This window comes from Candidatus Poriferisocius sp. (assembly GCF_965204145.1).
In the GTDB taxonomy this organism is placed as follows: Bacteria; Actinomycetota; Acidimicrobiia; order Acidimicrobiales; family Bin134; genus Poriferisocius.
Genome location: NZ_OZ241977.1, coordinates 2,964,191 through 3,079,533 on the forward strand (window position 1 = coordinate 2,964,191; position 115,343 = coordinate 3,079,533).

Sequence of the window (115,343 nt, forward strand, 5' to 3'; positions counted from 1 at the left end):
GGCGAAGGCCGAGAACTGGTCGAGGGTCAGGTGCTGGTCGCGAAAGAACACCACCAAGTGGGCCAGCCATGCCTGGCGTATCTCGGCCACCACCGCGTCGGCCAGATCTTCCCGCAGGTCCACACCGCTGACTTCCGCGCCGATACAGCCGCCCACCGGGGCCACCGTCAGATGCTGATACTCGCCCACTCCGGTTCCACTCCGGCCTAGTCAACGTCATTCGTTAGGGTAGCGACGCATGCCATGGAGCGCTGATGTCTGAGCCTTTCGACCTGGCTGGGAAAGTTGTGCTGGTCACCGGGGCCAGCCGGGGGGTGGGCGCGGCAATTGCCCTAGCGGCAGCAGCCAAGGGGGCCAAGGTGGCCTGCGCGGCTCGCTCCACCAAGGCATCGCCCAAGCCGCTCCCCGGCACCATCGACGAGACCGTAGAGGCAGTGGTCGACGCCGGGGGCGAGGCCATAGCCGTTCCCACCGACCTGACCTCGGCCGACGACATCGAGGCCATGGTGGCGGCCCCGGTGGAGGCGTGGGGTCGGCTCGACGTGGTGGTGAACAATGCGGCGGTCACCTTCGTGGGCGAGGTGGACATCCCCCTGAAGCGCTACGACCTCATCATGGACATCAACCTGCGGGCCCCGCTGCTCACCGTGCGGGCCGCCCTGCCCCATTTGCGGGCCGCGGGACGGGGACGCATCCTCAGCCTGTCGTCGCAGGCTGCCCTGCGCCCGGTGCCGGGGCTGATGTCCTATGGAATGTCCAAGCTGGCTCTGGAGCGAATGACCACCGACCTGGCCCGCCAGCTCCACCCCGACTGCATCGCAGTCAACTGCTTCCGTATCGACATCCCGGTGGCCTCCGAGGGCACCTTGGCCAACATGGGCGACATCGATCTAACCGATTGGGAGCCCACCTCGGTGCCCGCCGACGGCATCATCTGGATGCTGGAACAGCCCGACGAGTACTCAGGGCGGTGCGAGAGCATGTGGGATCTGCGCCACCGAGAGCAGATCATGCCCACTCGAGCCGAGCAGGAGTACACCACCAAACCCCCGCTCCAGTTCATCAACGGCCTCTACGACCTCGAGACCCAAGACGCCTTCGCCCGGGGCGCCGAGAAGGCTGGGGGCTGAACGTGGACCTAAACGGAAAGACCGCCCTGGTGACCGGAGCAGCCTCGGGAATCGGCGCGGCCTGCGCCCGTCGATACGCCGAGGCGGGCGCTCAAGTCATCTGCACCGACGTGGCCGACGACGCTGGCCAACAGGTGGCCGATGAGATCGGCGGGCAGTACCGCCCCTTGGACGTGGCCGACTCCTCAGCGTGGAGCGCATTGGCCGCGGAGATGGCGAAAGACCCGGGCCATCTCGATCTCGTCCATCTCAACGCCGGAATCATGATGGGGCTGGGCAGCATCGCCGAGATGAGCGACGACGACTATCTGCGCATCGTCGGGATCAACCAGCACGGCGTGGTTTTCGGCCTGCGGGCTGCGGTTCCGCTGCTGGAAGCAGCCGGGGGCGGCCACGTGCTGGTTACCGGCTCGATGGCCTCGTTCAGCCCGCTGCCGGTGGACCTGGGCTATTCGATGTCTAAGCACGCCATTGCCGCCCTGGTCCGCAGCGCCGCCCCCAACCTCGCCGAGCAGGGCATCAGCCTCAACGCCGTCTGCCCGGCCACGGTGGGCACCGGATTCCTCGGCGGCAACCGAGACCGGCTCGAAGCCGCTGGCATGGTCATCATGGACTCTGAAGAAGTGGCCGAGGCAGCCATGGCCATCCTCGACTCCGGTCTCACCGGCGAGTGCTTCGCGCTGTTGAAGGGCCGAGCGCCCGAGCCCTTCCCATTCGCCTCCATACCCGGCAGCGACTACCGGTCGCGGCGCTAGTCATCCGAGCCCACTATGGCCGAACCAGTGACCGCCTCTCCGCTCTCATCACCCGGCATCGGGCTCACCGTCGCCGATTCCACCCCTCGGCCCCCGGAGCTGCCCCGAGCGCCCCAAGGGGCGCCCAACGTGCTGGTCATCTTGTTGGACGACACCGGGTTCGCCCAGCTCGGATGTTTCGGGGCCGATATAGACACCCCCAACATCGACCGGCTGGCCGCGGGCGGCCTGTCGTACAACCGCTTCCACGTGACCGCCCTGTGCTCGCCCACCCGGGCCGCCCTGTTGACCGGCCGCAACCACCATGCGGTGGGAATGGGCTTTCTGTCCGACATGACCATGGGGTTTCCCGGCTACACCGCCCGCATCCCCCCATCGGCCGCCATGCTGCCTCGCATCCTGCGAGACGCCGGCTGGGGGACCATGGCCATCGGCAAGTGGCATCTCGCCCCCCGGGGCGAGCGCAGTGCGGCCGGACCGTTCACCCTGTGGCCCACCGGGGTGGGCTTCGAGCGCTACTACGGGGTGCTCCACGGCGGGGCCAACTGCTGGGCCCCCAACCTGGTGCGAGACCAGCACTACATCAAGCCGCCGGCCCACTACGACGACGGCTACCACCTCAGCGCCGATCTGGCCGACCAGGCCATCGCCCACATCACCGACCAGAAGCACGCCGCCCCCGACAAGCCGTTCTTCTGCTACTACGCCGAGGTGGCCACCCACGCCCCCCACCACGTGGCCCCCGAGTGGGTGGAGCCCTACCGGGGGATGTTCGACGACGGGTGGGACCGGTGGCGACAGCGGGCGTTCGAGCGGCAGAGGGCCTCGGGAATCGTTCCGGAGGGCACCGATCTGACCGAGCGGCCCTCGTGGGTGCAGCCCTGGGACGATCTGGACGCCGACGCCCGGCGGCTGTTCGCCCGCATGCACGAGGTGTACGCCGGGTTCGTTTCCCACACCGACGCCCAGATCGGCCGGGTGATCGACCACCTCGATGCCATCGGCGAGCTGGACAACACGGTGGTGGTGCTGTGCTCCGACAACGGGGCCAGCGCCGAGGGCGGCCATGTGGGATCGGTCAACGAACACCGGTTCACCAAAGGCCTGCCCGAGTCGGTGGCCGCCAACCTTGAGTGGCTCGACGAGTTGGGCGGTCCCCGCACCTACAACCACTACGCCTGGGGCTGGGCCTGGGCCGGCAATACCCCGTTCAAGCTGTGGAAGCGCTACGCCTGGCTGGGCGGCACCCGCACTCCGCTGGTGGTGCACTGGCCCGCGGGCATCGCCGCCCGAGGCGAGGTGCGCACCCAGTTCTGCCACGCCATCGACCTGGCCCCCACCGTGCTGGAGCTGTGCGGGATGATCGCTCCCGATTCGGTGGACGGGGTGGCCCAGTCGCCGATGCACGGGGCCAGCCTGGCGGCCACTTTCGATGATGCCGACGCATCGTCTCCCCGATCAGAGCAGTACTTCGAGGTCCAGGGGTCGCGGGCCATGTACCTGGACGGCTGGAAGGCCACCACCGACCATGTGGCCGAAGCCCACGGCGACGAGGTCGCGCTCATGGAGGGGAGCCGCTCGTTCACCGACGACACCTGGGCGCTGTTCAACCTCGACGACGACTTCTCCGAGGCCCATGACCTGGCCGCCGAGCACCCCGAGAAGCTGGCCGAGCTCGAATCAGCCTGGTGGGCCGCCGCCGAACGCTACGGGGTGCTGCCCCTCGACGACGGCTATGCCGGGCGGATGCCGGCCATCTACCCGCCGGCCTACCCGCCCCCCGCCCAAGTGCGCTACCGACCGGGTGCAGGCCGGGTGGCCGACGAGGTGATGCCGGTGCTGGTGCGAGGATTCACCATCGAGGCCTCAGTGACGGTGGGAGCGGCTGGGGCTGAGGGCATCTTGTGGGCCATGGGAGATTGGACCAGCGGCCTAGCCCTCTACGGATTGGACGGCACTCTGGTGTTGGGCATGTGCCTGTCGGGCGACCAGTTCCGCCTAGCCACCCCGACGGTTGCCGTTGACGCCTCCACGCTGGGATGCCGGTACCAGCCGACTTCTCCGGCCTCGAGCACCGTGGAGCTGCTGGTGGGCGGTGAGGTATCCGCCCGGCTGGAGCTCGACCGCACGTTCCCCAATTCCTGGCAGAACGGGGGCACCGGGCTGATCATCGGCCAAGACGCCGGCTTCCCGGTCAACGACGACTACCAGCCACCGTTCCCCTGGACCGGCACGATCGCCCATATCGACATCGCCACGCCCAGCGCCGCGCCCCCCGACCCCGCCCAGATCACCCGGGAATCCCTCAACGCCGACTGACCACCTGTCGGCACCATCATCTCCAGGGCACCTCGGACTGCCTCGGACTACAGGGCCGGCTCGCGCACCAGCTCCAGGTCGGCGGAGCCGCTGTCGGGCACCCGGGGCTGACGCCACGCCTCCACCGGGAACGACGTCTCGCACAAGGAGAACGCCAGCAGCAGCAGGTTGCGGGCATCGTCGGGCAAGTCGTGGAGGTTGAAGGCGTCGCAGTATTCCAGTATCTCGGCCAGCCGGGGCATCATGGCATCGTAGAAGGCCTGCATCTCGTCCATTGTGGAGTCCAAGCGCTTTTCATAGCGCTCCCGCCAAGTGTCGAGGGCCCAGCCGGCGAATGGGGCCAACTCGGCGAACTCGTCGGGCAGCGTCGTAGCAGTGCTCATGGTCGTTCCCTTAGGCGCGGGCCGGAGCGGGCATCCACGGGTAGCTGGCCGGTCGCCCTCCGGCTCTCACCTGCTCTCGCACCGCAGCATGGTGGTGGCGGCAGAGGATCTCCTGGTCGTTGAGCATAAAGGTGTCCACCACTTCGCTCTCGATCATGGTCTGGGTGGCCTCCAAGGTGTTGGCGTCTTGGAATGCGTACTCCTTGAAGGTGGAGAAGGCGAACTCCTGGGCGGCGCGTTGGCTGGCGTTCTCAGGCGGCACGAAGTTGAGGGTCGACTCAAACAGGTGCTTGCTGGGACCCAGGGGCCAATAGGTGTAGGTCAGATACCAGCCTGTCTCCCAGAACAAGATCATGAAGTTGGGCCAGAGCACGAACGAGTCAATGCCCCAGGCTCGGTGCTTCGAGGGATTGAGCAGTGGGGGCAGATCTTGGTTGTCGTTGATCACCGCTGGCTTGTCCCACGGACCGAACAGGCCGCTACGCAGCAGGTTCTCGATGGGCTTGACCATCTTGGGATCTTTGGGCGGCGACATGCCGCCCCACGATGACACCATGGAGTGAGGGCTGAACAGCTCGTAGTGAAGACCCTCGTAACCGAAGCTGGCCAGCTTCTGAGATTCCTCGGCGGTCGCCTGGCGCTGGTGCAGCACCGGGGCGTGATAGAACTCCACGAATGCGTCAATGAACAGCTTCCAGTTGCTGTTGATCTCCGAGCGCACCTCATAGGTCTGGGTCATCTCGCCGAACGGATAGCCGGCCAGGCCGTCGGCCAGCGGAGCCAGGGCTTCTGTGAGCGTCTGCTGGGGCTCGGGGTCGAGGTTGACGAAGATGAAGCCCTCCCAGATGTCGCAGGCCACCGGCACCAAGCCGAGGGCGTCCTTGTCGACGTCGAAGAACTCCGATTCCTGCTGGATGTACGCCAGCGAGCCGTCGAGATCGTAACGCCATCCGTGGTACTTGCAGGCGAGCTGGCGACACACACCGGAGGTCTCCTCGTTGGGAAAGTCATCCCACACCAGCTTGTTTCCCCGGTGGCGGCACACGTTGTAAAAGGCCCGCACGGTGCCTTCCCGATCCTTGATCACCACAATGCTGCGCTTCGCCCATGGGAACTCCTTGGTGAAGTAGCTCCCCGCTCGCCCCAAGCGCTCGACACGCCCCACACACAGCCACTCCTTCTTGAAGATGGCGTCAATCTCCTGTTGCCAGTACTCGGGGTCATAGGAGTCCAGGTAGGAAACTGGCCCGGTCCCCAGTCCGGGGTAGTGCTCTGTCCAGCTGCCCTCGGCCGGCTTGGGGAAGTAGGGCATAAGTCCTCCTTAGCGCTTGTAGACCTTGCCGTCTTTCATTACGAACTGCACCCGCTGGATCTCGGTGAGCGGGTCGCCGGGCATCCCAATGATGTCGGCCAGCATCCCGGGGGCGATGCGTCCGAGGTCGGGGGCGTCGATCAGATCGGCGCTGACCACAGTGGCGGCCCGAATGGCCCCCAGCGGAGTCATTCCCCGCTTCACCAGCACGGCCAACTCCTCGCCGTTGCGACCGTGCCAGATAGCCGGGGCGTCGCTGCCAGTGGCGATCTTCACCCCAGCTTCAATGGCCTTGGAGATGGTCTGACGGGCTTGGGGAAATACCTGGGCTGCCTTCGCCTGGAGTTCCGGTGGTTGGTTGGACACGTCCCAGTTCTCGGTCAAAGCGGTGGTGCTGACCAGGAATGTACCGGTGTCCACCATGAGCTGGATGGTGTCGTCGCTCATCAAAAAGCCGTGCTCGATGCAGTCGATGCCGGCTTCAATGGCGGAGCGGACCGCCTCGTCGCCGTGGCAGTGGATGGCCACCTTGAGTCCCCGGCGGTGGGCCTCGTCGGCGATGGCAGCCATCTCCTCGGTGGAGTACTGCTGGGCACCAGCCGGCCCGGTGTGCGACATCACCCCGCCGGAGCCACAGCACTTGATCAACTGGGCGCCGTATTTGATCTGGTAGCGAACAGCCCGGCGGATCTCGTCGATGCCGTCGGCCACCCCTTCTTCCACGGTTATCGGCAGGACATCGGGAGCGAGGGCTTGGAACATGGTGGGGTCGAGGTGGCCGCCGGTGGGGGTGATGGCATGGCCCGCGGGCACGATCCGGGGGCCGTCCACCCAGCCGGCGGCGATGGCCTCGCCGAGGGCCACGTCGAGCAGGTATCCGCCCGTCTTCACAAACAGGCCCAGATTTCGCACCGTGGTGAATCCGGCTCTCAGAGTGCGTTTGGCGTTGGCGGTGGCCCGCAGAGTCATCTTGGCCGGGTTGGCCTGCACCGGGTCGAACAATCCTGCGCCGGGGCCGCCCATGAACAGATTGACCTCCATGTCCATGAAACCGGGCAACAGAGTAATTTCAGGAAGCTCGACCACCTCGTCGCAGTCGCTGGCAATGCCCTTGTCTGCGCCCACTTCGGCTATGCGGTTGCCCTCTACCCGCACATAGCCGGGCTCGATTATCTCACCGGTGTCGATATCGAGCACCCCTCGCCCATGCAGGGCGGTAGATGTCGGATTGCTCATCGCTGTCCTTTTTCGATACTTGGAATGTTGTTGCGATAATAGGGGAATCTCATTCCCAGCCTATCCTTGACCCAATTTCCCACCTAGGAGGCGGCCATGGCATTTGCCCCCGAGGAACTCATACTCATCAGCGTCGACGATCACATCATCGAGCCTCCCGATCTGTTCGACGCCCATTTGCCGGAGCGGTTCAAGGCCGACGCCCCGCGGATTGTACGGCGCGACGACGGGGCCGATGTGTGGCGATTCGGTGAGGTCGAGGTGCCCAACGTGGCCCTCAACGCAGTGGCAGGCCGTCCCAAGGAAGAGTACGGCGTCGAGCCCCAGTCGCTGGAGGAGATCCGGCCGGGCTGTTTCATCGTGGACGAACGGGTCAAAGACATGAACGCCTGCGGAGTGCTGGCATCGATGAACTTCCCGTCGTTCCCTGGCTTCGCCGCCCGCCTGTTCGCGGTCGAAGACGAGGAGTTCGGCCTGGCCCTGGTTCGGGCCTACAACGACTGGCACATTGAGGAGTGGTGCGGGGCCCATCCAGGGCGGTTCATCCCCATGGCGCTGCCGGTTATCTGGAACGCCGAGAAGTGCGCCGACGAGGTGCGCCGGGTAGCCGACAAGGGCTGCCACTCGCTCTCCTTTACCGAGAACCCCGCCGCACTGGGCTACCCGAGTTTTCATGATCCCTATTGGGATCCGCTGTGGGCCGCGGTATGCGACACAGACACCGTGTTGTCGATCCATCTCGGATCGTCGGGCCAGCTCAGCTTCCCCGCTCCCGACTCGCCCCCCGATGTGATGATCACCCTTCAGCCGATGAACATTCAGGCCGCGGCGGCCGACCTGTTGTGGTCACGGGTGCTCAAGGAGTTCCCCGATATCCGCATTGCCTTGTCAGAGGGCAGCACCGGCTGGGTGCCCTATTTCCTGGAACGGGTCGACCGCACCTACGACATGCACCACCGCTGGACCGGGCAGGACTTCGGCAACCGGATGCCCAGCGACGTTTTCCGCGAGCACTTCCTCACCTGTTTCATCTCCGACCACACCGGGGTGTACCTGCGCAACCAGATCGGCATCGACAACATCTGCTGGGAGTGCGACTACCCCCATAGCGATTCGGCTTGGCCCGACGCCCCCGAGGAGCTGGCCCGACTGATGAACGAGGCCGGGGTCACCGAAGTCGAGGCGGCCAAGATCACCCACCAGAACGCCATGGACTGGTATTCGTTTGACCCCTTCGTCCACGTTCCCCGAGAGCGGGCCACTGTAGGAGCTCTGCGAGAGATGGCTGCCGGCCACGACGTGAGCATCCGCTCGATGAGCCGTCGGGAAAAACTGACCGCGGAGCAGGTGCAGGCCCGCTGGCAGGGCTTGGGCCAAAGCAGCGCCGGAACTGCCGCGGTGCGGGCCAACTAGTGCCATGAAGGTAGCTGCGCTGGGCACTGACACGGTGTGGCGGGATCGGGCCATCGAGCGGTCGACCCGCTCGGCCCGGGATCGGGCGGCCAAACGGGTCCAGCAATTCCTCGACGCCACTCGCGAAGTGATCGCCACCAAGGCATCCACCGAATTCACCGTTCAAGAGGTGGTCGACCAGTCCAAGCAATCGGTGCGGAGCTTCTACCAGTACTTCGACAGCAAGCACGAGCTGCTGCTGGTTCTGTTCGAAGAGGAAATGGGCATCGCGGTGGCCCGCATCAGAGAGGCCACCGCCGAGGGCGATCCCCTCGACCGGCTGGAGCAGGTGGTGTTGATGGTGTACGACCTATGCGCGCCGGGGCGGGTATCGGAGCAGCCGCTGTTCGCCGAATTTGCCCAGCGGTTGCTGGTCGACCACCCCGAGGAGGTGGTGGCCGCTTACTCGCCCCTCTACGAATACGTGGCCGAGATTGTGGAGCAGGTTGGCGAAGCCGGCCTGCTGCGGGAGGGCCGCCCCCGCCGATTAGCGGCCATCGTCCTCCAGGCCGCCACCGTTACCGCCGGACGGAGCACCGGCGTTCGCCAGCCGATCACCGGCCAGGAGGTCTGGCGATTCTGCCTCCACGCCATAATCCACGATCACAAGCTGTCCTAGTCCGCGATCAAGTCGCAGTCGGGGATCGACTGGCAGGTTCAGTTGGTTGAAGGCTCGGGGCGTTCGGGGTCGTGGGGGCGGCCGGCGTCGCGGGCACCGCTGCGGCGCAGGAAGGTCATGGAGCGAGTGGCCAGTCGCCAGCCCCTGTCAGTGCGGCGGTAGGTGTCGTTGTAGTAGCCGATCCGCATGTCGTGGTTGGTCTGGTCGATGAAGCACAGCGGCTGGGTGCCAGTGGCCTCTTCACCGTCGAGTTCGATCATCGGCGGGCCCACCAAGAACAGGCCTTTGGGGGCGGAGGCCACCAGCCGGGGGAAGTCGGTCAGCGCGTACTCGTCGCCGAACGCGCTATAGGTGCCGTCGGGAGTGAACACCTCCATCACGGTGTCGATGTCGTCTTTGGTCATGCCGACGGCGTAGCGGGCGAGCATCTGCTCGATCTCGATGATGTCGGCCATTTGTGCCTGGTCCATGGATTCCTCTCGTGGTCCAAGTGAGCAGGTAGTTGTCAGGGAATCACATTCTGAAGCTTAAGCTCCACGATCTGGTCATAGTCGAGCCCCAGGATTCGCTGGAGGATGTCATCGCCGTGCTCGTTGAAATCGGGGGCCCGTCGGGGGGTGGCTGGCTGGCCGCCGAATTGCACCGGAGGTGACACCAGGGTGAACGGGTGGCCGTCGGCTGACTCGTAGTGCTGTACGTAGCCATTGGCCACCGCCTGGGGGTCGGCAGCCGCCTCCAACGTGTCTTGCACCACCGCCCACTGACCGGAGAAGTCCTCCAATGCCAGGCGCCACTCGGCCAGCGTGCGCTCGGCGAAGGCTTCAACCAAGAGCTCTACTCCTGCCGCGGCGTTCTCGGCGATGGCCCCGGCGTCGGCGAACCGCTCGTCGTCGGCCAACTCGGGGCGGCCCACCACCGCGCAGGTCTCGGCCCAGTACTTTCCCGCTTGAAGACAGGTGAGGAAAATGAACCGGCCGTCCTTGGTCCGATAGATGTTGCTGAGGGGGTTGCGGATCGGCATGTCCTTGGGGCGGCCCCGCCACGGGGTCTGGTGCTGGAGCGACATGGCAATGGTCGCTCCCATCGACCACATGCCCACCCCCAGTAGGGACACGTCGACAGTAGTGGCCTCGCCAGTGCGCTCCCGGTGGAACAAGGCACCCATGATGCCCCCAGCAATGGTCATGGCACCGATGGAGTCGCCGAATGCCGGACCCGGCGGGCCGACCACTTCATCAGCTTCTTCAGGGGTCAGCGCGGCGGCCACGCTGGAGCGGGCCCAATAGGCCAGCGAGTCGTATGAGCCCTTGTCGCGGTCTGGGCCCTTCTCGCCCTGGCCGCCTCCGCACACATAGATGATGTCGGGGCTGTGGGCCTGGATGGCATCGAGGTCGATCCGCAGCTTCTTGCGGATGCTGGGCAGCTTGTTGGTGAGGAACACGTCGCTGGTCGCGGCCAGGCGGTACAAAATATCCAGGCCGGCTTCGGCCGTGAGATCGAGGCCTAGGCTCTGCTTGCCCCGATTCGAGTGCTCCAACAGCACATGAGCGCCGCCGCCCAGCGAAACCGTGCCGCTCGAAGCCAGGCCCCGCATGGCGTCACCCCGCTCCACGTGCTCGATCTTGACGACCTCAGCCCCCCACTCGGCCAGAATCGCCGAGGCAGCCGGAACAAAGGTGTGCTCGGCGACCTCGAGGACTCGGACCCCGTCCAAGATGTCAGTCATTAAGGTCTCCTGCTTTGTCGATCGCCGGAAACAGGTTCAGCCGCTGCGGGGGACTTGGTTGAAGGGGAGGTCGCGGTCGGCGGCGGGCTCGCGGGGCATGCCGAGGATGCGCTCGCTGATGATGTTGCGGGCCATCTCGGTGGTGCCCCCGCCGATGCAGGATTGCTGGCGCTGCACGTATTCCAAGCCAAAGGCGCCGGTGTCTTCGCCCTGGTTCCACACCAGGGCGCGGTCGCCCTGCATCTCCATGGCCACCGTCTGCCGCTCAGTGCGGGACAGCCCGTGGAACAGGCGCACCAGCGATCCGGCCGGGGCGGGCAGGAAACCGCCCTCGATGCCCTTCACCACCCGGGCCGACAGCAGATCCTCCACCCGGCTGAGCGTCTCCATGTGTCCCAGCCGCTGGCGATGGCGACCGATGTCGGCGCCGCCGTGGTCCCGGGCGATGGCAGCCAAGTCCTCCACCCCGTCGGCGGTGCGGTTCCGGTGCCGGCCCTGGGTGTAGGGGGAGGCGTTGCCCACCGCGGCCCGCTCGTGGAATAGCAGGCGGCTGGCCACCGTCCAGCCGTCGTCCACCTCGCCAACCACGTTCTCGGCGGGGATGACCACGTCGTTGAAGAACTCCTGGCAGAACTCCTCGGTGCGGTCCACCATCTGAATGGGGTGGATCTCGATGCCCGGGTGGTGGATGGGGACGATGAACATGGTCAGCCCCCGGTGCTTGGGCACCTCCCAATTGGTGCGGGCCAGCATGAGGGCGTAGTCGGAGCGCTGGGCGAACGTGCTCCAGATTTTGGACCCGTTGATGATGAACTCCTCACCGTCCCGGTCGGCCCGGGTCAGGGCGCCGGCCATGTCGGAGCCCCCGCTGGGCTCGGAGATGAACTGCACCCACAGCTCGTCGCCCCTGATCCACGCGGGGATGTAGCGCTGCTTCTGCTCCTCGGTGCCGAACTCCAAGATCACCGGCCCGCAGATCGACAAAGTGGGGACGCTGAACAAGATGGGCATGTCGAAGTCCATGCTCACGTCGTCGATGATCTTCTGGTGGGCAGCGGTCAGGCTCTGGCCGCCGTACTCCTTGGGGTAGCACACCGCGGCGTACCCCCCGTCGTACAGCCGCCGCTGAAGCTCTCGATTGCGGCTGCTCCTCTCGTCATCGTCTTGGGTGGGGTGCCAGGGATTGACGGGATCGCGCCGGGGCATGTTCTCGTTCATCCACGTCTGCACCTCCTCCTGGTATCGGGCCAACTCGGCGGGATCGGTTTCGGCATACACGAAGTCGTCCATCGCTCCCCCTAGTACCCCATCATCTCCGACAGGCATACCCGGTGGTCGCCCGGTGTTCCGAACAACCCCCGGTTGACGGTGGCCCGCCGCAGATACAAGTGCAGGTCGTGCTCGTAGGTGACCCCGATGCCGCCGTGCATCTGCACGCAGTCGTGCATGAGCTCAACCGAGTGGTCGCCCACATACGCCTTGGCCACGCTCACCATGCGAGCCTCGTCCTCGCCGTCGGCCAGCGCGTCGGCCGCCCCGTCCACCGCGGCCTGAGAGGCCTCCGACCACAACTTCATATCGGCAAAGCGGTGCTTGAGCGCCTGGTACGACGCCAGGGGCCGCCCGAAGGAGTAGCGGTCGAAGGCGTACTCCACGGTGAACTCCAGCACCTTGGCCGCCGAACCGGCGTTGTCGGCGCACTGGAGCACCGTCATCACCTGGCGCTGGCGCTCCACGTCGGCCTCGGCGACCGCCCCCGGCTGGCCGACCAGCGCGTCAGGTCCGACCGCCACTCCGTCGAGGCGCACCTCGGCGAACCGTCGGCCCAAGTCCAGCGACTCCTGGGGGGTAATGGTCAGTCCCTCGGTGTCCGACGGCAACAGGAACTGGGCCAAGCCGTCGGGGCTCTGGGCGGTGACCAGCAGATGATGGGCCTGAGCTCCGGCCTCCACCGCGGTCTTGGCGCCGCTGAGCACATAGCCACCGTTGGCCGACGCGGCCTCGGCGGCCACATGGGCGGCGGTCCAGTCGCCGCCGGGCTCGCAGAACGCCCACCCCAGCACAACCTCGCCGGCCAAAACTCCCTCCAGCAGCGCCTGCTGATCGGTCGAACCCGACCGGCCCAGGGTGTCGGCCACCACGTTGGTGGGCATGAACGGCCCCGGCGTCACCCCCCGGCCCATCTCGTCGGCCACGATGGTCAAGTCCACAACCGGCCGCCCCGAGATGCTGCCGCCGCCCAGAGACTCGGGCACCATCAGCGACGTCCAACCCAGCTCAGCCGCCGACTGCCACCAGCTCGGCGGACATCCGTCGGGGAGGTCGTGCCACTCCCGCACCACGCTGATCGGAACCTCGGCCTCGATGAACCGTCGTGCGGTTTCCCGGAAGAACTCCTGATCGTCGCTCAGATCGAAACGCACCGAGGCAATTCCACCACGACAGCGCCTGCCGGTCACATTGAGCGGCCTATTGGATCGTTTCCCCTACAGGGAGGCCGGTACGATTAAGCGGTCCGGGGCTGTAGCTCAGCTGGCTAGAGCACCTGCTTTGCAAGCAGGGGGTCGTGGGTTCGAGTCCCATCAGCTCCACTCATGGCGGTGACCCCGGCGTTCCCCAGCTTGCCATGAGCAGCTCAAGGGCACCATAAACCCTGTTCGTATATGATGCCTTAGCCGGCCGGTCAGCCGGAGCTGGTCCGAGTTCGGCATCCCCGAGGGACACAGGGGGGACCTCATGAAGACCACCAAGACGCGCTGGCTGATCGGGATGCTTGTGGCACTGGCCATGGTCGCTGCCGCATGCGGAGGCAACGACGACGATGGCGATGCCGACGCCCCTGTCCCCGCCCCGGCCACCGAGGCCCCGGTCACGGCCGAGCCGGAGCCAGAACCAGAAGCGCCCGAACCCGAGGCCGAAGAGGCCGCCCCCGCTGAGCCCGAACAGGAGCAGGACGGACTTGCCGAAGCTCCCGAAGAGGAGGAGCCCGAGTTCCAACCGGCCCCCACCGAGGAGCCGGAGCCGGAGATCGAGCTGACCGCCACATGGCGAGGGGTCACCGCCGACACCATCACCATCGGCGTCACCTACCTCGACGCCGATCTACTGGTTGAACTCGGCTTCTCCCCGGCCACTTGGGGCGACCAAGAGCTGCAGATTCAGGCGCTGGTCGACGACATCAACGAGCGGGGCGGCATCAACGGCCGCCAGTTGGTAGCCCTCACAGACAAGTACAACCCCATCGGCGCCACCGAAGCCGAGGCCGCCTGCCTGCGGCTGACCGAGGACAACGAGGTGTTCGCAATCTTGTTCGGGTTCCTCGGCCCGGCCGAGGTGGCCAACACCTGCATCGTCGGCACACAGGAGACGATCCTGGTAGGGGGAATCATTTCCCCCGAGCGCCTGGCCGAAGCCCGGGCTCCCTGGGTCAACGAGCGGGCGACGCGCGAGGTCAGCTCCGGCGCCCTGTTCACCCTGCTCGAAGCAGAGGGAATGCTCCAGGGAAGATCGATAGCGGTAGTCGCCGACCTCTCTGCTGCCCCGCAACTCGAGAACGTTACCAACCTGTTGCGGGAACATGGAGTGGAGCCCGTGCTCGAGACCGCCACCTCCTCGCAGGTGGCCGATCTCATTGCCCAGAACCAGGAGTGGGCCACTCTATCCGAGCGCATCAGGGCATCGGGTGCCGACACTCTGCTGTTGGTTGGCAACGCCTCGGCCGGCGTCGAGAATGCCAGGCTCAACGGCCTCGAGGTGGATATCTGGGCCACCGACTCCGCCGGGCTGGGCGCCAACATCGGGGCCAACGTTGACCCCGAGTCGGCCCGGGGTGTGATCACCGTGGGGCCCATGACAAATGCCCAGATATACGAGACCGATCCCCGGTTCAAGGAATGCCTGGACGCCTTCAATGCCAGGCATCCCGATATCGAGATCAAGCACCCCGACACTCTCGAATTGGGCGAGCCGCTTTGGTTCACCTCTCTGTCCTTCCACTGCCGGTTCTTCCAGATCCTTGAGTTGCTGTTGACCGCGGCCGGACCCAACCTGACCCACGAGACCTTCGCCGACGCCATCGCCAACATCGGAGAGTTCTCGGTTGCCGGCCAGCCCTACGCATCATTTGGGCCGGACAAATTGTCCAGCAACGACTCCTTCCAGCTCCTGGAACAAGACCCAGATCTGGGCTCACGGGGCGAGTTGGTGCCGGCCGGCCCGATGCGGGACGCCACTCCGTAGGCGACCGAATCTGAACTGACAAAGCCTTCACAAAGGCGGATACGGTTGCGGCCATTGGCTGCTGCGGCAGCGAACGTCTACCCAGGACTGAGGGGGAATTCCATGTTCACCAAGAAGGTGCGCTGGCTGATCGCGATGCTCGTGGCGCTGGCTATGGTCGCCGCGGCCTGCGGCGGCAACGACGACGAAGGCGATGCCGACGCCCCCGCCCCCGCTACAGAAGCTCCGGCCGCTCCCGCAGAGCCTGAGCAAGATCCCGAGCCGGAACCCGAAGAAGCCGCCCCCGCTGAGCCTGAGCCGGAGCCCGAAACCCCCGCCGAGACCCCGGAGGATGAGGTTGAGTTCCAGCCGGCGCCCACTGAGGAGCCGGAGCCGGAGATCGAGCTGACCGCCACGTGGCGAGGGGTCACCGCCGACACCATCACCATAGGTGTCACCCATCTGGACATCGAACAACTGGTCGAGCTCGGGTTCGCCTCGGCCACGTGGGGCGACCAAGGGCTGGTGATCCGAGCGCTGGCCGATGACATCAACGAGCGGGGCGGCATCAACGGACGCCGAGTCGAGGTCATCGTGGACAAGTACAACCCCATTGGCGCCACCGAGGCCGAGGCGGCCTGCCTGCGGCTGACCGAGGACAACGAGGTGTTCGCAATCTTGTTCGGGTTCCTCGGCCCGGCCGAGGTGGCCAACACCTGCATCGTCGGCACACAAGAAACAGTCCTGGTAGGGGGAACCATTACCGCCGAGCGCCTAGCCGACGCTCGGGCGCCCTGGGTCAACGAGCGGGTGACGCGCGAGGTCAGTACCGGTGCCCTGTTCACCTTGCTCGAAGCAGAGGGAATGCTCCAGGGAAGGTCGATCGCGGTAGTCGCCGACCTTTCTGCGGCCCCGCAACTCGAGGAGGTGGGCGGCCTGCTGCGGGAACACGGGGTCGAGCCGGTGCTCGAGATCGCCACCTCCTCCCAGGTTGCTGACCTCATCGCACAGAACCAAGAGTGGGCCGCGCTGTCCGAGCGCATCCGAGCCGCCGGGACCGACACGCTCTTGCTGGTTGGCAACGTCTCAGCCGGCATTTCTAACGCCGCACTCAACGGCCTTGAGGTGGACATCTGGGCCACCGACGCCTCCGGGCTGGGCAGCAACATCGGGGCCAACGTCGAACCCGAGGATGCTAGGGGTGTGATCACCGTGGGGGCCATGACCAATTCCCAGATATACGAGACCGATCCCCGGTTCGAGGAATGCCTGGACGCGGTCACTTCAAGGCATCCCGATGTCGAGATCAAGCACCCCGCCACCCTCGAAGAGGGCGAACCGCTTTGGTTTACCAGCCTGGCCGGCCACTGCCGGTTCTTCCAGATCTTCGAGTTGCTGGCCACCGCGGCCGGGCCCATCCTGACCCACGAGACATTCGCCGAGGCCATCGCCAACATCGGAGAGTTCTCGATTGCCGGCCAGCCCTACGCGTCGTTGGGGCCAGACAAGCTCTCCAGCAACGACTCCTTCCAACTCTTGGAACAAGACCCTGATCGGGGCGCACGAGGCGAGCTGGTGCCGATCGGCCCGATGCGAGACGCCACTCCCTAAACGGGTCCATACCCAACTGAATCTGCCCCCACATCGGGGGATACGGTTGCGGCCATGAGCGACGCTGCATCCGCATCCCATCCCCTGGCCGAGGCCTTTGCCTCTGGGCGCCCCGCGCTGGGCGCCTGGGCGGGCCTGCCCACGGCGGTGAGCTGCGAGATCATGTCCCGAGCCGGGTTCGACTACGTGTGCATCGACATGCAGCACGGCCTGGCCGACTACTCCGACGCGCTGCCGATGCTGGCCGCCATCGACTTGGGCACAGCCACCCCGGTGGTGCGGGTGCCATGGAACGAGCAGGGCATCATCGGCCGAGTGCTGGACGCCGGGGCGATGGGCATCATCATCCCGATGGTCAACAGCCGGGAAGAAGCCGAGGCCGCAGTGCGATCCTGCCGCTACGCCCCCGAGGGATCGCGCAGCTTCGGCCCCACCCGGGTGGCGCTGCGCGACGGCCCCGGCTACTTCGCCGGCGCCAACCAGGCCGTGAAGTGCATCCCCATGGTGGAGACGGTCGCCGCCCTCCAGAACCTGGACGACATCGTGTCCACCCCCGGCGTCGATGCCGTCTACGTCGGCCCCGCCGACCTGTCGGTAAGCCTGGGCCTCCCCCCCGGCAACAACGACGGCGAGGCAACGTTCGACGACGCCCTGGCCGCCATAGTGGCCGCCTGCCAAACCCACGGCGTAGTCCCCGGCATCCACTCCACCCCCACACTCACCCCCCAGCGAGTCGAACAGGGCTTCCGCCTAGTAACCGTCACCGCCGACAACGCCGCCCTCTCCTCCGGAGTAACCACCCACCGCCAATCCGTCCTAGACGCCCTAACCGGCAATTCCGACACCAACAGCGCAGCCGGCGGCGAATCCCTCTACTGACAACCCCCGCTATCGGTAGCGGCGGATTATGGCGGTGGTGTCTAGGCGGTTTTCGCCGAGCGCGGCTGTTTCCTGGGTGTAGCGCTGGCAGAGTTCTACTAGGGGGATAGGGGCGTTGAGGGTGGCGGCGGCGTCGGCTACTAGGCCTAGGTCTTTGATCATCCAGTCGATGGCGAAGCCGAAGTCGAATTCGTCGGCCACCATGGTGTGGCCTCGATTCTGGAGGTACCAGGAGCCAGCCGCGCCTTTGGTGACCGCGGCCAGCACCTTTTCCATGTCGAGGCCGGCCCGCTCGCCGAAGGCCAGCGCCTCGGCTGCGCCCTGAACGGCACCGGCGCACAGGATCTGGTTGACCATCTTGGTGAGCTGGCCGCTCCCGGCTGGTCCCATGAGGGTGACCGCCGAGGCGTAGGCGTCGATCACCGGCTGGGCCGCCTCGAAGTGCTCGGGCTCGCCGCCGCACATAACGGTGAGAACGCCGTTCTCGGCCCCGGCCTGGCCGCCGGAGATGGGGGCGTCTAGCCAGCCGATCCCCCGGCTGGCGCACACCTCGGCCAGCTCCCGGGCCACTTCGGCGGATGCGGTGGTGTGGTCCACCAGCACCGAGCCGGCGGGCATCGTCCCCAAGGCCCCGTCGTCGCCCAGCACCACCGACCTCAGGTCGTCGTCGGCCCCCACGCAGGTGAACACGAATTCGGCCCCGTCGGCCGCCTCGGCCGGGGTGGCGGCCACCGTCCCGTCATGCTGCTCGCCCCAGCGCTCAGCCACCGAGGCCGTGCGGTTGAACACCCGCACCTCGTGGCCAGCGGCGGCCAAGTGCCCGGCCATGGGGAAGCCCATGTTGCCCAGTCCTATGAATGCGCACACGCTCACGTCGGCCACGATATCGGCCCCATTCCCCTGTTCTCCCGGCGATAGGCGGCTTCTATAGCGTTCCCATAACATCGGAGGCGATGAGCGATAACGGCTTCGACGTATTCTCCGCCGATTCCCACGTGATCGAGCCCCACGACTTGTGGCAGATCTACACGGTGGAGGCCTTCAAGGACCGGGCGCCCCGGCTGGTCCACGAGGAGACCACCGACCGCCTGGTGTGCGACCAGGCCCGGCTGCCCCCGGTGGGGCTTTTGGCCGGGTGCATGCGCACCGACGACAAGGTGCGGGCCAGGGGCCGTTGGGACGAGGACGTGCCCGACGTGGGCTGGGACCCCGAGGCCCGCATGGAGGCGCTGCGCACCGATGGGGTGACCGGCGAGGTGCTGTACCCCACCATCGCCATGCAGATGTACCCCATCCGAGACGTGGAGTTCCAGTGGGCCCTGTTCGAGGCCTACAACACCTGGGTCGGGGAGTTCGTGAGCCAGATCCCCGACACGTTCGTGGGCATCGCCCTGCTCGCGCCGGTGGACCTGGAGCGGGCCGCCAAGGAGATGAAGCGGTGCCGCGACATGGGGCTCAAAGGGGTGATGATCCCGGTGATCAACGGCGAGGACAACCCCTACCAAGACCCGGAGTTCGACCCCCTGTGGGCCGCGGCGGTGGAGCACTCCATGCCGGTGAACCTGCACGCCGCCACCACCCGCGATCCCGACAAGGCCTGGGACCAGGGCACGTCCACCCGATCGGTGCTGCAAACGGTGGACATCCAAGAGGTGGTGCTCGACCTCATCTTCGGCGGGGTGTTCGACCGCTTCCCCGAGCTGATGATCGTCTCGGCCGAGAACGACGTGGGCTGGGCCGGCAACCTGCTGGAGCGGGCCGACTACTGGTTCCACCGCAACCGCCAACTCCTCCCCGACATGAACTGCCAGGAGGAGCCGTCGCACTACTGGCGCAACAACTTCCGGGTGACGTTCATGCGCGACCTCACCGGGGTGGCCGCCCGCGACATCATCGGCACCGAGACCATGATGTGGGGCAACGACTTCCCCCACCACGTGTCCACCTGGCCCAACAGCCAGGCGGTGATCGCCGAGCACTTCGCCGACACCACCGACGATGTGCGCCACGCCATCGTGTCGGCCAACGTCCGCCAGCTCTACGACATCCAGGTGTAGCGGGGGGCGGGGGTCGCCGGCAACGTGGTCAAGCTCTCCGACATGGGGCGCATCGGGTTCACGGTGCGCGACAGCCAAACAGACGCCCACCCGGTCACCTTCCTGCCCGAGCCCGAGCGCCGGGTGCGCCACAACCTGCTCATCTCCGTGGACGACCACGTGGTGGAGGCTCCCGACGCCTTCGAGGGCCGCATCCCGAGCCGTTTCGGCGACCGCGGCCCCAAGGTGGTGACCGATGACGGCGGGATGCACGCCTGGGAGGTGGACGGGCGGCGGTTCCCCACCGTGGGCATGAACGCGGTGGCCGGTCGGCCGGTGTCGGAGTACGGCTTCGACCCGGTGCGGTTCGACCACATGCGCCGGGGGGCGTGGGACATCGACTCCCGCATCGCCGACATGGACCTCAACGGCATCTACGCCTCGCTCAACTTCCCCTCCGCGCTGCCCGGTTTCGCGGGCCAGAACTTCATGCGGATGACCGCAGACCAAGAGCTGGGCCTGGCCTGCGTGCGGGCCTGGAACGACTGGATCATCGACGACTGGCACGCCCGCTACCCCGACCGGATCATCCCCTGCCAGATCCCCTGGCTGTACGACCCCGAAGTGGCCGCGGCCGAGATCTACCGCAACGCCGAGCGGGGCTTCCGGGCGGTGTCGTTCAGCGAGGCCCCCGAGAAGCTGAAGCTGCCGTCGCTGCACACCGGCCACTGGGACCCGTTCATCCGGGCCTGCGAGGACACCGACACGGTGGTGTGCCTGCACGTGGGGTCGTCGTCGCAGGCCCCGTCCACCGCTCCCGACGCCCCGCCCGACACCATCGGAGTGCTGTTCTTCGGCTACGCCATGTTCGCCGCGGTCGACTGGCTCTACTCGCTGATCCCGGTGCGGTTCCCCAACCTGCGCATCGCCATGTCGGAGGGGGGCATCGCCTGGGTGCCGGGGCTGATCGACCGCCTCGACCACATCACCCGCTACCACGACATGTACGGCACCTGGGTAGACATCGACATGAAGCCCAGCGAGGTGTTCCGGCGAAATTTCTGGTTCTGCGTGATCGACGACACCTCGTGTTTGTCGCTGCGCGACCACATCGGGGTGGATCACATCATGATGGAGTCGGACTATCCCCACGTGGACACCACCTGGCCCGACACTCAGGAGGTGGTGCGACGCCAGGTGGAGGGGTTCGGCCCCGAAGAGACCGAGAAGATCTGCTGGCGCAACGCCGCTGAGCTGTTCCGGTGGCCGGTGCCCGACGCAGTGGCGGCCGACCCCGAGAGTTTCTGACAAGATCAACGAAGGAGGACCGATGACGAAGACCTGGACCGAAGACCATCCCGCCTTCCAAGTGGCCGCATCCCGGCGCATCCTGGCCCGTGAGGGATGCGAGAGCAGGGTGGCCGGCCACGTGTCGGTGCGAGACGCCGAGCGCTCCGACGCCTTCTGGGTGTCGCCGTTCGGCTACTTCAGCGAGACACTCCCCAGCGACGTGAACTGCTACGACATGGAGCTCAACCTGCTGGACGGCGACACCCCGGCCTCGCCCGCGGTGCGGTTCCACGCCGGGTTCTACGAGGCCCGCCCCGACGCCAATTCGGTGATCCACACCCACTCCCACTACGTGGAGGTGCTGTCGACCACCGGCAAGGACATCGGGCTGTACTCGGCCGACGCCTGCCTCTTCTACCAAGAGCAGGCCCACTACGCCGACAACGGCATCGACAACCCGGTGGACGGCCCCCGCATGGCCGAGGCGCTGGGCCACCGGTCGGTGGTTCTCATCGGCAACCACGGCGCCTGCTTCGTGTGCCCCTCGCTGGAGGAGGCCACCATCAAGGCCATCGCCTACGAGTCCTCGGCCCGGGCCCACTACGAGGCCAAGGTGGTGGGGGGCCACGAGATGCCCGAGGCCGAGGCGGCCCGGGCCAAGAAGGCGTACCACAAGTACTTCATCCCCATGATGTGGGAGGCCAACTACCGCCGCCTGCGCAAGACCGACGCCGACCTGTTCGAGACGCTGGCCGGCTAGATGGCCCCCGAGCCTGAAGCCCACCCCATGGCCCCTCACCCTATTGAGAGCATCGGGGTGGTCGATCTCATGCTGGGCGTGCCGTCTGACCGCGACGCCTGGTACGCCAACTTCCAAGGGCTGCTGAAGGACACCGAGAGCCGCAGCTTCGGCCATGGCGCGGCCTACATGTTCAAAGACCTGCCCCAGGTGGACGGCACGGTGGACTTCATCGCCTACCTGCTGGCCGAGATGGACCTCTGGGGCATCGACAAGGGGCTGCTGCCGGTGAACTTCGGCGACACCTGGGGCACTCGGGGAGTCGCCGAGCACCCCGACCGGCTCTACGGCAGCTATCTGGTAGACCCCAACCTCGGCGTGCAGGCGGTGCGGGACCTGCGCCGGGCGGTGGACGAGCTGGGCGTGATCGCCGCGGCCTGCTTCCCCACCGGGCTGCACCCCCAGGTCAACATAAACGACCCGCTCATGTACCCGATCTACGCGGCGTGCTGCGAGCTGGAGATCCCCATGTGCATCAACGCCGGGGTGCCGGGGCCGCGGTTCCCGTTCGGCCCCCAGCACGTCGAGCACCTCGACCGGGTGTGCTACGACTTCCCCGAGCTGGTGCTGGTCACCCGCCACGGTTCTGAGCCGTGGGAGCGCCTCATGGTCAAGCTCATGCTGAAGTGGCCGGGGCTGCACTACTCCACCTCGGCGTTCGCCCCCAAGCACTATCCGAAGGCCATCATCGACTACGCCAACACCCGGGGCGCCGACAAGGTGATGTACGCCGGCTACTTCCCCTCGGGGCTGTCGCTGGAGCGGATCATGACCGAGATGCGCGATGTGGGATTGCGCGACCATGTTTGGCCCAAATTCCTGCGAGACAACGCCCTGCGGGTGTTCAATATGGCATGAGCATGATTCATCAAATCTTCCGTCGGCGGGACCTGGGAGTGATCGACTCCTTCATCGCGGCGGGCATCCTGGTCGTCGCGGTGTTCACTTGGGCCGAGCGCTCGGAGATGGTCGACCCCAATACTGATTTGGCCGATAACTGGAGCTGGCGGCTCTGGCAGATCGGCCCCGTGGTGTTCTCCCTAATCGGCGTATGGCTGCTATGGCGCAACACCAGCAAAGTGCCATGGTTCCGCACGCTGTGCCTGTCGTCGCTGGCGATGGCCATCTTGCTCAATCAGTACACCGATTTCTTCGATCACAGCGTCAACCTCTGGAACACCATCGACCCGCTGTTCATCGCCTGCGCCACCGTGGCCGTCGGCACCGGGTGGGGTCGGGTGATGGCCCAACGGCAGGGCATGGAGCCGGCCAGCCCCTTCACCCTTATCGCCGTGGTCATCGCCCTGGGGCTGGCCGTGTCGGTGTTTGTCAACAACTACTTCGTCGGCGACGAGGGTGCATGGGACGTCCTCGATCCCCTGATGATCCTGTCTCTTTTGACCTGGGCCATCGCCGCCCGCCGCACCAATGTGGGCGATGCCATCTGAACCTATACGCTGCCTGAAATTCGGCTGAGACAGGGAAGAGGACATCCACCATGCCCGAGGTAGACGGCTACGCCCACGGAGACTTCAGCTGGGTTGATTTGTGTACCGAGGAGCCCGACAAGGCCAAGGCGTTCTACTCGTCGCTCTTCGGACTGACCTTTCGCGATGAGCACGACGGGTCGCAGGTGGTCTACACCCTGGGGCTGAAGGACGAAAGGCCGGTGCTGGGACTGCTGGAAAAGCCCCAGGAGATGTGCGAGATGGGGATCCCCAACGTGTGGGAGACCTACATCTCGGTGGACAATGCTGATGAGGCCCTGGCCAAGGTGGCCCCCGCGGGGGGCACGCCGATGGGGCCGGTGATGGAGCCGGCGGGTGCGGGGAGGATGGTAGTAGTGGCCGACCCCACCGGTGCAGTGGTGATGCTGTGGGAGGCGATCGGCCAAGATGGCGCCGAGCTCAAGAGCGAGCACGGCACGCTGTGCTGGAACCAGCTCCTCACTTCTGATGTGGACAAGGCCCTGGCGTTCTACTCCGAGATGCTGGGCTGGACCCCGATTCCCCTCGACATGGACGATTCGGTGGGCATCATGCACAACGGCGAGATGATCGCCAGCGCCGGCCCGCTGCCCGCGCCGCTCATTCCCGCCCATTGGGCGGTGTACTTCGCAGTGGACGATTGCGACGCCACCGCAGCGCAGTGCCAAGAGCTGGGCGGCCATGTGGTTGTCCCGCCCATGGACACCCCGCCGGGGCGCATGGCCCAGCTCGTGGACGACGCCGGCGCCATGTTCTGGGTTATCACCCTCAACCCCGACTTCTCAATGGATTGAGGAGACACCGATGAGCCAGGAGACCGCACGACCTGAGCCCTACCAGGGGTGGGAGGGGCGAGCAGGGCGCACGGTGGCGGGGTCTGATCCGTGGTGGCCTGAGGCGGTGCGGGCGCCGGAAGGGGCGCCCAACATCGTGGTGGTGCTGGTGGACGACCTGGGCTTCGCCGATCTGGGGTGCTACGGCGCCGAGATCGACACCCCCCACCTCGACCAGATGGCCGCCGAGGGGCTGCGCTACCTCAACTTCCACGTCAACCCCATGTGCTCGCCCACCCGGGCGTCGCTGCTCACCGGGCTCAACCACCACGACGTGGGCGTGGGCCACGTGTGCCACTCCGACCCCGGCTATCCCGGCTACACCGCCGAGCTCACCGAGCACTGCGCCACGGTGGCCGAGATCCTGCGGGCGGGGGGCTACGCCACCTTCATGGTGGGCAAGTGGCACCTGTGCAAAGACTCCAACCTGGTGGGCCCCCGGCACTCGTGGCCGCTCCAGCGGGGGTTCGACCACTACTACGGCTTCCTCGACGGGTTCACCAACTTCCACCACCCCCACCGGCTGATCCGCGACAACAGCGTGGTGCGCACCGACCAGTACCCCGACGGCTACTACTTCACCGACGACATCACCGATGAGGCCATCTCCATGGTCCGGGAGCAGAAGGCGGCCCGGCCCGACCAGCCGTTCTTCCTATACCTGTCGCACGGGGCGGTCCATGCCCCGCTCCAGGCCAAGCAGGCCGACATCGACAAGTACCGGGGGGCCTACGACGCCGGCTGGGACGAGATCCGCCAGCACCGCTTCACCCGCCAGATCGAGCTGGGCATCTTCGACGCCGACACCGCGCTGCCGCCCCGCAACTCCGAGGAGCGCAACGACGTTCCCCCCTGGGACGAGCTGTCGGCCACGCAACAGGAGGTGTTCGCCCGCTACATGGAGGTGTTCGCCGCCATGGTGGACAACGTCGACCAGAACTTCGGGCGGCTGCGGGCTGCTTTGGAAGAGCTGGGCGAGTGGGACAACACCCTGGTGCTGTTCACCTCCGACAACGGGGCTTCGCGGGAGGGCGAGGACACCGGCTGCTCGCAGTACTTCGAGGTGCTGTCGCCCACCCAGGGCGACATACACGCCGACCACGCCCGGCTCGACCTGCTGGGCGGGCCCCAGACCCTGGCCCACTATCCCCGGGGCTGGGCCATGGCCGGCAACACCCCCTTCCGGCTGTACAAGATCAACACCCACGCCGGCGGGCACCAGGTGGCCATGATCTCGTCGTGGCCCAGCCGGATCGCCGATCCCGGCGGGTTCCGCCGCCAGTACCTGCACATCACCGACGTGCTGCCCACCGTGCTCGACATCGTGGGGCTCCAGGCCCCCGCCGAGCGCAACGGCCAGCCGCTGAAGGGGCCGCTGGCCGGAGCCAGCTTCGCCCCCACCTTCGCCGACGCGGCGGCCAACGAGCACCACACCGAGCAGTACTACGAGCAGATCGGCCACCGGGGGTTCTACCGCGACGGCTGGGAGGCGGTCACCCTGCACCTGCCGATGACCCCGTTCGGCGACCACGAGTGGGAGGTGTACAACCTGGCCGACGATCCCACCGAGACGAAGGACCTCTCGGAGGCCGAGCCCGCCAAGCGCCAAGAGCTGATCGACGCCTGGGAGGAGGCTGCCCACCGCTACCAGGTGTACCCGCTGGACGAGGGCTCCATGCTCAAGTACGTGCAGCGGCCTCCGTCGGAGGAGGTGTACGAGACGCCGGTGCGGATCGCGCCGGGCACCGACACCCTGGAGCGCTACCGGAGCATGAAGATGATCCAGGCCCGCTCGTTCACCGTCGACATCGAGTTCGACTACGCCTCCGGCGACCAGGGCATGCTGGTGGCCCACGGCGACCAGGGCGGCGGCTACGCCTGCTACGTGGAGGGCGGTGAGGTGGTCTACGTCCACAACGGCTACGGCCACATGCGGCACCTGAACGGCGGCCCGCTGGCCGAAGGGCGGCGCTCGGTGCGGCTCGACTTCACCATCACCGACGGGTTCGCCTGGGATCTGCGGATCCTGATGGACGGCACTGAGACCGCCGCCGGCGAGGACTTCACCGGCATGTGGACCATGGCCCCGTTCGAGGGCATCGACGTGGGCATCGACCGCCGCTCCCCCGTCTCATGGGACGTCTACCAGCGCCACGGCCCCTTCCCCTACACCAACGCCATCGAGTCGGCCACCTACACCCCCGGCCAACAAGGCCCCATGGCCGCCATCCACACCACCCAAATCCTCCAACAAATGGGCGCCCGCTTCGAGTAAGACTGGCCGGAAGCACACGAGGAGCTTTCCTTGGCCACCTGGCTACAACCTTCACCTCCTGAGCCGAGCAACCGGAGGCCGGGGTATCGGCATTTGGTTCCGGCGGGGGTGCTGGTCGTAGTGCTGCCGGTGGCCATTTGGCATTTGTTTGGGGATCAGACGGATTACTCGGATGATGACCTTCGGCTTTATTTCATCTGGCGGGCGCCGGGGTGGCTGAATGAGCTGGCCCACCCGATCGGGCTGGTGGCCTCGCTGGTGGTGTTGGCGGCGCTCCTTTGGCTCACGGTGGAGTATTGGCTGGAATCCTGGCGCAAGTGGTGGTTCTTCGTGCTGGGGCCGCTTTGCATGCTGGGGATCTATGCCGGGCTGGGGGGAAGATACGCCACCAAGGGCATCACCGAGGAAGACTTCATCAACGTGTATGGCTGGTTGAGCCTGTTGAGCGTGCCGGGTGTCTTCGCCCTGTTCTTCACGATGCTCTGCGTGGGCGCATCGAAGGTCAGGCCAGATTCGACCACCCGCTATCTCTCCAAAATAGGGCTCAAACCAACCAGGCGGACGGCGATCGTTGCCGTTCTGCTCGGCGGTCTCATTTCAGCCGGTCTTTCGCTGGGCATCGCCGCGGCCAAGACCGTGGCATCACCCTCAAACCGCTTGACGCTGAACGAGGCCATCGACTTGTCGATTTACTTTCTGCCCCTGCTCTTCTTTGTCGGCGTCGTGGGTCTGCTCGTGTACCTAACGCTCTTGGCCGTCGGGCTGGTACTCGCCTGGCTGCTGCTTTTCCGCTCCGCCGAGCGGGTGCTCAACAGAAGGAACTACTGGTAGCGGTCAGTCCCAGCGGGGGCGGGGGGATTGGGGGAGCCAGGTGTCGGGCTGCTGGGCGATGAGGTAGTTGTAGTCCCAGTATTCGCGCCAGTGGGCGATCTTGTTGTTGCGGATCTGGAGGCGGCACAGCACCGGGAGGCTGGCCACGGTGCCGTCGGGGTGGTGCCACACCTCCACCCGCTCCACCAGCACGTCGTCGCCGCTCACCCAGATGTCGGTCACGCCGAGCTCGAAGCGCTCCAGCGTGCTCAGGCCCACCTCCAGCTTGCCGATGATGCCGGCGTGGCCCACGGTGCCGCCGGTGTCGGTCTCGAACGGCATGTCCTGGTAGGTGCCGTCTTCGGTGAACAGCTCGGCCACCGCGGGCCAGTCCATGCGCTCCAAGGCGGCGAACAGGGCCTCGGCCAGCGCTCGATTGTCAGCGTCGCTCATGAGAACTCCCTCCTTACACGGGGTCGGGCATGTCGAGGTATTGAGCCAACATCTGCGTGGAGGGGTTGACCCGCTCGTACATGGCGCCGTCCTCCGGGCTGAAGTAGCCGTATTTCACCTGCATGTTCACGATGGCCACCATGATGATCGAAAAGCGCAGGCAGCCCCAGGCCTCGAAGTAGTCGACGTTCTCGGCGGGGCGGCCCCGCTTCTCCTCCCAGCGGGCGATGGTGGCGTCGCGGTCACCGAAGCCGGGCAGCCAGGCGATGCCAGCGCCCTCGCTCAAGAAGCGGTTCATGAACAAAAACCACCCCAAATCCACCTCGCCGGGCCCCAGGTCGGCCATCTCCCAGTCGAACACGGCCATCACGTTGAAATCGTCGTCGTACATGAGGTTGCTGGGCCGGGCGTCGCCCCAGTTCAGCTCCACCGGCATCGAGCCCGAGGGGTCGTTGGCGTCGAACCAATCCAACGCGGCGTCGATCAGCGGCTTGGGCCGGTCTTCAGACGCCCAGTCGGCGTAGTAGCGCTGGTAGCCGAGCTGCTGGGCGAAACCCGGACCGCCGTACTGGGGGCGCTTCACGAAGTCGAACCCGGCGGCCTCCCAGTCGGTGCCCGCCACCGCGGCCAGCGTGTCCACCGACGAGTTGTACAGCCTGGCCTGCTGCTCGGGGGTGGCCTCGAACACCCAGCCCTCCTGGAAGAACGGCGGATTGTCGGTGGGCACCCGGCCGTGCAGCCGCTCCATGATGAAGAACGGCTCCCCCAGCACCTCGCCGGTGTCCTCCACCCACAGGATCTCGGGCACGGGCACGCTGCCGCAGGCGGCCATGTTCTGCATGCTCCGGTACTGCACGCTCATGTCGTAGGCAGGGAAGATGGCGTAGTCGGTGGGCCGCTTGCGCACCACGATGCCCGAGTCGCGGGTCTGGCCGTCGCGGGTGTAGACGGCGTCGCACACCAGGGTCTCGTTGCTGAACCCGGAGGCCTCGGGATTCACCAGAAAGGTCACCTCGGCGTCGGTCACGCCGGGCCGGGTGTTCATCCAGTCGGACAGGGAGGCCTTGATGGCGTCGATGTCGCGGTCTTGGGGAATAGCCATAGAAGCCTGAGATTACCCACCAGAACCAGCGAGATATCAGGCGGGGACGGGGACGACCTCCACCTTGATGCCGTTCACGATGGCGTTGCCGGAGATCTCGTCCACCAGCTCGCCGGGGGCCAGCAGGTTGTTGTTGACGCCGTGGAACTCCTTGGCCACCGAGAGCTGCACCCCGTCGAGGTTGTGGCCCCAGCCGTGGGGCAGGCACACCACGCCGGGCATCATCTCGTCGCTCACCTCCACCGGCACCTCGATGCTGCCGATCTCCGTGCTCACCCGGGCCGCGGCCCCGTCCACCAGTCCCATCCCCTGGGCGTCGTCGGGGTGTACCAGCAGCGTGCAGCGGTCCTTGCCCTTCACCAGCACCTTCACGTTGTGCATCCACGAGTTGTTGGAGCGCACGTGGCGGCGGCTCACCAGCACCATCCCGTCGTCGCGGCCCAAGCGGCGGTGGAGCCGGTCCACGTCGGCGGTGATGTAGGGCGGGGCCATCTCGATCTTGCCCGACGGGGTGTGGAGGATCTCCGGCACCCGGGGCACCATCGGCCCGAAGTCGAGGCCGTGGGGGTTGTCCTTGAAGTCTTGGAGGGTGAGCCCGCCGGGGTTCTCGCCGTAGCGGTCGCCCCGATGGCCCACCCGGATCATGAAGTCGGTCATCCGCTCGGGGCCGGCGATGTCGTAGTGCGACAAAACGTGCTCGGGATCAAGCCCGAAGAACATGCACAGCCCGGCGAAGAAACCGTCGTCTACGGCCTTCTCGTCGATCTCGTCGTTGGATTGGCCGCCCATGAGCGCGCCCACCCGCACGAGCACTTCCCACTCGTCGGGGCGGTCGCCATAGTCGAAGATGCGCTCCGACCAGTTGCCCGCGGTGCGAGCGGCCCACGACCAGATCATCTCGTCCCAGTGGGGCTGCTCCAGCGGCGACAGCCCGGGCAAAATCACATCGGCGTGGCGGGTGGTGGCGTTCACCCAGTTGCCGATGCAGATCATGGCGTCGAGCATGGGCAGCGCCTCATCGAGGCGGCCGGCCTCGGGCGAGCTGATCACCGGGTTGCCGGCGATCACCACCAGCGCCTTTATCTGGCCCTCGCCCGGAGTCATGATCTCCTCGGAGAGGCACGACACCGGCACCTGGCCCAGCACCTCGGGGGCGCCGCGCACCCGGCTGTGCCAGCGGCCGAACTCGGGCTCTTTGGGCTCCTCGAAGTTGAGGGTGGTCATGGCCGGGGCGACGGGGTTGCCGAACATCATCCCACCGGGCACGTCGAAGTTGGCGGTGAGCAGGTTCACCACGTCGATCAGCCAGGAGGCCAGCGTGCCGAACTCCTGATTGCACAATCCGATGCGCCCGTACACACACGCGCTGTCGGCCGCGGCGATCTCCCGGGCCAGCCGCCGGGTGGTCTCGGCCGGCACCTGGGTGGTGGCGGCCACCATCTCCGGGGTCCAGTCGGCCACCAGGGCCCGCACCTCGTCGAGGCCATTGACGTGGCTTGCCATGGTGCCCAACTCCACGAGGCCCTCGTCGAACAGCACATGGCACAGCGCCAGCAAGAAGGCGGCGTCGGTGCCGGGGGTGATGGGCACCCACTCATCAGCGTGGTCGCAGGTGCCGGTGCGGCGGGGGTCGATCACCACGCACTTGCCGCCCCGCTCGCGGATCTTGTCCATCTCGCCCAGCACGTCGGGGCAGGCCAGAAGGCTGCCCTGGGAGGCGTGGGGGTTGGCCCCCATCACCACCAGATACTGGGTGCGCATGATGTCGGGAGTGGGGAAGGTCCAGGCGTTGCCGTACATGCACTGCGACGACACGTTCTTGGGCCACTGGTCCACCGTGCCCGCCGAGTAGCCCATCTCCACGCCCGACTGGAGCACCAGCGCGCCCACGTAGCGGCTGATGGAGAAGTTGTGGGCCGCGGGGTTGCCCACGTAGTAGGTCATCGACTCGACGCCGTGGGCGTCGCGCACGCCGTGGAGCAATTCCTCGCAGCGGGCGTAGGCCTCCTCCCAGGTGGCCTCCTGGAAGGTGCCGTTCTCGTCTTTCACCAGCGGCACCCGCACCCGGTCGGGATCCTCGTGCAGATGGCCCAGCGTGGTGCCCTTGGGGCAGATGAAGCCCTTGCTCCACACGTCGTTCCGGTCGGCCCGAATGGGGGGCAGAACCTTCTCACCCTCGGTCTTTATCTCCAACCCGCACATCGCCTCACACAGCGGACAGGTCCGGTAATGGGTCTCCACAGTCACGGGAAGGATGGTAGTTGGAGGCGGTTGGCGAGCCACACCGATGAACTACTAATTGACTTATATTTGATGTCAAAATTAGTATTTGCTGCGGGTTTCCCCTGGTTAGCGGAGTTGGTCGACGTAGGTGTCGGTGCCGGGGATGGTGGGGATGAAGGGGGCGGACAGGGCTAGGGAGGCTTTGGGGTGGGCGGCTAGGGCGTTGTGGTGGGCGGCGAAGGCGGCGGGGTACACGTCGGCGGGGTCTTGCTCTAGGAACCACAGCAGGCACAGGCGCTGGCCCACTTTGGCGGTGGGGGCCACCGGCGGGGTGCCGGGCTGCTCGATGCGGCCCTGGGCGAACTCCCGGGGGGCGAACGCCAAGCACATCACCGCGGGCGAGCCCAGCAGCACCGAGGGCAGGTGGTCGCGGGCCAGCCACTGCTCGAGGTCGTCCTGGTCGGCCACGTCGGCGGCGTCCACCACCTCGACCACGAGGCCGGCGAAGGGGTGGTTGAGGGCCAGATGGGGCTTCATGGGGCCGCTGCCGGGGCGTACCACGCCGAAGCGGTAGTGGTGGAAGGCGGTGTAGACGTGGTCGCGCTGGGGAAAGCCCCGGCCGTGGGGCATGAGGGCCTCGGCCATGGCCAGAAAGCTCCACCGCTCGGTGTCGTCCTCGTGGCCCGGCGTGCTCCAGTACAGCGAGATGTAGCAGCCGGCGTCAGGAGGGTCGAACGCGGGCTCGTCGACGGCGGGGCGCAGGTCGCGCAGCGCCCGGGGGGCCACCCAGCGCCGTCCGGCGTACACCCAGGGGCCGTGCATGGCCCCGGAGAAGAAGTGGTCGTCCTCGTACCAGCGGTTGTACTCGTATTCCTGGCCCTCGTGGGGCTCCACCATGGTGATGAGCGCGCTGCCGATGCCGATGTCGTTGGGCAGGTGAAGCGCCAGCCGCTCGTACACCGACCGGTCGGCGGGCGTTCGGTCTGGTTCGCTGCTGGTCATGGCACGCCTCCTCAAATGGTTGGGTCAGGCTCGGGGTGGCTAGGTCAGGGCGCCGGTGGCGGCGAGGGCGCTGATCTCATCGTCGGAGAAGCCGAGGATCTCCGACATCACCTGCTGGGTGTGCTCGCCCACCAGGGGCCCCGCCCGCCAGGGGCGGGCCGGGGTGGCGGAGAACACAGTCACCGGGCCGTCGAAGGTCATCTTGCCGATGGCGCCGTGGTCGAGCTCGATGAAGAACTCCCGGGCCACCAGGTTGGGGTCGGAGCAGAAGTCGCTGGCCCGCAAGGCCGCATACGCGGGCACCCCGGCGTCGCGCAGCTTTTGGGCGGCCTCGAAGTTGTCGTGCTCCAAGAACCAGCCGATCAGCAGCTCGTCCGCATTCGCCTCGCCGATGGGCGAGAACCGGTCTTCCACCATGTCCATATCGGCCACCACCGAACCCAGCGCCTCCCACTGCTCGTCGGTCTCCACGGCGATGGCGCAGAAGCGCTCGACTCCTTGGGTGCGGTAAACCCCGTGCGGGCTGGCCCGCTCGGAGTCGAGCCCAGCCTGGGCACGCACCCGGCCGCTGTCGCGGTACTCCAGCACCAGCGGCGCCAGAAAGTGGATGGAGGCCTCGATCTGGGACAAGTCGATGTACTGGCCCTCGCCGGTGCGATGGCGGTGATGCAGCGCAGCGCCGAGAGCCGACAGGGCGTAGCGGGGGGAGATGAAGTCGGTGTAGGCCCCCCAGGGAACGTTGGGCGCACGATCGGGCCAGCCGGTGATGGCGGCGAAACCGCCCAAACAGGCGCCGTGGAGGCCGAAGCCGGTGTGGCGGGCCTCGGGCCCGGTCTGGCCCCTCATGCAGGTCGACAGCATCACCGCCCGGGGGTTGAGGGCCGACACCTGCTTGTAGCCGAAACCCAGGCGCTCGGCGGTGCCGGGGGTGTAGTTCTCCACCACTACGTCGGCCCACTCGATCATCCGGTCGATCACCGCCTTGGCCTCGGGAACGGTGAAGTTGAGCCCCAAGCCCAGCTTCGACTGGTTCATGTTGGCCATGGGATGCCCAGCGCTCATGGGCGAGGAGTGGGGAAGGTGCGGGGGTATCCACCGCAGGGTGTCGAGGCGGGCCTCGGTCTCCACCCGCACCACGGTGGCCCCCAGGTTGGCCAGGTCTTTGGAGATGAGCGGCCCCGCGGCGATCCACGACAAGTCGGCCACCTTCAAGCCCTCAAACAAGTCTCCCCTCGGGGCGGCCCACACCCGGCTGGGCGCCTCGGGGGCCCGCACCGGTTTCAGGCCCTCCAGAATCTGTTGGTGCTGGCCCAGGGAGGGCGCCGGATGGCGGTAGGCGATGGGGGTGGCCGACAGGCGGGCGAATGGCCCGGCGTGTACGGCGCCGTCCACCTCTACCCAGAAGTCGCGGGCGGCGAGCTGGGGGTCGGCGGCCAGGTAGGCGGAGGTATAGCAGGGGGCCACCAGCATCTTGCCGGCCACCGCCCGCTGTTGGATCTCGGCCTGGGTCTTGGTCTTGATGAAGTCCAGCATCTGCTGGAGGGCCCGGGCGGCGTCCTCAGCGCTGAGCGACCCGTCGCCCAGCCGCTCGAGCCACTTCTCCCAGTCCACCTCGGCCAGGTCGTCGTCGAGGGCGCCCTCTTCGACCACCCAGGCCATGAGCGACTTCATGCCCCGGTTGCCCTGTTCTCCCAGCACCAGGGTCATGCCCACATAGCCGTCGGCGCAGGGCTCGATCACCGGCATCGGCACGCCGGGCACCACCTCGGGGTGGGTGACGTCGGCCCGGTCGTCGCCCCTGCCGGGGAAGTCCTGGCCCAGCGCGGCGTAGCTGGTGATCGACATGAGCGACCACAGCACCGCGGCCTGGATGGAGCTGTCGAGGTGTTGGCCCAGCCCGCTTCGATCGCGCTCGCACAGCGCCATGATGGCGTCGGCCGCGGCCTGCATCGCCCCGAGGAACGACGTCTCGGGATAGCCCACCGGGATGGGAACCCGGTCGTGGTCGCCCTGCATGGCCAACAGCCCGCCGGCGGCCGACAAGGTGAGGTCGGTCATGGGTGCGGCGGCGTCGGGGGTGCCGGCGCCGAACGGGGTCACCGACACGTACACCAGTGCGGGGTTGACAGCGGCCAGATCGTCGGGGCCGAGGCCGAGGCCGTCCATGTAGCCGGGGGCGAACGACTCCAGCAGCACATCGGCGCCGGCCACCAGCGCCCGGAACTGGTCGCGGGCCCCGGGGAGTTCCACGTCGCACACCACGCTGTGCTTGCCCAGGCCCCACGCCTCCCAGAACAGCGAGCGGCCGTCGGCGGCGAACGGCGGGGTGGTGCGGGCGTCGCACCCCAACACCGACTCGACTTTGATGACCTCGGCACCGAGGTCGGCCATCGCCTTGCCGGTGGCCTCCGCCATCCGGGTGGTCAGGTCGAGGACCCGTATGCCGTCGAGGGCGCCGCTCATGGTCCTGGCTGCGGGACTTCGCCAGAGCTCAGTGGGAGAGCAGGTCGGGATCGCGGCGCAGCTCGGCTCGCACCATGGCCTCCCAGAACCCGATGAAGTTGTCGCCGGGGCTGCGCTTCATCATCTGCACGTAGCTGTCGGGCAGCACCGGGTTGAGCTCGGCGCCGGCGGCCCGGATGTGCCAGGCCCGCTGGCAGCGCTGCTCGAGGGCCACCGCCCGCTGGTGGACGGCCCGGGCCGAGTTGCCCAGCACGAACACGCCGTGGCCGGCCAAAAGGGCCAGCTCGGAGTCGCCCATCTTCACGCAGGCGCTGCGGGCCGAGGCGGGGTCGTTGACCGCGCCGTCGTACTCGTCCACCAGCACCAGCTCGCCGCCGCCCAGCGACGACGACTGGTCCATGGCCGGGGGCACCTCGGCCATGTCGGCCCACACCGTGCCGTACAGGGGATGGTTGTGCATGGCCCAGGCAACCCCGGGGCGGAGCTTGTGCAGCTCCAGATGAAGGGGGATGCCGGGGGGCACCGGCCAGTCGCCCTCCACCACGTTGCCGTCGAGGTCGATGCGGATCACCTGGCTGGGCCGCAGCTCGTCCCAGGTGATGAGCCACGGGTTGCACATCAGGGTGCCGTCGCCCATGTTCACGGTGATGTGGCCGGCCAGGTGGTCGTTGTAGCCCTCGGACCACAGGCACCGGGCCAGCAGCACCAGCTCCTCGGCGGTGGTCATGTCGGGGATCAGCTTCTCTGCGGTGGGGGTGAACGCCATGGCCTCACAGTAGCGGGCGCCGATGACAGTTGGCCCGGCCACCGCCCAGCCGAGCCCCAAGAACGGCCCGCCAGCCGAAGAGCAAAGCCGCCGGATTTTAGCGGAAAGCCGCCCAGCGGTGTCGGCCCTTCGAACGACCGCTGGCTTGACAGATGTGGCTACTCTGTCGCCATGGCCGACCCGATGGCCGCAGCAGTAGGGGTTCAGCCCGAGCCCGCCTCAACGGTGGACTACCGGCTGGTGCGAGCCCATGTGCTGCAACGGGTGTTGAGCGGCACCCGGATGGCCGACGACGTGTGCGACGCCCACCCCGAGCTGGTGCGGGCCGGCCGAGAGGTGGGCACCGCCGCCGGGGAGCCGTGCCCGGTGTGCCAGGGAGACGAGCTGGCCCTGGTGTCGTATGTGTTCGGCCCCCGCCTGCCAGCCCACGGCCGCTGCATCAGCTACCCGGCGGAGATCGCCAAGCTGGCCCAGCGCAAGGGCCGGTTCACCTGCTACGAGGTGGAGGTGTGCCCCGAGTGCGGCTGGAACCACCTCCTGCGCAGCTACGTGCTGCAACCCTGCTGACCGACGGCGCTCGACGGCGACCCTGCTGATCGCCCCCGCGAGTACCGCTGAATCAGCGGGGCTGGGGCCAGAAGGGCTGGGCCTGCTCCAACTGGGCGGCCAACTGCAACAGCAGCGCCTCAGCGCCGTAGGGGGCGATGAAGTGGCTGCCCACGGTGAGGCCCCGGTCGTCCCAGTGCAGGGGCACCGACATGGCGGGCTGGCCGGTGGCGTTGGCCATGGCGCAAAACGGGCTGTAGGCCCCCTGGCGAGCCCCCCACTCGGCCACATCGTCGCTGGTGGCCACCAGCTCGCCCAGCGGGGGCGGCACCCGGGCCAGCGTGGGGGTGAGCACCAGGTCGATGCCCGAGGCGTGGTACTGGCCCATCTTGCGGCCCATCAGGTGGCTGTCCAGCACGGCCTGGGCGTAGTCGGGGCCGGAGATGTCAGCGCCCCGGGCCGCCATCGAGGCGGCCACCGGCTCCAGGTCGTCGGCGCCGGGGGGCCGCCCGCACGCCGCCTCTCGGCGGGCCATCAGCGCGGCGATGTTGGAGGTGGTGATCACCCCCTGCGGGCCGCCCATTCCCCGGCGTATGGGCAGGTCGGCCTCCTCCAACCGATGGCCGAGCCCCTCGCACAGGGCCACCGCGGCGTCGAGCGCCCCCCGGGCCACGGCATCGAGCTCGATGCCGTCGGCCGAGCCGTCCCACACCGCGATCCGCAGCGGGGGCGGCGGCACGGCGATGGCCGCCTCGAATGTAGTGTCGGGCGAAGGCGCCACATAGGGGTCGCCCGCAGCCAAACCGGAGATCACGTCGAGCATCACCGCGCTGTCTCGCACCGTGCGGGTGATGGCGTGGGTACACGAGTAGCCGCTCCACCCCTCTCCGGCGTCGGGGCCGAAGCTCACCCGCCCCCGGCTGGGCTTGAGCCCGAACAGCCCGCAGGCCGACGACGGGATGCGGATGGAGCCGCCCCCGTCGGAGGCGTGGGCCGCGGTCAGCATCCCCGAGGCCACCGCGGAGGACGCCCCTCCGCTGGAGCCCCCCGCGCTGCGGCCGGTGTCCAGGGGGTTGGCGCACGGGCCGAACAGGGCCGGCTCGGTGGTGGTCGACAGGCCGAGCTCAGGCGAGTTGGTGCGGCCCACCAGCACCAGGCCGGCGGCCCGGTAGCGGCTCACCACCTCGGCGTCGTGGTCGTCTGTCGGGGCATCGGCGAAGTAGCGCGACCCGTGGGTGGTGACCGTGCCCCGCATGGCGAAGTGCAGGTCTTTGATGGCGAACGGCACCCCCCGCAGCCGCCCGTCGGCGGCCGGCTCGGGCTCCACGATGGTGGTGATGGCGTTCAGCTCCGGGTTGCGCTCGTCGATGCGGGCCATGGTGGCCTCCAGCACCTCTTGCTCCGACACCTCCCCGCTCCGAATGGCATCGGCCAGCCCCACCGCATCGCTCCGGTCCAACAAGTCATCCATGAGCCCGACGTTAGCGGCGCGCCTCTCCCCAGCACGATGTGGCGAGGGGGCTGGTGGGATGGGCTAGAGTGGGGGCGACCGCCGGCAGCCTGAGTGCGCTGGACGGGGAAGGAGAACAACCATGGGCTCGAAGCTCACTGCTCCGGCTATCAGCCATCGCAAGCGCAGCGGTGGCGCAGACCCCCTCGTCATGCTCACCGCCTACGACGCGCCCAGCGCGCGCATCGCCGACGAGGCGGGGGCCGATCTCATCTTGGTGGGCGACTCGGTGGCCATGGTGGTGCTGGGCCACGACGACACCATGAGCGTGACCGTGGACGAGATGGCCCACCACACCGCGGCGGTGGCCCGCACCCGCCCCAATGCGCTGGTGGTGGCCGACATGCCGTGGATGAGCTACCACGTGTCTGCCGCCGACACGGTGACCAATGCGGCCACCCTCGTGCGGGCCGGCGCCCAGGCGCTGAAGCTGGAGGGCGGCTCTGAGCGGGTGCCGATGATCGAGGCCATCATCTCGGCCGAGGTGCCGGTGATGGGCCATCTGGGCCTCACCCCCCAGTCGATGCTGGCCCAGGGCGGCTATCGGGTGCAGGGGCGCACCAGCGAGGCGGCGCTGGGCCTGGTGGCCGACGCCAAGGCGCTGGCCCATGCCGGATGCTTCGCCATCGTGCTGGAGGGCATGCCGGCCGCGGTGGGCCAGATGATCACCGACGCGGTGGACGTGCCCACCATCGGCATCGGCGCCGGGGGCCACTGCGACGGCCAGGTGCTGGTGTTCCACGACGTGCTGGGGCTGGAGACCAGGATGCTCCCCCGGTTCGTGCGCCGCTACGCCACCCTGCACGACGACGGCGTGGACGCCCTGGCCCGGTTCGCGGCCGATGTGCGCTCGGGGGCGTTCCCCCACCACGACGAGTGCTACGAGATGAACCCCGACGAGGAGATGGCGTTGGGCCTTTACGGCCACACCGGGTAGAGTTCTCGTGCAATAGAAGCCCTGCCCCGGCTGTCGGGGCTCCGGCCGAGGCCGGGTCCACAGGGAGGTGAGCTCGCCATGCGGGCCTACGAATTGATGATCATTCTGAACGCGGGCGTCGAGGAATCCGACGTGAGCACCCGCGTCGAGCAGGTCTCCGAGAACATCTCCGCCCACGGCGGCGAGGTGAAGGCCGAAGACCGCTGGGGCAAGCGCCGCTTCGCCTACGAGATCAACCATCAGCACGAGGGCTACTACCTGGTCCTCGAGTTCGTGACCGAGACGCGCGAGATGGAAACAATGGAACGTCTCCTTCGCCTTGCGGACGATGTGGTCCGCCACAAGTTGATCCGTCTCCCCGACGACGAGGCCGCCCGGCGCGGCCTGCTGGGAGACGACGCCCCCCTGGCTGCGGCCGGGTAACCCAAGGAGACACAGAGATGGCTTTCGACAACACGGTGACCGTCACCGGGAACATCACCAGAGACCCAGAGCTTCGATTCACGGCCGGCGGCAGCGCGGTGGCCACGTTCGGGCTGGCCTGGAACCGGCGCTGGCAGAACCGCCAGACCAACGAGACCGAGGAGCAGGTGTCGTTCTTCGACGTGACCTGCTGGAACACCCTGGCCGAGAACGTGAGCGAGAGCCTGGTGAAGGGTACTCGGGTGATCGTGAGCGGCCGGCTGGAGCAGCGGTCGTGGGAGACCCAGGACGGCGACCGCCGCTCCAAGGTCGAGATCATCGCCGATGAGGTGTCGCCCAGCCTGCGGTGGGCATCGGTGGAGGTGATCCGCAACGAGCGGCGCGAGGGTGGCGGCGGCCGCAACCAGGGCGGCGGAGGCGGCTACCAGGGCGGGGGCGGAGGCGGACGCCAGCAGCGCAGCCAGACCCCCGACTACCAGGTTGACGAGGAGCCGTTCTGATGGCCAAGGGACCGAAGAAGCCCAAGGCCAAGGACATCAGCCGGCGGCGCAAGAAGAAGGTCAGCGTCCTCACCCAGGAGGGCATCGGCTATGTGGACTGGAAGGACATCAACCTGCTGCGGCGGTTCATGTCCGACCGGGCCAAGATCCGGGCCCGGCAGGTGACCGGCAACAACCAGCAGCAGCAGAAGGAGATCGCCCGGGCCATCAAGAACGCCCGCGAGATGGCGCTTTTGCCCTACAACAACCGCATCACCACCCAGCGCAGCGCGTCGCGGATGCGAGACGACAGCCGCTTCGAGGGGCCGGTTCCCCAGCCGTCGGCCCCGCCGCCCGGCATGCGCCCGCCCGGCGAGATGGACGGCGAGGAACTGGAGGCCCTGGAGATGATCGGCGACGAGGCGGCGATGCCCACCGACGCAGCCGAGGGGGCACCGCCGGAGGCGCTGGCGCAAGAGGCACCCGTCGACGAGCCGGTGGCCGAGGAGGCTCCGGTCGAAGAGGCGGCTCCCGAGGAGGCCGACGAGGAGCCGGCGTCATGAAGGTGGTGCTGCGCGACAACGTCGATGCCCTGGGCAAGAAGGGCGACGTGGTGGACGTGGCCGACGGCTACGCCCGCAACTTCTTGATCCCGGCCGGCAAGGCGTTCAAGTCGTCACCGGGGGCCGAGCGCCAGGCCGAGCGCATGCGCCAGGCCCGCGAGCTGAAAGACGCCAAGGAGCTGGCCGAGGCCCAGGAGATGGCCTCCCGGCTGGTGTCCACCCCCATCCACATCGCGGCCCGGGCCGGAGAAGAGGGCAAGCTGTTCGGATCGGTCACCACCGCCGACATCGTGCGGGCGGTGGCGGAGCAGGCCAATATCATGCTGGAGCGCAAGGCCATCGACTCCGAGGGGATCAAGGAGCTGGGCAGCCACACGGTCACGGCCAAGCCCCATCCCGAGGTGGAGTTCCCCATCACCGTCGAGGTGGTCGCCGCCGAATAGCCCTGGAAAAGCCGAATTCGGTAAATCCCCAGGATATCCACCTATTTCAACAGCGCTTCCCCTAGCGCTTCACATGCAGGGTTTGCCAGAGTAGGCAACCGTGGAATGCGGTCGGGCAGAGCAATTGTCACTGCCACCAGGACAATAGGTGCAGTGGTGAGCGATCCCTTCCAATATCCCGACGACGGCCGGTCCTCGACAGCGCCGGGCCGCCTGGGGCGGGTGCCGCCCCACGACCTCGACGCCGAGGAGGCGCTTTTGGGCGCCATGCTGTTGAGCCGCGACGCCATCGCCGATGCGGTGAACCTGATCCGGCCCGAGCACTTCTACCGCCCGGCGCATGCCCATGTGTACGAGGCGGTGTGCTCGCTGTACGCCCAGGGAGAGCCGGCCGACGCGGTGACGGTGGCCGCCGAGCTGAACGCCCGGGGCCTGGCCGACAAGGTGGGGGGCAACGCCGCGCTGGTGAAGCTCCAGACCGGCACCCCGGCGTCGGCCAACGCCGCCCGATACGCCACCATCGTCCACGAGGCGGCCACCCTGCGCAAGCTGATCGAGATCGGCGGGGAGATCTCCGAGCTGGGCTACGACGGCGGCGACGACGTGGTCAAGACGGTGGACTCGGCCGAGGCCATGGTGTACCGGCTGGCCGCCGATCGCATGGGCGACTCCACCGCCCGCATCTCCGAGCTCTTGCCGGCCAACCTGGAGCGGATCGAGAGGCTCTACGACCAGGGCGAGATCGTCACCGGCACCCCCACCGGCTACAACGACCTCGACGAGATCACCAGCGGCCTCCAGCCCAACACCCTGGTGGTGATCGGGGCCCGCCCGTCGGTGGGCAAGACCAGCTTCGCGCTGGGCATGGCGGCCCATGCGGCCATGCGGGCCAACAAGCCGGTGCTCATCTTCTCGCTGGAGATGAGCCAGCTCGAGATCAGCCAGCGGATCCTGTGCGCCGAGGCCCGGGTGGACGCCTCCCGGGTGCGCACCGGCAAGCTCACCGACCAAGACTGGGCCGACCTCTCCACCGCCATCGGGCGGCTGTCGGAGGCCCCCATCTGGGTGGACGACAACCCGGCGGTGACCATCATGGAGATCAGGGGCAAGTCCCGCCGGCTGCGCAGCCAGACCGGCGACCTGGGCATGGTGATCGTCGACTACCTCCAGCTCATGACCGGGCGCCACACCGCGGAGAACCGCCAAGTGGAGGTGTCGGAGATCAGCCGGGGCCTCAAGATCCTGGCCCGGGAGCTGCAATGCCCGGTGGTGGCGCTCTCACAGCTCTCCCGCAACCTGGAGCAGCGCCAAGACAAGCGGCCCATCCTGGCCGACCTGCGGGAGTCCGGCTCCATCGAGCAGGACGCCGACATCGTGATGTTCTTGTACCGCGACGAGGTCTACAACCCCGAGACCGCCGACGCGGGCACCGCCGAGGTGCTGGTGGCCAAGCACCGCACCGGCCCCACCGGCAAAACCCGCCTAGCCTTCATCAAACACCACACCCGCTTCGCCAACATGGCCCGCACCGCCTGAGCGAGCTGGGAATGGAGCAAGGAGCGAAAGGAACGGGAACTCAAGAAGTTCATCGCAGAGTCGTTTCAAGACTGGCCCGTCGAGAGAGCTCTCAATGACTGGTTCAAGAAGGCAACCAGCAAGGGGCTTGCCAAATACACGCTCGACGACTGGCTGAAAACTGCGCTGACCAATTGGCGAGTCAGAGATGTGCTGAAGAAACAAATTGGCGAAATCGTCGAAGCCGAAGTCCGAAGGCAGCTCCTAGACACCAAACGCAAGGCTGCGTAGCCAATCAAGCAGAGCAGCTAGCACCGTCAGAAGAGGCTTCCGCCGTTGAAACAGGGGGGGTCGTTGTCCGTTTGGGCTTGATGCGGCTCTTGGAGGGCTGCTCGGGAAAGCGGTTGGTAACAGGATATGCAACAGACCACTCCGGCCGAATTCCCACCATAACAGCTATGTGTCCGGCGGCTTCGGCGGGGTGGACATGCGCGGAGTTGTCCATGATGATGCTTCTCTCAGTAACAAAACCACTAACACTGGGAGGCAGCATGGCTGAGAGGCAAAAGCTCACCGCGAAGTTCGTGGCCACCGTGAAGGAGCCGGGCGCCTACGGCGATGGAGGCCACGGCTCCCACGGGCTGATCCTGCGGGTGCGGGAGGCCAAGGGCGGGGGCGTGACCAAATCGTGGGTGCAGCGGCTCATCATCAACGGCAAGCCCACCCACATCGGGCTGGGGCCCACATGGCTCGTGTCCTCCGCCGAGGCCCGTGAGACGGCGTTGGACAACCACCGCATTGCGCGCAGGGGGGGCGACCCGCGGCGCGGCGCCGGCGTCCCCACCTTCGCCGAGGCCGTCGAGGAGGTCATCGCCATGCACTCAGCGGGTTGGAAGGAGGGGGGACGCACCGCCGAGGCATGGCGCACCCAACTCGCCACACACGCCGCCCCCCTCGCCGACAAGAAGGTGGACAGGATCACCCCCGGCGACGTGCTCGCCGTGCTGGAGCCCATCTGGCTCACCCTGCCGGAGATCGCCAGAAAGCAGCGCCGGCGCATCAGCGCGGTGATGAAGTGGGCGGTGGCCCAGGGCTACCGAATCGACAACCCCGCCGGCGACGCGCTGGCCGCAGCCCTGCCGAGGCAGAACGGCGCAACGCACCACCCGGCCATTCCCGCCGAAAAGGTGGCCGACGTGATCGCCGCCGTGCACGCGTCGGGGGCCTGGCGGGGAACCAAGCTGGCGTTCGAGTTCTTGGCGCTCACGGCGTGCCGGTCGGGCGAGGTCCGGTTCGCGACGTGGCCCGAGATCGACCGGGAGGCCCGGGTGTGGACCATCCCAGCCCGCCGCACCAAGACGGCCACCGAGCACCGGGTGCCGCTGGCCGACGCAGCGCTGAGGGTGCTGGCCGAGGCCGAGCAGATCGCCGACGGCAGCGGCCTGATCTTCCCCTCCCTCACCGGGCGGCCGCAAAACGACAGCACCCTGTCGAAGCTGCTGAGGGAAATGGGCGCAGGCATGGTTCCGCACGGGCTGCGGAGCTCGTTCAGAAGCTGGGCGGCTGAGTCCACCGACTACTCGTGGGAGATCGCCGAGATGGCGCTGGGCCACACCGTGGGAACCAAGGTGGAGCGGGCCTACCTGAGAACCGACCTGTTCGAAAAGCGCGTCCAGCTCATGCAGGACTGGGCCGACTTCCTCACCTGCTCGCCCCAATTGTCACAAGAATAGCAATATCTACAACAACATAAATCGCTGACCAGCCGAAACGCACCAGATATGGTTCCGGCGGCGGGAGTGCTACTGGTCGTCGCAGCTCCCTGCTTGCGCTCGGGGCGCTGTTGGCGCTGGTTGCGAGCGTGCTGATCTGGGCCGCGCCCGACTCCCAGGCGCAAAACCCCAACATCCCCCCGGTTGCGATCGCAACGCTTGGCGCTGCCGTGCCCGATGCAACGGCCGCTGCCACCGCCGACCCGTCGGACGACTTCGTGGTCCAGAACCTGGTGGGGACGCGGAGCTTCGACCCCGATGCGGCCAGCGATGCCACCGCCAACGGGATCGCGGTGTTCCAGTGGGAAGTGGTGACCGACAGCTATAAGGACTGGCTGGCCATCACCGGCGCCAGGACCGGCGAAGCGTCGTTCATTGTTCCGAACGAGGCATCCATCGCCCGCTACGGCCAGACCATCGAGTTCAAGCTGACGGTGTGGGACGCCAATCCGAGGCAGGTGGCTACGGCTTTGTCGGACACCGCCACGGTGACCTACAACTTCCGAGATGCCGGGAGCCCCACCGCCGACATCACCGTGACCGCCTTGTTGCCCAACCCCACCGCCGTTGAAGGCTACGACGACGACGGCGACGGGCTCATGGATGAGGATGACGAGCAGTTCACCGTTGACGCCATCATCTCCCGGCCGGGTGAAGGCGACAACACGGACTACGAGTGGCACATCAAAGAAGGTGCCCTGCTGACCATCGACGGTTCCGGCAGCTCCGACCCCGACACCACCCTGACCGACGCCAACTTCACCTGGCGGCGCATCTACGACAGCAGCGCCGACACCGGTGTTTCCGACAACGCTGCCGATCTCGACGCCTCCCTGCCGGGTGCCGCCGACGCTGAGGCAGCAGCTGGTGTCAACGGCAAGAAGATCAGCTCGAGCACTGACGTCCCGACGGGCACCCGTGAAGCGCTCACCGCCCGGACAGTCGTGGCGCTTGCCAACACCAACGGTACTGCCCCGAATCCGTTCTACAGCTACTACCGCTTGACGATTGACGACAACGGCGACACCGACGGGGGCAACATGGACAGCACCCAGGTGCTGATCGTGATCCACGACCAGCCCAACGATCCGACGGCAGCCGGCAATCCTCGTGATCCGGCTTCCAGGATTACTGCGACTGCGGTGAGGACTGCCGATACCTCAGTCACTACTCCTGTGGTGCAGAGCAGCCTGGGCGCGAACCGGTTCCTGGTTCCGCCCGGCAACACCGTGACCATCACGGCGGCACCGTGGGATGCCGACATCGGCATCGCTGGCGGTGCGGGCGTTGCGGGTGACCTGATCACCACCTTTGACGGCGCGAGGCCGACCGCAGCAGGTGCGCTAACTGCCACGGTGGCGATTCCTCGGACCGCTCCTCAGGGAACCGAGTACGAGGTCAACATCACCGTTACCGACCGCACCAAGCGCAGCTCCACGACCACGGTGACCATCGTGGCCGTGCGCAACACGCAGCCTGAGGCGGTGGCGCCTGACAACATCATTGTTGGCGATGGGGCCAACGGCGGCGACAAAGACTCCTTCAACCTACCGACCGGCACGGTCGCGCTGCGGGGTATCGGGTTCGACGCCGACGGCAATGACCTCACCTTCAACTGGACTGAGAAGGCCTATCCGCTCAATACCGACGGTGAACTTGATACCACTGGCGATTCCGACGCCGACGGTACGTCATCTGCCGCGATCAGGCTGCCGAGGAAGGCTTATCTGAGTATCGACAACGCTGACCAGGAGTCGGCATCCTTCTCGGTGCCCGAGGTTGACGATACGAACCTTCCGACCGTTGACTATTCGTGGGATCACGATAACGATGCGGGTACCACCGCTCTCACCGTCAAGGCTTACCAGATCCCCATCGAGTACAAAGTCACTGACAGCTGGGGCCATTCCAGGACTGACATTGTGGTTGTGACCGTTTTCGACAACGAGGTACCCCGCACGGTGGCCAATCCTGGTGCCAACCAGGAGGTCGCTGGCGGCTCGTTCGTCCGGCTGAACGGCTCCGGCAGCCGGAACTCCGCCGGCACCACTGTTGGTCTCACCTATCAATGGACTTATATCGGGATCTCCACCGATCCTCTGACCCAGGACCGTCCGGCCCTCTCCCGACAAGAGATTGCCGGGGGCTACGTCGAGGCCAACAAGGGCAACGCATCGACGACCGCTGACAAGGTTGGATGGCTCCCCTACGACGGCAAAGCAGACGTCACAAGCGAAGGCACAGCCGGAGCGGACACGGCTGACGACGATCACATCCTGACAGGGGACCAGGCTGTTGGCACCTTCCACCCGACTGCTGGTGGGGCGCTGAAGCAGGCAGACACCAGATTCCCGTACTTCGATGCTCCAAGTCTGCACGGCTTCAGCAGCATCAAGCTCCAGTTCGAGCTGACGGTGACCTACACCCCGCCTGGCGATTCTGCACAAGACCCGGTGAAGTCTGTGCGCCCGGTGACGATCACTGTGAGCGACGGGTTCTATTCCGGCGGCACGGTGACCGGTCCGGACTTCTGCACCGGCTTCAGCCTCGGCGGTCCGCAGACCTTCGCCTTCGACAGCGACGGTGACGGCGTGGCCGACATCTGCTCGCTGAAGACCACCCGCCGTGAGGCAGTGGCGACGCAGAACGCCTACAACGAGCTGGCCGCTTTGAACCCGGATCTGTTCAAGGACCACCTCCACGGCAAGGCTGCTGTGGAAGCTGATGCCACTGCGACTCCGCCAGTCGTAGCGCAAGCTGCAATTGCCAGCCAGTGCAAGGCGGCCCCGAAGACCTTGGGCGACTCCGATGCGGCGCTGAATGCCGATGCGTGCGGTCCGGCCGGTACGTTCACCCGTCGGGTGTCGAGTCCGCCGGCGCCGGTCGATCCTGCGGTGGCCGATGTGTTCTTCTCGGGGATCATCACCGACGCCAACTTCTGCACCAACCGCAGCCTCGGTGGGCAGCCGCTGTATGCCAACGACACCGATGGCGACGGCGTGGCCGACATCTGCTCGCTGGGTTACACCCGCCGCGAGGCCGTCGCTCGCCAGAACGCGCTGCAGATGGCCTTCTCGGGCCACGATCAGTTCGCGGCTGCCCTGGCGAGGGCTTGCGCCGAGTTGGGCACCACCGACTTCGGTGACAGCGCCGCCAGCCTGGCCAACGACCGGTGCAGCAAGCCCAGGCCCGCCAAGCCGGGCACGGCGCTGCCAAAACCAGCAGCTAGCTAAACCGACCCTGGTTCGCCAGAACCAGTAAGGAAGCGGCCCGGCCCCAGCGGCCGGGCCGCTCCGCGTCCGCCCGGCTCGGGGCTGTTGTGGTGGGGGCTCGGGCCCGGATAATCTGGGGGTTCAAGTTTCCCCTGAGCAACCCTCTTTGTAGAGAGGGAGAACGTCATGAACGATGCAGTCTTGAGCACCTTGATCGGTGTGCTAGGAACCGGGCTGATCGGCATGTTCTACATCCAGCTTCAGAACCTGCGCGCCGACATGAAACAGGGTTTTCGGGAGCAAGGCGAACGCTTGGCCCGCATCGAAACCGACCATGGGGAGCGCTTGGCCCGCATCGAGGCCAAACTCGACATCGATCCCCCCGCCGAAGCCGCCTAGCTCACGTTCCCGCTAAGCAACCGGGATTACATACCCAATTGCCCATTCTCAGGGAAGCCCCAACCCATTTGTCGATGGGGCGACAGATCGGTTAGATCTGCTTATAATGAAATCGACGGGCACCGCCCCATCGCGACGGAAACAGCACGAAAGAAACAGCCGTGGGCAACTCCTATAGCTCAGACGACTTCGATCCGAGCAAACTCGACCGAGTGGACACCAAAAGGGCCGCACACCTGGTTCCTGGGGATTACATCGTTCCCCTAGGCGGCGAGGCAGAGAAGACGCTGGCGAGCAACGGTGGAGTGCCAATCCGGGATGAGACTGTGAAGGTCATCCGCAAGCCGCACCCGTCGATTGCGTCGAAGCGGGACAAGCCTCTTGTCGCCATGAAAGTCCAGTGCATGAACGGGAAGAAGCTGTACATGAGGACACCCCCGGCCCATAAATTCGCCGTCTTCGGCTGATGCCCCATGACAAGGACGACGAAGAGATAGTCGAATGGGCGGGAAGCCCGGATATCTCGGTTAGTCCTCCTCGCAAGTCATTCTGGACTTGGGAGGGCTTTTTCTCCTACTGCTACGACCCCACCCTTCATATGGCTGTAGTGGTGGTTGAGGTCCTGCTCTTGGAGTCCATTGAGCCGTGGAGGATCAAGATAGGCGTAGCCGTCGGTGTTTTGGTGCTCGCCTGGATTGCCCTTGTGAAATTGAATGTCAAGAAAGAGGCATTAGTGGTTAGGGCCATCCCAGGAAGCAATCAGTCAGATACGTTTGGCTGGTCAACCGGCTCCTCATCTCGATTCCCCCGCCGAAGCCGCTTAGCTCGGGGCTGTTGTGGTGGGGGTTCGGGCCCGGATAATCTGGGGGTTCAAGTTCCCCCTGAGCAACCCTCTTTGTAGAGAGGGAGAACGTCATGAACGATGCAGTCTTGAGCACCTTGATCGGTGTGCTAGGAACCGGGCTGATCGGCATGTTCTACATCCAGCTTCAAAACCTGCGCGCCGACATGAAACAAGGATTTCGGGACCAAGGCGAGTCCATTAAGGCACTAGAGGCCGCGGTGGGCCGCATCGAAACCGACCACGGCCAACGCCTCGCCCGCATCGAAACCGACCACGGCCAACGCCTCGCCCGCATCGAAACCGACCACGGCCAACGCCTCGCCCGCATCGAAACCGACCACGGCCAACGCCTCGCCCGCATCGAGGCCAAGCTCGACGACGACCCGCCTACCCAAGCCGCCTAACGACTCTCGCAGAAGCCGGAATCGCTCGCTGAATTCGTTGACGGCAGATCCGACGCTTTCCGGCTCCAATCACCGCCGCGCCCGAGTGGTGCTCGCTTTGCTGCTGGCGGTGTTCGTGGTGCTCAGCGTGAAGCAGGTGGACAACCATCCGCAGCTGGGTGTGGATGAGATCTACTACTACGACTACGTGCTCAAGTCGCCCTCGCTGGGCATCCGCATCGGCGAGCAGGTGGGAGCCGAGGCCATGGCCACCGCGGGGTGCCGGGGGATCGAGATCTGGCCTGAGGAGCTCATCCCGGCCTGCGGCGATCCCCAGCCCGATCCCAACCAACTGTGGCAGTCGGGCTACAACGTCACCTTCCAGCATCCGCCCCCCTACTTCACGCTCACCGCGTGGGGCGGCGAGGTGATCGGCTGGCTGCCCGGCGTGGACGACAAGCTGCACGCCTACCGGCTGGTCGGGGCCCTCTGGCTGGTGGCGGGGATGTCGCTGCTGTGGTACGCCCTGGGCCTGGCCGGGCTGGGCACCGTCGCCAAAGCGGCCCTGGTGGCCCTTTTGGGGGCGCCGCCGGCGGCGCTGTACGTGTCCACCTCTGTGCACGCGGGCAACGCCCAGCTCGTGGGTGGCGCCCTGTTGCTGGTGGCGCTGCTGTTGTGGGAGGCCAAGCGCTGGCCGTGGTGGTCGGTGCCCATCGCGGCCGCCGCGGCCATGGCGCTGAACTTCAACAACGCCATCGCGGTGGGCGCGCTGGTGGCCTACCTGGCCTATCTGGCCTGGCGCGACCGGGGCGACAAGAGCGACCTGCTTGCCACCGCCGCCTCGTCGTTCGCCGTCGCAGTGGTGTCGGTGATCGGCTGGCAGTTGTGGCAGAACCACCGCAAGCTGGCCGACGTCCAAGATCTGCCCATCCACCAGGTGATCTGGGGCCAGAAGGGCTTTCAGTGGCAGCAGATCGACGACGAGCTCCGGGCGGTGTTCACCCCGTTTCGAGATCAGTGGATCCCGACCTGGGACGTGCTCACCCCGCTCAACGGCATCGCCGACATCGGGCTTTTGGTGCTGCTGGGGGCCACATTGGCGGTCACCGCCCAGCGGTCGTCTCATCGCTACCTCACCGCGGGGGTGGTCACCGCCATGGCCGGCATGGGCGTGGTGACCATGCTGAGCACCTACGCCGCGGGCTACAACTACTTCCAGCTCACCCCGGCCCGCTACGGCCTGGCCCTGTTGCCGTTCGCGGCCCTGGCCGTCGCACCGGCCATACGCGCCATCCCCCTGGCCCGGCTGGCCACCGCAGCGGTGGCCGTCGCCACCGGCGCAGCGGTTGCCTACGGGGTCTTCGCCTCGGTCACGCCGGCGCAGGACGCCGATGTGGTGGAGGCCATCCGCTTGTCCCAGCAGCAGCAGTCGATCATCGACCAGCAGGATCTGATCAGCGACCAAGAACAGCTCCTCGACGACCAGCAGCAGCTCCTCGACGAGAAGGACAACCTGCTCGACCTGTACCGCTGCCAAGCCGGAATCGACGTCCACCTAGTGGCCGGAGGATGCGACCCCGACAACTGAGCCGGGCCGCTCAGTTGGGGGCGGTGGGGAGGGGTTGGCCGGGTTGGGGGGTGGTGGGACGACTGCACCGGTCGGCGGCCAGGGCGGCGGGGCTGTCGCCGAAGTCGAGGGTGCCGAGGGCGGTGCAGGCGGCGGCGAGGGCGGCGGGGAACTGGGGATGGTCGGCGAAGGCGGCCTCCAGGGCGTTGTGGCGGGCCACGGCCTCGCGGCGGGTATAGGCCAGCGAGCAGGTGTCGGCGATGCCGTCGCCGTCGCGGTCAAGGGCGTAGAGGGGCTGTCCGCCGAGGCCGAGGTTGGTGCAGAAGGCGGGTCCGGTGATCACCGGCCCGGAGAAGAACAGGCCCGCCTTGGCGGGATCGATCGGCGCGGGGGGCGAGGACACTCGGCGGTCGCGAACGCCTTTGGGCCCGCACGAATCGGCCTCGAGCGCTTCGGCGGTGTCGCCGGGCAGATCCTTGGGGGCGCTGTAACAGGTGCCCTTGGTGCGGTCGGACTCGTCTGCGTCGGTGTCCGGGTCGTCGGGCGGGCCGTGGAGGGCGGCTTCGAAGTCGTCGGGGTTGATGACGGCCAGGCGCTCCAAGGCGTTCTGGCGGGCAATGGCGGCCCGGCGGGTGGTGTCGAGGGCGCAGATGTCGGCCACGCCGTCCTTGTCGGAGTCCACCGGATAGGTGGCGGGGCCGCCCAGGCTGCGGTTGGCGCAGTAGTCGGGGCCGTCGATGACCCCGGAGAAGTACCCGCCGACCACGGTGACGGCCACCGTGTCGGTGTGGTCTTGTTGGCCGGTAACGCCGCCGACGGTGAGCGTGAAGATGAGCTTCACGCTGTTGAACCCGTGGAGCCGGGGGGCGTCGAAGTAGGGGTAGCGCCCCGACACGGTCTTGAGCCGGCCGCCGGCTGTGGGGCTGTAGGAGCCGTCGTCGTTGGGGAACCACTCGCCGGCGGTGAATCCCTCATCGGCCTCGGCTTCGGTGATGGCGGGGCGGTGCTCGGTGCGGGGAAGGGTCTCGATGCCCACATAGGCCCACTCATAGGAGACCGACGCGATAGCCGCATCGCTGATCAACCCCGAGTTGATGCGGCCCCGCAGGCGAACGAAGCTGCCCGACGACACCCGTTGGTCCACACCGGCGATGGCCCGAAGGTCGTCGTCGCCGTCGTGGATGATGATCTCCACCACGTCGGAGTCCGACACCCCCCAGCTGTCGGTGGCGGTGAACTGCACGTAGACGATGTACCGGGTGCCGGTGGTGACCTCGGGCAACGGGAAGCTGGCGGTGTCGGTGTCGGCGCCGGCCAGCGACAGCCGGGGCCCGCGATAGGTGGCCAGCAATTCGTCTCCCGCCGAGTTGCGGACCTGCTCCCACCGGAAGGTCATGTCGTCGTTGTCGGGGTCGAACCCGAGGCCGTTCAATTCCACCCTCCCGCTGGGGGGATCGGAGACCGGGAAGCCGCCGTTGGTGCCGTCGGGGGTGTCGATGTCGTCGGGAGCGAGCGCAATCGGCGCCAGGTTCTCGGCTATCACCAGCTCCACCGAAGTCGACCCGGAGAACTCAGAGGAGTCCACCACCTCCACGCTGATCACGAACGAGTCGCCTTCCCTGAAGCCCTCGGGGGCGGTGAACACCGCGGTGGTGCGCGCTCCGGGCCGGTTGTCCTCGTCGGGCTCCAGGGCGGGTCCGCTCCAGGTGTGCTTCAGCAGCCGGGTGCGAGCTGAGCCGTCGCCGGTGCCCACCGCAGTGAGGATCACCGGGTCTTCGGCTGTTTCGGGGGAGATCAGGTAGCGGTTCTCCCCGGCGGGCTGGATTCCCTCGCGGCGGTCGGCGGCAGTGGAGGCGTCGGGATCGGATTCGGGATGGAGTATCTCCACGGTGGGGTTGTCGTGGGCGTCGCGGACCACGATCTTGACGACGGCCGTCGACGTTGCGCCGTGCCCGTCGGTCACCGTGAGCTGGTAGTACAGGTAGTAGGGGTCGGCGATATTGCCCCGCACGAAGGGGAGCCGGCCCACCGTCTCCGACGTGGTGGAGCCGACGACGTCGGGATCCTCGTCGGTGCTCAGCGACCGCACGCCATCGGTGTCGCCGGGCAGCGAGGCGGTGACCGACGCCACATCGCTGTGGTACAGGCGCGTCCAGCTGAACGCGCTGGCCGGAAGCGGGCCGTCGGGGTCGGAGCTGGCCGAGCCGTCCACCACCAGCAACGTGCCCTCTCGGATGTCCCATTCGTAGTCGAGGTTGTCGTTCTCGCCCGGCCCGGCGATCACCCCCTCAACGGTGTAGCGCTCCTCGTTCTCGTCCACCACGCCGTTGCCGTTGTCGTCGAAACCGGTGAGCTGCTGGCTCCGGGGAGCGGGCAGCTTGGCCGTCACGGTGATCTCGGCGGTGGGACCGTGGTTGATGTTGGCCACCACCGTCGTGCTGGAAGACGCCGCCGGCCGACCGTCGTCGGTCACCGTCAGCCGGAACTCCACGGAGTGGACGCCCCGGTCGGCCAGCGTCCGATCGAGGAGGACGAACGTGGCCGTCCGCCCCGCGGGGATGTCGTTGTCGGCGTCGGCTGGGGAGTGGGCGACGGGGAGGTTGGCGTAGGCCTCGGTCATCACCTCCCACTCGTATTTGGCGATGCTGCCGCTGGGGTCGAAGCTCCTAGAGCCGTCCAGCGCCACCGTGGTTCTGCCGGCTTGCTGGTCGGGGGTCACTGCGGTGACGACGGCGATGGCCACCGGCGGGAACTGGGTCTCCTCCTGGGCTGCTGTTTGGGGAATGGCCAGGCCCAACAACCCGGCCAACAACCCCGATAGCGCGACCAACGACCTGCGCAAAACAGCAGCACCTCCCCACAGGACATGTTTATGTTAATGCCGCGAGGACGAGCCGAACGTGCTTTGTGGACAATGTCTCCTCTCTCCCTCAAGGAGGGTTGAAGAGGGGGAAGTGAATACGAGGATTGTAGTAGGGAAGTGGCAGGGCACCGCCGGGTGGACGCGGAGCGGCCCGGCCGCTGGGGCCGGGCCGCTTCCTTACTGGTTCTGGCGAACCAGGGTCGGTTTAGTTGTCTGCTGTTGGCAGCGCCGTGCCTGGCGTAGCAGGCCTCGGCTTGCTGCACCGGTCGGCAGCCAGGCTGGCGGCGCTGTCACCGAAGTCGGTGGTACCCAACTCGGCGCACGCCCTCGCCAGAGCCGCAGCGAACTGCGCGTGGCCAGAGAAGGCCGCTTGCAGCGCGTTCTGGCGGGCCACTGCCTCGCGGCGGGTGTAACCCAGCGAGCAGATGTCGGCCACGCCGTCGCCATCGGTGTCGTTGGCATACAGCGGCTGACCGCCCAAGCTGCGGTTGGTGCAGAAGTTGGCGTCGGTGATGATGCCCGAGAAGAACACATCGGCCACTGCGGGATCGACCGGCGCCGGCGGGCTGGACACCCGTCGGGTGAACGTGCCGGCCGGGCCGCACGCATCGCCATTCAGTGCCGCATCGGAGTCGCCCAATGTCTTGGGCGCCTTCTTGCACTGGCTGTCGATAGCCGTGACGGTCTCGTCGACATCGGTGGTAGACGCATCGTCTGCCACAGCGGCACGGCCGTGCAGGTGGTCCTTGAACAGATCCGGGTTCAGAGCGGCCAGCTCGTTGTAGGCGTTCTGGGTGGCCACTGCCTCGCGGCGGGTGGTCTTCAGCGAGCAGATGTCGGCCACGCCGTCGCCGTCGCTGTCGAAGGCGAAGGTCTGCGGACCGCCCAGGCTGAACCCGGTGCAGAAGTCCGGACCGGTCACCGTGCCGCCGGAGTAGAACCCGTCGCTCACAGTGATCGTCACCCGAGCAGTGTGGGTCTGCTCGGAGCCACCTGTCGGGGTGAAGCTCACCGTGAGAGAGAAGTGCAGCTTGATGCTGCTGAAGCCGTACAGCTTCGGAGCATCGAAGTACGGGAACCTCCCGGTCTCACCCTTCAGCGCCCCACCAGCGGTCGGGTGGTAGTCACCACGACCCTGGGTGCCGTCCAAGTCGGTGTCTTCATCGCCGTCGTCTGTATCGACATCGCCGTCGCCGTCGGTGTCGCCGTCCCACGGGAACCACTTGCCCTCGACGTAGCCGCCGGCAATCTCTTGCTGGGTGATGGCCGGACGGTCCTGGGTCAGAGGATCGGTGGTGATACCGGTGTAGGCCCACGCATAGGTCAGGCCTGCGGCGGTGCCCGCGGAACTCCGGCTGGCGGAGCCGTTCAAGCGGACGAACGAGCCGCCGGTCACCTCTTGGTTGGCACCGGCGTTGGCCACCGTGCGGTACTGCTCGTTGTCGGTGATGGTGACGACCACGTCATCGGTGGTCTGCTGGCCCCAGCTGTCGGTCACCGTGAACCGGATGGGGATCACGTAGGCATTGGGGGTAGTGGTGTCACTGTCGTGATCGACCGTGGGCAGGTTCCGGATGTCCACCTCGGGCACCGAGAAGGATGCCGTCTCCTGATCGGCGTTGTCGATGCTCAGGACGGCCTTCCTGGGCAGCCTGATCGCCGCTGGGTCCCCACTCGTGTCGAGAGTGCCGGGAGCAGTGGCAGTAGCCCCAGTGATCGGGTAGCCCAGCTCGGTCCAGCTGAAGGTGAGGTCGTCGCCGTCGGCGTCGAACCCGATGCCCCGCAGCGTGATCGTGCCGGTGGGCAGGTTGAACGAGCCGATGTCGCCGCCGTTGGAACCGTCGCCGCGGGAGAAGTCGTCCGGCGCCACAGCGTCGGGGGCCTGGTTCTGGACGGCCACGATGGTCACCGTGGTCGTGGTGCTGCGCTTGGTGGTGTCGGTGACGGTGATGTTGACCTCGTACTCCGTTCCCTTAGGAGCGGTCCGAGGAACCATCAGCGTGGCCACAGTCGGTGCGCCAGCGGGATCGGGAACCCGGACACCATCGCCGGAGAAAGTGGTGATCAGGCCAGTCGAACCGCCAGCGGCGCCGATATCGGCGTCAAACGGCATCGCGGTGACGGTCACAGTGTTGCCGGGGGCAACTAGGAACCGGTTGGCGCCCAGGCTGCTCTTCACCAATGGAACGGGGGTGGTATCGGTAGCACTGGTGGGCCTCGTCGCCGTGATCGCAGCAGCGCGGGTGCCGGCCACCGGATCGTTGGGCTGGTCTTCGATGATGATCAGCACGTCGGCGGTGCCGGTGTTGCCGCCTGTGCCGCCTGTGCCGTCGTTTATCGTCAACCGGTAGTAGGCATAGAACGGCTTCGGGCTGGACCCGTTGTCGTTCGCCAGAGGAAGCACGGTCTTGATACCGGGGGCGTCGGAGGCAGTGAAATCGTCGTCGTCGTCGTCGGCGAGCATGCCCGAAGTGGTGATCTTCATACCCGTAGCGGCACCGTCGGTACCGCCGGGGAGGGTCACCTCGACAGCGGCAGCATTGTCGGAGACGCCAGTGTCTTCGCTGCTGTCGTAGACCCGCGACCAAGTGAAGTTGGCATTGCTCAGGCGCGAATCGGGGTCGGAGCTTCCCGAGCCGTCGAGCGTCAGCAGGGCGCCCTCTTTGATGTGCCACTCGTAGGCAGCGTTGTCGCCCTCGCCCGGTCGGGAGATGACGGCGTCAATCGTGTATTCCTCATCGTCCTCGTCGATCGTCCCATCGCCGTCGTCGTCATAGCCGGCAACCGCGGCGGGGTTCTTCAACAGGGCGGTGACGTTGATGTCGGCGGTGGGGCGCTCGGCGGCATCAAAGTTGAAGGTCACCGTGTCGGTGTCGGACAGGGCGCCAACGTTGGTCCGAGGATTGGCGTCCCACACCGTCAGCTTGAACTCGATGGTCTGGCCATAGCGGGCGATGGAAGTCTCGTTCGGAACGACGAACGATGCACTCGCGGTATTGGCACCGGTGATGGCCAGCCAGTCCTTATAACTGTCGGTCACCACCTCCCACTTGAATACCGCGATCCCGTTGGCGGCGGCACCGTCGGCCGCATCGGGGTCGAAGCTTCGACCAGCGGTCAACGCCCTCGTGTAGTAGTCGTCTGTCGGATCGGCATTACCGCCGTCGACCAGCGTGGCATCTCCGAGGACCGCGATCGCGACCGGGGGGATGTTGGGCGGGGTTTGCGCCTGGGAGCCGGGCGCGGCCCAGATCAGCACGCTCGCAACCAGCGCCAACAGCGCCCCGAGCGCGAGCAAGGACCTGCGACGACCAGCAGCACTCCCGCCGCCGGACCAAACCGAGTGAAGCATCGTCATCATGGGCAACTTTCTATCAGACCGGGCCAGAGGTTCAAAGTCTATAGTGTCGCCGACACCCAGAGGGCCCAGGACCACTCGGTCCCGTGTCGGCGGACTGAGCCCGACCCCGGCTCAGCACGGGAAACAGTTTGGCAGGTCTTGGGGGAAGTTTCAAACACTCCCAGACAATCTTCCGACCATTTCTGCCAGAAGGAAGCAGGCCCGCCAGCGGCAAAATCGCCGATTCGCCCCTCATCTGCAGGCATCTCGGCGCAGGTTGGCGGGGTCGTCGCCGAAGTTCGTGGTGCCGAGCTCGCGGCAGGCCAGAGCCAAGGCGTTGTTGAAGGCCACTCGGGGGGTTACGAAGGTGTTGAGGGCGTGCTGGCGGGCCACCGCCTCGCGGCGGGTGTAGGGCAGCGAGCAGATGTCGGCCACCCCGTCGCCGTTGCTGTCGAAGGCGAACAGGCGGGCGCCGCCCAGGCTGAGGTTGGTGCAGAAGTCGGGGCCGGTGACCACCGGGCCGGAGAAGAACGTGTCGGCCACCGCATCGGGCACCGGCGGCGGCGGGCCGGCCACCGCCGAGGTGGCGCAGGCGTCTTTGGCCAGGGTGGCCGCGGCGTCGCCGAAGTCGCCGGTGATGCGGTCGCAGGCCAAAAGCACTTGGGCCCTGAACTGGGCGAGGTTGAGCGAGGCCAGGGTGGTGAGGGCGTTTTGGCGGGCGATGGCCTCGCGGCGGGTGGTGCGCAGCGAGCACACGTCGGCCACCCCGTCGCGGTCGCTGTCGAGCGCATAGGTGGGCGGGCCGCCCAGGCTGAGGTTGGTGCAGAAGTCGGGGCCGGTGATGGTGCCGGTGAAGAACCGGCCGGCCACGGTGATGCTCACGGTGTCGGTGTCGGTGGCCCGGGTGCTGTTGCGGACTCTGAGGGTGAAGGTGAACCGCACGCTGGTGTAGCCGCCGATGTCGGCCGGGGCGTCGAAGTAGGGGGCGGGGCTGTTTGCGCCGACGAGGACCGTTTGGGGATAGGTGGTGCCGGTGGGCAGGTAGCCGGACAGGGCCAGGCGGTCGAAGTTGTTCAGGGGGCGCTCGGTCTGCGACGGCGTGGTGGCGAAACCGGTGTAGGTCCACAGCCATTCGGTGATCCGGTTGGTTCTCTCGGGGTCGATGCTGCCCCGGCCGTCGAGGCGGACGGCAGTGCCGGGCTCCACGCTCTGGTTGGGGCCGGCGTCGGCCTCGGGGGGATCGACGTTGCCCAAGACGATGACCTTGACGGTGTCGGTGGCGTTGGCCCCCCACCGGTCGATCACGGTGAAGGCCAGGTACACCTCTATCTCGGCGAGGCCGCCGACATCGGGGGGCGGGAACGAGACAGTGGCGGTGTCGGCGTTCATCAGCTCGAGGGTGGGCTCTTCGAGGCGTTTGCGGTCTTCGCCTTCTTGGTCGACTTGGTACCAGCGGTAGCGCAGCGCGTCGCCGTCGGCGTCGGTGCCGGTGCCGGTGAGGATCACCAGGCCCTGGCGGTTGGTGCCGCCTTTGGGGCCGTCGTTGACCACGGCGTCGATAGGACCGATGGCTTTGGGGGGGTTGTTGTCGGCCACGGTGAACACGATGGCGTCTCGCCCGGTGCGGTCGGTGGGGTCGGACGCCGTGGCGGTTACCACGTAGGTCTGGCCCTCGGCGGCGTCGGCAGGGGCCGTGAAGGCGGCCCGGGAGGTGGGGCCGCGGGCGGCGTTGGTGGAGGCGGGGGTGACGCCGGCGCCCGACCAGGTGTGGACGAGGCGGGAGGCGTCGCCGGTGTCGCGGTCGTCGGACCGGGCGATGAGCTGGACGGTGGCGCCGGGCTTGACCACGTAGTTGAGGGTGGGGCTGTCGGGGTTGAGGGCGTTGGCGTCTTGGGCGGGCTGGCGGGGGTTGTACAAGGTGAGCTTGACCTCGGGCGCGAAGGGCTCGTCGACCACGTTGATGCGCACCGCGGCCACCACTTGCTGGCTGGTGCCGCTGTAGACGGTGAGGGTGTAGTGGACGACGGCGGTTTGGTTCTGGCGCAGGTTGGCCGGGAACTTCAGGGTGATGTCTTGGTTTTCGCTTTCTGCTGGGTCGATCTTGAACTCGTTGTAGGCGGGGACGGCCGAGCGCTGGATCCACCGGTATCGCAGCGGGCTGGTGGCGGGGGCGCCGATACCGCGGCGGCCGACGCCGTTGAGGGTGACCCGGGCGCCCTCGCGCACCGTCCACTCGTTGTCGTCGTTGCCGCCTTCGCCGGGGCGCCGCAGCACGCCGGGGACGGTGTAGCGCTCGTCGTCGTCGATGATGTGGTTGTTGTTGGCGTCGACCGGGTTGGGGTCGGCGATGAAGGCGGTGATGCCGATGGCCGCGGTGGGAGGGCCCTCGAAGGTGAGGGTGACGGTGTCGGTGCCCGATGCGCCGTCGGGATCGGTGACGGTGAGGCGGAACTTGATGGTGTAGCCGTATTGGGCCGCTTCGGTGGGCGACGGGGCTATGAAGGTGGCGGTGCGGCCCCGGGGGTTGCCGGTGGGGGTGACGACGAGCCAGGAGTAGCTGGGGGTGAGCACTTCCCACTCGAAGTCGAGCACTTGCTCGCGGCCGTCGACGTCGAAGCTGCGGGTGGCGTCGAGGGTGACGAAGCCGGAACCGAGGGCGATGGCGCGGTCGGCGCCGGCGCGGGCGATCGGGGGGGAGTTCTGGGACTGGGCATCGGCAGGAACGGTGGCGAGGAAGGCGGCGATCAGGGCGGCGGCGAGGATTATTCCCAGGGCGCGTCTTCTGACGGGGGGGCCGGTGCGGGCTGTGAGCATGATGTGAGGATACTTGCGCACCGCCATACACATAGGCGCGGGCTCAGAAACGGCGGTGCGGCGGGGGTTCGGGGGACATCAGGCCTGGGAGAGCTCCCGGTAGGTCAAACCGCTACAACAAGCTCCCCGGCCGCGGTAATGGCAGCGGGTAGGGCGTCGCCGTGGGCCTCGCAGGAGGCGATGTAGTCCGCAGTCACGCCTTCGAGATTGAACAAGGCCTCTTCGGCAGTGGCCCCCCATGCCCGGCATCCCGGAAGCACCGGCACCTCGGCGAGGTACATGTCCTCTGTCTCTTCAGAGGGCGCCCTCAAGGTGTACGGCAGCTTGTACTGCTTGGCCATCTCTACCGCTCTGGCGATGTGGCGGAACTCACGACTAGAAGATACCGCGCTGAGGGGCGACTTAGAAGAGGAGGGCGGAGCTATTGGTGATTCTTGAGTTGGGTGGGATCTTGGGCCCGGGGGGCTGAAGGGTCGGGCACTCCGTCTACATAGGTGAGGGTGTTGGTGGGGGTGGCGGGGGTTCTGGGGCCTTCGAAGAGGATGCCGGTGAGGTTGAGGGGGTCGCAGGCGGCGATGGTGATTTGCTGGTTGGTGCGGGGGCGGCGGCGGGTTTTTTGGAGTTGGTCGGCAGCGGCGGGGAGGGCGAACTGCTCGCCGCTTTGGCCTGCTACGAAGCGGCCGCCTCTTACCAGGCCGCGGTCTTCGAAGCGGCGGAGGGCTTTGAGGATGTCTCGCCAGGGGGTGGCGGTGGGGGTGGCGGGGTGGTGGGCGAGGCTTCGGAACACGACGCCCCAGCAGGCGAGGAGCTGCTGGGCGACGGCCTCGGCGAGGTCGTCGTTGGGGTACTGCTCGGGCTGGGGGACGAGGGACCAGCGGCCGGGGGCGGCGTGGGTTTGGGCGGGAGAGCGCATTGTTAAGGCGCGATCGGCGCGCCGGGCCCTGGTGCGGAGGGCTTGGGAGCGGAGGTTGTGGCCGGGGCGGTGGCGGGTGGGGCGGCGGGCGCTGCGGCTGAGCAGGGCTCGCACCGCCGCGAAGCCGTCGGCGGTGAACAGGCCGAGGGCGACGCCGTTCCACAGGGCCCGCTCGATGTCGTCGGGCAGGCGGTTGGTGGCATCGGCCAGGTCGGGCAGGAAGCTGGCGCCCTGGGTGTTTAGGAGCTCGGCGATCTCTTGGATGGGGCCGGCTTCGGGGGATTCGGGGGTGGTGGTTCTGGCGGCGGCGAGGAGCCAGGGGAGGTCTTCTCGGAACACGAGGGTGATGGGGGTGGCTTTGCGGGGGGCCATGTTGTTGGCCTTGGCCGGTGTTGTGGGGGGTGTGAGGCGGAGCCAGGCGAGCTCGCCGCGGTAGCAGAGCTCGTCGAGCCATAGGGGGTCGTAGTCGGGGAGGCGCTTTTGGATGATCTGTTGTTCCCAGGCGCCGGCGGGGAGGTCTAGGCCTTGGAGCTGCTCTAGGACTTTGGTTAGGGCGGGGCGGCCTCTGAGGGTGGTGTCGGGGGTTAGGTGGTGCCAGTCGAGGAGGAAGCGCATGAAGTCTTGGGGGGTGGCGGCTTGGACTGAGGCGCGTTTTTGTCTTCTAGACAGGTAGGACATGCGTTGTAGGAGTCTTCGGGCGCACCAGGTATCGGGCGCAGCGCTGTTCAGATGGTCGGCGCGCATGGCGGTGCCTTCGGACTCGAGAGCTGTGAGTGCTTGGTGGACGGTTGGGAGATCTAGGGCTGTTTGCTCGGCTAGTTGGTTGGGGGTGGTGGGGCCGGTGGACTCTAGGTGGCCGCGGACTGTGTCCGTGGCCATGTGGGGATCTCGGGCGGTTTCCGCTAGTTCGGTGGTGGTCCAGAGAGGGGTGTTCTCGGGGGTGGTGAGGGTTTGGACTCGGTGTTTTTCTTCTAGAGCTTCGTAGAGCTCTCGCCATTGGGGATTAGGGCGGGTGGCTACCAGGGAGGTGAGGAGATCGTGGAGCTCGTCGGGATTGCGGGGGTCGGGGGTTATTTCTTCGATTACTTGGGTGATGGCGTCTTGGGTGATTTGGGCGAGGGTGGATTGGTCGAGGGTGGGGGGTTGGCTGGCGGTGCGGGGGCGGAGGCCTCGGGGGACGGTGACGGCGTTGGTTCTTCGGTCGACCAACTCGGCGTCGTCCAAGAAGGCGTAGGGGCGGGCGTTGACGATCTCGTGGCTGAGGGGGGAGGGCTCGGCGGTGTCGCAGAAGTGGGTGCGGACCTCGCCGGAGCGGATGCGGGTGAGGAGCTGGGTGAGGCCGTCGACGTCGAGGGCCTCGTGGAGGGTGTCGTGGAGGGTTTGGCGCACCAACAGGTGGTCGGGGATCTCGACGGGGCCGGCGACGTTCTCCTGGCAGGCCGCCGCGCCGGGGAACACGGCGGCCATGATGTCGTCGGCCTCCATGCGCTGGATGGGGGGCGGGTTGCGCTTTCCGCCCCGGTTGCGGAGCACCACCAGGGCCCGGTTGAGGTTCCAGCGCCAGCGGGCGGCGAACATGGGCGAATCCAGCACGGCCTGGGTCAGCACCTCCTCCACCGAGTCGGGGTGGAGGAACTGGGGGACGTCGCTGAGGGGGAAGCTGTGGTGGGGGCCGAGCGACAAGATGATGGCGTTGTCGTTGGCCGCCGCCTGGAGCTCGAAGTCGAAGCGGCGGCACAGGCGCTTGCGCAGAGCGAGGCCGAAGCCCCGGTTGATGCGGCCGCCGTGGGGCGAGTGGACCACGAGCTGCTGGCCGCCGGTGTCGTCGAAGAAGCGCTCGAACACGATGTCGTCTTTGGTGGGGACGGTGCCGAGGGTGGCCTGGGCCGCGGCGATGTAGGTCACGGCCTGCTCGGCGATCTCGCTGGTGGTGCCGTGGGATCGGGCGAACTGCTCGGCGGCGTGGGCCAGGGCTTCGTCGTCGAGGGGGTCGGCGTCGGGGCTCTGGGGCAGGAGGCTGTGTATATGGGCGCGCAGGTTTGACACCTGCTGGGACAGCTCGGCGGTGCGGGCGGGGGCCTCGCCCAGCCAGAAGGGGACGGTGGGCGGGGCGTCGCCGGCGTCGATCACCCGCACGGTGCCGGCGGCCACCTGCTTGATGCGCCAGGAGTGGGAGCCGAGCAGGAAGATGTCGCCGGCCATCGACTCCACCGCCCAGTCTTCGTTGACGGTGCCGATGAAGGTGTCGTCGGGCTCGGCCACCACCCGGTAGTCGCCGTTCTCGCCGATGGCGCCGCCGGAGGTGAGGGCGGCCAGGCGGGCGCCCCGCTTGCCCCGCACCTCCTGGTTGATGGAGTCGTAGTGGAGGTAGGCGCCCCGGGGGCCCCGGCCGGTGACCACCCCGGTGGCGGCCTGCTGGACGGCCTCGTCGAACTGCGCCCGGGTGAGGTTGGCGTAGGGGGCGGCTTTGGTGAACAGCTCGTAGAGGCCGTGTGTGGTGTGGTGGTCGCTGGCGGCGGCCTCGGCGATGATCTGCTGCACCAGGATGTCGAGGGGGGCCTCGGGGGGGCAGATGGCGTCGAGGCGGCCCTGGTTCACGGCGTGGAGCAGGGCGAGCGACTCGATGAGCTCGTCTCGGGTGAGGGGCCACAGGCGGCCCTTGGGGGTGCCGTGGCGGCTGTGGTTGGAGCGGCCCACCCGCTGGAGGAAGGTGGCGATGCTGCGGGGCGAGCCCACCTGGCACACCAGCTCCACGGGGCCGATGTCGATGCCCAGCTCCAGCGAGGCGGTGGCCACCAGGGCCTTGAGGTCGCCGGCTCGGAGGCGGTGCTCGGTGCGGATGCGGCGCTCGGTGGACAAAGAGCCGTGGTGGGCGGCCACCGCGTCGTCGCCCAGGCGCTCGGCCAGCTGGTGGGCGATGCGCTCGGACATCCGGCGGGTGTTGACGAACACGATGGTGGTGTGGTGCTCGCCGATGAGGGTGGCCATGCGGTCGAGGATCATGTCCATCTGGGCGTGGGAGATCACCGCTTCGAGCTCGTCGTCGAACAGCTCCAGGGCGATGTCGAGGTTCCGCTGGTGGCCGGTGTTCACGATGGTGCAGTGGGTGCCGGGGGCGGTGCTGGCACCGTGGGCGGCCTCGGCTCCATTGGCGGGCTGGGTTGGGGGGATGCCGGTGAGGAGGTCGGTTGGAGTGGGGGCTTTAGGGACACCGGTGAGGAGGTCGGCGATGGTGGCGATAGGGTTCTGGGTGGCCGACAGGCCGATGCGGGTGGGGCGGGCCTCGGCCACGTGCTCGAGGCGCTCGAGGGTGAGGGCCAGGTGGCTGCCCCGCTTGTCGCGGGCCGTGGCGTGGATCTCGTCGACGATCACCGTCTCCACGGTGCGCAGCACCTCGCGGCTCTTGGCCGCGGTCACCAGCAAATAGAGCGACTCGGGGGTGGTGACCACGAAGTTGGCCGGTTTTTTGATCATGGCCGCCCGGGTGTGGGCCGGGGTGTCGCCGGTGCGCACCGCCACGGTGAGCGGCGGGGGGTCGAAGCCCTGCTGGCGGGCTATCTCGGCGATCTCGGCCAGGGGGCGCTCCAGGTTCTCGGCGATGTCGGTGGCCAGCGCCTTCAGCGGCGACACGTACACCACCTGGCTGGCCTTGGCCACCGTCTGGCCCTGGGCGTGGCGCTTGTAGAGGTTGTCGATGGCGATGAGGAACCCCGCTAGGGTCTTGCCCGACCCGGTGGGCGCGGCGATCAGCGTGTCGTGCCCCGAGGCAATGGCCGGCCACCCCTGGGCCTGAGCCTCAGTAGGCCCCCCCGGAAACCGCCCCTCAAACCAAGCCCCCACCGCCGGATGGAACCCATAGCCAACATCGGCACAGACGCCCGCCTCAGCAGGCGCGGCGCTGGAAGGGGAAGCCACGCCGCCACACTACCGGCAGGCTGTGACAGGATCGGCGGGTGGGATCTACTTGGGGTGGGCGGGTTTCGGGGCGGGATTATGACGCTCGGTGGGAGCAGTTGGCGGCCGAGGGGCACAATCCGCATGGGGAGGCTGATTTTGTGGATTCGCTTTTGGGGGGCTCGGGGCGGGTGCTGGACGCGGGGTGTGGGACTGGGCGAGTGGCCATTGAGCTGGCTCGGCGGGGGTATTCGGTGGCTGGGGTGGACATTGACGATGAGATGATCTCTGGGGCGCGGGGCAAGGGGCCGGAATTGGACTGGCACCAGCTCGACTTGGCGACTTTCGATCTGGGGGAGGCGTTTGACGCGGTGGTGATGGCGGGGAACGTGCTGCTGTTTACCGTGCCGGGGACTGAGGCCGCGGTGGTGGGGCGCTGTGCCGCCCACCTCTCCCCCGGCGGCGCGTTGGTGGCCGGGTTCCAACTTCGGGGCGGGGGCTACGGGCTGGATCGCTACGACGCCGACTGCGCGGCGGCCGGGCTCACCCTGTCGGAGCGGTACTCCACCTGGGAACGGGGCCCATGGTCCGGCGGCGACTATGCCGTGTCGGTTCACACCTATGTATAGGCGCGAGACTGGGAGGGTGCTGGGTGGGCCGGAGATCATCACTTTCTTGCTGCTGGCGCTGGGGGGTGCGCTGGCGGTGGGGAACATCGCCGCGCTGATCAACCCCGAGGGGCCCCGCAAGCGCCGAGACGGCATTCCTCCCCCACCGGGCGCCCCCGATGAGCCAGCCAAGCCCAAGGTGGGGCGCAGCGTGGCGATGATCGTGTTGGGCACAGTCATCGTGATCTGGGCCATCGCCAGTTTGATCGGGGGGTGAGGCTTCCCGGCCCTGTCAGCGGGGCGGGATAGGGTCGGGGGGTTATGGCCTTGTTGGATGTGGCGGGGGTCACGGTTCGGTTCGGGGGGGTTACGGCCCTGCGGGAACTGTCGTTCACCGTGGACGAGGGCAGCATCTGCGGGCTGATCGGGCCCAACGGGGCGGGCAAGACCACCTTGTTCAACGTGGTGAGCCGGGTATACGACGCCCAGGAAGGGGCGGTGGGCTTTGACGGGGCCGATCTGTTGGCCCGCCCGGCCCATGCCATCAGCGGACTGGGCATCGGGCGCACGTTCCAGAACCTGGCGCTGTGGCCGGGCATGACCGTGATGCAGAACGTGATGGTGGGCGCCCACCACCGCTCCAATATCGGCGCGCTGCGGGCCGCGTTGCGATGGGGTTTGGGCCGGGAGGAGGCTGAGCTGGCCCGAACGGCGTGGGATGCCCTGGACGAACTGTCTTTGACCGATGTGGCTTTCCACCCTGCGGCCGGCTTGCCGTTTGGCACCCTGAAGAGGGTGGAGCTGGCCCGGGCGCTGGTGGGCCGGCCCCGGCTGTTGCTGCTGGACGAGCCGGCCACGGGACTGACCCAGACTGAGGTTGGCGAGTTGGGCGATCTGCTGGTGGCGCTGGCTGAGCGGCACTCGCTGACGCTGCTGCTGGTGGAGCACCACATGGGGATGGTGATGGGGGTTTCCGACAAGGTGGTGGTGCTGGACTTCGGGGCCAAGATCGCCGAGGGCTCCCCCGCCGACGTGCAGAACGACCCGGCGGTGGTGGAGGCCTACCTGGGGGCCGAGCAGTGAGCGCGGCGTATCTGGAGGTGGCGGGGCTGAAGGCGGCCTACGGCGACATCCAGGTGCTGCACGGCATCGACTTCTCGGTGGCCGAGGGCCAGATCGCGGTGATCTTGGGGGCAAACGGGGCGGGCAAGACCACCACGCTGCGGGCGCTGTGCGCCATGGTGAGCACCGAGGGGTCGATCAAGCTGGGCGGCGAGGAGCTGGCCGGGCGGCGCACCGCCGACATCGTGCGCCGGGGGGTGGCCCATGTGCCCCAGGGGCGGGGGACGTTCCCCGAGCTCTCGGTGGAGGAGAACATGATGGCCGGGGCGTTCGTGCGCTCTGACGCCGAGGTGCGGGCCGACATGGAGCAGTGGTTCGAGACCTTCCCGGTGCTGGGCGAGCGGCGCGCTCAGGCCGCCGGCAGCCTGAGCGGGGGCGAGCAGCAGATGCTGGCCATCGCCCGGGCGCTGATGCTGCGGCCGTCGCTTCTGCTGTTGGACGAGCCGTCGCTGGGACTGGCGCCGATGATCACCCGCTCGCTGTTCGAGCAGCTCACCGCCATCAACGCCGACGCGGGGACCACCATGCTGGTGGTGGAGCAGAACGCCAGCCTGGCGCTGGGGGTGGCCGACGTGGCCTATGTGCTGGAGGCCGGCGAGGTGGCGCTGTCGGGCCCCGCCGCCGAGCTGGCCGCCGATGACAACGTCCGCCGGGCGTACCTGGGGTATTGAGCGATGGGCGTGAACGGGTTGGCGTCGATTCTGGGGGTGTTCGACATCTCCCTCGACAAGCTGAGCAACGGGGAGCTGTGGCTGGCCCAGTTCTTTCGGGGGCTGAGCGACGGGGCCACCTATGCGTCGGTGGCGCTGGCGTTGGTGATGATCTACAAGTCGACCGGGTTCATCAACTTCGCCCAGGGCTCGCTGGCGCTTTTGGGGGTGTACCTGGCCTACATCTTCAGCGTGGAGCAGGGCCTGCCGGTGGCGGTGGCGGTGGTGTGCGCCATGGCGGCCAGCGCACTGGTGGCCGCGTTCATCGAGCGGGTGTTCATCCGGCCGTTCCCACCCGACCATGTGCTGCCGCTGGTGATTGTGACGCTGGGGCTGCTGTTGATCATCGACTCGGCGGTGGGGATCGTGTGGGGGTTCCGCACCCGCAGCCTGCCCAGCATGTTCCCCAGCGGGGCGCCCATCGAATGGGGCATCGCCCAGCTCACCTGGCGCACCATCGGCAACCTGGGCACGGTGTTCGCGGTGGTGGGTTTGCTGTACCTGCTGTTGTCGCGCACCAAGGTGGGCTTGGCCTTTCGGGCGGTGTCGTCGAATCTGGAATCGGCCCGGCTGGTGGGAATCCGGGTGGGGCCCACGCTGGGGTTCGGATGGGCGCTGGCCGCGGCCATCGGCACCCTGGGCGGGTCGCTGGTGGTGCCCGACCTGTTGCTGGAGCCCTCCATCATGCTGCGAGTGCTGATCTTCTCGCTGGCGGCTGCCGCATTGGGCGGGTTGGACTCCATGGTGGGTGCGGTGATCGGCGGTTTGGTGGTAGGGCTGGCCCGCAACCTGCTGGTGACGTTCTTGGACCTGAGCGAGCTGGCGCTGGCCACCGCGGTGGCAGTGATCTTGGTGGTGCTGCTGGTGCGGCCGACGGGGCTGTTCGGCTCGACGAGAGTGGAGCGGGTGTGATGTGGCTCAACACCGGCGGGTGGCGCGGCAAAAAGCGGGTAGTGCAGGCAGGCAGCCGCCAGCACCGGCAGCGCCAGATCATCGGCTGGGCGCTGTTTGCCCTGGTGGTGGTGCTGGTTCCGTTTCTGATCGCCGACACCTACAGCCCCACCATCTTGGGCAACCGCTACACCTTCGGTCTGGGCAACCTCAGCCAAGCGGTGGCGCTGATGGTGGCGGTGCTGGGGCTGAACATCGCCACCGGCTACAGCGGGCAGCTCTCGCTGGGCCACAGCTTCTTCGTGGGGTCGGGGGCGTACCTCACCGCGGTGCTGGTGAACGAGTTCCACTGGTCGTACCTGTCGACGCTCGGGGTGGTTGTGCCGGGGCTGTTCGTGTTCGGGGTGCTGTTCGGGATCCCGGCCCTGCGCATCCAGGGGCTGTATCTGGGGCTGTTGACGTTTGCGGTGGCGGCGGTGTTCCCGTCGATCATCCGGCTGGACGAGGTGAAGGACCGCACCGGGGGCAGCAACGGGCTGCTGATCGAAAGCGACCTGGAGGCGCCGACGTGGGCGCCGCTCGGCACGGTGACCGAATGGCTGCACGCCATCCCGGGGGTGGGCGCCCGGGTGCCCGACGGTTTGACCGGCCGCCAAGAGGAGGCGGTGTACAAGTACTTCCTGCTGGTGATTGTGGCGCTGGTGTGCTTCTGGCTGGTGCGCAACATTCTGGTCGGCCGGGTGGGGCGGGCCCTGGTGGCCATTCGGGACAATCCGCTGGGGGCGGCGGCCAACGGGGTGAACCTGGCCGCCTACAAGACCCTGAGCTTCGGCATCAGCGCCGCGGTGGGCGGGGTGGCCGGGACCATGCTGGCCATGCACTCGGGGTTCGTGGGACCCGACGAGTTCGGTTTCTCGATGGCCATTCTGCTGATCGTGGGGCTGATCGTGGGGGGCTCGGGCACCCTGCACGGCGCGGTGGTGGGGGGCCTGGCCATCCAGTTCGTGCCGGTGTGGTCGAGCCAGACGCAGACCCTGCCGGGCACCGATGTGGCCTTGGAGGGGCCCTACGGCACGGCCATCCTCGGCGGGTTGCTGATCGCCATCATCTTCGCGCTGCCCGGCGGGGCGGCCCACGGCTTTCGGCGGATCAAGTCCCGGCTCATGCCGGTGGCCCCCCAGCCCCCCACGGGCTGACTCTTCGGGGCTGTATTTGTCGCTGGTGGCGCGTAGGGTTACGGGGCTGCTTCAATCCGGCAGTTCAATCTCAGGAGGGATTACCCAATGTCGAAATCTCTGCGAATCTTGCTCGGGGTGCTGCTCGTGTTCGCGCTGGTGGCCAGCAGTTGCGGCAACGACGACGATGATGCGCCGATGAGCGAGCCGGCCCCCGCGGCCCCCACCGAGGCGCCCGATGAGCCCGCACCAGCACCGGACGCCGAGGACGAACCCGCGCCGGCCACGGAGCCCGACGAGGACGAACCCGCGCCGGCCACGGAGCCCGAGGAAGAGGACGAGCCCGCGCCTGCCCCCGAGCCCGAGGAGCCGTCCGATCCCAATATCGTGCCGCTGGGCGGTGGCGCGGAGATCGACATCAGCGAGTGCCCCAGCGAGTGGGACAACTACCAGGGTGTGACCGACAGCGAGATCCGCTTCGGCAGCAGCTTGCCCCGGTCGGGCGCGCTGGCCGGGTTCGGCACCATCAGCGACGGCGTTCAGCTCTATTTCGACCACGTCGGCCCCATCGACGGGCGCGACGTGGTGATCGTGAGCCGCGATGACGGCTATGTGCCGGCTAAAACGCTGACCAACGTGGAGGAGATGATCGACGTCGAGAACCTGCTGGGATTCGCCGGGATTCTGGGCAGCCCCAACAACCTGGCGGCCCGGGATGTGCTGGACGAGAACTGCATCCCGCAGCTTCTGAACCTCACCGGCCTGCCCGAGTGGGGCGACCCCGTAAACTTCCCGTGGACCACCGGCGCGCTGATGTCGTATGAGACCGAGGCCCGGGTCTGGTGTACCCATGTGGCCGATGAGATCGGCTCGGGGGCCACGGTGGCGATTCTGTCGCTGGACAACGACGCCGGCGAAGCGTGGCGGGTGGCCTTCAACGAGTGCGCCCCCGGATTGGGCATCGAGGTGGTGGACGAGATCCAGCACGACCCCCAGGCCGACTCGGTGGGGCTCGATGTGATCAATCTGGCGGCCAGCGATGCCGACGTTCTGCTGGTGGCGTCCTCGGGGGCGTTCTGCCCGCAGGCGGTGGCCGCGGTGTTCAGTATCGAGGCTTGGAGCCCGCTGGTGATCGTGGCCAACGGATGCCAGAGCATCTCCCTGTTCTGGGTGCCCATCGGGCCGCTGGCCAACGGTATCCGGCTGGTGAACACCCAAAAGGACATGGCCGACTCCTCGCTGGCCGACGACGAGTGGGTGCAGTTCGTGCGGGGCGCGCTGGAAAGCCAGGGGGTCGACCCCGAGGCCGCCTCCCACGCCCTGGGCTACATCTTCGGCGAGATCCTCCACGAGGTGCTGTTAGCCGCGGCCGAAATGGACGGCGGTATCAACCGGACCAACGTGATGCGGGCCATGTGGCAGATGGACTTTGAGTCCCGGGGAGCGATCGGCAACGCCCAGCGGACCATGGACGGGGCCAACGACTCCTACATGGTGGAAGCCGGGCGCATCGAGGAGCTGGTAGTGGACGCCGACGGCGCCCGCTGGGTACCCATCAGCGACGTAATCTCCTTCGAAGGCGAAACCGGCACCTTCGGCCAATAAGAGTCTGACGCTCCGGCTGTCCTGCGGGGCGGGGCAGCCGGGGTGTGCCCGTCGCGCTAGGAGACGGTGATCGGGACTGAGGAGTAGCCGGCTACGTTGGACATCTGGACTCGGCGGAGGCCTTCTTCGTTGACCTCGAAGGCGGGCCAGCGGCGGGCGATCTCCTCGATGGCCACCCGGCTCTCCAGGCGGGCCAGGGCCGCGCCCAGGCACACGTGCAGGCCGTGGCCCAAGCCCACGGCGAGGCCGGGGTCGCGGGTGATGTCGAATTTGTCGGGATCGTTGTAGCGGCGGGGGTCGCGGTTGGCCGCGCCGGTGATCAGAAACACCGGCTTGTGCTTGGGGATGGTCACTCCGTGCCACTCAGAGTCGACCATGGAGTAGCGCCCCTGATACTGCGAGGGGGCCCAGTAGCGGAGGATCTCCTCCACCCCGTTGGCGAGGACGCCGGGATCGTCGAGAACCATGGCCCACTGGTCGGGGTGGCGGTGGAACAGCACCATCGCGTTGCCCACCAGCTTGGTGACGGTCTCCGATCCGGCGGCGGCTAAAAGCGTGCCCAACCCGGCGATCTCGGCATCGTCGAGATGGGTGAGCTCGCCATCCTCGGTTTCCACCTCGGCGTCGATCAGCGCCGAGAGCATGTCGTTTGCCGGTTCGGCCCGCTTCTGCTGGGAGAGCTGGAACAGGTACATGCCCTGGGCCATGCCCGCTTCGGCGGAGGCCTGGCTGCCCATGGCCGAGCCCTCCTCGCGGTGGAGCATGGCGTCGGTCCAATGCCTGATCTGCTGGCGATCTTCAGGGGGCACTCCCAAGATGGTGGAGATGATCTCAACCGGGAACGGGGCGGCGAACTCCTCGAGGATGTCGAACTGGCGCCGGCCCATGAGTGGATCGAGATAGCCGCTGATGATCTCTCGCACGAGCTCCTCGTAGTTGCCGATGGAGCGGGGGGTGAATGAGCGCGACACCAGCTTGCGGTAGCGGGTGTGCTCGGGCGGATCCATGGAGATGATCGACCCCAGCTGCGCCGGTTCGCCCGACGCCAGCTGCTCGTAGGTCTGGCCGTGGGTGGAGCTGAAAGTGGCGTGGTCGCGGTGGGCGTTCACCACATCGTCGAAGCGGCTCAGAGCGTAGAAGTCGTACCGCTCGCTGTAGTAGCAGGGGGCGTGTTCCCGCAGGTCGGCGTAGGTGTCGTAAGGATCGTCGAAGAAGTCCCGGCTGAACGGATCGAACTCAACAGTCTTCGTGCCCATAGGTCCCAGTATTGACTATTGGCCGCCGGTGTCAAACAGGGCGGTGCCGATGGCCTCGGCGGCTTCTTCGGTGGGGCCTTGCCAGGCGATGGCGCCGTGGTCGAGGAGGACGGCCCGGTCGCACAGGGCCAGGGCGTGGCCCATGTGCTGCTCGACGATGAGCAGGGAGGTGCCGGCGTCGCGGATGCGGCCCAGCACGGCATAGACCTCGTCGGTGATCTTGGGGGCCAGCCCCAAAGAGAGCTCGTCGGCGATGAGCAGCCGGGGGGTCTCCACCAGCACTCGGGCCATGGCCAGCATGCGCTGTTCGCCGCCCGACAGGGTGCCGGCGATCTGGCGGCGGCGCTGGGCGATGGGGGGGAACAGCTCGAAGGCCTGGGCCAGGGCGTCGCGCACGCCGGAGCGGTCGTGGGTGCGGGAAAAGGCCAGGGTGAGGTTCTCCTCAACCGTGAAGTCGGAGAAGACCGCTCGGCCTTCGGGCACGTGGACGACTCCGGCTTTGGCATAGCGATGGGCCCGCACCTTGGTGAAGTCGTTGCCGTCTACCATCACCTCGCCCTCGGTGGGCCCCACCAGGCCGCTGGCCACCCGGGCCACGGTGGTCTTGCCCGCGCCGTTGCGGCCCAACAGGGCGACGGTCTCGCCCTCTCCCACCGACAGCGACACGTCGAACAAGGCCCGGAACGGCCCGTAGGCGGCGTTCACATGGCGCAGTTCCAGCACGGGGATGTCCAGCGGGGCGGGGGTGGCCACGGTGGCGGTGTCGGTCATGATGCGCCGGTCACAAAGTCGCCCAGGTAGGCGGCCCGCACGTCGTCGTCGCGCATCACCTCGGGGGTGGGGCCGTGGGTGATGAGCCGTCCGAAGTCGAGCACGTAGGTGCGCTGGGTGAACGAGGCCACCAGCTCCACGTCGTGCTCCACCAGCAGCACGCCGAATCCCTGGTCGGCCTGGATGCGGGCCAGGGTCTCGGCCAGGGCGGTGGTCTCGGCCCGGTCGAGGCCGGAGGAGGGCTCGTCGAGCAGCACCACCTGGGGCTGAGTCATGAGCGCCCGGGCCACCTCCACCAGCCGGCTCTGGCCCAGGCTGAGGGCCTCGATGGGCTCATCGCCCATCCCGCCCAGCCCGAGGCTCTCCAACAGGGCATCGCAGCGCTCGATCTCGGCGGGCTTGGGCAGGCCCAGCCCGATCACGTCCTTCCACAGGGCACCGGTGCCGCTGCGGATGCGGTGGGCGAACAGCAGGTGGTCGCGCACTGACGACCCGCTGAACAGCTCCACCCGCTGAAAGGTGCGGCCGATGCCGAGGCGGGCCCGGCGGTAGACGGGCAGGCGGGTGATGTCGTGGCCGGCGAAGCTCACCGAGCCGGCCTCGGGGCGCAGCAGGCCCAGCAGGCAGTTGAACAGGGTGGTCTTGCCCGCGCCGTTGGGGCCGATCAGGCCGACCCGCTCCCCCGCGTCGAGCGCGATGTGCACGTCGTCGAGGGCGGTGATGCCCGCGAACCGCTTGGTGATGCCCTCGGCGGCCAGCAGGCTCACGGCTCGTCCCCCGTCTTGGCCGCGGCGCTGGCCTCTGGGCCGGCAGTGGCGGTGGCCACGGTCGGTTCACGGCGTCCGAAGGCGCGCTGCATCATGGCCTGCGAGCGGCGCTTGCCGTGCTCGAGCAGCCCCTCGGGATGGCGGGCGAAGGAGATGGCGGCGAAGCCGAACAGCACGTACCGCCACGCCCCGTGCAGGCCCAGCCAGCGGTCGAGCACCAGCTCGGGGAAGATCACGAAGGCCACGCCGGCCTGGATGCCCCCCTCGACGGTGCGGGTGCCGAGCACCACCACGATCACCAGCCAGAACAGCCCGGTCTGGGGGTCGAAGTTGGCCTCGTAGCTGACCTGCTTCTCCTCCATGGCCAACAGTCCCCCGCCGATGGCGGCGATGGCGGCCGACACCGAGAACACGATGACCCGCGACCGCCACGAGATGACCCCGATGGACTCGGCCGCGGTCTCCGAGCCCCGCAGGGCGCGCAGGGCCATGCCGGTGCTGGACTCGCGGATGAGGATCACCATCACCCCCACCAGTACCAGAAGGGCGATGCACAGGATGAGGAAGTTCTTGTTGCTGGAGAAGTCGACGCCGAAGAACTCGGGCCGGGGCACGCCGCGGCCGTGGAACAAAGAGCCGCCCACCCAGCCGTACTTCACCAATACGTCGTGGAAGAACAGCGCGAAGGCCAAGGTGGCGATGGCCAACCAGATGCCGCCCAGGCGCATGACCGGAATGCTGAGCACTGCGCCCACCGCGGCGGCGATGGCCGCGCCGGCCAGCATGCCGACGATCACCGAGATGTCCCACCGCTGGGCGAATTGCATGGCCCCGAACGCGCCGATGGCCGCGAAGGTCACCTGGCACAGGGCGATCTGGCCGCCGAGGCCGGTGAACACCACGACGGACAGGAAGATGATGGAGAAGATCACCGAGTGGGTGATGCGGGAGATCCAGAAGTTGTTGGCGTAGCCGAAGGTCCAGACGGCCACCGCGGTGAAGAAGGCCAGGGCCATGACCCGGGTGTATATGGTCATGCCCCGGCTGCGGCTGGTGGCGGCCAGCGCGGGCGGGGGCGGGGACACCCCCAGCAGCGGGTCGGCGCCGGCGATCTGGCGGCGGATGGCGGGCCAGAACACGATGATGGCGAACAGCATCACGTAGGGCAGCGCCGAGCCCCGCAGCTCGTTCAAGATGACGTTGTCGCGGGGCAGATGGGTGCGCATCTCGGTGGTGATGATCCCCAGGATGAGGCCGCCGAACAGGGCGGCGGGCAGGTTGACCAATCGGCCCAGCGCGGCTGCGGCCAGCGCGGCGATCACAATCGGGAAGTAGCCCTGGGGCTCGAGCACCGTGCCCAGCGACGACGTGGTGGGCACCAGCAGCACGCCGGCCAGCCCGGCGAAAAAGCTGGACAGGATCCACGAGCCCGACGACACCCAGTCGGCATTGACCCCGTTGAGCTCGGTCATGCGGGGACTCTGGACCACCGCCCGGATGCGCAGACCCAAGCGGGTGTAGCGGAAGAGGGCGGCCAGGGCCAGGGCGGCGGCGATCACGATGACGAAGGCGGCGATCTCGTCGCGGGTGACGGGGTATCGGCCGAACAGCCGGTAGACGGTGGTGCCGTCGGGGATGATGCCCACCGCGCCGAAGGGCTGCTCGCGGTTGTAGTCGACGATGAGCTTGAACAGCTCGGGCATCGCCACCAGAAGGCCCAGTGAGATCACCAGCTTGGCCACCGCGGGGGCGGCGTGGACGTGGCGGAAGATCAGCCGCTCCAACAGCAGGCCCAGCACCGGAGCCACCAGGACCACGGCCACCAGCACCGCCGACCAGATGGGCCAGTCGCGTCGCACGTGGAGCTCGAAATAGGTGGCCGCGCTGATGAAGGCCTGGGCGCCGAAGGCAAGGTTGAACACGCCGGAGGTCTTGTAGGTGAGCACGAAGCTCATAGCCACCAAGGCGAACCCCGCGCCAATGGGCAGACCCTGGAAGAACGCCCGAATGGTCTCTTCCAGGACCCCGGCGGCGAGGACGCTGGCGGTCATCGTCGGCTCAGCCTCCGCTCAGCAGGACCTTCAGTTCACAAACGTGAAGGCCTCGGGATCGTGCCAGTCTGTCCGGGCGACCTCCCAGCACAGCCAGGGTTTGCCGGGCTCGCCGGTCCATTGCTCAAAGGCGCCGTCGACGATCTTGACGGCGTTGATGCAGCGGTACTCGTAGTCGGCGTCGGGGTTGGTGTTGGGCAGGGCGATCTGGCGGTTGAAGTCGATCGGGTTGGTGAGGCCGTCGTGGCTGTAGTCCTCGAAGGTGCGGATGGCCTCGACCAGGGAGTCCCGGTCGAACTCGGGGCCGGCGGCCAGCAAGCCCTCGTAGAGGAGGTGGGCGTTGAGCCAGCCGACGATGGTCTGCTCTTCGAGCTGGAGGTCTGCGGTGTACTCGAAGAACCGCTTTTGCAGATCGCTGTCGATCTCGGCCTCGAACGGCACGAACTGGACGAAGACCAGGTCGCCCTCGAACAGGTCGGCGTTGGCGGCCACGAACTCGTGGTTGTAGGTGTTGGGGTGGTACATGACCACCTGGTCGCGGTAGTCCTGCTTGACCAGCTCTTGGGCGATGGTGCGCATGCCGTTGAGGTCGAGGCACGTGAAGATGATGTCGACGCCCTTGTCCTTCATCTCCGACACCTGCGGGGCGATGCCGCCGGCCATGCCGAACTCGATGGAGGTGTCGAAGAACTCCACCGTCATCCCGCCGGCCTCGGCGCTGTAGTGCTCGATGGAGTCTCGGGTGCCCTCGGCGCAGACCTTGGAGTTCTCGCTGTTGCCGTAGCCGAAGATGCCCGCCTTGGTCGCCCCCACCTGAACGCCGACGTAGGGGAAAAGCTGGTGGATGCAGCCGATGCAGCTCGGCGCGATGTTGCCGAAGATGTAGCGCCGGTCGGCGAACTCGTTGTGGATGTTCCAGCCGAAGGTGGGCACTCCGGCGTCGTTGAGGGTGTCGGCCCCGAAGAACAGCAGGGTGGCCACGAAGGCGGCCAGCGAGTCGTCTTCTTCCACCATGGCCAGCGACTGGGGCAGGTTCATGAACAGCTGGTCGTCGCGCTTGTTGGCCAGCACCAGATCGCGTCCGTAGATGCCGCCGGTGTCGTTGATGAAGTTGAAGTAGGCCTCGATGCCGTCGTTGTAGGCCCCGATGTTGGTGCCCAGCGAGTTGTTGCTGATGGTGACGATGGAGGTGACCTTGATCGCGGAGTCGTTCACCCCGGGGACGCCTTCGATGGGAACGAAGGTGTGGCGGTGCTCGGGCTCTTTGGGCTCCTCGGGCTCCGGCTCAGCCTCGGGCTCGTCGTCGGATTCCTCGGGCGCGGGCGCGGGCTCGTCGTCAGGGGCCTCCTCGGGCGCGGGCGCGGGCTCGTCGTCGGGCGTTTCCTCGGCAGCGGGCGCGGGCTCGTCGTCGGGGGTTTCCTCGGCAGCGGGCGCCGCGGTGGGCGCGGGAGCACCGCCTTCGTCGTCGTTGCCAGCGTTGCCACAGGCTGTCGCCACCAAGGCCAGCACGGCCAGCACCGCAACCACGATTCTCCATAAACGGGCAGTCATGAAGGTCTCCCCCCTCATCGGTTGTGCCGACAATCTAACGAAGTCCCCTCTCCCGCGCAGGTCAGTGGCTGGTGCGGTAGTCGCCGAACTTGGAGTCGCGCTCAGAGAGGGTGGTGGTGAGGCCCTTCTTCTTGATGGAGCCTACGAAGTCGGCCATGGCCTGGGTGTGGGTGCCCAGCGCGCACAGCTCGGTGCCGGCCCGGATCCCGGCCCGCATGCCCATGTGCTCCATCTGGCGGTGTACCACCCGCTTGTTCATCTGGAGCAGCTCGGCGGGCACCTGAGCGATGCGCTCAGCGATTTCGAGCACGGCGTCGGCCAGCTCGTTTTCGGGGTAGCAGGCGTTGGCCCAGCCCCGCTCCACTGCTTCGACGCCGGTCACGTAGTCGCCGGTGAGCATCATCTCCATGGCCTTGCGCATGCCCAAGAACCAGGGGTGGAAGTGCATGTCGGGCACGCCGAAGCGCACGGCGGGATAGCCCATCTTGGCGTCTTCGGCCATGTAGACCAGGTCGCAGCCGGTGGCCAGCTCGCTGCCCCCGGCCAGGCAGTAGCCGTGGACCTGGGCGATGACCGGCTTGGCCAGGTCCCAGATGCTCATCCAGCCCTCGGTTACGTGGCGGGGCCACTGGCCCTCGCCGCCGGGGGTGTAGAAGGGCAGCTCATAGCCCTCGTTGCCCCCGCTCAGGTCGTAGCCGGCGGAGAACGACGGGCCAGCGCCGCAGACGATGCTCACCTTGACGTCGTCGTCTCGGTCGGCCTCTTCCAGTGCTTCGAGAACGGCCCCTCGCAACGGGTGGATGAGGCTGTTGCGCTTCTCGGGGCGGTTCATGGTGACGCGCCGCACATGGGGGCGGGGGTTGTCGATCAGGACGATGTTGTCGCTCATGGCCGCCAACCGTAACCTGCGGGCCGATGTGTGCTCTTACCGCAGCGGCCACAGTTCTTCGGCCATGAGCGGCCCGATGCTGATTGACTCGACCAAGGGCGCACGGGTGGCGCTGCACGATCTGGGGGGCGACGGGCCGACGGTGCTGTTCTGCCATGCCAACGGGTTCTGCGGACCGATGTGGGCGCCGGTGGCACGGGAGTTGGCGGCGGTGGCCCGGTGCTGGGCGCTGGACTTCCGAGGCCACGGCGACAGCGTGTCGGGCCCCGATGAGGACTACGACTGGAACGGCATGGCCGACGACGTGCTGGCTGCGGTGGCGGCGTTGGATCCCGCGCCCCGGCTGGCGGCGGGCCACTCGCTGGGCGGGGCGTCGATTCTGAAGGCCGAGCAGGCCCGGCCGGGGACCTTCGACCGGGCCTGGGTGTTCGAGCCGGTGACCATTCCGGGCCGGACTGTTCCCCGAGACGGCGTGAACATGCTGGCGGCCATCGCCCGGATGCGGCGGGCGGAGTTCGAGTCTCGCCAAGCGGCCTATGACCGCTACGCCTCCAAGCCGCCGCTGAGCCTGTTCGCCCCGGAGGCGCTTCGGGCCTATGTGGACCACGGGCTTCGAGATCTGCCCGACGGCACGGTTGAGCTGAAGTGCGCACCCGACACCGAGGCGACCATCTTCGAGAATCCCGACTTGGAGGGGTTTCCCCGGCTGGTGGAGGTGGCCACCGCGGTCACGGTGGCAGTGGGCACCGACACCGACCCGCCAGCCATGGCCGCCCCCCTGGTGGCCGAGGCTCTGCCCAATGCCACCCTGGTGCGCTACGACAACCTGACCCACTTCGGCCCCCTCCAAGACCCACCCCTCATCGCCACCGCCATCGCCGACGCCCTGTTCGAGAGCTGAGGCATGATGGAGGCATGGACAACATCGATTTCGGCGATCTGAACTATCTGGCGATCCTGGTCGCCGTGGTGTTCAACCAACTGCTCGGGGCCTTCTGGTACGGCACCTTCGCCAAACCGTGGATGGCCGAGACCGGGATGACCCAAGAGGACATCGAGGCCATGAAGGGCACACCCCGGCAGTGGTACCCATACGTCATCGCCATCGTGCTGGCCATTGTGTTCACCCTGGGGCTGGCGCTGTTGGTGCAGGGCATGGAGGCCGACAACGCAGGCGAGGGCCTCGGCCTGGGGGTTCTGGCCGCAGTGGGGTTCGTGGTCACCTCACACGGGGTGAACTACGCCTTCGAGGGCCGCAGCCTGAAGCTGCTGGCCATCAACTCCGGCTATCCGCTCATCTCCTACGCCGTGATCGGAATCGTGCTGGCGGTTTGGACCTGACAGCCAACTAGGCGTTCGAACCAGAAATCGTTTTGCTAACTAGCACCTACGCAAAATCCCCACTTGCATTTTGCTAGGAATTCATTACACTTTCCTAGCATGAAAGGGTCGGTAGCTGAGCAGATTGCAAGCCACGTAGCGAAAAGGCCAGCGCGGTCGTTCATCGAGGTGAGCAGTGTTGAGGGCTCGCGCAGTGCAGTCGAGTCGGCGTTTTCGCGTCTTGCCGCGTTAGGAGAGATCACTCGGGTCCGAAAAGGCATGTACTGGAAGGGCGTGAAGACGCCCTTCGGCATGTCGCCACCACGGGTTGAAGACGCAGCGATAGCCATCGGTGGACCAGGTTCTGGGCCAGCAGGAATAGCCGCGGCCCATTGGTTGGGTTTGACGTCACAAGTCCCTTCGATCTACTTGACAGCGGTGCCCAAACAGGCACCAGATGCCTGGGAAGGTGTGCGTTTCACGCAGCGCCCGTTCGAACGGCGAATGCGGGGTTTATCGCCATCCGAAGTCGCTGCAATAGAAGTGCTGCGGTCAGGCCCCAGCGTGGTTGAGACAAGATGGGAACGGCTAGCCGAGGTCATTGCTGAGTTGGCGTCAAACGGAGAAGTGCGGCCAACGGTCTTGGATGCCCAAATCAGTGAGGAACGGGATCGAAAGGCCCGTTACCGCTGGTCCGAACTGTGCCATTCCAATCCAGAACTTCTGGCTGCTGCATGAGTTGGTCACTGCGTGAGTCACCTGACGCGTTGGCTGCTGCTGCCGCCCAGGTGGCCAAGGCTACCGGGATACCGACGGCGCACATCGAAAAGGACTTCTGGGTGACTGAGGTCTTGCGCGGTGTCGCCCAGTGCACCTCCAACACCGGCATAACCGCACTGTTCAAAGGCGGTACAAGCCTGTCGAAGGCATACCACCTGATTCAGCGGTTCTCAGAAGACGTGGACATCATCGTGATCACTTCGAGTAGCAGCGCCAACAGCAACAACCGATGCCTGAAGTCGTTCGTGGCGGCGGCTGAGGAGGCAACAGGGATAACTGCGATCGTTGATCCCGAGACCGTTACAAGAGGAGTGAAGCGAACTGAACGCTTTGCCTACCCAACTGTGTCGCCGTCCGGCCGGATGCCACCGGAAGTGAAACTCGAACTCGGCACCAGAGGCGGCGCAATGCCCAGTTCTAGGATGCAAGTATGCAGCTTGCTTGCAGAGCATGGTCCGACAGCCCACCTCAACATGGGCTTTCCCGAAGCTGCTCCCATCCAGATTCACGTACTGGCGCCAGTGCGCACTTTGGTCGAAAAATTGATGATCGTTCACCACGCAGCATCTGAGGGTGACCCAGATGAGCAGAAGCGTCTAGCTCGGCACTACTACGACATCTGGTGCCTGCTCAACGATCAGGGCACGGTCGCTGCATTCGCTGAGTCACCAGCCGACACGCTCGCTCGAGAAGTTCGAGTCTTCACCAAAGAAGCGGAGCTCAAGACAACCCAAAGGCCAGAAGACGGATTCGCCACCTCGCCTGCGTTCGACCCCGCTTTCTGCGAGTCTGCAAGAACAGCGTTTGAACTTGAGGTCGTTGGTCAGCTGCTTTGGCCCGATGCGCGACGGCCCACGTTTGAAGAGTGCTGTGAAATAGTCCACAACAACGCTGCGGTTCTCTAGTAGGTCAGAAGACACAGTTCCCGTCAGCAAAAGCGGTATGCATTAGAGGATCGCGCCGGACTCCTTCATGGCGGCGATTTCTTCCCAGGGGATGCCGGCTTCTAGGAGGAGGGTCTCGGTGTGCTCGCCGTGCTCGGGGGCTCGATCGACTTGGACGGGTTGCTCGTTGAACATGGCGGGGTTGGCTACGAGCTGGACCTCTTGGCCGGTGCCGGTGGTCATAGCGGGGAGGTAGCCGTTGGCGACGACCTGGGGGTCTTCGTAGAGCTCGTTGAGCGTTTGAAACGGGACCCACACGCCTTTGAAGTCGGCCAAGGCCTCTTTCCAATAGGCCAGGGGCTGGGATTCGAACACCTCGTCGAGGATGGCGATGCAGGCCTCGTTGTTCTCGGCTCGGGCGGCCATGTCGACGAATCGGGGGTCGGTGACCAGCTCGGGGCGGCCGATGCACTCGCAGAGCTGGGCCCAGTGCTTGTCGGCCTGGAGCAGGATGAAGCTGAGGTAGCGGTCGTCGGAGGTGCGATAGGCGTTGACCACGGGATTGACCATCTTGGTGCGGTCGCCGGCGGGGAGCCGGTCCATGCCGAAGAGCTTGGCCGCGATCACTAGGGGCGAGAGCTGCCACATGGCGGTGGCCAGAAGCGACACGTCGATTACCGACGGCTCGCCGGTGGCGGTCCGCTGGTAGAGGGCCGCCGCGATGGCGCCGGCAGTGGCCATGCCGCCCATGACGTCGCCGAAGGCGGGGGCGGGCTGGCTCATGGGCCAGCCGTCGGGGCGGGCGGGCAGGGTGGCGCCCATGCCGCCCCGGGCCCAGAAAGAGGCCCCGTCGTAGCCGCCCTTCTCGGCGTCGGGGCCGTGGGGGCCCTGGCCCGATCCCCGGGCGATGATGATCTGAGGGTTGCGCTCGCGCAGATCCTCGGTGTCGATGCGGAGCTTGCGGCGCACCGGGGGCATGTAGTTGGTGAGAAACACATCGGCGGTCTCCACCAGCTTGAGCAGCATCTCTCGGCCGTCGGGGTGGGCCAGGTTCAAGCCGATGGAGCGCTTGCCCCGATTGGGCTGCTCGATCATGAAGTTGACCCCGCCGGCGCCGCCGGGGACGAGCCCGGAGGTGATGAGGCCCCGCTGAGGATCGCCGGTCACCGGGTGCTCCACCTTGATGACGTCGGCACCCCAGTCGACCAGCACCGAGCCGCCGGAGGGGATGAACATCCAGCTAGCCACCTCGACCACCCGGATGCCCTCAAGGGGGCGGCTGGGCGGGGCGGTTTCGTCGCTCACCAGACCAGTTCCAGGTTGTCGATCTGGCGGATGCCCTGGCTGAACTCCAGCTCGATGCCGTCGGCCAGGCGGTAGTGGGGCACCCGGGCGTGCCACTCCTCAAGGGCCACCCGCAGCTCCATGCGAGCCAGGTGCGAGCCCAGGCACCGGTGGACGCCGGCGCCGAAGGCGATGTGCTTCTTGGACTCCCGATCGAAGTCGACATCGTCGGGATCGGGCCAAGACCGCTCGTCGGTGTTGGCCGAGCCGATCAACAGGTGGATACGGGTACCGGCCGAGATGGGGCAGCCGTTGACCTCGGTGTCCACCGCGGTGATGCGGGCTGAGCTGGCCACCGGGCTCTCGTAGCGCAGCATCTCCTCCACCGCGTGGGGGATCATCTCGGGCTCGTCCACCAGGCGCTGGCGGTGGTCGGGATTCTGGGCCAGAAACGCCACCATGCACTCCAGCGAGGCCGACACAGTGTCGAGCCCGGCCAAGAAGAACAGGTAGCCGATGTCCACCACGTCGTCGCGGCTGAGGGGCTGGCCGTCGACCTCGGCGTCGAGGATGGTGGACAGGAAGTCGTCTTGGCGCTCGGCCATGCGAGCGTCCACCACTTCTTCGAGGGCGGCGTAGATCTTCTGGCCGGTGGCCCTCACCTTCTCCCGGCGCTCTTCCATGGAGCGGGCCGGGGGGCGGATGATGCCGTCTTTGAGGGCGAGGAACTCATCCACCCGGCTCACCGGCAGGCCCAGCAGCTCCAAGAAGATGGTGGAGGGCAGGGGCTCGGCGATGGACTGGTGGAAATTGCAATGGCCTTGATCGGCCACCTTGTTTATGAGTTCGCGGATTAGCTCCCGCACCCGGGGCTCGTGCTTGGCCATCTGCTTGGGGGCGAACAGCGGGTCGAGCGCCTTGCGGTGCTTGCGGTGGTGGGGCGGGTCGATCTGGAGGGGCACCAGGGGGCGGGTGTTGCCGATTTCGACGGCGTCGGGGTCGGAGGAGAACACCTCGGGGGTCTGGAAGGCCCGCATCACGTCTTCGTGGCGGCTCAGGGTGATGGCTCCGGATTGGCTTCGCCCACCCAGTTCGGTGACCGGGGCGTTGTCGCGCAGCTCCCGATAGGTGTCGTGGGGGTTGCGGGCGACCTCGGGGGGTTCCAGCGAGTACTTCTTGGTGTCGGCGTCGGTCATCAGGTCTCCTCGGTCAGGATGATGGCGTCTTCGGGGCAGTTCATGGATGCTCGGCGGGCCTGGTCGGCCAACTCAGCGGGCACGGCCCGCTCGTCGGTGGGCTGGGCGTAGCCGTCGTCGTCGGCATCGAACAGGTCGGAGGCCAGCATGTAGCAGCGCCCGTGGCCCTGGCAGAGCTCGGTGTCCACTCGGATACGCATCAGCGGGCATCGTAGGCCAAGCGGCCGGTGCGGCTCACGGCGGGGTTCACGGGAGGGGCAGGACGCCGAGGCCGTCGGGGAAGGAGAGGCCGTAGTCGAGGGTCTCGGGGGGCAGGGGCTGGTTGTCTTCGTCGAAGCGGATGCGGCGCACGGTGCCCTGTTGGGAGGCGGGTCCGATGCCCGAGTCGTTGAAGACCAGGGCCAGGTCGGCGTAGTAGAGGGTGCCGTCGAGGCCCACGGCGATGCCCAGCGGCGATCCGGTGCTCATGGGCTCGAGGGCCAGCGTCTCGCCTTCGGGCGGGGCCAGCACGGTGCGGACATAGTTGCCGTTGCCGTCGTACTGGTTGATGAAGCCGCCGAGCGTGTCGGACACGTACCACCCGCCGCGGCCGTCGGCGGCGACGCCGGTGGTGAGGCTGAGGCCGTTGCCGACGCCGATGAACAGCTCGACGGCAACCGCCTCGGGGTCGCACTCCTCAGCGGTGCGGGGCAGGTTGGAGTAGCGCTGCACTCCGATGGTGGGCGGGCGGGCCGATGCCACCAGCACGTCGTCGCCGTGGGCGGCCAGCTGCTGGGCGGTGGCGATGTCGTCGGCCACCACGCACCGGGCGCCGTCGTACGGGGGGAACCACACGGTGAGCTGGCCGGTGCCGGGGCCGGAGGCCTGGTTGCCCACGTCGGTGGTGAGCAGGCGACCGTCGGGCAGGAATGCGCAGCCGTAGGGCTCGGGCTGGCTGTCGGCGCTCTCAAAGTCGGGGGTGAGCTTGCCCACCTGGGTGGCGGTGAGGTTGCCGAGGGTGTCGCCCTCGAGTTGGAAGATGCCGAACCCGGCGGGGACCTCGGGCTGGCCGGTGTCCTCGCCGGCGATGAACCGGCCGTCGCCGGTGAAGCACACCTGGCCGTTGATATCGCGGCCGTCGGGATCCTCACGGGCGTTGGTGATGAGCCGCTGGGTGCCGCCATTGTCGCCGTACACCACCAGGTTGTTGCCCTGGGGGCTGAAAACCAGATAGGTGGGTGGGCTTAGGGGCTCGGTTTGCAGCGGCGGATTGAAGCCGATGCTGGCCACCAGGCGGTCGAAGCCGTCGGCGGGGCCGGGGATGGTGGTGGTGTCGTTGAGGGCGAGGAGGCTGATGCGGTTGTAGGAGGCACCGGGGCGGGGCACGGTGCGGGCGACGCAGCCGCCGTCTTCTTCGAGCACGCACAGGTAGCCGCCCGAGGGGCGGTCGTCGCGCTCGGAAACCAGTACGCCGAAGGCCGACGCCCCCACTTCGGCGGCCGCGCTCCCCTCCCGGAGCCAGGCGGCGGGGTCGCCCAGGCCGCTGGAGGTGACGGTGAGCTCGAAGGGGTCGGTTTGGATCGACAGGGTGAGTTGGGGGTCGGTGCCGGGCGGCGGGGTCTTGAAGTCGAAGCCCACGTCGCAAGGGGCGTCGATGCAGCGGCCCGACGCCCCCACCAGGCGGACTTGGCCCGCTTCGGGCTCGGGCTCTTGTTCGGGGGCGGTCTGGGCGGCGGCCTCCACATCGGGGGCCACGGTGTAGCGGAACACGCCGGAGGTCTCCGACGGACCAGCCGATCCCGGCTCGCGGAAGCCGGCCACGGCCCACATGTCGTCGCCCACGATGGCCACTCCCCCGGAGATGAGACCGGTGAGCTCGTCGGACCAAAGCACTTCGCCGTTGTCGAGGCGCAGGGCTCGCAGGGTGAAATCGAGCGAGCCCACAAACACCACCCCGTTCACCTCGGTGGTGGGCGAGTAAGTAGGGCCGACGGCGTGCTGCTGCCAGACGATGTCGCCGGTGGCGGCGTCGAAGGCGTGCATGCAGGGGCAATCGGCCACGCCAGTGCCGCCCGCGATGATCCCCTCGGCGTAGGCGGCTGGGCCGATGAATCCGCCGCTGGAGAAGTTGGGGCGGATCACGTTGTCGGCGGTAGCCCGGGTACTCCACACCAATTCGCCGGTATCGCGGTTCACCACATAGAACACGGCGTCTTTGTTGCCCAGCCCGACTAGATCTTGGCCGTCGGCGGTGAACAGCACTGGCACCCCGGCGAAGTCGGAGTCGTCGTTGTTGGGGGGATGGGGCTGGAAGCTCCAGGCGGGATCGCCGGTGTCGATGTCCACCGCGAAGAGGGCCTCGGTGTAAGGGCCCCAACCGTCGGGGGAGGTGGGGCAGTTTGCGCTGCCGGCAAACATGAGGCGGCGCTCGAGGTCGACCGAGGGCGATCCCCACACTCCCCCGCAGCCCCGATGGTCGCCGCCCTCGAGGTCGAAGTGCCAGAGCAACTCGCCGGTGGCCAGGCTGACGGCCACCACCCCGGCGGGGAAGGGGGCGTTGTGGGTGTCGAAGGTGGCGATGACGCGGTCTTCCACCACGATGGGGGTGGTCTCCAGCTCGGTGGGCCAGCCGGGCTCGCCCAGGGCGTGGGTCCAGATCACGGTGCCGTCGGCGGCGTTGAGGGCGTGGATGGTGCGCCCGGCGTTGAACACCACCGCGGGGGTGCCGTTGATAACGGTGTAGGAGGCCGACGAGGTGATCTGCCCGGCGTAGACGTTGTCGTGGTACTCGGCGTCGAAGTGCCAGAGCTCGGCGCCGTCGGCGGCATCGAGGGCGTAGAACCGCCCGGCCCAGTCGCCCACATACAGCACGCCATCCACCACCACCGGGGCGGCGGTGACCACGTCGCTGGTGTTGAAGTACCAGATGCGGCGCAGGTCGCCGGCCGTGTCGGGGTTGATGCCGCTGTCGCAGGGGTAGGAGAAGGTGCGGCTTATGCCGTGGCCCCACATTGGCCAGTCGCAGGTGGGGCCGGCGGGAGCGGGGGCGGTGGGCTGAGCGGGGGCGGCAGGCGTCGGTGCTGGCTCGGTGGGCTGGGCGGTAGCGGCCGGGGTCGCGGTAGGGGCAGGGGTCGCGGGCTGGTCGTCGTCTCCTCCACAGGCGATCGCGATGAGGGCGAGGGCCAGGCAGAGGACGGTGAGGCTCGGTAGCCGGCTCATAGTGGGACGATGCTAATGAAACCCACTATCCGGTGAGACGGCGATGGACTCTGGGTGGGAGACTGAGGGTGAATGACCGTTGACACCGCTCCGGCCGAAGTCGAGGTTCCCAATACGGCTGAGCGCCGGTTCAGCCAGTCGATGGTGGTGTCGGGAACCCGGTGCCTGCTGACCTACTTGGTGTTCCCGTATCTGCTGCCGGTGCTGGGGTTGGCCGACTCGGTAGGACCCGCCATAAGCGTGCCCATCGGGCTGGTGGCCATTGTGTTCAACGGGCTGAGCATCCGGCGGTTCTGGCGGGCCGACCACCGGCTGAAGTGGCCGGTGAGCACGGTAAACGTTCTGGTGATCGGGTTGCTGTGCTACCTGACTGTGCGTGACCTCGTCGAGCTCGCCGGCTGAGCCCGGCGATCCCGCTGTTCTGAGCCACTCCAAAGTGGCCCGCAACCCGCTGGTGCGGGGGCTGTGGGTTGTCGGCGGGCTGGTGTGCGTGGCGGTGGGGGCCATCGGGGTGATCGTTCCCGGGCTGCCGTCGACGGTTTTCTTCATCATGGCCGCCGCCGCGTTCTCTCGGTCGAGCGAGCGAATGGAGAGGTGGGTGCTGAACCTGCCCGGCGTGGGCAAGCTGGTGGCCGACTACCGATCGGGACTGGGAATGCCGTGGCGAGCGAAAGTCATTGCCGGGACCATGATCGTGGTCGCAGTGGGGCTGAGCACGGGCTTGGCGATTGGCTCGTGGACATGGCGAGGGGTCGTGATCGGGTTGGGAATCGTGGGACTGGCGTACATCTTTGGCCGAGTGCCGACATCAAAACCAGCTGTCAAATAATTTCAGCCACTTCCGATGCATTTCAGGTATCCTAGAGATGGAGCCGGGGTGGGGTTTCCAAGCTTTCGTCCGCTCTGCCCCACCCCGGCTTCTGTTGGCCAGTGTAGGCACAGCGCCCTCCAAAAGGAAACGCCTTTTTGCTAGAGGTTGGCGATTTCGTGTTCTATTCGGGATTCGATGTATTGGCGGGCGTTGGCTATGCGGGTGGGGAGGTGCATGGAGGGGAAGAGGCCGTCGGAGGGCTTGTAGGACTTGAGGATCTGCTTGGCGATGGTGTCTTTGTGCACCTCGGTGGGGCCGTCGGCGATGCCCATGACCGGGCCGCTCATCCACATTGAGGTGAGGGGCATGAGGTTGGACACGCCGAGCGAGCCGTGGGCGTGCATGGCCCGGTACACCACGTCGATCAGCACCTTGGGAGTGGCCACCTTGACGCCGGCAATGTGCTGGCGGACCTTGGCGTAGTCGCCCTCGTTATCGATCAGCCAGGCGGTGTGGAGCACCTGGAGGCGGAACTGCTGGATCTGGATCCATGAGTCGGCGATCCAGTGCTGGATGGACTGCTTCTCGCCGATGAGCGAGCCCTTGGTCTCCCGCGACAGCACCCGCTCGCACATCATGTCGAGGGCCCGCTGGGCCACGCCCACCGAGCGCATCCCGTGGTGGACCCGGCCGCCGCCGAGGCGGGTCTGGGCGATCTTGAAGCCCGACCCCTCGTCGCCCAGCAGATTCTCAGCGGGCACCCGCACGTCATTGAACCGGAGATAGGCGTGGTCGCCGTCTTCCAGGTCTTCGGTGCCGAGGCCGACATTGGCCACCACCTCGATGCCGGGGGTGTCGGTGGGCACCAGCATCATCGACGAGCCCCGGTACACCGACACGTCGGGGTTGGTGATGAGCATGACGATCATGAACTTGGCGTATTTGAAGTTGGAGGCGAACCACTTCTCGCCGTTGATCACCCACTCGTCGCCGTCGCGGTGGGCTCGGCAGGTGAAGTAGTTGGGGTCGGAGCCGCCCTGGGGCTCGGTCATGGCGTAGGTGGAGGAGATCTTGCCGTCGAGCAGGGGCTGGAGGTAGAGCTCCTTCTGCTCGTCGGTGCCGTAGTGGGCGATGATCTCGGCGTTGCCGGAGTCGGGGGCCTGGCAGCCGAACACCACCTGGGCCCACAGCGCCCGGCCCAGGATCTCGTTCATCAGGGCCAGCTTCACCTGGCCGTAGCCGAGGCCGCCGAGGTGGGGACCCATGTGGCAGGCCCACAGGCCGTTGTCCTGCACCTGTTTCTGGAGCGGGCGGATCAGGGCGTTGGCCGTGTCGTTGGTGCGGTCGAAGGGGTTGACCTCGCCCCGGAAGTAGAGGTCGATGGGCTCGATCTCGGTGGTGACGAAGGTGTCCATCCAGTCGAGCTTCTCTTGGAATTCGGGCTCTACAGAAAAATCAATGGCCATGGGACTACCGCACTCTCTGGGTTGGACTTAAAGTGACTGCCTATGAAGTTCGAGACTTGGTATAGCAGCGGCTTGACATGAAGTTCGAGATGACTCCGGGCGAGATTTTAGCCGCCGCCCGAGCCCCCGAACCCGGTGACGAAGGGTACGACCCGTTTAACGCCTTCGACCAAGCCCAGGGGGCCGAGCACTCCATCAATCCCTATGAGGTGTACACCGAGCTCTTGGCCCAGTGCCCGGTCCACCGGGGCAGCGTGTCGGAGATGCTGGGAGCGGTGAGCGTGAGCGATCTGATGGCCGGGGAGCGGCAGATCGTGAACGTGCTGTCGTACGACGGCGTGGAGGCGGTGCTGCGGGACGGGGCCACGTTCTCGTCGGCGGGGTATGCCGAATCGATGGGACTGGTGATGGGCCACACCATCTTGGAGATGGACGAGCCCGAGCACGGGCAGTACCGCAAGCTGATCCAGCAGGCGTTCACCCGCCGGGAGATGGAGCGGTGGGAGCACGACATTGTGAACCCGGTGCTCGACCACTACATCGATGCTTTTGTGGACCGGGGGCGGGCCGATTTGGTGGGCGAGCTGATGTTCGTGTTCCCGGTTCATGTGATCGCCATCGCCTTGGGGCTCCCGGAGGCCGACCTGCCCGCCTTCTACCGGCGGGCGGTGGAGATCACCAACATGGCCAGCGAGATCGAGCGGGGATTCGCGGCATCTCAGTGGCTGTATGCCTACCTGGAGCCGGTGGTGGAGGACCGGCGGGCCGAGCCACAGGGGGATCTGATCAGCCTGCTGGCCCACGCCGAACTGGACGGGCAGCGGCTGACCAACGACGAGATCATCGCCTTCTGCCGGTTGCTGCTGCCCGCGGGGGCGGAGACCACCTATCGGGCGGCCAGCAACATGATGGTGGGGTTGCTGTCGGATCCGGCCCAGTTGGAGGCGGTGCGGGCCGACCGGTCGCTGGTTACCGCCGCGGTGGAGGAGGCGCTGCGGTGGGAGGCGCCGCTGACCGGCGTCTCCCGCACCGCGACAGCCGACGCGGTGGTGGACGGCATTGAGATCAAGGCCGGGTCGGCGGTCAACACCTCGCTGGGCTCGGCCAATCACGACCCCTCCCGGTGGGACGATCCCGAGCGGTTCGACGTGTTCCGCCAGCCCAAGGGCCACATGGCGTTCGCCACCGGGCCGCACTTGTGCCTGGGGATCCACCTGGCCCGCATGGAGATGCGAGCAGTGTTGGAATGCCTATTGGATCGCCTGCCCGGCCTTCGCTTGGACCCCGGCGTCGAACCGCCGGAAATCGTGGGCTTGGCCTTCCGAGCCCCCGCCGCGCTGTCGGTGGTGTGGGACGCCTAGTGCCTCCGGCCAGAAGACAGAGTTAGGGAACTATATACCTGGCTAGCCAAATGGCGTTGACCAGGTGAAACATAGGAGTCTAGTTGGCCGCCGACACGATTGTCACGACGAACAGGACGGTGAGAAGAAACGTGACGATGTTGATAACGACACCGGCTATCGCCAGCCCCCTTTACGGCAACCCCTCCCTGTTGGCGGTGCGCCAGCCGATGATGCAGAAGGTGACGCTGAGCACGAATATGCCGAACCCGACAGAGGACCGCGTGAAGCGGAACCTCTAGGCAATCTGGATGTGCCGCGCCGTAAGGCGTGGTCCGGTGACGGCCAGCCCCGTACCGGCTAGGAGGCGGTCAGGACAAGGCACCGACCGTTACACAGGCACTACTTGCTACACGGAAGTGGCTTGGCTAGCCAGGCATATAGTTCCCCTCCCGAAGTTTGATACTCTTGCCGCCATGAACTCCACACCCCCCCCCCCCAGAAAACCCCCCGCAACGAACCCAAACCCAACCCCGAATAGCAAGACGCGACCCGCCGCACCAACCCACAACCCCCACCGGTGGATCCAGGTTTAGAAAATCTGTTGCCGTCGTCGCTGTCGCTCTGGCGGCAGCGACACTCGGCCCCGGCTCAGCGGTCGCCGTCGAGCCGGTAGAGCTGCCGCCTTTGCCGCCCACCGAGCTACAGGTGGACGCGGCCGGAAACGGCCTCACCGTCAGCTGGCAGGCAGCCACGACCGGCACCACGCCGACCGGCTACAAGGTGCGCGTCAACCCCGACTGCGGCCAGCGCAAGACCAAGACCGTCAGCGCAGACACACTGTCGGTGACGTTCGCCAAGGTCAAGCAGTGCGACACCTACAAGGTGTGGGTCAAGGCCCAGCACAGCGCAGGCAGCAGCGACAAGCTCGCCACGACATGGCAGCGGCCCCAAGCCCAAGGACTCGACGTCGAGCCGGTAACGGAAGCCGACGAAGCCGACCAGCCGGTACTGATGCGCTGCTCCACGCCGTCAGAATCCGGCTGCGTGCCCATCGCCGACGCAAGCAACGATCCAAACCTTGCCGAGGTGCTGCGCTGCTTCCAGAACCCGCTCGACTGCGAGTACGCCGAGGAAAGCGGCAACACTGGTGACGGCTGCTACGCGATTGTGCTCCAACGACACTCCCATTTTCGCTCCACAAGCAGCAACACCGGAAGCTGGTACCGCACCCCGTGTTTCCCTCTGGAATACAGGCGACTGTACGATGCCTCAGCACGCACTAGCTCAAGGTTTCAAGCGATCAAGTGGTACCCCACCTACCCACCCGACCCCATCTGCGTAGACGGCGGCGAAGGCGGTCGCACCTATCACCCATCCATAGACAAGCAAGTCACGGACTGGCGGTTCTACAACTGCCGTCCCCAATAGAACGCTGACGGCTTCGCCGGGCTGTTCCTCGATCCACGGGGGAGCGGCCCGGCGTTTGGTGTCATGGTGTGCCTTTGGCTCGGTTCTGTTGGCGTGCGAGGCCGACGAGTGCAAGGGGCCGGTGTTCGAGCACCCGCTGCGGGCAGTGGCCTCCACCCGGGGCGACCCCACCAACGTGGACGTGGCCGGCGCTACCGAAGCGGGCATTCCGGACTTATCGACCAGATTGAAGCTGATATTGCAGACCCCTCTATGGCTGCTCCCTCGGCTGCTCGACGCGCTCGGGCGAACCACTAGGCCAAGGCCAAGCACGCCAAACGGCAGTTGCCGCTAGAGAGGGGTGGTTTGAGCCAGGGCGGCGGCGTCGCGGGCAAGGTCTAGAACGACGCGGCCGAAGGCTTCCATTCTCGGGTTGTCGGCGCCGCCGGCGACGAAGCGGGCGTAGCCGCCCTCCAGCACGATGGCCAGCTTGAAGCGGGCCAGGATCACGTAGTAGTCGATCTCGTCGACGTCGCGGCCCGACATGGTGGCGTAGCGCTCCAGCAGGTCGTCGCGGAAGGGCAGGCCTTCGTAGTCGACGTAGCCCACCGTGGGGCGGCCGGCTTCGTTCTCGGGCCAGTTCATCACCACCCAGGCCAAATCCAGCAGCGGGTCGCCCACGGTGCCCATCTCCCAGTCGACGATGGCGGCCATCCGGGCGGGCGCGCCGTGGTGGAACATCACATTGGCGAACTGGTAGTCGCCGTGCATGATGCCGGGCGTGTAGCTGCGGGGGGTACGGCCCCGGAGCCAGTCGCCGGCGGTGTCGAGGCCGGGGATGTCTCGGAACTTGAAGCGTTCGAGGTGGGCGTACCAGCGGTCGACCTGGCGCTCGTGGAAGCCGTCGGGGCGGCCGAGGCCTTCAAGGCCATTGGCCTGCCAATCCACCTTGGACAGCCGGGCGATGGCATCGACCAGCTCGTAGGCCAGACCGGGGCGGGCATCGATGTCGGACCCGAATGGCTCGGGCCATCCGGGCTCGCTGATGGGCGACCAGCCGTCGACGAAGTCCATGAGGTAGAAGGCCGCCCCGATAACGCTGGTGTCGTCGGTGCCGCCGGCGGCCCGGGCGTGGGGGACGTCGGTGTCGGCCAGGGCGGAGAGGATGCGGAACTCCCGCATCATGGTCTCGTTGCGGCCGTCGGGAACCTTGCGGGGTGGGCGGCGCAGGGCCCAGCGGTGCTCGCCCCGGCAGATCTCGAAAATCTCGTTTGATGCGCCGCCGGAGATGAACCGGCTGGTGATGGGCTCGCCCTGGCCGGGCAGGCCCTGGGCGTCCATCCACTCCCCCAGCGCGACCGGCTCGATCAGCCCCTTGGTGCGCTCGGCCTCGGAGGCCTCATCGGTGTCGGAGCGCGAGAAGACGCTGGAGTCCGTGGTTTGCTCTGGTTGTTCGCTCATGCGGCAGGTCGAAGCGTGAGGAGCTCTTTGAGGTTGTTCATGCGGCTGGCCTCAAGGTGAGCAGTTCCTTCAAATTCTCGGACATGACCTTTTTCTGGTCTTCGGGGCTGCGGTGGGCCACTTCCTTGATGAAGTCGAGCGGCTTGCCCAAGCCCTCGGGGTGGGGGAAGTCGGAGCCGAACAGCACTCGGTCGATGCCGATGTGGTCGATAAGGCCGGGGATGTCCTCCTCATAGAAGGGGCTCACCGAGATGTGGCGGCGGAAGGTTTCCACCGGGTCTTCGGCGAATTCCTGGGGCATCTTGCCGTAAGCGTGCGACAGCTCGAGCAGCAGCGGGGCCACCCAGGTGGAGCCGTTCTCGATGCAGGCCACCCGCACGCTGGGGTGACGCTCGAACAGGCCGTGGCAGATCATGGCGGCCATGGTGTCGAAGATGGGACGGCCGTGGCTGATGACGGTGCGAAAGGCGCCGGGTTTGAACGGCAGGAACTCATCACGGCCGCCCTCCCAGTCGCTGGCGTAGGCGTCGTAGCCGGAGTCAGAGGCGTGGCAGGTGACCAAGATCCCGGTTTGCTCCACCGCATTCCAGAAGTCGTCGAACTCCGGCAGGCCCATGGAACGGGAGCCCCTCACCCCCGGCACCGGGGCGGGGCGGATCAGCACGGCTCGGGCGCCGTTTTCCACGCACCACTCCAGTTCCTCGATGGCCCGGCGGGGATCGGGCAGGGTGATGATCGGGGTGGGGAAGATGCGGTCGTGATAGTTGAACGTCCACTCGTCGAGCATCCACCGGTTGAAGGCGCTGATGGCGGCGTGGGTGAGGTTGATGTCGTCCTTCATCCGCTCTTCGAGCAACGAGGCCAGGGTGGGGAACAGCAGGGTGGCGTACACCCCCTGTTCGTCGAGCAACTTGACGCGGTCTTCGGGATTGCGGAAGGCGGGCAGGCAGCGGATGGGCTTGCCGGTGAACTCCCGCAGGGTCATGCCGTCGGGGTTGTTGCCCCGGTAGTACTCCTCCCACGCGCCGGGGGCGGCCACCACCTCGAAAGTGGGGTTGGGGATGTACTCGCTGATCTTGTTGTTGATGGCGATCTTGGTGCGGCCCTCGACGTCCACGTAGCGGATGGCGGTGCGGTAGCGCTCGGGGAGGTGCCGGGTGAAGGCGTCGATGGGCTCGTAGAGGTGGTTGTCGGCGTCGTAGGCGTGGTAGTCGAGGTTCATGGCTCCTCCGGGGAGAGGATTTCGGGTGTTGATTCGGTGATGAGAACCGTGTCGCGAGCATATTCGGCGCCGGTGGCAGCGCTCACGCTGAGCACCATATGGGCTTCGAGGACTTCGTCGGTGCCGTAGCGGGCGTTGATCACCGGGGACTCGAATCCCATGCCCAAGCCCCGAATGAGCCAATCGCCGTCGGGGGCGACGCGGCGCAGGTCGTGGCCGGTGGCGCCGGGGACGCAGGCGGCAATGAGGGCGGCGTGGGGGCGGGCGTCGGGGGGCGGGCCGCCGACGGTGCGGCCCAGGCCGCCCTCATAGTGGGACCGGATGCAGCTGAAGTCGACGACGGGTCCGCGCACTCGGGGCTCTCCGGCGGGGGTGGACGAGCCGGCGAGGGCCATGGCCTCAACGCCGGCAGCCAGGCGCTGGGCGTCGCTGCCGGGGTGGGCGACGGCCGCTTGGGCACCGGCGGCGGCCACGGCGCAGGCGGCCCGGATGGCGTCGATCTCCGAGGACAGCTTGGTGCGGCGGGCACCGAGCAAGACGTCGTCGACGGGGACGATCTCGGCCTCGGGCGCCACCGCGCCGAGCAGCCCGGCCATGCCCGGCGACCAGGCGTCGACCCCTACCCGCTGGGCGGTGGCCATGCCCGGGTTGGCGGCTAGGCGCTGGTAGATGATGGCCCCGTTCCAGGTGATGCCGTGGAGGTGGTCGAGATCGATGTCGTCGGGGACGCCCTCGTCCCAGGTGGACAGCAGGAATATCTCGCCGGTGGCGACATTGAGGGTGCAGACCGGGCCGAACGGGCGGGTGCCGGCGGTCCAGAGCTGGTGGGCACCGGTGATGTAGTTGATGTGGTCTTGTCGCCCGGCGACCAGCATGTCGATCCCGGCGGCAGCCAGGGCGTCGACGGCTCGGGCCCGGCGCTGGAGGTGCAGGCTCATCGCGGCACCTCGAAGGGGTCGTAGGGGTGACGAATCATCGCGGCACCTCGAAGGGGTCGTAGGGGTGGCCGCCACCCAGGGGGATCCAGCCGTCTTCGGTGACGGCCACGATCTCCTCGGCCCGGTAGCCACCGGTGCCGTCTTCCCAGATGGCGGGCTCCAGCACCAGCACCATGCCGGGCTCCAGGGTGTGGGCGGCGTCGAAGTCGGGGCCGTTGTCGGTGCCCAAGAAGGGCATCTCGGCGCTCTCGATGCCCACCCCGTGGACGAGGTAGAAGTGCGGCATCCAAGGGCGCTCGCCGTCAGATCGGTGGGGGGCGTCGGCGGCGGTGGCCGCGGCGCACACCTCGGCAAAGGTGGCCCCAGGGGCGATGGCCTCATAGGCCGCGTTCATCACAACCAGCCACCGCAGGAAACAGCGCTGCTCAGCGGGGGTGGGCCAGCGGCCGACCGTCCAGGTGCGTCCGAAATCGGAGGCGTAGCCGTGGTAGTCGCTGCCGGAGTCCACCCAGATGAGATCGCCTTCGGCATAGACGGGGTCGCCCGACCAGGTGGGGAAGGCCAGGTGCCCGGTGGTGGTGCGGGGGCCGTCGGCCATGCGGCGGGCCATGGGCTGGAAGATGACGTCGATCATGTTGGCGTCGATGCCCTCCTCCCGGAGGCGGCGGAGGAACACCGCGGCCAGCTCGCTGCGACGCACGCCGGGGACCAGAGCCTCGTACACCGAGGCCATGGCCCGGTTGGTGCGGGACTGGGCCTGGTGGATGCAGGCCAGCTCGTCGATGGTCTTGTGGAGCTTGACCGCGGCCATGGTGTTGGCCGCGTCGGCGATCTCGGCCCCCGACAGCACGCCGGTGCGGCGCATGGCCCCGGTCATGAGGTCGATGCCGATACGCCCGCCGCGCGCTGTCTTGCCCAGGATGGCGTCGAGCTGGGCGCCGAGGTCGGCGGCGCCCTCGTCGATGTCGGGCCAGACGGCGGGATGGGAGTCGACGTCGAGGCCGTCGGGATCGCCGCCCAGTAGGCAGGGCTGGGGATGATCGGCCAGCACCACGGCCACCGGGCGGGTGGCCGATGCGTGGGTGACGTCGGCGGCTTTGGGCAGACAGTCGGTGGCGTAGGCCACGTGGGGGCCGTGGAGCAGCACGAGGGCGTCGAGCCCGTCGGCGGCCATCTGGGCCTGGAGCTTGGCGTACCGCTCCCGGCGCAGTCGCCCCACGTCGAGCTCTAACTCGGGGGCGGCTTTGACGATGGGCACGGGCCTACGAATCCCGGTGCTCGGCGAAGACTTCCTTCATCGAGGACTTCTGCATGCGCCGTTCCAGCGCGCCCAGGGCGGTGTCGGTGTTGTGCATCCAGTGGTGGGCCATGAAGTGGTAGTCCCAGGAGTCTTTCTGGCCCATCAGCTCGAGGGTCTTGTTGATGGACCGCTTCACCACCGCGGCGGTGGCGGGGGGAACCAGGGCGATGGCCTCGGCCATCTCCTTGGTGGTGGCGGCCAGCTCGTCGCGGGGCACCACCCGGTTGACCATGCCCAGACGCTCGGCATCGGCCGCGGAGATGGTCTGGGCCGTGAGCAGGAACTCCTTGGCCTTGCGGGGGGGCATCTCCCAGGGCTCGATGAGGATCTCCACCGCGGCGCCGGTCATGCGCAGCACCGGGTTCTGGAAGGAGGCGTCTTCGGAGGCCACGATCAGATCGCACATGGCCGCCAGCATCACCCCCGCGGCGATGCACTTGCCGTGGACGGCGGCGATGGTGGGCTTGGGGAAGTCTCGGATGCGCAAGCAGCGGTCGAAGTACATGGTTTTCTCGTGGAGGAACTTGCCCTCCGGGGTGTCGCGCATGAGCCGCCACTTGTCGGGCTCCACGTCGCCCACCAGCGCCTTGAGGTCGTGGCCGGCGGAGAAATGGCGGCCGTTGGCGGCCATTACCACCACCCGCACCTCGTCGTCGGCCTCGGCCAGGTCGAAGGCGGCGTCGAGCTCGTCGATGAGCTGGGTGTCCTGGGCATTGGCCACATCGGGCCGGTTCAAGGTGATGGTGGCCACGGCCTCATCGACTTGGTATTGGATGGTGTCGAAGGCGGTGCTCATGGGTGCTCCTAACGGGGCTCTCGGGGGAGGCCCAGGGTGCGCTCGGCGATGATGTTTCGCTGGATTTCGCTGGTTCCGGCGAAGATCGTCGCGGCTTGATAGTACAGCCAGGAGCGCTGCCAGCGACCCTCGCCGGGGTTGTGGGGGTCGCCCCGCCACAGGGGGGCAGCGGCGCCCAGCACGTCCATGGCCGTGCGGTGCAAGCGCTGGCTCATCTCGCTCCAGAAGAGCTTGGCGGTGGCCGACTCCGGGCCGTGGTCGCGGCCGTGGGCCAGCCGGGACAGAACCCGCCAGTTCTGAAGCTGGAACAGGCGGACCTCGATGTAGGAGCGAGCCAGGGCCTGGCGGATCACGGGGTCTTGGTTGCGGCCGGTGTCGGCCGCCAGGCGGAACAGCTCTTCGAGCAGCTGGAGGTGGATGACGAGCTGGCGGGGGTTGGTGCCCCGCTCCACGGTGAGGGTGGACTGCGACACCCGCCAGCCGTTGCCGGGCTCGCCGATCACCTGGTCGTGGGCCACGAACACGTCGTTGAGGAAGACCTCGTTGAAGTTGGACTCGTCGGTGATCTGGCGCAGGGGGCGGATGTCCACCCCGGGGGCGTGCATGTTCACCATGAAGACGGTGATGCCCCGGTGCTTGGGCTCGTCGGGGTGGGAGCGGGCCAGGCACAGGCCCCAGTCGGCGAACTGGGCGTAAGACGTCCACACCTTCTGGCCGCTGAGCCGCCATCCGCCGTCGGCGGGAACGGCCCGGGTGGACAGCGACGCCAAATCGCTGCCGGCATCGGGCTCGCTGAACAGCTGGCAGAAGAGCTGCTCGGCGGGAAGGATCGAGGGGAGCCAGCGCTGTTTCTGCTCGTCGGTGCCGTGGGCCAGCAGGGTCGGGCCGATCAGGTTCACGCCGAGGCGCCCGACCAGCTCGGGAGCCCGAGCCCGGGCCAGCTCCTCTTGGACGATGTAGTGATGGAGCGGGCCGGCCCCCCGACCGCCGAACTCAACCGGCCAGGAGACGCCCACGAAGCGGGCTTCGGCCAGAGCGGCCTGCCATTTGCGGAGATAGGCGACCTCCTCGGCCAGATCGTCGAACAGCGGCGGCAGGCCTTGGCCGTACTCCCAGGGAAGATTCTGCTGGAGCCACTGACGGCACTCGTGTCGCAGCGCCTCCTGATCCGGTGTGGGAGTTAGGTCCATATCTGAGGACCGTCAGACCTCAATTCGCTATCGCTACCGAGGATCGTTCTGAAGATGGCAAGTGCCCACACCGAAAACCGACTCCACATCTTCGATGGCCGAAAGGACTGCTTGGGACCTAGAAGAAGCCTCACGATCGAAATCGAGATAAAAGACGCCGTCGACGCGGCTAAGGACCGCGTCGTCACAACCTGCTTCATGCAAGGCATCATGATCAGCGTCATCAAGGTCCGCAGCCCCGTTCAACACCAGTACGAATTGGTACGTGCTGGCTGGCAAAACTGTTGATCCGCTCTCGATGGATGTTTGCGTCATAGGTCAATCTCCAAGTGTGCAAGACCCTAGCAGTGGGGACATTTCTTCAAGGCTCGCAATAGCTGCTTGGCGTGGTCGCCTGCGTTGCGGGGAGTGCCCTTGATCCACACCCGGCAGAGCCCCGAAGGGCATAGGGCACTGCCCCAGGTATGGGATGACCCGCCCGAGGCCACCACAATGCTCCAACCCTCTTGTTGGAGCTTGGCGATGGCCCGGCGTACCTCCTTTTTTGAATGGAGACCCTTTGTCATGTCGAAATCCGTTCACGCTGGACCCAAGATCGGTCAGGCTGCGATGGCGTTGATCTGGAATCGGCGGGGGACCATCAGCAAATGCTGGGATATCCGTGCGATGGCACTTCGGCCCCAGACCGCTGACGCTTCGATATGACAATGAGAAGGAGGCCAGACCACCTGAAGTCGGCGAGATGGCCGAGTGCTCAGGTTTCCCTGCGCAGGCGGTTGGTTCCGCGCCTCCCCTCGGTCCCAACGATAGGTGGTAGGGGTGACATCATCACCTCATTTTCTGCAAGGGGCGACCGCCCCGATTAGGCGGCGGTGACGAAGATGCGCTCGCTGGCGAAGCCGCCGATGCCGACGTGGTTGCCGTCGATCTCCACGGTTGTGGTGCCGTCGGGGGAGGAGGCGGTGATGGTCCCTTCGGCGCCGGGGACTACTGAGGAGCCCTCGAGGAAGTCGAGCAAACCCTCGGTGAACTCAAGCTCTTCGGTTATGCGGGTGACTACAAACCGCTGGCCCACCTCGATCTTGGCCAGTGCCTGGGTTGGGGGGGCCTGGTAGGCAGAACCGGGGATGGGGTTGCCATGAGGGCAGGTGGTGGGATCGTCGAGCACCCGCATCATGGCCTGCTCCACCAGAGGGGAGATGACGTGCTCCCACTTGCCGGCCTCGGCGTGGGCGTCGGCCCACGACAGGCCCAGCACCTGGGTGAGGAACACCTCGGCCAGACGGTGGCGGCGCACCACCCGCTCAGCCAGGTCCATTCCGTCGGGAGACAGTTCGATCGACCGACCCTTCAAGGTGACCAGGCCCTCGGCCTCCAAGCGGTGGATCATCTCGGATACAGCAGGGCGGGACACGTCGAGGCGCTCGGCCACCCGAGCCTGGATGACGTCTACGTCGTCTTCGGCCAGCTCGAAGATGGTCTCGCAATACTCTTCGAACGCCGGGTGCCACTCGGGGGTCTGGTATTGGGCCACGACTGGGAGTTTATCGGGTTGGGGGGCGGAGTTTTTCGGCCAACTGGGTACGGTCGGGTTTTCCCGAGGGCATCGTGGGCATGTCGTCGATCGGGATGATGCGCTCGGGGGTCATGAAGCGGGCGGCGCCGGACTCGGCGAACCAGCGGCGGCACTCCTCCAGGTCGAAGGATCCATCGACCACAACGAAGGCGGCCACCCGCTCGCCGAGTCGGTGGTCGGGCTCCCCCAGTACCACGGCCTGCCCCACCGCCGGGTGAGCCTCCAGGATGGCCTCCACCTCGTTGGCATCGATGTTCTCGCCACCCCGGATGATCTTGTCGCCCAGCCGTCCGACGACGGTAAGAAAGCCGCCTTCATCGATCTGGCCCAAGTCGCCGGTGCGGAACCAGCCGTCGTCGGTGAAGGCAGCGGCAGTGTGGGCGGGGTCTAGGTAGCCGACGGTCACCTCGGGGCCGTGGACCTGGATCTCGCCGTGCTCGTCAATCCTGATCTGGGTAGGCGAGAACGGGCGGCCATCGGTGTTGGCCATGCGCTCGGGATCGTCGTCGTTGGTGCAGGTGGTGACGGTGGGTGCCTCGGTGGAGCCGTAGGCCCGCTTGACGATGCAGCCGAAGGCCTCTCGGGCCCGATGCACAAAGGCGGGGGTGACACTGGAGCCGCCGATGGAGAGGAATCGAAAGGAGGCGGTTCGGCTGGGGCTGAAGTCGGGGTGGTCCATGAGGTCGTTGAAGAAGGTGGGCGGGCCGATCATGTAGGTGGCCTGCTCCTGCTCGATGAGCCGCAGGGCCTCCCCCGGGTCCCAGCGGGCCATGAGCACGGTCTTCATGGAGAGCGCGCCGGGGATGAGCACGCCGTGCAGGAGGCCGGCCACGTGGGCCAGCGAGGCCGGGAACAGCACGGTGTCGTCGGCGGTGAGGCCGCTGATGTGGATGTATTGGCGGACCTTGTAGGCGATGGAGGCCTGGGTGTGGACCACTCCCTTGGGGACGCCCGATGAGCCGGAGGTGAACATGATGAGGGCCCGGTCGTCGGGGTTGGTTGGGGCGGGGGGATGGGGAGAGAGGTCGCCGGCGGCGTGGTCGGTGGGATCGAAAAGCCGGTTGAGGCCGAGCAGGGCGAACGCATGATCCCGCTGGCGGCCGCCGTCGGCGTGGAGCAGGGGGACTGGAACTGCGCCGGCTCGCCAGCAGGCCCGGTAGGCGACTACGCCCTCGGGGCTGGTGGGGAGCTGGAAGGCGGTGGTCTGGCCTGGCTCGAGATCAGCCGACGCCCGGTCGGCCCAGTCGATTGCCTCGTCGGTGGACAGGCGACGGTCGTCGGCGACGATGAAATCGTCCCGTCGGGGCACGACGGTGAGAAGGTCGTGGATGAAGGTCACCCGGTGAAGCGCTCCGTGAGGATCTGTTGGACGCCGATGCGGTCGATCTTGCCCGAGTCGAGCCAGGGCAGCTCGTCGGGGGTGTCGTAGACGGCGAGATGGCGGGGAACCTTGTACGACGCCACCCGCGCCGCGGTGTAGGCGATGAGCTGTTCGGCGGTCAACGACTGGCCGGGTCGCAGCACCACCGCGGCGGCCACGTCTTCCAGCCGGTCGGGATGGGGCACGCCGCAGACGAAGGCGTGCATGACCTCTTCGGGCTCCTCCAGCACCAACTCCACTTCTCGGGGGGCGATGTTCATGCCCGCCGACTTGATGAGATCGCCCATCCGGCCGGTGAAGAAGAAATAGCCGTCGTCGTCGAAGTAGCCGCCGTCGCCGGTGCGGTACCAGCCGTCGGGGGTGAAGGCGTCGGCCCGCTCCACCTTGTACAGCCCGCTCATGAGGGCATAGCCCCGAACCCACACCTCGCCCTGCTCTCCCGTCGGGCAGTCGTCGCCCGTTACCGGATCGACGATGCGGTGCTCCATGCCCGGCACGGTCCAGCCGAACGATCCCCACTTTTCCTCGGGAAGTTGGTTGCCCATCACGCCCAGGGTGTGGGGGCCGAGCGTCTCGGTCATGCCCAGCGAGTTGACCCGCAGCTCGACATCGCCGATCCGCAGCTCGGGGGGCAGGAGCACGTCGAGGCTGCCGCCCCGCACCGAGGACAGGTCACGCTTTTCGAAATCGGGGTGGTCGGTGAGCATCCTGGACATGTGGGGCCAGCCGGCCACGATGGTCACCTGCTCCCGCTCGATGAGAGCCAGAGTCTCGCCAGGGTCGAACCGCTCCTCGAACACCATTGCGGCACCCACGTGGATGGCGGCCACCAGGGTGAACGACATGCCCCCCACCCAGAACAGGGGCATGGGGGTGTAGAGGCGGTCGTCGGGGGTGAGGTCGCGGTACTGCCCCAGATTGTGGGCGTGGCGCACCATCGCCCCCTGGGCATGGATGGCGCCCTTGGGCGCGGCGGTGCTGCCCGAGGTGTACACCACCACGAACTCGTCGGCCGGGGTCACCTGCGCTTCGGCGGCGGCCAAGTGCTCGTCGCTCACCGCCTCGCCGGCGGCCAGCAGATCGTCCATCGACCTGGCCCACGGCCGGTCGGGCTGGCCCCAGGCCCACACTGATCGCAGATAGGGGTGCGAGAGCGAGCGGATGGCGGGATCGTCGCCGGGGTCGGCGATCTCCTCTAGGCGGTCGAGGTAGTCGTGGCCGAGATGGCGGGGGGCGCACAGCAGCACCTGCACGTCGGCGTGGCGCAGGGCCCAGTCGAGCTCGCGGGCCTTGTAGTAGGTGTTGAGCATCACGCCGAGGGCGCCGATGCGGCCGATGGCCAGCCAGGCGGCGATCCAGTCGGGGCCGTTGGGGGCCAGCAGCCCCACCCGGGTGCCCTTGCCCACACCGATGGCCAGCAGCCCCTTGGCAATGGCGGCTGAGGCGGCATCAGCGTCGGCGTAGGTCATGCGCTGGTCTTCCAGCACGCCCAAAAGACGCTCGCCGTGGGCGTGTACCGCCGCCCGGATCATCGCCGGAATGGTCGGCTCGTAGGACGGGAACTCGATCGGATCGGTCGGGGCGGGAACCGGCAGGATAACGGGGCCGATCGGGGCGGGAGCGGGGTCAGGCAACCCGACGGGACCGGTCGGGGTGGGGTCAGGCATTTAGGTGCTCTGGGAGGGGGCGATGACGGTTTCGCCGTAGCGGCGCATGGTGTCGAGGGTGGCTTCGATGTCGTCGCCGGGGAGGTTGACGGTGATCCAGGTCACCCCCAGCGCTTCGAGGTCGGCCAGGGCGGCGATGTGGGCGTCGGCGTCGAAGTCGGGATCGGCCGGTCGGCCGCCGACGTGGTTCAGATAGCTGACATCGATGTCGGCGGGGTCGCGGCCGGCCTCGTCGACATAGGTCCACAGCTCGTCGAGCAGGGCCGCCAAGTCGTCCAGGGTCTCCAGCGGCGGGGTCCGGGCCGTGGTGGCCAACACCCGGGGAGCGGGGAACGGGGTCCAGCCGTTGGCCACGGTGGCCACCCGCCGGCGGGCCCGCTTGGAGTTGCCGCCGATCCAGATGGGCGGGTGGGGCTTCTGGACCGGCTTGGGGTTGGCGGTTTGGCCCAGCGCGGTGAAGGTGCTGCCCTCGTAGGCGAAGTCGTCGGTGGTCCAGATGCCGATCATGGCCTCGAGCGCCTCGTCGAAGATCTGGTTGCGGTTGTTGAAGTCGACGCCGAGAGCCTTGAACTCGCCCTTGAGGTAGCCGGAGCCGGTGGCGAAGATGAACCGGCCGCCCGAGAAGGCGTCGACGGTGGCGATGGCCTTGGCCATGATGAACGGGTTCCGGTAGGGCACCACCACGATGTTGGGGATGAGCTTGATGCGGTCGGTGACCGCGGCGCAGAAGGCCAGGGCGGCGAACGGGTCCACGGCGTCGTGGCCACCGGCGTTGAGCCAGCGGTCGGTGGGCGCGGGATGGTCGGTGAAGCCCAGTCCGTGGAACCCGGACTCCTCGGCGGTGCGGGCGAAGTCCACCACGCCCTGCTTGGTGATCAGCCTCTGGTCCCAGGGGTGGGCCACCATCGGAAACGTCACTGCGAACTTCATGGATCTCCTCTTTTGTGCGCGCCTTACTGTGCAGCACCGATGCGAGCGTCGCAAGCGGCGCGCCATTGGGGGTAGCGGCGGTTGCAGGCCTCGGCCCAGTCGGCCCGGGGCTCCACTCGGCGACCGGTGCGGGCCCAGCGGCGGGCCTCGACCCAGTCGCCGGACTCCAAGCCAGCGGTGATGCGGGCCAGCCAGGCCGCTCCCCTCGCGGCCCCCTCGGGCACGGCGGTGACGTCTACCGGCAAGCTGGTGGCGTCGGCCAGGGCCTGCATCCAGCGCTCGACCTGGGTGCCCCCGCCCACGGCCACAATGCGCTCGGGGCTGATGCCGGCCAGATCGAGGTGGTGGCGGACCACGAACCCGGCGGCCTCGTAGCCGGCGGCCAGCACGTCGGCGGGACCGTGGCCCACATCCAGGCCCACCAATGCGGCCCGCAGGTCGGGGTCGTGGCGGGGGGTGCGCTCACCCCGGATGTAGGGCACCCACAGCGGCACGCGGTCGGGGTGGTGCGGCTCATCCTCCGGATCGCCGGTGAGGGCCCGGACCTGCTCCAGAAACAGGCCTCCGGCGTTGCTCGGCCCGCCGATGGCGGACAGGCCGGGTTGGAGGTGCGGGATGGTCCACAGCCCCTCGGCCTCGGGCCACCCCTCGCCCACCGCCCAAGTGATGAGGGTGGTGCCGCAGATCACCAGCACGTCGCCCGGCAAATCGGCCCCGGCCACGAGCTGCTCAGCCAAGGCGTCCACGGTGCCGGCGGACACCGGGGCATCGCCCCGCTCTCCGATGGGGGTGGAATCCATCGCTAGATGGGGGAGCTTGCCGGGATCGCACCACTGGGCGTCCCAACCGTCGGCCCCAAACGCGGGCAGGCAGGTCATAGCCGTGACCCCGTCGATGGCAGCGGCTCCGCACAACGCGTGGCTGGCCACCGCCTGCGCCGGCCAGTAGGCATGGGCGTCGGGCACAGCCTGCTCCAGTGAGCGCAAGAAGCCGACGAACTCGCCGTCAGGGTGGTGTCCTCGGTGGTCGCCGTACAGGATTCCCGGCGAGACCGGCATCCCGTTGCGGTCGACCGCGGCCAGCGACGGAACCATGGCGGCCAAGCCGATGCCCGCCACTTTGTGCCCGGCCGAAACGGTCTCGCAGGCCTCGACCACGCTGGTGGCCCACACCGCGGCGGCATCGTGCTCAAGCACCGCCGGAGAGGGGGCGTTGACGTCGTGGGGGATGCGGGCTCGGGCCTGGACACCGCCGTCCTCGTCGACGGCCACCGCCTTCACCGAGGTGGTGCCAATGTCGATGCCCACCGTGACCTCGACTGCTTCAGCCACGGTCATAAACCCTACGCTCATAGCGTGAGCAGACCGAGAGCGCTGGTGACCGCTCCGCTGCGGGGGCCGGGCTTGGACCGGCTGCGGGAGGTGGCCGACGTGGAGTTCGATCCGTGGATCGAGCACCAGCCCTTCCGTCTTTATCGTGCCGATGACTTGGCCGCCCGGTTGGCGGCGGTGTCGGCCGACCTGCTGGTGTGCGAGGCCGACGAGTGCAAGGGGCCGGTGTTCGAGCAGCCGCTGCGGTTGGTGGCCTCCACCCGGGGCGACCCCACCAACGTGGACGTAGCTGGCGCCACCGCGGCGGGCATTCCGGTGCTCCATGCCCCGGGGCGCAACGCCGATGCGGTGGCCGAGATGGCGGTGGCGCTGATGTTTGCCGTCAGCCGCCATGTGGTGATGGGCGACCGGGACATGCGGGCGGGCACGGTGTTCGCCGGCTCCATCCCCTATCAGCGGTATCGGGCCTGGCAGGTGGCCGGCCGCACCGTGGGGCTGGTGGGGCTGGGTGCAGTGGGACGGGCGGTCAAATGGCGCTTCGAGGGTCTGGGGATGACGGTGATCGCCCACGACCCCTACCAGTCCGACGCCGACTGTGATCTGGATGAGCTACTGGCCACTGCCGACGTGGTGTCCATGCACGCCCCGGTCAACCCGGAGACGACGGGGATGATCGGCGCTGAGCAGTTCGCCGCCATGCGGCCGGGGACCGTCTATGTGAACACCGCCCGGGCCGCACTGCACGACACCGACGCCCTGGTGGAGGCCCTGGCGTCGGGCCATCTGGGGGGCGCGGGGCTCGACCACGTGCAGGGGGAGATTCTCCCGCCCGACCACCCGCTGACCACCCTCGACAACGTGGTGCTGACCCCCCATGTGGGCGGCGCCACCTACGACACCGAGGTGAACCAGACCGACATGGTGGTGGAGGACATCTGCCGGCTCCTGGCCGGTGAGCGGCCCTACCGCTTGGCCAACCCGGAGGTGTGGCAATGACCGAAAACGCCGACATTCGAGCCCAGGTGGTGGCCGCGGCCCAGGCCATGGACGCGGCCGGGCTGGTGGTGGGCACCGCGGGGAACGTGTCAGGCCGGGCCGACGACGGGATGATCTGGCTGACCCCGTCGTCGCTCCCCTACGACCAGGTGAGCATGGACAACCTGGCGGCAGTTGACCTGGACGGGAACCTGTTGGAGGGCACGTCTCGGCCCTCCACGGAGAAGGCCATGCACTTGGCCTGCTATCGGGCATTCCCGGAGGTGGGCGGGGTGGTGCACTGCCACCCGATACACGCTTCGATGTTCGCGGTAGCCCACAAGAGCATCCCTGCGGTGATCGAGGAAGTCATCGTGTACCTGGGCGGAGATGTGCCGGTGTCCGACTACCGGCCCACCGGCTCCGATGAACTGGGCGACGAGGTTGTGCGCCATCTGGCCGACCGCTCGGCGGTGCTCATGGCCAACCACGGCATGCTGTGCATCGGCGAATCGCCCGACCACGCCCTCCACGCCGCCCTGGTAGCCGAGCACACCGCCCGCATCGTCTGGGGCGCCAGCCGCCTCGGCGACCCCGTCGACCTCCCCGAAAAAGCCCGCACCGACTTCGAAGGCGTCTACACCTACCTCCGCACCGAAACCTGGTCGGCGCCGTAGTAGCTAAACGGCGGCGAGTTCTAGGGGGGCGATTTCTTCGAGGCTGATGGGGCGGTCGGCGACGCCTTCAAAGGCATCGTTGGCGGAGTAGACCTCTTCGCCCCGCAGGCGGGCCTCGGGATCGTCTAGATCGACGGGCCACACGATGCCCATGCGGGCTTGGGCGAGGTAGTAGGAGTCCACGTCGGGAACCTCGATTCCCATGGCCTCCAAGGTGCGGCCGGGGTAGGCCATGCTCATCACGCCCTCCGTGAACACCGCATCGTCGTCGGCGATGACCCGGTCGCAGTCGAACTCGAGGCGGTGGGCGCCGGTCTGCACGATGCTGCGGTCGTAGAAGCCTCGGATGGCGTCGCGGTCACCGCCGGGGCTGGCGATGGGATCGTCGGGGTTCGACCAGATGATGTACTGGGGCTTCTCGCTGAGGGTGGCCACCACCCCTTCGATGTCGGCCTGGGCCTCGCACTTCATGTGGGCCAGCACCAGCTCCAGCACATGGCGCCGCCGGGGGTTGGTCTCAGCCTCCAGCTTCTCGGCCACCAACCGCCACGTCTTATTCGGATTCATCTTCATCGGGTTCCCCTCCCAGGCTGTTCCCTCCCCTGACGATAGATGCTGCACTGCGCCCGCGTCACAAGCAGGGAGTGCGGGAACTCGGCCAGTAGTGTCGCTGAGCGATGAGCGATCGGGAGTTTGCCGGGCAGACGGCCATTGTCGGCATTGGGGGCAGCGATTTCGCCGGGCTGTACCGCACGCCGGACCCGGAGCGGACCGGGGAGGCGCTAGCCACCGAGGCCATCGCCGAGGCCATCGCCGATGCCGGGCTGGAGAAGTCGCAGATCGACGGGCTCATCACCGGAGGGCTGCCCCACTATGAGCCGGTGGCCTACCGCACCGGGCTCACCGACGTGCGCTTCGTGGTGGACTACCCCGGAGCCGGGCGCATGTGCGCCATGGCGCTGATGCACGCCGCCACCGCGGTCCACCACGGTCTGGCCGACTACGTGGTGCTGTTCAACTCGGTGGTGTTCCGCAGCCAGGGCGTCAAGTTCGGGGCCCAGGGCCAGGGGCTGCTGTACGACTCGATCTACGGCATGGCCTCGCCGGGGGCGCAGTACTCGCTGGCCTTCACCCGCTACCAGGCCGAATACGGGGGCACCGAGGAGCAGCTGGGGGCGATTCCGGTGGCCATCCGCTCGCATGCCCGGATGACTCCGGGGGCCATCATGCAGCAAGAGATGACCATCGACGACTACCTGGCGTCCCGGTACATCGCCCAGCCGCTGCGCTTGTTCGACTACTGCCTGATCAACGACGGGGCGGTGGCCTACGTGGTGACCACTGCGGAGCGGGCCCGCGACCTGGCCCATCCCCCCGTGCTGATCGCCGGCACCGCGGGGCGGGCCAATTTCCGGGAGTGGTACGTGGACTTGGGGTTCTGGGACGAGGCCTGCCGGTCGATGAAGGCCGATCTGTTCGACCCGCTGGGGGTGACCACCGAAGACATCGACTGCCTTCAGGTGTACGACAACTTCAGCGTGTCGGTGCTGTGGGGGCTGGAGGGATTCGGGTTCGCCCCCAAGGGCCAGGGTTTGGAGTGGGTGCAGAACGGCCGTATCGCACTCGGCGGGGAGCTGCCGATCAACACCAGCGGGGGGATGTTGAGCGAGTCGTACCTCCAGGGGTGGAACCAGCACGCCGAGGCGGTGCGCCAGCTGCGGGGCCAAGCCGGGGAGCGCCAGATTCCCGACTGTGACTGGTCGCTGTACTGGTGCCTGTCGGCGCTGCCGGGGGCGTCGCTGCTGTGCCGGGACGGGCTGCTGTGACCGAGGGCAGGGATTACCTAAAGCCGCTGCCGACGGTAACCCACGAGGATCGGGAGTTCTGGGCTGCGGCCCGCGAGCACCGCTTCGTGCTGCCGCAGTGCCAGGCCTGCGGGCACGTGTGGTTTCCCCCTTATGCCTCTTGTCCCGCGTGCCTGTCGTTCGACCGGGGATGGACCGAGGCGTCGGGCCGGGGCACGGTGTGGGGCTTCACCATCATGAGGCAGCCCTATATCCCGTCGTTCGAGCCGGAGCTCCCCTACAACGTGGTGCTGGTGGAGTTGGAGGAAGGGCCGATGGTGTACTCCAACCTCGTGGGCATCGACAACGACACCATTGCCTGCGGCTTGCCGGTTGAAGCCGTGTTCGAGGACGCCACCGACGAGATCACCCTCATCAAGTTCCGCCCCGTTTGAGGGCCTGATCCAGATGGTGGGCTGGCTAGATAGTGGTCATGCCGTGGGCGTGGCCAGCGGTGTAGCCGCCGTCGACGGGGAGGGCGACGCCGGTGACGAACGAGGAGTCGTCGGAGGCCAGGAAGAAAGCCGCTCCGGCGATCTCCGAGGGGAGGCCCCAGCGCTTGAGCTTGTGCTGGTCGCGGATGCTGTCGGCGATGGGCCCGAGATGGGGTATCACCGACTGGAACATGGGGGTGTCGATGAAGCCGGGGCAGATGGCGTTGGCCCTGATGTTGGCCGGGCCGTAGTCGTTGGCGATGTTCTTGGTGAGCAGGATCACCCCGCCCTTGGAGGCGTTGTAGGTGCTGCCCCCCTCGCAGCCTTCGAGACCCTCCACGCTGGCGATGGTGATGATGCTCCCCGAGCGGGCCTCCACCATGGGTTTGAGGGCGGCCCGGCACGACAGCATGGTGCCCTTGAGGTTGATGTCCTGCACCCGGTCCCACTCCTCGACGTCGAGCTCGTGAACCTGGCCGCCGCCGGCTACCCCGGCCGCGGTGACCAGCACGTCGAGCCGTCCGTGGTCTTGGATGATCTGGCTCACCAGCTCTTCTTGGGCGTCGGCATCCCGCACATCGACCAGATGAAAGCTTGACGCCGGTGCTGTTTCGGCCACCGCCTTCCAGCCATCGCTTTCGGCAATGTCGGAGCCGATCACCACGGCCCCTTCTTCGGCGAACCGTTCTGCGCTCGCCAGGCCGATGCCCGAAGCCGCTCCGGTGACCCACGCCACCCTGCCCTCTAAACGTCCCATGTTGATTTCTCCTTGTTGTTATGCCAGTAGGCGGACTTGTTGGTGTTTGACGGCGCCGAGGTGGAGGTGGCCGTGGCGTTCGGGCTCGTCGACCAGCTCCAAGCGGGGCAGCACGGGCAGGATGGCCTTGAGCATGGCCCGCAGCTCCCAGCGGGCCAGGTTGGCGCCTAAGCAAAAATGGACGCCGTGGCCGAAGGCCATGTGCTGGTTGGGGTTGCGGCCCACGTCGAAGCGATAGGGATCGTCGAACACCGCGTCGTCCCGGTTGGCCGACGGGTAGAACACCCCCACGGTGTCGCCTTCTCTGATGGTTTGGCCGTGGCGCTCCACTTCGGCGGTGGCGGTGCGGGCGAACTGGATCACCGGGGAGGTCCACCGCAGGATCTCCTCCACCGCCGGCTCGATCAGCGACTCATCGGCCAGGAGGCGGTCGATCTGGTCGCGGTTTTGAAGCAGAGCGGTGACGCCCGAGGTGGTGGCGTTTCGGGTGGTCTCGTTGCCGGCGCCCAGCAGCAGGGTGATGTAGCCGGTGAGCTGCTGGGTGTTGAGCGGGCAGCCGTCGACCTCGCCTTGGACCACGGCGCCGGTGAGGTCGTCGCGGGGCTCGGCCTGGCAGTCTTCGATGATCGTCCCGATATAGGCACTGAAGTCCTTGCCCATTCGGAACCTCAGGTCGTCGAAGGTCTCGCCGGGCTCGGCCCACCGCATGTTCTCCTCGTCGTTGAACGCCATCTCGGTGAACTTGTGGACCTTCGACCAGTCCTCGATGTCGAGGCCCATGAGATCGCAGATGGTGGCCAGCGGCAGCTTCACGGCGTAGTCCAGCACCAAATCGGCTTCGCCGTCGCGCTCCAGAATCTCTACGAACTCGCCGGTGAACCGGGCGGCGTACTGGGCGAGGTGCTCCTCGTGCTCCCGCATGGCCCGGGGGGTGAACCGGCGGGCGGTGAGCAGGCGGAACCGGGTGTGGCGGGGCCGGTCCAAGAACACCATGTCCATGGGCTCGTCGAGATCCCAGCCCAGTTCGGTGAGCCGCCGTTCCCGGCGCTCCCACATGCCCTTGTCCTCTTCGATGGAGGCCAGGCGGAGGCGGGGGCCGCCGTTGATGAACAGCTTGTCGTTGGACGACACCCAGTGGATGTCCTCGTGGCGGGTGATGGCCCAGAACGGCTCGATGTCGGGGCGCTCGTACCAGTGCACCGGGGCTTCGGCTCGCAGCAGATCCCACGCCGCCCATGGATAGCCGCGGTCTTGGTAGAGGTGAGTGGAGTGAATGTCGATCTCGTCGAGCGATAGTGCCCTGGTGTCTGTCATGGTCATGCGTTGCTCCCCCACGCCTTGCTTGCAGAGACATATTGGCAGAGCGGCGTGGGTGGGCTCTAAGTGCTGCCGCTCCTGAGACCCTGCCACAACTTCGAGCGGAGAGGTTCGGGGGCGACGAGTTCGAAGGATTGGTTGTCGAGACGGGCGAAGCCTTCCAGGGGATGGCCGGGGCGCCACCACAGGGCGTTGGGGCTGACCGAGTTGGGACCGGCCAGGTAGCGGATGTAGCTGGCGGCCAGCATGGTGGCGGAATCCTCCACGAACTGCTCGTCGAGCTCGATGGGGCACACCATCACGGTGTGGGCCGCGGGCACGGTGACCACTGCCCCCTGCGGACTGATGTCGGGAACCGTGCGGGCGAAGTCGAGCAGGTGGCCGGTCACGAACAGGGACTCGCCGGTGAACACCCGGACATTGCCGGGCAACTCGCTCCCCTCCAGGGCCGCCAGCGGCTCGTCCATCAAGGTGTTGGCCAACCCGACCGCCATCACCTCGCCTTGCTCGATGCCCCATTCATCGAAGTAGCTGCGGTCTACCGGGCAGGCAGCACCATCCAAATCCACCGACAGACAGGCGGAGAGGCCCAAGGGCAGAGGGTCGCAGACCGGGTCGATCTGGTTCAGATGCTGGGGACCGACCACCCTCACCCGCAGGTCGGGCTGGAGCTTCTGGTAGTCGGCCAGGCGCTCGGCCAGGACCTCGGGGGCGAAATCATCCAGCCGGGCGACGTGGTTGTAGACGATGAGCCGCCAATCTTCGGGCTCGGCCGCGCGGCAGGTTTGGGCCAAATTGGACAAGCCCAGGACACAGTCCATCTTCTCCACGGTCACGGTGCCGTCGGCCTCATCCACGGTGTACCCGCCGAACCGGGCTTGAACGACGCTTTCCACGTGGCTCAGAAAACTGCGGAGTTGCTCGGGCGTCCACCACGGTGCCCAGGCGCAAGAAACAGGCGGAGCAGACACAGGCTCCTCCCCTCACTCTTATATTGAATGGGGGAAGTTTGGGACGACCGTAGCGGACCTAAGCTGGGGATCGCTTGTGGAAATCTAGACAATTCCAATTTATTTCCATTTATTTGAGCGGTCCGGGAATTGTCGGGGGTCTGACTAGGCTGGGGACGTGGCTGACGCGGCGCTCATCGACATCATCAAACGACAGGGACTGCGGAAACTGGACCAGCCGATTGAGCTGGCCAGCGGGGCCATGTCGAGCGATTTCGTTGACGTCAAGGTGGCCCTCTGCCGATGGGCCGACCTTCAGGTGGCATGCCGGGCGATTGTTCAGCAGGTTCGAGACGCCGGCATCGAGTTTGACGCGGCCGGGGGGATGACCATGGGCGCCGACTCGCTGGCGGTGGGCATCGCCGCCGAGACCGGCGGCCATTGGTTCTCGGTTCGAAAGGAACCGAAGAAGCGGGGCACGAGACAGCAGATTGAAGGCACCCCTCTCGGACCGGGCTACCGGGTTTTGCTTCTCGAGGACGCAACCACCACCGGAGGCTCGACCGAGAAGGCCTACCAGGTGGTACGCGACACCGGGGCTGATGTGGTGGCGGTGGCCACAGTCGTCGACCGGGGCGACACCGCGCGGCGCCGGTACGAAGCCCTGGGCGTGCCGTACTTCCCCGCTGTCACTTACACCGACCTGGGCATCGACCCGGTGGTGCCCCCGGGCTAGGTCAACTGCTGGGGCCAGCCCGTCGGGCTGCTCAGGCTGAGCGGAGGGTGGTGGCGGGGAGGGTCTCTAGCTGGTCTAAGAGGGACTTGCCGTCGAGGCGGGTGGGGGTGCCGGCCACCAGGATGTGGTCGACGCCGGAGGGGGCGTCGGCGATGAGGCGCTCGCCCTTGGCGGGCATGTCGTGGACCCGGCGGATGGGGCCAACGTCGAGGTTGTCCCAGTCGACCACGGTGACGTCGGCCACTGCGCCGGGGCGCAGGTAGCCCCGGTCGGGGGCCAGGCCGAGCATCTCGGCCAGCTCGCCGGTGAGCTTGTGGATGCCGGCTTCGGGGGTCATCACCTGGCGGTCGCGCACCCAGCGGGACAGGAAGTCGGTGGGCATCACCGCATCGCAGATCTGGCCGACGTGGGCGCCGGCGTCGGACAGGCCCATCACCGCTCCCTCGGCCTGCATGAGAGACGTCACGCCGTCGACCTCGTCGTTGGCGAAGGTGATCTCGAAACGGGTGAGCAGTCCGTCGGCCAAAGCGATGTCGCACATGGCGTCCCACGGGGTGCAGCCCCGCTCGGCGGCCACTCCCCCGACGGTGTTGCCCACCAGATCGGGCTGGTTGGGCGACTCCACGATGGCCAGCGTGTTCCACCGGGAGGCCAGCAGGCCGTTGGCGTCGAGGTCGGACTGCACTCGGGCCCGCCAATCGGGGTCGGCGTACAGGGTGGGGCGGTCTTCGTGGGCCAGGGCCACCAGCTCTTTGAACGAGCCCATGGTGTAGAAGGAGGTGGGCTCGATCATGGTGACGTGCTGGGTGATGGGACGGCAGGTGACCTGCACCCACACGTCGGCCCCGGCGGCCCGTCCGGCCAGGTGGTCGGACAGCTTGGTGCGGTAGTCGGCCCGGGAGGAGGCCGCGGCTGGATAGGTGAGGATGGACGACCAGTTGAGCCGCCGGCCCAGCTTGGGCTGGAGGTCGTACACCCAGCGGTAGTTCTCCCCCGGCGCCACATGCACCACTCCCCGGCCGATCTCGGCGGTGACCCTGATGAGAGCCTCGGTCTCCTCCTGGGAGGCGGCGATGGACGGTACCGGGCGGCCGCCGTCGCCCAGGTGGAACCCGGCCCGGTCGGTGGAGAAGCCCAGGGCACCGCCGGTGATGGCCTCGGCCACCGCGGCCTTCATCCGGTCGATCTCCTCGGGTGTGGCCTCCCGCTCGTAGGCGTCTTGGCCCATGACGTAGAGCCGCACCGCGGTGTGGCCCACGTAGCCGCCGAAGTTGACGGCCAAGCCCCGGCGCTGGATCACGTCGAGGTATTCGCCGTAGGTCTCGAAGTCCCAGTTGACCCCGGCCTCCAGGGTGGCCACCCGCATGTCCTCCACTTTGTCGAGGGTGCGGATGAGCGAGGCCCGGTCGGCGGCCTTGGTGGGGGCGATGCTGTAGCCGCAGCTTCCGGCCACCACCGAGGTGACCCCGTGCCAGCACGACGACGACAGCCAGGGGTCCCACAGCACTTGGGGGTCGTAGTGGGTGTGGCAGTCGATAAAGCCGGGGCAGACGAGGCGGCCGATGGCGTCTATTTCTTTGGGGGCTTTGACGGTTTCGGCGATTTCGACGATGCGGCCGTTGGCGATGCCTATGTCGGCTTGTTGGCCGGGGTTGCCGGTGCCGTCGATGACGGTGCCGCCGCGGATCGCTATTTCTGGGCTCACGGGGTCAATTTAGGCCACTTTTGCCGCGCGCGACCGGGCTGGCGGGTCCTGTCACCTACGGCGGCCTGGCCGTCGGAGCGGCCAGGTCCGCCTGCGGCGCCACCCCCCAGCCCTACCGGTGGGGCCACCCACTCTTTTTTGGGGAAGGGGGGTTTAGTGTTTTGTTAGGTGGAGTTTTTCTCTTACGGCTTCGGGGCCTTGCACTTCGTAGTTCATGGCCTCGAGGATGGTTACTGCCCTTGCAACTAGGGCGGCGTTGGTGGCTAATTGGCCTCGGGTTAGGTAGATGTTGTCTTCTAGGCCGACACGGACGTTGCCTCCGGCGATGGCGGCCAAACCGACGTAGGGGAGCTGGCTGCGGCCCAACGAGAAAGCCGAGAAGATCCAGTCGTCGGGCAGGTTGTTGACCATGGCCATGAAGGTGTTGAGGTCGTCGGGGGCACCCCAGGGGATACCCATGCACAACTGGACCATGACCGGATCGTCGATGAGCCCCTCGTCCACCAGGCGCTTGGCCAACCACAGGTGGCCGGTGTCGAAGATCTCGATCTCGGGGCGCACGCCCAGCTTCTGCACCTGGCGGGCCATCTCATGGAGCACCGACGGGCTGTTGACCATGATGTAGTCGCCCTCGCCAAAGTTCATGGTGCCGCAGTCGAGGGTGGTGATCTCAGGCATCAGCTCGCGCACATGGGCCAGCCGCTCGGTGGCCCCGGCCATATCGGTGCCCTCGGTGGCGGGGGGCAAGGGCTGCTCAGCCGAACCGAGCGTGAGGTCGCCGCCCATGCCGGAAGTGAGGTTGAGCACCACATCGGTGCTCGACGCCCGGATGCGCTCCACCACTTCGGCATACAGCTCGACGTCGCGGGTTGGCTCGCCGGTGTCGGGGTTGCGGACGTGGATGTGGACGATGGCCGCACCCGCTTTAGCGGCATCGATGGCCGCATCGGCGATCTGCTGGGGAGTGATGGGCACCAGGTCGGACTTGGACGTGGTGTCGCCACTGCCGGTGATGGCGCAGGTGATGAAGACTCCGCTCATGCGGGGGTCAGCTCGCTCTCTTGGGCTCGACGGTTCAACACCCGTAGCTTGGAGTAGATGTCGTCGCTGTTGACGTAGCAGCCTCGGAACAAGCGGCGGCCGGTGGCGGTTTCGAACGGCTCCCGGGCATGTTGCACCCGCCGGTTGTCGAAAATGGAAATATCGCCGGGTTCCAGCTTGTAGGTGATCTGGAAGCGGGGATCGCGAGACAGCTGGCCCAGCCTTTGCGCCGCCCGATAGGCCCGGGGGACGTCTTCAGTGGGCATGTCGGGGAAGGTCCGCACCGGATAGAACGTCCGCAGAGTGAGTGGGGCGCCGGCCACGCCCAAGTCGATCAGCGGGCCCGACCAGCGCCAGTCAACCTCGGCACCCCGCCCGTGGAACACCCATTTCAGCGTGGTCAGGGCCTCGTAGGCCTCGGGATCGTGCTGCTC

Annotated in this window: 100 protein-coding genes, 1 tRNA gene and 2 pseudogenes (2 of these 103 running past the window's edge); 51 read left to right on the plus strand and 52 right to left on the minus strand. The window is 67.2% G+C overall.

The window, feature by feature from the left end; all coding sequences use genetic code 11:
* Positions 1-189, minus strand: partial view of a TauD/TfdA dioxygenase family protein gene (locus tag ACOGI7_RS13750; protein ID WP_419849326.1) — the start only. Its footprint begins 660 nt before the window's first position; only the first 189 of its 849 coding nucleotides appear in the window; it begins with the start codon at positions 187-189; the stop codon falls past the left edge of the window.
* Positions 190-254: 65 nt separating this feature from the next.
* Here ACOGI7_RS13750 and ACOGI7_RS13755 point away from each other — a divergent pair, with 65 nt between their 5' ends.
* The 3 genes from ACOGI7_RS13755 to ACOGI7_RS13765 are packed head-to-tail and all read left to right on the plus strand — an operon-like array spanning position 255 to position 4,204.
* Complete coding sequence (locus ACOGI7_RS13755; protein ID WP_419849327.1) at positions 255-1,130, plus strand: SDR family NAD(P)-dependent oxidoreductase; 876 nt, start codon at positions 255-257, stop codon at positions 1,128-1,130.
* Between the two features lie 2 nt (positions 1,131-1,132).
* Positions 1,133-1,885, plus strand: a complete 753-nt coding sequence (locus tag ACOGI7_RS13760; protein WP_419849328.1) for an SDR family oxidoreductase — start codon at positions 1,133-1,135, stop codon at positions 1,883-1,885.
* Between the two features lie 15 nt (positions 1,886-1,900).
* Positions 1,901-4,204, plus strand: coding sequence for an arylsulfatase (locus tag ACOGI7_RS13765; protein WP_419849329.1), 2,304 nt, complete (start codon positions 1,901-1,903; stop codon positions 4,202-4,204).
* Positions 4,205-4,251: 47 nt separating this feature from the next.
* On the opposite strand, the gene ACOGI7_RS13770 is transcribed toward ACOGI7_RS13765, so the two are convergent.
* From ACOGI7_RS13770 to ACOGI7_RS13780, 3 genes are read right to left on the minus strand one after another with little or no spacing between them, the layout of a single operon-like run.
* The gene (locus ACOGI7_RS13770) at positions 4,252-4,587 is read right to left on the minus strand and encodes a hypothetical protein (RefSeq protein WP_419849330.1); all 336 of its coding nucleotides are present in this window, start codon (positions 4,585-4,587) and stop codon (positions 4,252-4,254) included.
* Between the two features lie 10 nt (positions 4,588-4,597).
* Entirely contained in the window at positions 4,598-5,899 is a 1,302-nt protein-coding gene (locus ACOGI7_RS13775) for an aromatic ring-hydroxylating oxygenase subunit alpha (RefSeq protein ID WP_419849331.1), read from the minus strand.
* Positions 5,900-5,908: 9 nt separating this feature from the next.
* Positions 5,909-7,135 carry an amidohydrolase family protein gene (locus tag ACOGI7_RS13780; RefSeq protein WP_419849332.1) on the minus strand — a complete coding sequence of 409 codons (1,227 nt, stop codon included), beginning with the start codon at positions 7,133-7,135 and terminating at the stop codon, positions 5,909-5,911.
* A 96-nt stretch (positions 7,136-7,231) separates the two neighbouring features.
* On the opposite strand from ACOGI7_RS13780, the gene ACOGI7_RS13785 reads away from it, so the two are divergent.
* Positions 7,232-8,548, plus strand: a complete 1,317-nt coding sequence (locus tag ACOGI7_RS13785; RefSeq protein WP_419849333.1) for an amidohydrolase family protein — start codon at positions 7,232-7,234, stop codon at positions 8,546-8,548.
* A gap of 4 nt (positions 8,549-8,552) precedes the next feature.
* A complete protein-coding gene (locus tag ACOGI7_RS13790) occupies positions 8,553-9,206 on the plus strand; it encodes a TetR/AcrR family transcriptional regulator (RefSeq protein WP_419849334.1) in 654 nt (217 codons plus the stop codon).
* Positions 9,207-9,244: 38 nt separating this feature from the next.
* Here ACOGI7_RS13790 and ACOGI7_RS13795 read toward each other — a convergent pair whose 3' ends face one another.
* The 4 genes from ACOGI7_RS13795 to ACOGI7_RS13810 are packed head-to-tail and all read right to left on the minus strand — an operon-like array spanning position 9,245 to position 13,355.
* A complete protein-coding gene (locus ACOGI7_RS13795; protein ID WP_419849335.1) occupies positions 9,245-9,676 on the minus strand; it encodes a nuclear transport factor 2 family protein in 432 nt (143 codons plus the stop codon).
* A 35-nt stretch (positions 9,677-9,711) separates the two neighbouring features.
* On the minus strand, positions 9,712-10,932 hold the full coding sequence (locus ACOGI7_RS13800; protein WP_419849336.1) for a CaiB/BaiF CoA transferase family protein: 1,221 nt from the start codon (positions 10,930-10,932) through the stop codon (positions 9,712-9,714).
* Positions 10,933-10,968: 36 nt separating this feature from the next.
* Positions 10,969-12,222, minus strand: a complete 1,254-nt coding sequence (locus ACOGI7_RS13805) for an acyl-CoA dehydrogenase family protein (RefSeq protein WP_419849337.1) — start codon at positions 12,220-12,222, stop codon at positions 10,969-10,971.
* Positions 12,223-12,230: 8 nt separating this feature from the next.
* A complete protein-coding gene (locus tag ACOGI7_RS13810) occupies positions 12,231-13,355 on the minus strand; it encodes an acyl-CoA dehydrogenase family protein (protein WP_419849338.1) in 1,125 nt (374 codons plus the stop codon).
* 94 nt (positions 13,356-13,449) lie between these two features.
* Here ACOGI7_RS13810 and ACOGI7_RS13815 point away from each other — a divergent pair.
* The 4 genes from ACOGI7_RS13815 to ACOGI7_RS13830 all read left to right on the plus strand — a co-directional run bounded on the left by ACOGI7_RS13815 (position 13,450) and on the right by ACOGI7_RS13830 (position 17,640).
* Positions 13,450-13,523, plus strand: a tRNA-Ala gene (locus ACOGI7_RS13815).
* A gap of 145 nt (positions 13,524-13,668) precedes the next feature.
* Positions 13,669-15,171 carry an ABC transporter substrate-binding protein gene (locus tag ACOGI7_RS13820; protein WP_419849339.1) on the plus strand — a complete coding sequence of 501 codons (1,503 nt, stop codon included), beginning with the start codon at positions 13,669-13,671 and terminating at the stop codon, positions 15,169-15,171.
* 102 nt (positions 15,172-15,273) lie between these two features.
* Positions 15,274-16,761 (plus strand): ABC transporter substrate-binding protein, encoded by a 1,488-nt coding sequence (locus tag ACOGI7_RS13825; RefSeq protein ID WP_419849340.1) that lies wholly within the window; start codon positions 15,274-15,276, stop codon positions 16,759-16,761.
* Between the two features lie 54 nt (positions 16,762-16,815).
* A complete protein-coding gene (locus ACOGI7_RS13830; protein ID WP_419849341.1) occupies positions 16,816-17,640 on the plus strand; it encodes an HpcH/HpaI aldolase family protein in 825 nt (274 codons plus the stop codon).
* Between the two features lie 9 nt (positions 17,641-17,649).
* Here the strand turns inward: ACOGI7_RS13830 and ACOGI7_RS13835 are convergent, their stop codons facing one another.
* Positions 17,650-18,513 (minus strand): NAD(P)-dependent oxidoreductase, encoded by an 864-nt coding sequence (locus ACOGI7_RS13835; RefSeq protein ID WP_419849342.1) that lies wholly within the window; start codon positions 18,511-18,513, stop codon positions 17,650-17,652.
* 80 nt (positions 18,514-18,593) lie between these two features.
* Here ACOGI7_RS13835 and ACOGI7_RS13840 point away from each other — a divergent pair, with 80 nt between their 5' ends.
* The 8 genes from ACOGI7_RS13840 to ACOGI7_RS13875 all read left to right on the plus strand — a co-directional run bounded on the left by ACOGI7_RS13840 (position 18,594) and on the right by ACOGI7_RS13875 (position 27,191).
* Positions 18,594-19,697: an amidohydrolase family protein gene (locus tag ACOGI7_RS13840; protein ID WP_419849343.1), complete on the plus strand. Its 1,104-nt coding sequence runs from the start codon at positions 18,594-18,596 to the stop codon at positions 19,695-19,697.
* A 42-nt stretch (positions 19,698-19,739) separates the two neighbouring features.
* Complete coding sequence (locus ACOGI7_RS13845; protein WP_419851514.1) at positions 19,740-20,984, plus strand: amidohydrolase family protein; 1,245 nt, start codon at positions 19,740-19,742, stop codon at positions 20,982-20,984.
* Positions 20,985-21,006: 22 nt separating this feature from the next.
* Positions 21,007-21,726: a class II aldolase/adducin family protein gene (locus ACOGI7_RS13850; protein ID WP_419849344.1), complete on the plus strand. Its 720-nt coding sequence runs from the start codon at positions 21,007-21,009 to the stop codon at positions 21,724-21,726.
* Complete coding sequence (locus ACOGI7_RS13855; RefSeq protein ID WP_419849345.1) at positions 21,727-22,623, plus strand: amidohydrolase family protein; 897 nt, start codon at positions 21,727-21,729, stop codon at positions 22,621-22,623.
* Positions 22,624-22,625: 2 nt separating this feature from the next.
* On the plus strand, positions 22,626-23,213 hold the full coding sequence (locus ACOGI7_RS13860) for a hypothetical protein (protein WP_419849346.1): 588 nt from the start codon (positions 22,626-22,628) through the stop codon (positions 23,211-23,213).
* A gap of 50 nt (positions 23,214-23,263) precedes the next feature.
* Positions 23,264-24,046, plus strand: coding sequence for a VOC family protein (locus ACOGI7_RS13865; protein ID WP_419849347.1), 783 nt, complete (start codon positions 23,264-23,266; stop codon positions 24,044-24,046).
* Between the two features lie 10 nt (positions 24,047-24,056).
* Positions 24,057-26,360, plus strand: coding sequence for an arylsulfatase (locus ACOGI7_RS13870; RefSeq protein WP_419849348.1), 2,304 nt, complete (start codon positions 24,057-24,059; stop codon positions 26,358-26,360).
* A gap of 108 nt (positions 26,361-26,468) precedes the next feature.
* Complete coding sequence (locus ACOGI7_RS13875) at positions 26,469-27,191, plus strand: hypothetical protein (RefSeq protein ID WP_419849349.1); 723 nt, start codon at positions 26,469-26,471, stop codon at positions 27,189-27,191.
* A 3-nt stretch (positions 27,192-27,194) separates the two neighbouring features.
* Here the strand turns inward: ACOGI7_RS13875 and ACOGI7_RS13880 are convergent, their stop codons facing one another.
* The 6 genes from ACOGI7_RS13880 to ACOGI7_RS13905 form a co-directional block, all read right to left on the minus strand.
* A complete protein-coding gene (locus ACOGI7_RS13880) occupies positions 27,195-27,623 on the minus strand; it encodes a nuclear transport factor 2 family protein (protein WP_419849350.1) in 429 nt (142 codons plus the stop codon).
* A gap of 13 nt (positions 27,624-27,636) precedes the next feature.
* Positions 27,637-28,725: a phosphotransferase family protein gene (locus ACOGI7_RS13885; protein WP_419849351.1), complete on the minus strand. Its 1,089-nt coding sequence runs from the start codon at positions 28,723-28,725 to the stop codon at positions 27,637-27,639.
* 36 nt (positions 28,726-28,761) lie between these two features.
* Positions 28,762-30,981, minus strand: a complete 2,220-nt coding sequence (locus tag ACOGI7_RS13890) for a molybdopterin-dependent oxidoreductase (protein WP_419851515.1) — start codon at positions 30,979-30,981, stop codon at positions 28,762-28,764.
* Positions 30,982-31,074: 93 nt separating this feature from the next.
* Positions 31,075-31,950, minus strand: a complete 876-nt coding sequence (locus ACOGI7_RS13895) for a hypothetical protein (RefSeq protein ID WP_419849352.1) — start codon at positions 31,948-31,950, stop codon at positions 31,075-31,077.
* A 39-nt stretch (positions 31,951-31,989) separates the two neighbouring features.
* A complete protein-coding gene (locus ACOGI7_RS13900; RefSeq protein WP_419849353.1) occupies positions 31,990-34,413 on the minus strand; it encodes a CaiB/BaiF CoA transferase family protein in 2,424 nt (807 codons plus the stop codon).
* Between the two features lie 28 nt (positions 34,414-34,441).
* Positions 34,442-35,221: a class II aldolase/adducin family protein gene (locus ACOGI7_RS13905; RefSeq protein ID WP_419849354.1), complete on the minus strand. Its 780-nt coding sequence runs from the start codon at positions 35,219-35,221 to the stop codon at positions 34,442-34,444.
* 129 nt (positions 35,222-35,350) lie between these two features.
* Between ACOGI7_RS13905 and ACOGI7_RS13910 the strand changes: the two genes are divergently transcribed.
* The gene (locus tag ACOGI7_RS13910) at positions 35,351-35,746 is read left to right on the plus strand and encodes a DUF5318 family protein (protein WP_419849355.1); all 396 of its coding nucleotides are present in this window, start codon (positions 35,351-35,353) and stop codon (positions 35,744-35,746) included.
* Positions 35,747-35,798: 52 nt separating this feature from the next.
* On the opposite strand, the gene ACOGI7_RS13915 is transcribed toward ACOGI7_RS13910, so the two are convergent.
* Positions 35,799-37,196, minus strand: a complete 1,398-nt coding sequence (locus ACOGI7_RS13915) for an amidase (protein WP_419849356.1) — start codon at positions 37,194-37,196, stop codon at positions 35,799-35,801.
* Between the two features lie 121 nt (positions 37,197-37,317).
* Between ACOGI7_RS13915 and panB the strand changes: the two genes are divergently transcribed.
* The 12 genes and pseudogenes from panB (at position 37,318) to ACOGI7_RS13975 (ending at position 49,793) form a co-directional block, all read left to right on the plus strand.
* Positions 37,318-38,172, plus strand: coding sequence for a 3-methyl-2-oxobutanoate hydroxymethyltransferase (gene panB, locus ACOGI7_RS13920; RefSeq protein ID WP_419849357.1), 855 nt, complete (start codon positions 37,318-37,320; stop codon positions 38,170-38,172).
* Positions 38,173-38,250: 78 nt separating this feature from the next.
* Entirely contained in the window at positions 38,251-38,595 is a 345-nt protein-coding gene (gene rpsF / locus ACOGI7_RS13925; RefSeq protein WP_419849358.1) for a 30S ribosomal protein S6, read from the plus strand.
* 17 nt (positions 38,596-38,612) lie between these two features.
* Positions 38,613-39,095, plus strand: coding sequence for a single-stranded DNA-binding protein (ssb, locus tag ACOGI7_RS13930; protein ID WP_419849359.1), 483 nt, complete (start codon positions 38,613-38,615; stop codon positions 39,093-39,095).
* Positions 39,095-39,337: pseudogene (rpsR, locus tag ACOGI7_RS13935) on the plus strand (30S ribosomal protein S18); the annotation flags it as partial. The gene ssb and the pseudogene rpsR, both read left to right, overlap by 1 nt.
* 296 nt (positions 39,338-39,633) lie before the next feature.
* Positions 39,634-40,080, plus strand: a complete 447-nt coding sequence (rplI, locus tag ACOGI7_RS13940) for a 50S ribosomal protein L9 (protein ID WP_419849360.1) — start codon at positions 39,634-39,636, stop codon at positions 40,078-40,080.
* Positions 40,081-40,236: 156 nt separating this feature from the next.
* Entirely contained in the window at positions 40,237-41,616 is a 1,380-nt protein-coding gene (gene dnaB, locus ACOGI7_RS13945) for a replicative DNA helicase (protein WP_419849361.1), read from the plus strand.
* Between the two features lie 530 nt (positions 41,617-42,146).
* Complete coding sequence (locus tag ACOGI7_RS13950; protein WP_419849362.1) at positions 42,147-43,328, plus strand: tyrosine-type recombinase/integrase; 1,182 nt, start codon at positions 42,147-42,149, stop codon at positions 43,326-43,328.
* Between the two features lie 110 nt (positions 43,329-43,438).
* Positions 43,439-46,600, plus strand: coding sequence for a hypothetical protein (locus ACOGI7_RS13955; RefSeq protein WP_419849363.1), 3,162 nt, complete (start codon positions 43,439-43,441; stop codon positions 46,598-46,600).
* A gap of 165 nt (positions 46,601-46,765) precedes the next feature.
* Positions 46,766-46,978: a hypothetical protein gene (locus ACOGI7_RS13960; RefSeq protein ID WP_419849364.1), complete on the plus strand. Its 213-nt coding sequence runs from the start codon at positions 46,766-46,768 to the stop codon at positions 46,976-46,978.
* Between the two features lie 161 nt (positions 46,979-47,139).
* Positions 47,140-47,445, plus strand: a complete 306-nt coding sequence (locus ACOGI7_RS13965; protein ID WP_419849365.1) for a hypothetical protein — start codon at positions 47,140-47,142, stop codon at positions 47,443-47,445.
* A 448-nt stretch (positions 47,446-47,893) separates the two neighbouring features.
* Positions 47,894-48,226, plus strand: coding sequence for a hypothetical protein (locus tag ACOGI7_RS13970; protein ID WP_419849366.1), 333 nt, complete (start codon positions 47,894-47,896; stop codon positions 48,224-48,226).
* A gap of 37 nt (positions 48,227-48,263) precedes the next feature.
* A complete protein-coding gene (locus tag ACOGI7_RS13975; RefSeq protein ID WP_419849367.1) occupies positions 48,264-49,793 on the plus strand; it encodes a hypothetical protein in 1,530 nt (509 codons plus the stop codon).
* A 10-nt stretch (positions 49,794-49,803) separates the two neighbouring features.
* On the opposite strand, the gene ACOGI7_RS13980 is transcribed toward ACOGI7_RS13975, so the two are convergent.
* From ACOGI7_RS13980 to ACOGI7_RS14000, 5 genes are all read right to left on the minus strand, one after another.
* Positions 49,804-52,614 (minus strand): hypothetical protein, encoded by a 2,811-nt coding sequence (locus ACOGI7_RS13980; protein WP_419849368.1) that lies wholly within the window; start codon positions 52,612-52,614, stop codon positions 49,804-49,806.
* Positions 52,615-52,840: 226 nt separating this feature from the next.
* Positions 52,841-55,912 carry a hypothetical protein gene (locus ACOGI7_RS13985; protein WP_419849369.1) on the minus strand — a complete coding sequence of 1,024 codons (3,072 nt, stop codon included), beginning with the start codon at positions 55,910-55,912 and terminating at the stop codon, positions 52,841-52,843.
* Between the two features lie 315 nt (positions 55,913-56,227).
* Complete coding sequence (locus tag ACOGI7_RS13990; protein ID WP_419849370.1) at positions 56,228-58,789, minus strand: hypothetical protein; 2,562 nt, start codon at positions 58,787-58,789, stop codon at positions 56,228-56,230.
* 104 nt (positions 58,790-58,893) lie between these two features.
* Positions 58,894-59,130 (minus strand): type II toxin-antitoxin system HicB family antitoxin, encoded by a 237-nt coding sequence (locus ACOGI7_RS13995; RefSeq protein WP_419849371.1) that lies wholly within the window; start codon positions 59,128-59,130, stop codon positions 58,894-58,896.
* Positions 59,131-59,210: 80 nt separating this feature from the next.
* Positions 59,211-63,617 (minus strand): DEAD/DEAH box helicase, encoded by a 4,407-nt coding sequence (locus tag ACOGI7_RS14000; protein WP_419849372.1) that lies wholly within the window; start codon positions 63,615-63,617, stop codon positions 59,211-59,213.
* A 38-nt stretch (positions 63,618-63,655) separates the two neighbouring features.
* Between ACOGI7_RS14000 and ACOGI7_RS14005 the strand changes: the two genes are divergently transcribed.
* From ACOGI7_RS14005 to ACOGI7_RS14035, 7 genes are all read left to right on the plus strand, one after another.
* A complete protein-coding gene (locus ACOGI7_RS14005) occupies positions 63,656-64,225 on the plus strand; it encodes a class I SAM-dependent methyltransferase (RefSeq protein ID WP_419849373.1) in 570 nt (189 codons plus the stop codon).
* A 16-nt stretch (positions 64,226-64,241) separates the two neighbouring features.
* The gene (locus tag ACOGI7_RS14010; protein ID WP_419849374.1) at positions 64,242-64,481 is read left to right on the plus strand and encodes a hypothetical protein; all 240 of its coding nucleotides are present in this window, start codon (positions 64,242-64,244) and stop codon (positions 64,479-64,481) included.
* A gap of 44 nt (positions 64,482-64,525) precedes the next feature.
* Positions 64,526-65,287 carry an ABC transporter ATP-binding protein gene (locus ACOGI7_RS14015; RefSeq protein ID WP_419849375.1) on the plus strand — a complete coding sequence of 254 codons (762 nt, stop codon included), beginning with the start codon at positions 64,526-64,528 and terminating at the stop codon, positions 65,285-65,287.
* Positions 65,284-65,997, plus strand: coding sequence for an ABC transporter ATP-binding protein (locus ACOGI7_RS14020; protein WP_419849376.1), 714 nt, complete (start codon positions 65,284-65,286; stop codon positions 65,995-65,997). Before ACOGI7_RS14015 ends, ACOGI7_RS14020 begins: the two co-directional genes overlap by 4 nt.
* Positions 65,998-66,000: 3 nt before the next feature.
* Positions 66,001-66,948, plus strand: a complete 948-nt coding sequence (locus ACOGI7_RS14025) for a branched-chain amino acid ABC transporter permease (RefSeq protein ID WP_419849377.1) — start codon at positions 66,001-66,003, stop codon at positions 66,946-66,948.
* Positions 66,948-68,123, plus strand: a complete 1,176-nt coding sequence (locus ACOGI7_RS14030; protein ID WP_419851516.1) for a branched-chain amino acid ABC transporter permease — start codon at positions 66,948-66,950, stop codon at positions 68,121-68,123. Before ACOGI7_RS14025 ends, ACOGI7_RS14030 begins: the two co-directional genes overlap by 1 nt.
* 87 nt (positions 68,124-68,210) lie before the next feature.
* On the plus strand, positions 68,211-69,707 hold the full coding sequence (locus ACOGI7_RS14035; protein ID WP_419849378.1) for an ABC transporter substrate-binding protein: 1,497 nt from the start codon (positions 68,211-68,213) through the stop codon (positions 69,705-69,707).
* A gap of 56 nt (positions 69,708-69,763) precedes the next feature.
* Here ACOGI7_RS14035 and ACOGI7_RS14040 read toward each other — a convergent pair whose 3' ends face one another.
* The 6 genes from ACOGI7_RS14040 to ACOGI7_RS14065 form a co-directional block, all read right to left on the minus strand.
* Positions 69,764-70,963, minus strand: coding sequence for a cytochrome P450 (locus tag ACOGI7_RS14040; protein WP_419849379.1), 1,200 nt, complete (start codon positions 70,961-70,963; stop codon positions 69,764-69,766).
* A gap of 15 nt (positions 70,964-70,978) precedes the next feature.
* Complete coding sequence (locus ACOGI7_RS14045) at positions 70,979-71,734, minus strand: ABC transporter ATP-binding protein (RefSeq protein ID WP_419849380.1); 756 nt, start codon at positions 71,732-71,734, stop codon at positions 70,979-70,981.
* On the minus strand, positions 71,731-72,501 hold the full coding sequence (locus ACOGI7_RS14050) for an ABC transporter ATP-binding protein (protein WP_419849381.1): 771 nt from the start codon (positions 72,499-72,501) through the stop codon (positions 71,731-71,733). Before ACOGI7_RS14050 ends, ACOGI7_RS14045 begins: the two co-directional genes overlap by 4 nt.
* The gene (locus ACOGI7_RS14055; protein ID WP_419849382.1) at positions 72,498-74,552 is read right to left on the minus strand and encodes an ABC transporter permease; all 2,055 of its coding nucleotides are present in this window, start codon (positions 74,550-74,552) and stop codon (positions 72,498-72,500) included. The genes ACOGI7_RS14050 and ACOGI7_RS14055 overlap by 4 nt, the downstream gene beginning before the upstream one ends.
* A gap of 30 nt (positions 74,553-74,582) precedes the next feature.
* Positions 74,583-76,103: an ABC transporter substrate-binding protein gene (locus tag ACOGI7_RS14060; RefSeq protein ID WP_419849383.1), complete on the minus strand. Its 1,521-nt coding sequence runs from the start codon at positions 76,101-76,103 to the stop codon at positions 74,583-74,585.
* Between the two features lie 61 nt (positions 76,104-76,164).
* Positions 76,165-76,992, minus strand: coding sequence for an enoyl-CoA hydratase-related protein (locus ACOGI7_RS14065; RefSeq protein WP_419849384.1), 828 nt, complete (start codon positions 76,990-76,992; stop codon positions 76,165-76,167).
* Here ACOGI7_RS14065 and ACOGI7_RS14070 point away from each other — a divergent pair.
* The 3 genes from ACOGI7_RS14070 to ACOGI7_RS14080 all read left to right on the plus strand — a co-directional run bounded on the left by ACOGI7_RS14070 (position 76,991) and on the right by ACOGI7_RS14080 (position 79,997).
* The gene (locus ACOGI7_RS14070; protein ID WP_419849385.1) at positions 76,991-77,893 is read left to right on the plus strand and encodes an alpha/beta fold hydrolase; all 903 of its coding nucleotides are present in this window, start codon (positions 76,991-76,993) and stop codon (positions 77,891-77,893) included. The two genes, ACOGI7_RS14065 and ACOGI7_RS14070, sit on opposite strands and share 2 nt — an antisense overlap.
* Positions 77,894-77,907: 14 nt before the next feature.
* Positions 77,908-78,333 (plus strand): DUF1761 domain-containing protein, encoded by a 426-nt coding sequence (locus ACOGI7_RS14075; RefSeq protein WP_419849386.1) that lies wholly within the window; start codon positions 77,908-77,910, stop codon positions 78,331-78,333.
* A 746-nt stretch (positions 78,334-79,079) separates the two neighbouring features.
* Positions 79,080-79,997, plus strand: a complete 918-nt coding sequence (locus ACOGI7_RS14080; RefSeq protein ID WP_419849387.1) for a nucleotidyl transferase AbiEii/AbiGii toxin family protein — start codon at positions 79,080-79,082, stop codon at positions 79,995-79,997.
* A gap of 42 nt (positions 79,998-80,039) precedes the next feature.
* Here ACOGI7_RS14080 and ACOGI7_RS14085 read toward each other — a convergent pair whose 3' ends face one another.
* The 4 genes from ACOGI7_RS14085 to ACOGI7_RS14100 are packed head-to-tail and all read right to left on the minus strand — an operon-like array spanning position 80,040 to position 85,654.
* Positions 80,040-81,281, minus strand: coding sequence for a CaiB/BaiF CoA transferase family protein (locus ACOGI7_RS14085; protein WP_419849388.1), 1,242 nt, complete (start codon positions 81,279-81,281; stop codon positions 80,040-80,042).
* A complete protein-coding gene (locus ACOGI7_RS14090) occupies positions 81,278-82,456 on the minus strand; it encodes a cytochrome P450 (RefSeq protein WP_419849389.1) in 1,179 nt (392 codons plus the stop codon). The genes ACOGI7_RS14085 and ACOGI7_RS14090 overlap by 4 nt, the downstream gene beginning before the upstream one ends.
* Positions 82,456-82,656, minus strand: coding sequence for a ferredoxin (locus ACOGI7_RS14095; protein WP_419849390.1), 201 nt, complete (start codon positions 82,654-82,656; stop codon positions 82,456-82,458). Before ACOGI7_RS14095 ends, ACOGI7_RS14090 begins: the two co-directional genes overlap by 1 nt.
* 46 nt (positions 82,657-82,702) lie before the next feature.
* Positions 82,703-85,654: a PQQ-binding-like beta-propeller repeat protein gene (locus ACOGI7_RS14100; protein ID WP_419849391.1), complete on the minus strand. Its 2,952-nt coding sequence runs from the start codon at positions 85,652-85,654 to the stop codon at positions 82,703-82,705.
* A gap of 72 nt (positions 85,655-85,726) precedes the next feature.
* Here ACOGI7_RS14100 and ACOGI7_RS14105 point away from each other — a divergent pair, with 72 nt between their 5' ends.
* Entirely contained in the window at positions 85,727-86,056 is a 330-nt protein-coding gene (locus ACOGI7_RS14105) for a hypothetical protein (RefSeq protein WP_419849392.1), read from the plus strand.
* Complete coding sequence (locus ACOGI7_RS14110; RefSeq protein ID WP_419849393.1) at positions 86,031-86,483, plus strand: YbaN family protein; 453 nt, start codon at positions 86,031-86,033, stop codon at positions 86,481-86,483. The genes ACOGI7_RS14105 and ACOGI7_RS14110 overlap by 26 nt, the downstream gene beginning before the upstream one ends.
* Positions 86,484-86,623: 140 nt before the next feature.
* Here ACOGI7_RS14110 and ACOGI7_RS14115 read toward each other — a convergent pair whose 3' ends face one another.
* Entirely contained in the window at positions 86,624-87,931 is a 1,308-nt protein-coding gene (locus tag ACOGI7_RS14115) for an acyl-CoA dehydrogenase family protein (RefSeq protein ID WP_419849394.1), read from the minus strand.
* 77 nt (positions 87,932-88,008) lie between these two features.
* On the opposite strand from ACOGI7_RS14115, the gene ACOGI7_RS14120 reads away from it, so the two are divergent.
* From ACOGI7_RS14120 to ACOGI7_RS14135, 4 genes and pseudogenes are all read left to right on the plus strand, one after another.
* Positions 88,009-89,292: a cytochrome P450 gene (locus ACOGI7_RS14120; protein WP_419849395.1), complete on the plus strand. Its 1,284-nt coding sequence runs from the start codon at positions 88,009-88,011 to the stop codon at positions 89,290-89,292.
* A gap of 83 nt (positions 89,293-89,375) precedes the next feature.
* Positions 89,376-89,573, plus strand: coding sequence for a hypothetical protein (locus ACOGI7_RS14125; RefSeq protein WP_419849396.1), 198 nt, complete (start codon positions 89,376-89,378; stop codon positions 89,571-89,573).
* A gap of 385 nt (positions 89,574-89,958) precedes the next feature.
* Positions 89,959-90,702 carry a fibronectin type III domain-containing protein gene (locus ACOGI7_RS14130; RefSeq protein WP_419849397.1) on the plus strand — a complete coding sequence of 248 codons (744 nt, stop codon included), beginning with the start codon at positions 89,959-89,961 and terminating at the stop codon, positions 90,700-90,702.
* Between the two features lie 103 nt (positions 90,703-90,805).
* Positions 90,806-90,925 (plus strand): annotated as a pseudogene (locus tag ACOGI7_RS14135) (3-phosphoglycerate dehydrogenase); the annotation flags it as partial.
* 107 nt (positions 90,926-91,032) lie between these two features.
* Here the strand turns inward: ACOGI7_RS14135 and ACOGI7_RS14140 are convergent.
* The 13 genes from ACOGI7_RS14140 to ACOGI7_RS14200 form a co-directional block, all read right to left on the minus strand.
* Complete coding sequence (locus ACOGI7_RS14140) at positions 91,033-92,142, minus strand: phosphotransferase family protein (RefSeq protein ID WP_419849398.1); 1,110 nt, start codon at positions 92,140-92,142, stop codon at positions 91,033-91,035.
* Between the two features lie 37 nt (positions 92,143-92,179).
* On the minus strand, positions 92,180-93,364 hold the full coding sequence (locus tag ACOGI7_RS14145) for an amidohydrolase family protein (protein WP_419849399.1): 1,185 nt from the start codon (positions 93,362-93,364) through the stop codon (positions 92,180-92,182).
* Positions 93,361-94,302, minus strand: coding sequence for an aminopeptidase P family N-terminal domain-containing protein (locus tag ACOGI7_RS14150; RefSeq protein WP_419849400.1), 942 nt, complete (start codon positions 94,300-94,302; stop codon positions 93,361-93,363). Before ACOGI7_RS14150 ends, ACOGI7_RS14145 begins: the two co-directional genes overlap by 4 nt.
* A 34-nt stretch (positions 94,303-94,336) precedes the next feature.
* Positions 94,337-95,560 (minus strand): M24 family metallopeptidase, encoded by a 1,224-nt coding sequence (locus ACOGI7_RS14155; RefSeq protein WP_419849401.1) that lies wholly within the window; start codon positions 95,558-95,560, stop codon positions 94,337-94,339.
* Between the two features lie 4 nt (positions 95,561-95,564).
* On the minus strand, positions 95,565-96,398 hold the full coding sequence (locus tag ACOGI7_RS14160) for an enoyl-CoA hydratase (RefSeq protein ID WP_419849402.1): 834 nt from the start codon (positions 96,396-96,398) through the stop codon (positions 95,565-95,567).
* Between the two features lie 8 nt (positions 96,399-96,406).
* Positions 96,407-97,588, minus strand: coding sequence for an acyl-CoA dehydrogenase family protein (locus ACOGI7_RS14165; RefSeq protein WP_419849403.1), 1,182 nt, complete (start codon positions 97,586-97,588; stop codon positions 96,407-96,409).
* Positions 97,589-97,621: 33 nt separating this feature from the next.
* A complete protein-coding gene (locus tag ACOGI7_RS14170; protein WP_419849404.1) occupies positions 97,622-97,903 on the minus strand; it encodes a hypothetical protein in 282 nt (93 codons plus the stop codon).
* A gap of 26 nt (positions 97,904-97,929) precedes the next feature.
* The gene (locus ACOGI7_RS14175) at positions 97,930-98,154 is read right to left on the minus strand and encodes a hypothetical protein (RefSeq protein ID WP_419849405.1); all 225 of its coding nucleotides are present in this window, start codon (positions 98,152-98,154) and stop codon (positions 97,930-97,932) included.
* Positions 98,155-98,450: 296 nt separating this feature from the next.
* Entirely contained in the window at positions 98,451-99,122 is a 672-nt protein-coding gene (locus ACOGI7_RS14180) for a metal-dependent transcriptional regulator (protein WP_419849406.1), read from the minus strand.
* A gap of 10 nt (positions 99,123-99,132) precedes the next feature.
* Entirely contained in the window at positions 99,133-100,503 is a 1,371-nt protein-coding gene (locus ACOGI7_RS14185) for a class I adenylate-forming enzyme family protein (protein WP_419849407.1), read from the minus strand.
* The gene (locus ACOGI7_RS14190; RefSeq protein WP_419849408.1) at positions 100,500-102,212 is read right to left on the minus strand and encodes a class I adenylate-forming enzyme family protein; all 1,713 of its coding nucleotides are present in this window, start codon (positions 102,210-102,212) and stop codon (positions 100,500-100,502) included. Before ACOGI7_RS14190 ends, ACOGI7_RS14185 begins: the two co-directional genes overlap by 4 nt.
* Positions 102,213-103,142: an LLM class F420-dependent oxidoreductase gene (locus ACOGI7_RS14195; RefSeq protein WP_419849409.1), complete on the minus strand. Its 930-nt coding sequence runs from the start codon at positions 103,140-103,142 to the stop codon at positions 102,213-102,215.
* A gap of 23 nt (positions 103,143-103,165) precedes the next feature.
* Complete coding sequence (locus ACOGI7_RS14200; RefSeq protein WP_419851517.1) at positions 103,166-104,479, minus strand: xylulokinase; 1,314 nt, start codon at positions 104,477-104,479, stop codon at positions 103,166-103,168.
* Positions 104,480-104,497: 18 nt separating this feature from the next.
* Between ACOGI7_RS14200 and ACOGI7_RS14205 the strand changes: the two genes are divergently transcribed.
* Both ACOGI7_RS14205 and ACOGI7_RS14210 read left to right on the plus strand, forming a co-directional pair.
* The gene (locus tag ACOGI7_RS14205; protein WP_419849410.1) at positions 104,498-105,469 is read left to right on the plus strand and encodes an NAD(P)-dependent oxidoreductase; all 972 of its coding nucleotides are present in this window, start codon (positions 104,498-104,500) and stop codon (positions 105,467-105,469) included.
* Positions 105,466-106,125 (plus strand): class II aldolase/adducin family protein, encoded by a 660-nt coding sequence (locus ACOGI7_RS14210; protein ID WP_419849411.1) that lies wholly within the window; start codon positions 105,466-105,468, stop codon positions 106,123-106,125. Before ACOGI7_RS14205 ends, ACOGI7_RS14210 begins: the two co-directional genes overlap by 4 nt.
* A gap of 3 nt (positions 106,126-106,128) precedes the next feature.
* On the opposite strand, the gene ACOGI7_RS14215 is transcribed toward ACOGI7_RS14210, so the two are convergent.
* Positions 106,129-106,698 (minus strand): nuclear transport factor 2 family protein, encoded by a 570-nt coding sequence (locus ACOGI7_RS14215; RefSeq protein WP_419849412.1) that lies wholly within the window; start codon positions 106,696-106,698, stop codon positions 106,129-106,131.
* A 104-nt stretch (positions 106,699-106,802) separates the two neighbouring features.
* On the opposite strand from ACOGI7_RS14215, the gene ACOGI7_RS14220 reads away from it, so the two are divergent.
* Together ACOGI7_RS14220 and ACOGI7_RS14225 are read left to right on the plus strand one after the other, a co-directional pair.
* A complete protein-coding gene (locus ACOGI7_RS14220) occupies positions 106,803-107,951 on the plus strand; it encodes a thiolase C-terminal domain-containing protein (RefSeq protein ID WP_419849413.1) in 1,149 nt (382 codons plus the stop codon).
* On the plus strand, positions 107,948-108,364 hold the full coding sequence (locus ACOGI7_RS14225) for a Zn-ribbon domain-containing OB-fold protein (protein WP_419849414.1): 417 nt from the start codon (positions 107,948-107,950) through the stop codon (positions 108,362-108,364). Before ACOGI7_RS14220 ends, ACOGI7_RS14225 begins: the two co-directional genes overlap by 4 nt.
* Before the next feature lie 25 nt (positions 108,365-108,389).
* Here ACOGI7_RS14225 and ACOGI7_RS14230 read toward each other — a convergent pair whose 3' ends face one another.
* Genes ACOGI7_RS14230 through ACOGI7_RS14240 form a run of 3 tightly spaced genes read right to left on the minus strand, consistent with a single transcriptional unit; the run spans position 108,390 to position 111,373 of the window.
* Entirely contained in the window at positions 108,390-109,160 is a 771-nt protein-coding gene (locus tag ACOGI7_RS14230) for an SDR family NAD(P)-dependent oxidoreductase (protein ID WP_419849415.1), read from the minus strand.
* 18 nt (positions 109,161-109,178) lie between these two features.
* On the minus strand, positions 109,179-110,480 hold the full coding sequence (locus tag ACOGI7_RS14235; protein ID WP_419849416.1) for a cytochrome P450: 1,302 nt from the start codon (positions 110,478-110,480) through the stop codon (positions 109,179-109,181).
* Positions 110,481-110,539: 59 nt separating this feature from the next.
* Entirely contained in the window at positions 110,540-111,373 is an 834-nt protein-coding gene (locus ACOGI7_RS14240) for a hypothetical protein (RefSeq protein WP_419849417.1), read from the minus strand.
* 232 nt (positions 111,374-111,605) lie between these two features.
* On the opposite strand from ACOGI7_RS14240, the gene ACOGI7_RS14245 reads away from it, so the two are divergent.
* Positions 111,606-112,163, plus strand: coding sequence for an orotate phosphoribosyltransferase (locus ACOGI7_RS14245; protein WP_419849418.1), 558 nt, complete (start codon positions 111,606-111,608; stop codon positions 112,161-112,163).
* Positions 112,164-112,194: 31 nt separating this feature from the next.
* On the opposite strand, the gene ACOGI7_RS14250 is transcribed toward ACOGI7_RS14245, so the two are convergent.
* From ACOGI7_RS14250 to ACOGI7_RS14260, 3 genes are all read right to left on the minus strand, one after another.
* Positions 112,195-113,868 carry an N-acyl-D-amino-acid deacylase family protein gene (locus ACOGI7_RS14250; protein ID WP_419849419.1) on the minus strand — a complete coding sequence of 558 codons (1,674 nt, stop codon included), beginning with the start codon at positions 113,866-113,868 and terminating at the stop codon, positions 112,195-112,197.
* Between the two features lie 153 nt (positions 113,869-114,021).
* Positions 114,022-114,909 (minus strand): 3-keto-5-aminohexanoate cleavage protein, encoded by an 888-nt coding sequence (locus tag ACOGI7_RS14255; RefSeq protein ID WP_419849420.1) that lies wholly within the window; start codon positions 114,907-114,909, stop codon positions 114,022-114,024.
* On the minus strand, positions 114,906-115,343 hold the final stretch of the coding sequence (locus ACOGI7_RS14260; protein ID WP_419849421.1) for a TauD/TfdA family dioxygenase. The gene runs 738 nt beyond the window's last position; 438 of the gene's 1,176 nt are visible here — the last part of the coding sequence; the start codon falls outside the window, past its right edge; its stop codon occupies positions 114,906-114,908. The genes ACOGI7_RS14255 and ACOGI7_RS14260 overlap by 4 nt, the downstream gene beginning before the upstream one ends.

What these genes read in the sequence shown, in the direction of transcription:
- ACOGI7_RS14035 (WP_419849378.1), top strand. Translation starts at nt 68,211, where the DNA reads ATGTCGAAATCTCTGCGAATCTTGCTCGGGGTGCTGCTCGTGTTCGCG.
- ACOGI7_RS14055 (WP_419849382.1), bottom strand. Translation starts at nt 74,552, where the DNA reads ATGACCGCCAGCGTCCTCGCCGCCGGGGTCCTGGAAGAGACCATTCGG.
- ACOGI7_RS13770 (WP_419849330.1), bottom strand. Translation starts at nt 4,587, where the DNA reads ATGAGCACTGCTACGACGCTGCCCGACGAGTTCGCCGAGTTGGCCCCA.
- ACOGI7_RS14230 (WP_419849415.1), bottom strand. Translation starts at nt 109,160, where the DNA reads ATGGGACGTTTAGAGGGCAGGGTGGCGTGGGTCACCGGAGCGGCTTCG.
- ACOGI7_RS14025 (WP_419849377.1), top strand. Translation starts at nt 66,001, where the DNA reads ATGGGCGTGAACGGGTTGGCGTCGATTCTGGGGGTGTTCGACATCTCC.
- ACOGI7_RS14070 (WP_419849385.1), top strand. Translation starts at nt 76,991, where the DNA reads ATGGCCGCCAACCGTAACCTGCGGGCCGATGTGTGCTCTTACCGCAGC.
- ACOGI7_RS14200 (WP_419851517.1), bottom strand. Translation starts at nt 104,479, where the DNA reads ATGACCGTGGCTGAAGCAGTCGAGGTCACGGTGGGCATCGACATTGGC.
- ACOGI7_RS13850 (WP_419849344.1), top strand. Translation starts at nt 21,007, where the DNA reads ATGACGAAGACCTGGACCGAAGACCATCCCGCCTTCCAAGTGGCCGCA.
- ACOGI7_RS13885 (WP_419849351.1), bottom strand. Translation starts at nt 28,725, where the DNA reads ATGGCTATTCCCCAAGACCGCGACATCGACGCCATCAAGGCCTCCCTG.
- ACOGI7_RS13780 (WP_419849332.1), bottom strand. Translation starts at nt 7,135, where the DNA reads ATGAGCAATCCGACATCTACCGCCCTGCATGGGCGAGGGGTGCTCGAT.
- rplI (WP_419849360.1), top strand. Translation starts at nt 39,634, where the DNA reads ATGAAGGTGGTGCTGCGCGACAACGTCGATGCCCTGGGCAAGAAGGGC.
- ACOGI7_RS13790 (WP_419849334.1), top strand. Translation starts at nt 8,553, where the DNA reads ATGAAGGTAGCTGCGCTGGGCACTGACACGGTGTGGCGGGATCGGGCC.
- ACOGI7_RS13870 (WP_419849348.1), top strand. Translation starts at nt 24,057, where the DNA reads ATGAGCCAGGAGACCGCACGACCTGAGCCCTACCAGGGGTGGGAGGGG.
- ACOGI7_RS14145 (WP_419849399.1), bottom strand. Translation starts at nt 93,364, where the DNA reads ATGAACCTCGACTACCACGCCTACGACGCCGACAACCACCTCTACGAG.
- ACOGI7_RS14045 (WP_419849380.1), bottom strand. Translation starts at nt 71,734, where the DNA reads ATGACCGACACCGCCACCGTGGCCACCCCCGCCCCGCTGGACATCCCC.
- ACOGI7_RS13895 (WP_419849352.1), bottom strand. Translation starts at nt 31,950, where the DNA reads ATGACCAGCAGCGAACCAGACCGAACGCCCGCCGACCGGTCGGTGTAC.
- ssb (WP_419849359.1), top strand. Translation starts at nt 38,613, where the DNA reads ATGGCTTTCGACAACACGGTGACCGTCACCGGGAACATCACCAGAGAC.
- ACOGI7_RS13995 (WP_419849371.1), bottom strand. Translation starts at nt 59,130, where the DNA reads ATGGCCAAGCAGTACAAGCTGCCGTACACCTTGAGGGCGCCCTCTGAA.
- ACOGI7_RS14060 (WP_419849383.1), bottom strand. Translation starts at nt 76,103, where the DNA reads ATGACTGCCCGTTTATGGAGAATCGTGGTTGCGGTGCTGGCCGTGCTG.
- ACOGI7_RS14115 (WP_419849394.1), bottom strand. Translation starts at nt 87,931, where the DNA reads ATGGCCATTGATTTTTCTGTAGAGCCCGAATTCCAAGAGAAGCTCGAC.
- ACOGI7_RS13805 (WP_419849337.1), bottom strand. Translation starts at nt 12,222, where the DNA reads ATGGACGACTTCGTGTATGCCGAAACCGATCCCGCCGAGTTGGCCCGA.
- ACOGI7_RS13915 (WP_419849356.1), bottom strand. Translation starts at nt 37,196, where the DNA reads ATGGATGACTTGTTGGACCGGAGCGATGCGGTGGGGCTGGCCGATGCC.
- ACOGI7_RS13785 (WP_419849333.1), top strand. Translation starts at nt 7,232, where the DNA reads ATGGCATTTGCCCCCGAGGAACTCATACTCATCAGCGTCGACGATCAC.
- ACOGI7_RS14210 (WP_419849411.1), top strand. Translation starts at nt 105,466, where the DNA reads ATGACCGAAAACGCCGACATTCGAGCCCAGGTGGTGGCCGCGGCCCAG.
- ACOGI7_RS14075 (WP_419849386.1), top strand. Translation starts at nt 77,908, where the DNA reads ATGGACAACATCGATTTCGGCGATCTGAACTATCTGGCGATCCTGGTC.
- ACOGI7_RS13950 (WP_419849362.1), top strand. Translation starts at nt 42,147, where the DNA reads ATGGCTGAGAGGCAAAAGCTCACCGCGAAGTTCGTGGCCACCGTGAAG.
- ACOGI7_RS14235 (WP_419849416.1), bottom strand. Translation starts at nt 110,480, where the DNA reads ATGACCATGACAGACACCAGGGCACTATCGCTCGACGAGATCGACATT.
- ACOGI7_RS13990 (WP_419849370.1), bottom strand. Translation starts at nt 58,789, where the DNA reads ATGCTCACAGCCCGCACCGGCCCCCCCGTCAGAAGACGCGCCCTGGGA.
- ACOGI7_RS13880 (WP_419849350.1), bottom strand. Translation starts at nt 27,623, where the DNA reads ATGAGCGACGCTGACAATCGAGCGCTGGCCGAGGCCCTGTTCGCCGCC.
- ACOGI7_RS14120 (WP_419849395.1), top strand. Translation starts at nt 88,009, where the DNA reads ATGAAGTTCGAGATGACTCCGGGCGAGATTTTAGCCGCCGCCCGAGCC.
- ACOGI7_RS13775 (WP_419849331.1), bottom strand. Translation starts at nt 5,899, where the DNA reads ATGCCCTACTTCCCCAAGCCGGCCGAGGGCAGCTGGACAGAGCACTAC.
- ACOGI7_RS14255 (WP_419849420.1), bottom strand. Translation starts at nt 114,909, where the DNA reads ATGAGCGGAGTCTTCATCACCTGCGCCATCACCGGCAGTGGCGACACC.
- ACOGI7_RS14190 (WP_419849408.1), bottom strand. Translation starts at nt 102,212, where the DNA reads ATGCCTGACCCCACCCCGACCGGTCCCGTCGGGTTGCCTGACCCCGCT.
- ACOGI7_RS14165 (WP_419849403.1), bottom strand. Translation starts at nt 97,588, where the DNA reads ATGGACCTAACTCCCACACCGGATCAGGAGGCGCTGCGACACGAGTGC.
- ACOGI7_RS13855 (WP_419849345.1), top strand. Translation starts at nt 21,727, where the DNA reads ATGGCCCCCGAGCCTGAAGCCCACCCCATGGCCCCTCACCCTATTGAG.
- ACOGI7_RS13795 (WP_419849335.1), bottom strand. Translation starts at nt 9,676, where the DNA reads ATGGACCAGGCACAAATGGCCGACATCATCGAGATCGAGCAGATGCTC.
- ACOGI7_RS13825 (WP_419849340.1), top strand. Translation starts at nt 15,274, where the DNA reads ATGTTCACCAAGAAGGTGCGCTGGCTGATCGCGATGCTCGTGGCGCTG.
- ACOGI7_RS14095 (WP_419849390.1), bottom strand. Translation starts at nt 82,656, where the DNA reads ATGCGTATCCGAGTGGACACCGAGCTCTGCCAGGGCCACGGGCGCTGC.
- ACOGI7_RS13840 (WP_419849343.1), top strand. Translation starts at nt 18,594, where the DNA reads ATGAGCGATAACGGCTTCGACGTATTCTCCGCCGATTCCCACGTGATC.
- ACOGI7_RS13800 (WP_419849336.1), bottom strand. Translation starts at nt 10,932, where the DNA reads ATGACTGACATCTTGGACGGGGTCCGAGTCCTCGAGGTCGCCGAGCAC.
- ACOGI7_RS14215 (WP_419849412.1), bottom strand. Translation starts at nt 106,698, where the DNA reads ATGAAGATGAATCCGAATAAGACGTGGCGGTTGGTGGCCGAGAAGCTG.
- ACOGI7_RS14220 (WP_419849413.1), top strand. Translation starts at nt 106,803, where the DNA reads ATGAGCGATCGGGAGTTTGCCGGGCAGACGGCCATTGTCGGCATTGGG.
- ACOGI7_RS14150 (WP_419849400.1), bottom strand. Translation starts at nt 94,302, where the DNA reads ATGAGCCTGCACCTCCAGCGCCGGGCCCGAGCCGTCGACGCCCTGGCT.
- ACOGI7_RS13900 (WP_419849353.1), bottom strand. Translation starts at nt 34,413, where the DNA reads ATGAGCGGCGCCCTCGACGGCATACGGGTCCTCGACCTGACCACCCGG.
- ACOGI7_RS14065 (WP_419849384.1), bottom strand. Translation starts at nt 76,992, where the DNA reads ATGAGCGACAACATCGTCCTGATCGACAACCCCCGCCCCCATGTGCGG.
- ACOGI7_RS14195 (WP_419849409.1), bottom strand. Translation starts at nt 103,142, where the DNA reads ATGAAGTTCGCAGTGACGTTTCCGATGGTGGCCCACCCCTGGGACCAG.
- ACOGI7_RS13845 (WP_419851514.1), top strand. Translation starts at nt 19,740, where the DNA reads ATGGGGCGCATCGGGTTCACGGTGCGCGACAGCCAAACAGACGCCCAC.
- ACOGI7_RS14090 (WP_419849389.1), bottom strand. Translation starts at nt 82,456, where the DNA reads ATGACCGACGCCGACACCAAGAAGTACTCGCTGGAACCCCCCGAGGTC.
- ACOGI7_RS13755 (WP_419849327.1), top strand. Translation starts at nt 255, where the DNA reads ATGTCTGAGCCTTTCGACCTGGCTGGGAAAGTTGTGCTGGTCACCGGG.
- ACOGI7_RS14160 (WP_419849402.1), bottom strand. Translation starts at nt 96,398, where the DNA reads ATGAGCACCGCCTTCGACACCATCCAATACCAAGTCGATGAGGCCGTG.
- ACOGI7_RS13960 (WP_419849364.1), top strand. Translation starts at nt 46,766, where the DNA reads ATGAACGATGCAGTCTTGAGCACCTTGATCGGTGTGCTAGGAACCGGG.
- ACOGI7_RS14175 (WP_419849405.1), bottom strand. Translation starts at nt 98,154, where the DNA reads ATGACAAAGGGTCTCCATTCAAAAAAGGAGGTACGCCGGGCCATCGCC.
- ACOGI7_RS13820 (WP_419849339.1), top strand. Translation starts at nt 13,669, where the DNA reads ATGAAGACCACCAAGACGCGCTGGCTGATCGGGATGCTTGTGGCACTG.
- ACOGI7_RS13865 (WP_419849347.1), top strand. Translation starts at nt 23,264, where the DNA reads ATGCCCGAGGTAGACGGCTACGCCCACGGAGACTTCAGCTGGGTTGAT.
- ACOGI7_RS14100 (WP_419849391.1), bottom strand. Translation starts at nt 85,654, where the DNA reads ATGAGCCGGCTACCGAGCCTCACCGTCCTCTGCCTGGCCCTCGCCCTC.
- ACOGI7_RS14015 (WP_419849375.1), top strand. Translation starts at nt 64,526, where the DNA reads ATGGCCTTGTTGGATGTGGCGGGGGTCACGGTTCGGTTCGGGGGGGTT.
- ACOGI7_RS14140 (WP_419849398.1), bottom strand. Translation starts at nt 92,142, where the DNA reads ATGAGCGAACAACCAGAGCAAACCACGGACTCCAGCGTCTTCTCGCGC.
- ACOGI7_RS14040 (WP_419849379.1), bottom strand. Translation starts at nt 70,963, where the DNA reads ATGGGCACGAAGACTGTTGAGTTCGATCCGTTCAGCCGGGACTTCTTC.
- ACOGI7_RS13765 (WP_419849329.1), top strand. Translation starts at nt 1,901, where the DNA reads ATGGCCGAACCAGTGACCGCCTCTCCGCTCTCATCACCCGGCATCGGG.
- ACOGI7_RS13970 (WP_419849366.1), top strand. Translation starts at nt 47,894, where the DNA reads ATGAACGATGCAGTCTTGAGCACCTTGATCGGTGTGCTAGGAACCGGG.
- ACOGI7_RS14170 (WP_419849404.1), bottom strand. Translation starts at nt 97,903, where the DNA reads ATGACGCAAACATCCATCGAGAGCGGATCAACAGTTTTGCCAGCCAGC.
- panB (WP_419849357.1), top strand. Translation starts at nt 37,318, where the DNA reads ATGGGCTCGAAGCTCACTGCTCCGGCTATCAGCCATCGCAAGCGCAGC.
- ACOGI7_RS13830 (WP_419849341.1), top strand. Translation starts at nt 16,816, where the DNA reads ATGAGCGACGCTGCATCCGCATCCCATCCCCTGGCCGAGGCCTTTGCC.
- ACOGI7_RS13910 (WP_419849355.1), top strand. Translation starts at nt 35,351, where the DNA reads ATGGCCGACCCGATGGCCGCAGCAGTAGGGGTTCAGCCCGAGCCCGCC.
- rpsF (WP_419849358.1), top strand. Translation starts at nt 38,251, where the DNA reads ATGCGGGCCTACGAATTGATGATCATTCTGAACGCGGGCGTCGAGGAA.
- ACOGI7_RS14030 (WP_419851516.1), top strand. Translation starts at nt 66,948, where the DNA reads ATGTGGCTCAACACCGGCGGGTGGCGCGGCAAAAAGCGGGTAGTGCAG.
- ACOGI7_RS13860 (WP_419849346.1), top strand. Translation starts at nt 22,626, where the DNA reads ATGATTCATCAAATCTTCCGTCGGCGGGACCTGGGAGTGATCGACTCC.
- ACOGI7_RS14105 (WP_419849392.1), top strand. Translation starts at nt 85,727, where the DNA reads ATGACCGTTGACACCGCTCCGGCCGAAGTCGAGGTTCCCAATACGGCT.